The organism is Serratia sp. PGPR-27, from assembly GCF_022678525.1.
GTDB classification, from domain to species: Bacteria; Pseudomonadota; Gammaproteobacteria; order Enterobacterales; family Enterobacteriaceae; genus Serratia; species Serratia nematodiphila.
Genome location: NZ_JALBYS010000005.1, coordinates 1 through 115,343 on the forward strand (window position 1 = coordinate 1; position 115,343 = coordinate 115,343).

The 115,343-nt window shown below is 60.0% G+C and carries 103 protein-coding genes, 1 other RNA gene and 1 other annotated feature (1 of these 105 running past the window's edge); of the genes, 51 read left to right on the forward strand and 53 right to left on the reverse strand.

All coding sequences use genetic code 11. The features are described from left to right. Positions 1-25: 25 nt before the first annotated feature. From ggt to MMS95_RS04140, 3 genes are all read right to left on the reverse strand, one after another. Positions 26-1,789, reverse strand: a complete 1,764-nt coding sequence (gene ggt, locus MMS95_RS04130; protein ID WP_060558705.1) for a gamma-glutamyltransferase — start codon at positions 1,787-1,789, stop codon at positions 26-28. A gap of 234 nt (positions 1,790-2,023) precedes the next feature. Continuing rightward, positions 2,024-2,626 (reverse strand): peroxiredoxin C, encoded by a 603-nt coding sequence (locus MMS95_RS04135; protein ID WP_004940403.1) that lies wholly within the window; start codon positions 2,624-2,626, stop codon positions 2,024-2,026. Positions 2,627-2,855: 229 nt separating this feature from the next. Beyond that, positions 2,856-3,437 (reverse strand): ACP phosphodiesterase, encoded by a 582-nt coding sequence (locus MMS95_RS04140; protein ID WP_015376830.1) that lies wholly within the window; start codon positions 3,435-3,437, stop codon positions 2,856-2,858. A gap of 120 nt (positions 3,438-3,557) precedes the next feature. Between MMS95_RS04140 and queA the strand changes: the two genes are divergently transcribed. The 5 genes from queA to secF all read left to right on the forward strand — a co-directional run bounded on the left by queA (position 3,558) and on the right by secF (position 9,042). Further along, a complete protein-coding gene (queA, locus tag MMS95_RS04145; RefSeq protein ID WP_004940394.1) occupies positions 3,558-4,628 on the forward strand; it encodes a tRNA preQ1(34) S-adenosylmethionine ribosyltransferase-isomerase QueA in 1,071 nt (356 codons plus the stop codon). A 72-nt stretch (positions 4,629-4,700) separates the two neighbouring features. Next, complete coding sequence (tgt, locus tag MMS95_RS04150) at positions 4,701-5,825, forward strand: tRNA guanosine(34) transglycosylase Tgt (RefSeq protein WP_004940392.1); 1,125 nt, start codon at positions 4,701-4,703, stop codon at positions 5,823-5,825. Positions 5,826-5,858: 33 nt separating this feature from the next. Further along, complete coding sequence (gene yajC / locus MMS95_RS04155) at positions 5,859-6,191, forward strand: preprotein translocase subunit YajC (RefSeq protein ID WP_004940391.1); 333 nt, start codon at positions 5,859-5,861, stop codon at positions 6,189-6,191. Between the two features lie 24 nt (positions 6,192-6,215). Next, on the forward strand, positions 6,216-8,063 hold the full coding sequence (gene secD / locus MMS95_RS04160; RefSeq protein ID WP_004940390.1) for a protein translocase subunit SecD: 1,848 nt from the start codon (positions 6,216-6,218) through the stop codon (positions 8,061-8,063). A gap of 10 nt (positions 8,064-8,073) precedes the next feature. Next, entirely contained in the window at positions 8,074-9,042 is a 969-nt protein-coding gene (secF, locus tag MMS95_RS04165; protein WP_004940389.1) for a protein translocase subunit SecF, read from the forward strand. A gap of 65 nt (positions 9,043-9,107) precedes the next feature. Here the strand turns inward: secF and MMS95_RS04170 are convergent, their stop codons facing one another. Beyond that, complete coding sequence (locus tag MMS95_RS04170) at positions 9,108-9,668, reverse strand: DUF3251 domain-containing protein (protein ID WP_049242815.1); 561 nt, start codon at positions 9,666-9,668, stop codon at positions 9,108-9,110. A 174-nt stretch (positions 9,669-9,842) separates the two neighbouring features. Between MMS95_RS04170 and nrdR the strand changes: the two genes are divergently transcribed. From nrdR to pgpA, 6 genes are all read left to right on the forward strand, one after another. Next, entirely contained in the window at positions 9,843-10,292 is a 450-nt protein-coding gene (gene nrdR, locus MMS95_RS04175) for a transcriptional regulator NrdR (RefSeq protein ID WP_004940387.1), read from the forward strand. A gap of 10 nt (positions 10,293-10,302) precedes the next feature. After that, positions 10,303-11,412 carry a bifunctional diaminohydroxyphosphoribosylaminopyrimidine deaminase/5-amino-6-(5-phosphoribosylamino)uracil reductase RibD gene (ribD, locus tag MMS95_RS04180; RefSeq protein WP_164123867.1) on the forward strand — a complete coding sequence of 370 codons (1,110 nt, stop codon included), beginning with the start codon at positions 10,303-10,305 and terminating at the stop codon, positions 11,410-11,412. A gap of 107 nt (positions 11,413-11,519) precedes the next feature. Further along, positions 11,520-11,990 (forward strand): 6,7-dimethyl-8-ribityllumazine synthase, encoded by a 471-nt coding sequence (gene ribE, locus MMS95_RS04185; RefSeq protein ID WP_004940385.1) that lies wholly within the window; start codon positions 11,520-11,522, stop codon positions 11,988-11,990. Between the two features lie 20 nt (positions 11,991-12,010). Then, complete coding sequence (gene nusB / locus MMS95_RS04190; protein ID WP_004940384.1) at positions 12,011-12,427, forward strand: transcription antitermination factor NusB; 417 nt, start codon at positions 12,011-12,013, stop codon at positions 12,425-12,427. 51 nt (positions 12,428-12,478) lie between these two features. Next, positions 12,479-13,471, forward strand: coding sequence for a thiamine-phosphate kinase (thiL, locus tag MMS95_RS04195; RefSeq protein WP_242141410.1), 993 nt, complete (start codon positions 12,479-12,481; stop codon positions 13,469-13,471). After that, positions 13,464-13,958: a phosphatidylglycerophosphatase A gene (pgpA, locus tag MMS95_RS04200; protein WP_033634010.1), complete on the forward strand. Its 495-nt coding sequence runs from the start codon at positions 13,464-13,466 to the stop codon at positions 13,956-13,958. Before thiL ends, pgpA begins: the two co-directional genes overlap by 8 nt. Positions 13,959-13,991: 33 nt before the next feature. Here pgpA and MMS95_RS04205 read toward each other — a convergent pair whose 3' ends face one another. The 4 genes from MMS95_RS04205 to xseB form a co-directional block, all read right to left on the reverse strand. Beyond that, the gene (locus MMS95_RS04205; RefSeq protein WP_049242813.1) at positions 13,992-14,966 is read right to left on the reverse strand and encodes an aldo/keto reductase; all 975 of its coding nucleotides are present in this window, start codon (positions 14,964-14,966) and stop codon (positions 13,992-13,994) included. Between the two features lie 108 nt (positions 14,967-15,074). Beyond that, the gene (gene dxs, locus MMS95_RS04210) at positions 15,075-16,940 is read right to left on the reverse strand and encodes a 1-deoxy-D-xylulose-5-phosphate synthase (RefSeq protein ID WP_004940380.1); all 1,866 of its coding nucleotides are present in this window, start codon (positions 16,938-16,940) and stop codon (positions 15,075-15,077) included. Positions 16,941-16,974: 34 nt separating this feature from the next. After that, complete coding sequence (gene ispA / locus MMS95_RS04215) at positions 16,975-17,895, reverse strand: (2E,6E)-farnesyl diphosphate synthase (protein WP_033634008.1); 921 nt, start codon at positions 17,893-17,895, stop codon at positions 16,975-16,977. A gap of 5 nt (positions 17,896-17,900) precedes the next feature. Further along, positions 17,901-18,164, reverse strand: coding sequence for an exodeoxyribonuclease VII small subunit (gene xseB / locus MMS95_RS04220; protein ID WP_015376838.1), 264 nt, complete (start codon positions 18,162-18,164; stop codon positions 17,901-17,903). Positions 18,165-18,324: 160 nt separating this feature from the next. On the opposite strand from xseB, the gene thiI reads away from it, so the two are divergent. After that, entirely contained in the window at positions 18,325-19,773 is a 1,449-nt protein-coding gene (thiI, locus tag MMS95_RS04225) for a tRNA uracil 4-sulfurtransferase ThiI (RefSeq protein WP_242141411.1), read from the forward strand. A 66-nt stretch (positions 19,774-19,839) separates the two neighbouring features. Here thiI and yajL read toward each other — a convergent pair whose 3' ends face one another. Continuing rightward, positions 19,840-20,430: a protein deglycase YajL gene (gene yajL, locus MMS95_RS04230; RefSeq protein WP_019454200.1), complete on the reverse strand. Its 591-nt coding sequence runs from the start codon at positions 20,428-20,430 to the stop codon at positions 19,840-19,842. Further along, positions 20,393-21,304: a 2-dehydropantoate 2-reductase gene (panE, locus tag MMS95_RS04235; RefSeq protein ID WP_033634005.1), complete on the reverse strand. Its 912-nt coding sequence runs from the start codon at positions 21,302-21,304 to the stop codon at positions 20,393-20,395. The genes yajL and panE overlap by 38 nt, the downstream gene beginning before the upstream one ends. A 182-nt stretch (positions 21,305-21,486) precedes the next feature. Between panE and MMS95_RS04240 the strand changes: the two genes are divergently transcribed. Further along, positions 21,487-21,978, forward strand: a complete 492-nt coding sequence (locus MMS95_RS04240) for a YajQ family cyclic di-GMP-binding protein (protein WP_004940373.1) — start codon at positions 21,487-21,489, stop codon at positions 21,976-21,978. 25 nt (positions 21,979-22,003) lie between these two features. Here MMS95_RS04240 and MMS95_RS04245 read toward each other — a convergent pair whose 3' ends face one another. The 8 genes from MMS95_RS04245 to MMS95_RS04280 all read right to left on the reverse strand — a co-directional run bounded on the left by MMS95_RS04245 (position 22,004) and on the right by MMS95_RS04280 (position 30,911). After that, entirely contained in the window at positions 22,004-23,368 is a 1,365-nt protein-coding gene (locus tag MMS95_RS04245) for an MFS transporter (RefSeq protein ID WP_015376841.1), read from the reverse strand. Positions 23,369-23,566: 198 nt separating this feature from the next. Next, positions 23,567-24,457 carry a heme o synthase gene (cyoE, locus tag MMS95_RS04250; protein WP_015376842.1) on the reverse strand — a complete coding sequence of 297 codons (891 nt, stop codon included), beginning with the start codon at positions 24,455-24,457 and terminating at the stop codon, positions 23,567-23,569. A 17-nt stretch (positions 24,458-24,474) separates the two neighbouring features. After that, positions 24,475-24,813, reverse strand: coding sequence for a cytochrome o ubiquinol oxidase subunit IV (locus MMS95_RS04255; RefSeq protein WP_004940369.1), 339 nt, complete (start codon positions 24,811-24,813; stop codon positions 24,475-24,477). Next, positions 24,813-25,427 (reverse strand): cytochrome o ubiquinol oxidase subunit III, encoded by a 615-nt coding sequence (locus tag MMS95_RS04260; RefSeq protein WP_004940367.1) that lies wholly within the window; start codon positions 25,425-25,427, stop codon positions 24,813-24,815. Before MMS95_RS04260 ends, MMS95_RS04255 begins: the two co-directional genes overlap by 1 nt. Further along, a complete protein-coding gene (gene cyoB / locus MMS95_RS04265) occupies positions 25,417-27,408 on the reverse strand; it encodes a cytochrome o ubiquinol oxidase subunit I (RefSeq protein WP_004940366.1) in 1,992 nt (663 codons plus the stop codon). The genes MMS95_RS04260 and cyoB overlap by 11 nt, the downstream gene beginning before the upstream one ends. A 3-nt stretch (positions 27,409-27,411) precedes the next feature. Continuing rightward, entirely contained in the window at positions 27,412-28,362 is a 951-nt protein-coding gene (cyoA, locus tag MMS95_RS04270) for a cytochrome o ubiquinol oxidase subunit II (protein WP_004940365.1), read from the reverse strand. Between the two features lie 440 nt (positions 28,363-28,802). Further along, positions 28,803-30,281, reverse strand: a complete 1,479-nt coding sequence (gene ampG / locus MMS95_RS04275) for a muropeptide MFS transporter AmpG (protein ID WP_004940364.1) — start codon at positions 30,279-30,281, stop codon at positions 28,803-28,805. Positions 30,282-30,332: 51 nt separating this feature from the next. Beyond that, positions 30,333-30,911 (reverse strand): lipoprotein, encoded by a 579-nt coding sequence (locus MMS95_RS04280; protein WP_004940363.1) that lies wholly within the window; start codon positions 30,909-30,911, stop codon positions 30,333-30,335. A gap of 314 nt (positions 30,912-31,225) precedes the next feature. Between MMS95_RS04280 and bolA the strand changes: the two genes are divergently transcribed. The 9 genes from bolA (at position 31,226) to MMS95_RS04325 (ending at position 41,870) form a co-directional block, all read left to right on the forward strand. Then, positions 31,226-31,540 carry a transcriptional regulator BolA gene (bolA, locus tag MMS95_RS04285; RefSeq protein WP_004940361.1) on the forward strand — a complete coding sequence of 105 codons (315 nt, stop codon included), beginning with the start codon at positions 31,226-31,228 and terminating at the stop codon, positions 31,538-31,540. A 367-nt stretch (positions 31,541-31,907) separates the two neighbouring features. After that, entirely contained in the window at positions 31,908-33,212 is a 1,305-nt protein-coding gene (tig, locus tag MMS95_RS04290; RefSeq protein WP_031300019.1) for a trigger factor, read from the forward strand. A gap of 438 nt (positions 33,213-33,650) precedes the next feature. After that, the gene (gene clpP / locus MMS95_RS04295; protein ID WP_004940356.1) at positions 33,651-34,274 is read left to right on the forward strand and encodes an ATP-dependent Clp endopeptidase proteolytic subunit ClpP; all 624 of its coding nucleotides are present in this window, start codon (positions 33,651-33,653) and stop codon (positions 34,272-34,274) included. 143 nt (positions 34,275-34,417) lie between these two features. Further along, on the forward strand, positions 34,418-35,689 hold the full coding sequence (gene clpX / locus MMS95_RS04300; protein ID WP_242141412.1) for an ATP-dependent protease ATP-binding subunit ClpX: 1,272 nt from the start codon (positions 34,418-34,420) through the stop codon (positions 35,687-35,689). A gap of 194 nt (positions 35,690-35,883) precedes the next feature. Continuing rightward, positions 35,884-38,238 carry an endopeptidase La gene (gene lon / locus MMS95_RS04305; protein WP_004940352.1) on the forward strand — a complete coding sequence of 785 codons (2,355 nt, stop codon included), beginning with the start codon at positions 35,884-35,886 and terminating at the stop codon, positions 38,236-38,238. A gap of 216 nt (positions 38,239-38,454) precedes the next feature. Beyond that, positions 38,455-38,727 carry a nucleoid-associated protein HU-beta gene (hupB, locus tag MMS95_RS04310; RefSeq protein WP_004940351.1) on the forward strand — a complete coding sequence of 91 codons (273 nt, stop codon included), beginning with the start codon at positions 38,455-38,457 and terminating at the stop codon, positions 38,725-38,727. A gap of 178 nt (positions 38,728-38,905) precedes the next feature. After that, on the forward strand, positions 38,906-40,789 hold the full coding sequence (gene ppiD, locus MMS95_RS04315) for a peptidylprolyl isomerase (protein WP_242141413.1): 1,884 nt from the start codon (positions 38,906-38,908) through the stop codon (positions 40,787-40,789). A gap of 138 nt (positions 40,790-40,927) precedes the next feature. Next, positions 40,928-41,302 carry a ComEA family DNA-binding protein gene (locus tag MMS95_RS04320; RefSeq protein ID WP_004940345.1) on the forward strand — a complete coding sequence of 125 codons (375 nt, stop codon included), beginning with the start codon at positions 40,928-40,930 and terminating at the stop codon, positions 41,300-41,302. Between the two features lie 154 nt (positions 41,303-41,456). After that, positions 41,457-41,870 carry a thioesterase family protein gene (locus tag MMS95_RS04325; protein ID WP_025301769.1) on the forward strand — a complete coding sequence of 138 codons (414 nt, stop codon included), beginning with the start codon at positions 41,457-41,459 and terminating at the stop codon, positions 41,868-41,870. Positions 41,871-41,906: 36 nt separating this feature from the next. On the opposite strand, the gene queC is transcribed toward MMS95_RS04325, so the two are convergent. Next, positions 41,907-42,605 (reverse strand): 7-cyano-7-deazaguanine synthase QueC, encoded by a 699-nt coding sequence (gene queC / locus MMS95_RS04330; RefSeq protein ID WP_004940343.1) that lies wholly within the window; start codon positions 42,603-42,605, stop codon positions 41,907-41,909. A 115-nt stretch (positions 42,606-42,720) separates the two neighbouring features. Beyond that, positions 42,721-44,436, reverse strand: a complete 1,716-nt coding sequence (locus tag MMS95_RS04335; RefSeq protein WP_033633999.1) for an SgrR family transcriptional regulator — start codon at positions 44,434-44,436, stop codon at positions 42,721-42,723. 104 nt (positions 44,437-44,540) lie between these two features. Between MMS95_RS04335 and cof the strand changes: the two genes are divergently transcribed. Beyond that, positions 44,541-45,365 carry an HMP-PP phosphatase gene (gene cof / locus MMS95_RS04340; protein WP_085336555.1) on the forward strand — a complete coding sequence of 275 codons (825 nt, stop codon included), beginning with the start codon at positions 44,541-44,543 and terminating at the stop codon, positions 45,363-45,365. Between the two features lie 60 nt (positions 45,366-45,425). On the opposite strand, the gene MMS95_RS04345 is transcribed toward cof, so the two are convergent. Then, the gene (locus MMS95_RS04345; protein WP_033633998.1) at positions 45,426-46,466 is read right to left on the reverse strand and encodes a PLP-dependent cysteine synthase family protein; all 1,041 of its coding nucleotides are present in this window, start codon (positions 46,464-46,466) and stop codon (positions 45,426-45,428) included. Positions 46,467-46,588: 122 nt separating this feature from the next. Here MMS95_RS04345 and MMS95_RS04350 point away from each other — a divergent pair, with 122 nt between their 5' ends. The 5 genes from MMS95_RS04350 (at position 46,589) to amtB (ending at position 52,628) form a co-directional block, all read left to right on the forward strand. Further along, positions 46,589-47,050, forward strand: coding sequence for an Lrp/AsnC family transcriptional regulator (locus tag MMS95_RS04350; RefSeq protein ID WP_004940330.1), 462 nt, complete (start codon positions 46,589-46,591; stop codon positions 47,048-47,050). Positions 47,051-47,142: 92 nt separating this feature from the next. Next, positions 47,143-48,918, forward strand: coding sequence for a multidrug efflux ABC transporter permease/ATP-binding subunit SmdA (gene smdA / locus MMS95_RS04355; RefSeq protein WP_242141414.1), 1,776 nt, complete (start codon positions 47,143-47,145; stop codon positions 48,916-48,918). Beyond that, positions 48,911-50,689 (forward strand): multidrug efflux ABC transporter permease/ATP-binding subunit SmdB, encoded by a 1,779-nt coding sequence (smdB, locus tag MMS95_RS04360; RefSeq protein WP_033633996.1) that lies wholly within the window; start codon positions 48,911-48,913, stop codon positions 50,687-50,689. Before smdA ends, smdB begins: the two co-directional genes overlap by 8 nt. 278 nt (positions 50,690-50,967) lie before the next feature. After that, on the forward strand, positions 50,968-51,306 hold the full coding sequence (gene glnK, locus MMS95_RS04365) for a P-II family nitrogen regulator (protein WP_004940327.1): 339 nt from the start codon (positions 50,968-50,970) through the stop codon (positions 51,304-51,306). Positions 51,307-51,341: 35 nt separating this feature from the next. After that, positions 51,342-52,628: an ammonium transporter AmtB gene (gene amtB / locus MMS95_RS04370; RefSeq protein ID WP_033633994.1), complete on the forward strand. Its 1,287-nt coding sequence runs from the start codon at positions 51,342-51,344 to the stop codon at positions 52,626-52,628. Between the two features lie 90 nt (positions 52,629-52,718). On the opposite strand, the gene tesB is transcribed toward amtB, so the two are convergent. Beyond that, positions 52,719-53,582, reverse strand: a complete 864-nt coding sequence (gene tesB / locus MMS95_RS04375; RefSeq protein ID WP_015376854.1) for an acyl-CoA thioesterase II — start codon at positions 53,580-53,582, stop codon at positions 52,719-52,721. A 231-nt stretch (positions 53,583-53,813) separates the two neighbouring features. On the opposite strand from tesB, the gene MMS95_RS04380 reads away from it, so the two are divergent. Next, complete coding sequence (locus MMS95_RS04380; RefSeq protein WP_015376855.1) at positions 53,814-54,305, forward strand: YbaY family lipoprotein; 492 nt, start codon at positions 53,814-53,816, stop codon at positions 54,303-54,305. A 64-nt stretch (positions 54,306-54,369) separates the two neighbouring features. Here the strand turns inward: MMS95_RS04380 and MMS95_RS04385 are convergent, their stop codons facing one another. After that, entirely contained in the window at positions 54,370-54,684 is a 315-nt protein-coding gene (locus MMS95_RS04385) for an MGMT family protein (protein ID WP_015376856.1), read from the reverse strand. 156 nt (positions 54,685-54,840) lie between these two features. Between MMS95_RS04385 and ffs the strand changes: the two genes are divergently transcribed. Then, an RNA gene (gene ffs, locus MMS95_RS04390) (signal recognition particle sRNA small type) lies at positions 54,841-54,937 on the forward strand. 330 nt (positions 54,938-55,267) lie between these two features. Here ffs and MMS95_RS04395 read toward each other — a convergent pair. The 3 genes from MMS95_RS04395 to MMS95_RS04405 all read right to left on the reverse strand — a co-directional run bounded on the left by MMS95_RS04395 (position 55,268) and on the right by MMS95_RS04405 (position 56,401). Next, positions 55,268-55,471: an HHA domain-containing protein gene (locus MMS95_RS04395; RefSeq protein ID WP_004940313.1), complete on the reverse strand. Its 204-nt coding sequence runs from the start codon at positions 55,469-55,471 to the stop codon at positions 55,268-55,270. A 49-nt stretch (positions 55,472-55,520) separates the two neighbouring features. Next, positions 55,521-55,889: an Hha toxicity modulator TomB gene (tomB, locus tag MMS95_RS04400; protein WP_004940312.1), complete on the reverse strand. Its 369-nt coding sequence runs from the start codon at positions 55,887-55,889 to the stop codon at positions 55,521-55,523. 158 nt (positions 55,890-56,047) lie between these two features. Continuing rightward, on the reverse strand, positions 56,048-56,401 hold the full coding sequence (locus MMS95_RS04405; RefSeq protein WP_004940311.1) for a hypothetical protein: 354 nt from the start codon (positions 56,399-56,401) through the stop codon (positions 56,048-56,050). A 404-nt stretch (positions 56,402-56,805) separates the two neighbouring features. Between MMS95_RS04405 and MMS95_RS04410 the strand changes: the two genes are divergently transcribed. Genes MMS95_RS04410 through MMS95_RS04420 form a run of 3 tightly spaced genes read left to right on the forward strand, consistent with a single transcriptional unit; the run spans position 56,806 to position 59,276 of the window. Continuing rightward, positions 56,806-57,519 carry an ABC transporter ATP-binding protein gene (locus tag MMS95_RS04410; RefSeq protein ID WP_099982378.1) on the forward strand — a complete coding sequence of 238 codons (714 nt, stop codon included), beginning with the start codon at positions 56,806-56,808 and terminating at the stop codon, positions 57,517-57,519. Then, complete coding sequence (locus MMS95_RS04415; protein ID WP_004940309.1) at positions 57,516-58,373, forward strand: metal ABC transporter permease; 858 nt, start codon at positions 57,516-57,518, stop codon at positions 58,371-58,373. Before MMS95_RS04410 ends, MMS95_RS04415 begins: the two co-directional genes overlap by 4 nt. Before the next feature lie 24 nt (positions 58,374-58,397). Next, entirely contained in the window at positions 58,398-59,276 is an 879-nt protein-coding gene (locus MMS95_RS04420) for a metal ABC transporter substrate-binding protein (protein WP_049278666.1), read from the forward strand. 107 nt (positions 59,277-59,383) lie between these two features. Here MMS95_RS04420 and ykgO read toward each other — a convergent pair whose 3' ends face one another. The 4 genes from ykgO to sdeX form a co-directional block, all read right to left on the reverse strand. Then, positions 59,384-59,524 carry a type B 50S ribosomal protein L36 gene (ykgO, locus tag MMS95_RS04425; protein WP_004940304.1) on the reverse strand — a complete coding sequence of 47 codons (141 nt, stop codon included), beginning with the start codon at positions 59,522-59,524 and terminating at the stop codon, positions 59,384-59,386. Between the two features lie 12 nt (positions 59,525-59,536). Next, positions 59,537-59,791 (reverse strand): type B 50S ribosomal protein L31, encoded by a 255-nt coding sequence (locus MMS95_RS04430; RefSeq protein ID WP_004940303.1) that lies wholly within the window; start codon positions 59,789-59,791, stop codon positions 59,537-59,539. A gap of 185 nt (positions 59,792-59,976) precedes the next feature. Then, the gene (sdeY, locus tag MMS95_RS04435) at positions 59,977-63,123 is read right to left on the reverse strand and encodes a multidrug efflux RND transporter permease subunit SdeY (protein WP_242141415.1); all 3,147 of its coding nucleotides are present in this window, start codon (positions 63,121-63,123) and stop codon (positions 59,977-59,979) included. 17 nt (positions 63,124-63,140) lie between these two features. Beyond that, positions 63,141-64,328, reverse strand: coding sequence for a multidrug efflux RND transporter periplasmic adaptor subunit SdeX (gene sdeX / locus MMS95_RS04440; RefSeq protein WP_015376861.1), 1,188 nt, complete (start codon positions 64,326-64,328; stop codon positions 63,141-63,143). Between the two features lie 142 nt (positions 64,329-64,470). Here sdeX and acrR point away from each other — a divergent pair, with 142 nt between their 5' ends. From acrR to mscK, 3 genes are all read left to right on the forward strand, one after another. Beyond that, the gene (acrR, locus tag MMS95_RS04445; RefSeq protein ID WP_049810854.1) at positions 64,471-65,154 is read left to right on the forward strand and encodes a multidrug efflux transporter transcriptional repressor AcrR; all 684 of its coding nucleotides are present in this window, start codon (positions 64,471-64,473) and stop codon (positions 65,152-65,154) included. 11 nt (positions 65,155-65,165) lie between these two features. After that, a complete protein-coding gene (locus MMS95_RS04450; protein WP_004940282.1) occupies positions 65,166-65,519 on the forward strand; it encodes a DsrE/DsrF/TusD sulfur relay family protein in 354 nt (117 codons plus the stop codon). A 101-nt stretch (positions 65,520-65,620) separates the two neighbouring features. Continuing rightward, positions 65,621-69,004, forward strand: a complete 3,384-nt coding sequence (gene mscK, locus MMS95_RS04455) for a mechanosensitive channel MscK (RefSeq protein WP_242141416.1) — start codon at positions 65,621-65,623, stop codon at positions 69,002-69,004. Between the two features lie 43 nt (positions 69,005-69,047). Here mscK and rsmS read toward each other — a convergent pair whose 3' ends face one another. Both rsmS and MMS95_RS04465 read right to left on the reverse strand, forming a co-directional pair. Further along, entirely contained in the window at positions 69,048-69,227 is a 180-nt protein-coding gene (rsmS, locus tag MMS95_RS04460) for a pleiotropic regulatory protein RsmS (RefSeq protein ID WP_004940278.1), read from the reverse strand. A gap of 106 nt (positions 69,228-69,333) precedes the next feature. Beyond that, positions 69,334-69,870 (reverse strand): primosomal replication protein, encoded by a 537-nt coding sequence (locus tag MMS95_RS04465; protein ID WP_004940276.1) that lies wholly within the window; start codon positions 69,868-69,870, stop codon positions 69,334-69,336. A 134-nt stretch (positions 69,871-70,004) separates the two neighbouring features. Between MMS95_RS04465 and MMS95_RS04470 the strand changes: the two genes are divergently transcribed. From MMS95_RS04470 to MMS95_RS04525, 12 genes are all read left to right on the forward strand, one after another. Further along, positions 70,005-70,385, forward strand: coding sequence for a DUF454 family protein (locus MMS95_RS04470; protein ID WP_016928835.1), 381 nt, complete (start codon positions 70,005-70,007; stop codon positions 70,383-70,385). Positions 70,386-70,663: 278 nt separating this feature from the next. Next, positions 70,664-71,215 carry an adenine phosphoribosyltransferase gene (gene apt, locus MMS95_RS04475; RefSeq protein ID WP_015376864.1) on the forward strand — a complete coding sequence of 184 codons (552 nt, stop codon included), beginning with the start codon at positions 70,664-70,666 and terminating at the stop codon, positions 71,213-71,215. Between the two features lie 92 nt (positions 71,216-71,307). After that, positions 71,308-73,266, forward strand: coding sequence for a DNA polymerase III subunit gamma/tau (dnaX, locus tag MMS95_RS04480; protein WP_156865259.1), 1,959 nt, complete (start codon positions 71,308-71,310; stop codon positions 73,264-73,266). Continuing rightward, positions 72,599-72,663: a sequence feature (DnaX frameshifting element), on the forward strand. Its footprint overlaps the gene before it by 65 nt. Positions 73,267-73,307: 41 nt before the next feature. Further along, a complete protein-coding gene (locus MMS95_RS04485; protein ID WP_004940264.1) occupies positions 73,308-73,637 on the forward strand; it encodes a YbaB/EbfC family nucleoid-associated protein in 330 nt (109 codons plus the stop codon). Continuing rightward, positions 73,637-74,242: a recombination mediator RecR gene (gene recR, locus MMS95_RS04490; protein ID WP_004940263.1), complete on the forward strand. Its 606-nt coding sequence runs from the start codon at positions 73,637-73,639 to the stop codon at positions 74,240-74,242. The genes MMS95_RS04485 and recR overlap by 1 nt, the downstream gene beginning before the upstream one ends. Positions 74,243-74,385: 143 nt before the next feature. Next, positions 74,386-76,251 (forward strand): molecular chaperone HtpG, encoded by a 1,866-nt coding sequence (gene htpG, locus MMS95_RS04495; protein WP_198524980.1) that lies wholly within the window; start codon positions 74,386-74,388, stop codon positions 76,249-76,251. 202 nt (positions 76,252-76,453) lie between these two features. Further along, positions 76,454-77,098, forward strand: coding sequence for an adenylate kinase (gene adk, locus MMS95_RS04500; protein WP_004940261.1), 645 nt, complete (start codon positions 76,454-76,456; stop codon positions 77,096-77,098). A 165-nt stretch (positions 77,099-77,263) separates the two neighbouring features. Continuing rightward, the gene (locus tag MMS95_RS04505) at positions 77,264-78,397 is read left to right on the forward strand and encodes a sugar diacid recognition domain-containing protein (RefSeq protein ID WP_021504663.1); all 1,134 of its coding nucleotides are present in this window, start codon (positions 77,264-77,266) and stop codon (positions 78,395-78,397) included. A 119-nt stretch (positions 78,398-78,516) separates the two neighbouring features. Then, a complete protein-coding gene (locus MMS95_RS04510) occupies positions 78,517-79,782 on the forward strand; it encodes an SLC13 family permease (protein WP_015376868.1) in 1,266 nt (421 codons plus the stop codon). A gap of 9 nt (positions 79,783-79,791) precedes the next feature. Beyond that, positions 79,792-80,955 carry a glycerate kinase gene (locus MMS95_RS04515; protein WP_242141417.1) on the forward strand — a complete coding sequence of 388 codons (1,164 nt, stop codon included), beginning with the start codon at positions 79,792-79,794 and terminating at the stop codon, positions 80,953-80,955. A 119-nt stretch (positions 80,956-81,074) separates the two neighbouring features. Next, the gene (gene hemH, locus MMS95_RS04520; protein WP_004940253.1) at positions 81,075-82,037 is read left to right on the forward strand and encodes a ferrochelatase; all 963 of its coding nucleotides are present in this window, start codon (positions 81,075-81,077) and stop codon (positions 82,035-82,037) included. Positions 82,038-82,127: 90 nt separating this feature from the next. Beyond that, a complete protein-coding gene (locus tag MMS95_RS04525; protein ID WP_004940249.1) occupies positions 82,128-83,432 on the forward strand; it encodes an inosine/guanosine kinase in 1,305 nt (434 codons plus the stop codon). Between the two features lie 55 nt (positions 83,433-83,487). Here the strand turns inward: MMS95_RS04525 and ybaL are convergent, their stop codons facing one another. Both ybaL and MMS95_RS04535 read right to left on the reverse strand, forming a co-directional pair. Next, entirely contained in the window at positions 83,488-85,179 is a 1,692-nt protein-coding gene (gene ybaL, locus MMS95_RS04530) for a YbaL family putative K(+) efflux transporter (protein WP_004940247.1), read from the reverse strand. Positions 85,180-85,424: 245 nt separating this feature from the next. Next, positions 85,425-86,645, reverse strand: a complete 1,221-nt coding sequence (locus tag MMS95_RS04535; protein WP_242141418.1) for an MFS transporter — start codon at positions 86,643-86,645, stop codon at positions 85,425-85,427. A gap of 178 nt (positions 86,646-86,823) precedes the next feature. Between MMS95_RS04535 and ushA the strand changes: the two genes are divergently transcribed. Next, the gene (gene ushA / locus MMS95_RS04540) at positions 86,824-88,476 is read left to right on the forward strand and encodes a bifunctional UDP-sugar hydrolase/5'-nucleotidase UshA (RefSeq protein WP_048322353.1); all 1,653 of its coding nucleotides are present in this window, start codon (positions 86,824-86,826) and stop codon (positions 88,474-88,476) included. A gap of 107 nt (positions 88,477-88,583) precedes the next feature. Here ushA and MMS95_RS04545 read toward each other — a convergent pair whose 3' ends face one another. Further along, positions 88,584-89,351 (reverse strand): helix-turn-helix transcriptional regulator, encoded by a 768-nt coding sequence (locus tag MMS95_RS04545; protein ID WP_033633978.1) that lies wholly within the window; start codon positions 89,349-89,351, stop codon positions 88,584-88,586. Positions 89,352-89,450: 99 nt separating this feature from the next. On the opposite strand from MMS95_RS04545, the gene MMS95_RS04550 reads away from it, so the two are divergent. Beyond that, positions 89,451-90,614, forward strand: coding sequence for a multidrug effflux MFS transporter (locus MMS95_RS04550; protein ID WP_033633977.1), 1,164 nt, complete (start codon positions 89,451-89,453; stop codon positions 90,612-90,614). A gap of 3 nt (positions 90,615-90,617) precedes the next feature. Here the strand turns inward: MMS95_RS04550 and MMS95_RS04555 are convergent, their stop codons facing one another. The 6 genes from MMS95_RS04555 to MMS95_RS04580 form a co-directional block, all read right to left on the reverse strand. Further along, positions 90,618-91,349 (reverse strand): alpha/beta fold hydrolase, encoded by a 732-nt coding sequence (locus MMS95_RS04555; protein ID WP_242141419.1) that lies wholly within the window; start codon positions 91,347-91,349, stop codon positions 90,618-90,620. A 99-nt stretch (positions 91,350-91,448) separates the two neighbouring features. Next, positions 91,449-92,186 (reverse strand): tryptophan 2,3-dioxygenase family protein, encoded by a 738-nt coding sequence (locus tag MMS95_RS04560; RefSeq protein WP_033633975.1) that lies wholly within the window; start codon positions 92,184-92,186, stop codon positions 91,449-91,451. Then, a complete protein-coding gene (locus MMS95_RS04565) occupies positions 92,183-92,995 on the reverse strand; it encodes a cyclase family protein (protein WP_242141420.1) in 813 nt (270 codons plus the stop codon). Before MMS95_RS04565 ends, MMS95_RS04560 begins: the two co-directional genes overlap by 4 nt. Next, positions 92,982-98,690 carry a non-ribosomal peptide synthetase gene (locus MMS95_RS04570; protein WP_156865263.1) on the reverse strand — a complete coding sequence of 1,903 codons (5,709 nt, stop codon included), beginning with the start codon at positions 98,688-98,690 and terminating at the stop codon, positions 92,982-92,984. Before MMS95_RS04570 ends, MMS95_RS04565 begins: the two co-directional genes overlap by 14 nt. 68 nt (positions 98,691-98,758) lie before the next feature. Further along, positions 98,759-99,694, reverse strand: a complete 936-nt coding sequence (locus tag MMS95_RS04575; RefSeq protein WP_033633971.1) for a diiron oxygenase — start codon at positions 99,692-99,694, stop codon at positions 98,759-98,761. Between the two features lie 13 nt (positions 99,695-99,707). Beyond that, complete coding sequence (locus tag MMS95_RS04580) at positions 99,708-99,992, reverse strand: 2Fe-2S iron-sulfur cluster binding domain-containing protein (RefSeq protein ID WP_072010128.1); 285 nt, start codon at positions 99,990-99,992, stop codon at positions 99,708-99,710. A gap of 354 nt (positions 99,993-100,346) precedes the next feature. Here MMS95_RS04580 and dacB point away from each other — a divergent pair, with 354 nt between their 5' ends. After that, the gene (dacB, locus tag MMS95_RS04585; protein ID WP_242141421.1) at positions 100,347-101,813 is read left to right on the forward strand and encodes a D-alanyl-D-alanine carboxypeptidase/D-alanyl-D-alanine-endopeptidase; all 1,467 of its coding nucleotides are present in this window, start codon (positions 100,347-100,349) and stop codon (positions 101,811-101,813) included. Positions 101,814-101,823: 10 nt separating this feature from the next. Here the strand turns inward: dacB and ybaK are convergent, their stop codons facing one another. From ybaK to MMS95_RS04645, 12 genes are all read right to left on the reverse strand, one after another. Beyond that, on the reverse strand, positions 101,824-102,303 hold the full coding sequence (ybaK, locus tag MMS95_RS04590) for a Cys-tRNA(Pro)/Cys-tRNA(Cys) deacylase YbaK (RefSeq protein ID WP_004940240.1): 480 nt from the start codon (positions 102,301-102,303) through the stop codon (positions 101,824-101,826). Between the two features lie 228 nt (positions 102,304-102,531). Continuing rightward, positions 102,532-103,338 carry a TraB/GumN family protein gene (locus MMS95_RS04595; protein WP_242141422.1) on the reverse strand — a complete coding sequence of 269 codons (807 nt, stop codon included), beginning with the start codon at positions 103,336-103,338 and terminating at the stop codon, positions 102,532-102,534. Between the two features lie 133 nt (positions 103,339-103,471). Next, positions 103,472-106,183, reverse strand: coding sequence for a copper-exporting P-type ATPase CopA (copA, locus tag MMS95_RS04600; protein ID WP_242141423.1), 2,712 nt, complete (start codon positions 106,181-106,183; stop codon positions 103,472-103,474). A gap of 196 nt (positions 106,184-106,379) precedes the next feature. Beyond that, entirely contained in the window at positions 106,380-107,108 is a 729-nt protein-coding gene (locus MMS95_RS04605) for a DUF1295 domain-containing protein (protein WP_021504656.1), read from the reverse strand. Positions 107,109-107,126: 18 nt separating this feature from the next. Further along, entirely contained in the window at positions 107,127-108,185 is a 1,059-nt protein-coding gene (locus tag MMS95_RS04610; RefSeq protein ID WP_197753052.1) for a prodigiosin biosynthesis protein PigM, read from the reverse strand. Next, positions 108,182-108,829, reverse strand: coding sequence for a 4'-phosphopantetheinyl transferase superfamily protein (locus MMS95_RS04615; RefSeq protein ID WP_242141424.1), 648 nt, complete (start codon positions 108,827-108,829; stop codon positions 108,182-108,184). Before MMS95_RS04615 ends, MMS95_RS04610 begins: the two co-directional genes overlap by 4 nt. After that, positions 108,813-109,127, reverse strand: coding sequence for a RedY-like protein (locus MMS95_RS04620; RefSeq protein ID WP_004940233.1), 315 nt, complete (start codon positions 109,125-109,127; stop codon positions 108,813-108,815). Before MMS95_RS04620 ends, MMS95_RS04615 begins: the two co-directional genes overlap by 17 nt. Before the next feature lie 13 nt (positions 109,128-109,140). Beyond that, the gene (locus MMS95_RS04625) at positions 109,141-111,429 is read right to left on the reverse strand and encodes a polyketide synthase (RefSeq protein WP_242141425.1); all 2,289 of its coding nucleotides are present in this window, start codon (positions 111,427-111,429) and stop codon (positions 109,141-109,143) included. After that, positions 111,426-112,901 carry a D-alanine--poly(phosphoribitol) ligase gene (locus MMS95_RS04630; RefSeq protein WP_232471573.1) on the reverse strand — a complete coding sequence of 492 codons (1,476 nt, stop codon included), beginning with the start codon at positions 112,899-112,901 and terminating at the stop codon, positions 111,426-111,428. Before MMS95_RS04630 ends, MMS95_RS04625 begins: the two co-directional genes overlap by 4 nt. A gap of 4 nt (positions 112,902-112,905) precedes the next feature. After that, positions 112,906-114,852: an aminotransferase class I/II-fold pyridoxal phosphate-dependent enzyme gene (locus MMS95_RS04635; protein ID WP_171403096.1), complete on the reverse strand. Its 1,947-nt coding sequence runs from the start codon at positions 114,850-114,852 to the stop codon at positions 112,906-112,908. Further along, positions 114,849-115,112 carry an acyl carrier protein gene (locus MMS95_RS04640; RefSeq protein WP_004940224.1) on the reverse strand — a complete coding sequence of 88 codons (264 nt, stop codon included), beginning with the start codon at positions 115,110-115,112 and terminating at the stop codon, positions 114,849-114,851. The genes MMS95_RS04635 and MMS95_RS04640 overlap by 4 nt, the downstream gene beginning before the upstream one ends. Before the next feature lie 23 nt (positions 115,113-115,135). Continuing rightward, a protein-coding gene (locus MMS95_RS04645) for a methyltransferase (protein WP_004940222.1) crosses the window boundary here: on the reverse strand, positions 115,136-115,343 show its end. 809 nt of this gene lie beyond the right edge of the window; only the last 208 of its 1,017 coding nucleotides appear in the window; its start codon lies beyond the right edge, outside the window; the stop codon is at positions 115,136-115,138.

Genomic DNA, 115,343 nt, shown 5'->3' on the forward strand with positions numbered 1-115,343 from the left:
CGATTAAGGTGAGTGGGCGTTTACATCAGTAACCGACCGCGGAGCCTGCCGGGCGACGCACGTCGTTGGCGCCGTACAGGTAGCCTTCACGCACTTTACCGGAAACTGCCGAATCGTTGCCGGAGTTGGCCGGGCTGACGCCCGCCGCGCCCGGCAAACCGACCAGAATCAGTTCGGCGGCGCCCCACGGCGTTTGTTCGACCATCTTATAGCCCATGCCGCTCAGCAGTTTCAGCGTATCGGCGGAAACGCCGCGCTGTTCGTAGTACACCTCATCCGGCAGCCATTGGTGATGGATGCGCGGCGCGTCCACCGCTTCCTGCGGCGCCATGCCGTGGTCGATCACGTTCAACGCGGTCTGCAGGGTGATGGTGATAATGCGCGAACCGCCCGGCGAGCCCAGCACCATAAAGATCTTGTTGTCCTTGGTCACCAGTGTCGGGCTCATCGACGATAGTGGGCGCTTACCGGGGGCAATGCTGTTGGCGGTGCCCTGCACCAGCCCGTACAGGTTTTTCTCGCCCACTTTCACCGTAAAGTCGTCCATCTCGTCATTGAGGAAGAAGCCGGTGCCCGGTGCGATGACGACAGCGCCGAAGCGGCCGTTGACGGTATAGGTGGTGGAGACCGCGTTGCCGTCGTGATCGACAATCGAATAGTGGGTGGTTTCCGGCTTCTCATGCGGCTCCATGCCGGGCTGCACGTTTTCCGACGGCGTGGCCTTGTCCGCGACGATTTTCTTGCGGATCTGCTCGGCGTAGCTCTTGCTCACCAGCCGGTCGATCGGGTTCTTGATGAATTCCGGGTCGCCCAGGTAGGTGTTGCGATCCATGTAGGCATGACGCATCGCTTCGGTCATGGTGTGAATGGCCGCCGCCGAGTTGAAGCCCATGCTTTTCAGATCATAGCCTTCCACCACGTTGAGGATTTCGCACAGCGTCACGCCGCCGGAGCTGGGAGGCGGCGCCGACACGAACTTGTAGCCGCGATAGCTGCAGGTGATCGGCGGCGTTTCGGTGACTTTGTAGTTGGCGAAGTCGGCCGCCGTCAAAATGCCGCCGCCCTGTTTGGCTGCCGCCTCCACCGCCTGCGGGATCTTGCCTTTATAGAAGGCGTCGGTTCCGCCTTTGGCGATGGCCTCCAGCGTGTTGGCCAGATCGGTTTGCACCAGTTTATCCCCCGGCTGCAGCGGACTGCCGTCCGGGCGCAGGAAGATTTTGGCCGATTCGGGATCCTGCTTGAAGCGTGCGATGGTGGTGTCGAGGATATCGGTGTCGGCGCGGGTCAGCACAAAACCTTCGCGCGCCAGCTTGATCGCCGGCGCCAGCACCTGTTCGCGGCTCAGCTTGCCGTACTTCTCACGCGCGGTTTCCATCCCCAGCACGGTGCCCGGCACGCCCGCCGCCAGATAGCCGTACAGGCTGGCGTCTTTTTTCACCTTGCCGTCGGCGTCCAGATACATGTTGGCGCTGGCCGCCGCCGGCGCGGTTTCGCGGAAGTTGATGAAGGTATCGGTGCCGTCCGCTAGGTGGACGGTCATAAAGCCGCCGCCGCCGATGTTGCCGCAGCAGGGGTTAACCACCGCCTGCGCATAGCCGACCGCCACGGCGGCGTCGATGGCGTTGCCGCCCATTTTCAGGATATCCACCCCGACCTGCGAGGCCAGATGCTGCGAGGTGACCACCATGCCGTTTTGGGCCTCCACCGCTGGGTTGGATGCCGCGTACAGGCTGCCGCTGACCAGCAGCGCCGCCATGGTCAGGGGTTTGCTCCATTTCTGTAAAAACATAGTTATTCCTACCCTGTCAGTTTTTTATTGTGTTGTGTTTGCTTGCCGTTACTCGCTTGCAAAGCGCGAGCCAGCGTTATTGATAGTAGCCGCAGATGGGCGTACGCGCGGTGAACAGGGTGGGAAATGTGAGCGGAAACAGGGAAATAAAGCACTGAAGGCGGGCGGGCTGCCCCAAAATGGAGCATAAAAAAACCGGCCGCGGGGGCCGGTTGATTCACTATCAGGCTGAAATTACAGCTTGGCAGCGTTTTCAGACAGGTATTTTGCCACGCCGTCTGGGGAAGCGCCCATACCTGCTTTGCCTTTTTCCCACTGAGCCGGGCACACTTCACCGTGCTCTTCGTGGAATTGCAGCGCGTCAACGGTACGGATCATTTCGTCGATGTTACGGCCGATTGGCAGGTCGTTAACCACCTGAGCACGTACGATGCCGTCTTTGTCGATCAGGAAGGAGCCGCGCAGCGCAACGCCGGCTTCCGGGTGTTCGATGCCGTAAGCTTTCTGGATTTCACGCTTAACGTCAGCAACCATTGCGTATTTCACTTCACCGATGCCGCCTTTGTCGACAGGGGTTTTACGCCATGCGTTGTGAACGAATTCTGAGTCGAAGGAAACGCCAACCACTTCAACGCCACGCTTCTGGAACTCTTCATAGCGGTGATCGAAAGCGATCAGCTCGGAAGGGCATACGAAGGTGAAGTCCATTGGCCAGAAGAACAGCACGGCTGGTTTGCCGTTCAGGTGCTTCTTCAGGTTGAAGTTTTCAACGATTTCGCCGCTACCCAGTACGGCAGCTGCAGTGAAGTCAGGGGCTTGACGAGTTACCAGGACCATAATTACTCCTGTAATAGGTGTTAAAGGGTGGATGTAAAAGCAAGGGCCAGTATAGGGGCCGTGACTTGGTGAATAAAGGGTAAAAGACCAATCGATGAGATAGCTTTCACCTATCAAAGTCGTTGATATATTTTATCGAGCTTTAAAAATAACCTTTTCCCACAAAAGGGCAAGCGGCAAAACGTAAATTCTTGCAAGGCGCAGCAATTTCAAACGCTTGGCCTTGACCTCAGAGCGTTTTTTCCTTCGCCTGCCGCATCATTTGCGGATAAAACTGCCAGAATTGTGTTTCAAGCTGATGATAATGTTGTTCGACATCGGCGAACGAGCCGGCCAGCGCTTCGAGGCGCGGGCGGCGGCTGGCCATGCCCTGCAACACTCGGGCGATGAACGGCAATTCGGCGTAGCGTTCCAGCCAGCGCTCCGGCCACAGATAGCCGTTCAGGTTCTGAAAACGCGGCGGCGTGAGCGGCAGGTAAGGTTCGATCTGGCTGCGGGCTTCCTGGGTAAACTGGTGCAGATCGCGCGAGGGCTCCAGCTGCTGCCAGTGGCGCGCCAAAAAATGGTCCCACACCACGTCGAGGGTGATCGGCGCCACGCGGCGGTAGGGGGCGCTGAAATAGTCGCGGCAGGCTTTGACCTGCGGCAGGCTATCGGTCAACACGTCGACGCGGCGGTGCATCATGATGCCGGCCACCACATCGGGCTGGTAGTCGGCGGCGGGGTTGCCGCGCACGAAGTCGGCCAGCAGGTTGCCCAGCAGCGAGCTGTCCGCCAGCATGGCCAGGTGAAGATGAGCGAGAAAATTCATCCCTCAACTATACCTGAAGTCAGGCAAATCCTCCTTATTTCTTGCCGCTGACCGCCCCCGGCTTTAGACTAGGCCGCCTGTTTTTTACCAACCAGCCCTAAATTGAAGAAGTGAATACCCATGCGCGTCGCTGATTTTTCGTTTGAACTTCCCGAATCCCTGATTGCCCATTATCCCCAGGCCGAGCGCAGCGCATGCCGCCTGCTGCAGCTGGACGGGCCGAGCGGGGCGCTGACGCATGGCGTATTCACCGATCTGCTGGACAAGCTGGAGGCCGGCGATCTGCTGGTGTTCAACAATACCCGCGTGATCCCGGCGCGGATGTTCGGCCGCAAGGTCAGCGGCGGCAAGATTGAAGTGCTGGTGGAGCGCGTGCTGGACGACCATCGCGTGCTGGCGCACGTGCGCGCGTCGAAAGCGCCGAAGCCGGGCGCCGAGCTGCTGCTGGGGGATGACGAGAGCATCGCCGCCACCATGGTGGCGCGCCATGAGACGCTGTTCGAGCTGCGTTTCAACGACGAGCGTGACGTATTCACCATTCTCAACGCGGCCGGCCATATGCCGCTGCCGCCGTATATCGCTCGCCCGGATGAAGATGCCGACCGCGAGCTGTATCAGACGGTTTACAGCGAGAAGCCGGGCGCGGTCGCCGCGCCGACCGCCGGCCTGCATTTCGACGAACCGCTGCTGGCGGCGCTGCGCGCCAAGGGCGTGGAAATGGCGTTCGTGACGCTGCACGTCGGCGCCGGCACCTTCCAGCCGGTGCGCGTGGAAACCATCGAAGATCACGTGATGCACGCCGAATACGCCGAAGTGCCGCAGGAGGTCGTGGATGCGGTGCTGGCCTGCAAAGCGCGCGGCAAGCGCGTGGTGGCGGTGGGCACCACCTCGGTGCGTTCGCTGGAAAGCGCCGCGGCGGCCAGCAAAGAGGCGCTGATTGCGCCGTTCTTCGGCGACACCAGCATCTTTATCTATCCGGGCTATCACTACCAGGTGATCGACGCGCTGGTGACCAACTTCCACCTGCCGGAATCCACCCTGATCATGCTGGTGTCGGCCTTCGCCGGCTATAAAAATACCATGAACGCCTATCAGCAGGCGGTAGCCGAGCAGTATCGCTTTTTCAGCTACGGCGATGCGATGTTCATCAGCCGTAATCCGCAGGCGGAAAACGAATCCGTCGGCGGCTAAATTCCCGGGCTGCGCGCACGGCGCGGCCCCGTTTCAACGACATCAGACTGTTTCTCTGATGCTGGAGGCTTTGTGAAGTACGAACTACAAACTACCGATGGCCGCGCTCGCCGCGGCCGCCTGATTTTCGACCGCGGCGTGGTGGAAACCCCGGCCTTTATGCCGGTCGGTACCTACGGTACGGTCAAGGGCATGACGCCGGAAGAAGTGAAAGAGACCGGCGCGCAGATCCTGCTGGGCAACACCTTCCACCTGTGGCTGCGCCCGGGCCAGGAGATCATGAAACTGCACGGCGATCTGCACGACTTCATGCAGTGGCCAGGTCCGATCCTCACCGACTCCGGCGGTTTCCAGGTATTCAGCCTGGGGGCGATGCGCAAGATCAAAGAGGAAGGCGTGTACTTCCGCAACCCGATCAACGGCGACAAGGTGTTCCTGAGCCCGGAAAAATCGATGGAAATCCAGTATGACCTGGGTTCCGACATCGTGATGATCTTCGACGAATGCACGCCATACCCGGCCGACTGGGACTACGCCAAGCGTTCGATGGAAATGTCGCTGCGCTGGGCGGAGCGCAGCCGCAAGCGTTTCGACGAACTGGAAAATAAAAATGCGCTGTTCGGCATCATTCAGGGCGGCGTTTACGAAGATTTACGTGATGTTTCCGTCAAAGGGCTGGTGGATATCGGCTTTGACGGGTACGCTGTGGGCGGCTTGGCTGTAGGCGAGCCGAAAGAGGATATGCATCGCATTCTTGAACACGTTTGCCCGCAAATTCCGGAAGATAAGCCACGCTATTTGATGGGCGTCGGCAAGCCGGAAGATTTGGTGGAAGGCGTGCGCCGCGGCATCGACATGTTCGATTGCGTCATGCCGACCCGCAACGCCCGCAACGGCCATTTGTTCGTGACTGACGGTGTGGTAAAAATCCGTAATGCCAAGCACAAGGATGATACTTCTCCGCTGGATAAGGACTGTGATTGCTACACTTGTCGCCATTACAGCCGCGCCTACTTGCACCATCTCGACCGTTGCAACGAAATATTGGGTGCTCGACTGAACACGATTCATAACCTGCGTCACTACCAGCGCCTGATGGCGGGTTTACGCCAGGCTATCGAAGAGGGTAAATTAGAGCAGTTTGTTGCGGATTTCTATGGTCGGATCGGCAAGCCGATTCCGCCTTTAAACGCTTGATCTAATAATTGATAACTTAATGAGGGAATTTCAATGAGCTTTTTCATTTCTGACGCCGTCGCATCCGCAGGGGCTCCGGCTCAGGGAAGCCCGTACTCTCTGATCATTATGCTGGTGGTGTTCGGCCTGATCTTCTACTTCATGATCCTGCGCCCACAGCAGAAACGCGCGAAAGATCACAAGAAGCTGATGGACTCCATCGGTAAAGGCGACGAAGTGCTGACCACCGGCGGCCTGATCGGTCGCGTGACCAAAGTGGCCGACACCGGCATCATCGCCATCGCGCTGAACGACACCACGGAAGTGATGATCAAGCGTGACTTCGTGGCGGCCGTTCTGCCGAAAGGTACCATGAAGGCCCTGTAATCTTTTTTCCCGAAGGGAATTGCCGTGCTAAACCGTTATCCTTTGTGGAAGTATCTGATGTTGATCGTCGTGATCCTCGTCGGTCTGCTTTATGCGCTTCCCAACATCTACGGTGAGGATCCGGCCGTACAAATCACTGGCGCGCGCGGCGTCGCCGCCAGTGAAACTACGCTGGACCAGGTCCGTACCGTATTAGAAAAAGACAACATCGCGAGCAAGTCGATTGCGCTGGAAAATGGCGCCATCCTGGCTCGCTTTAAAGATCCTGACGTTCAGCTGCGCGCCCGCGAAGCGCTGGTGACCGAGCTGGGTGACAAATTCGTCGTGGCGCTGAACCTGGCGCCGGCCACGCCGACCTGGCTGGCCATGCTGGGCGCAGAGCCGATGAAACTCGGCCTGGACCTGCGCGGCGGCGTGCACTTCCTGATGGAAGTGGACATGGACACCGCGTTGAGCAAGCTGCAGGAACAGACCATGGATACCCTGCGCAGCGAGTTGCGTGAGAAGGGCATTCCTTACGCGTCTATCCGCAAGCTGGACAACAACGGCGTGGAAGTTCGCTTCCGCGACGATGCGGCCCGTGACCAGGCCATCAGCTACATCGGCCCGCGTCAGCGCGATCTGGTGCTGTCCGCCAACGGCGCCAACACCATGAAAGCCAACCTGACGGACGCCCGTCTGAGCGAAGCGCGCGAATACGCCGTACAGCAGAACATCACTATCCTGCGTAACCGCGTCAACCAGCTCGGCGTCGCCGAACCGCTGGTGCAGCGCCAGGGCGCCGACCGCATCGTGGTTGAGCTGCCGGGCATTCAGGACACCGCGCGCGCCAAAGAAATTCTGGGCGCCACCGCGACCCTGGAGTTCCGTCTGGTGAACACCAATGCGGACGCCACTGCGGCGGCCAACGGCCGCGTGCCGGGCGACTCCGAGGTGAAATACACCCGTGACGGCCAGCCGATCGTGCTGTACAAGCGCGTGATCCTGACCGGTGACCACATCACCGACTCCACTTCGAGCACCGACGAATACAACCAGCCGCAGGTTAACATCTCGCTGGACAGCGCCGGCGGCACGTCGATGTCCAACTTCACCAAGGACAACATCGGCAAGCCGATGGCGACCCTGTTCGTGGAGTATAAGGACAGCGGCAAGAAAGACGCCAACGGCCGTGCGGTGCTGGTGAAACAGGAAGAAGTGATCAACGTGGCGAACATTCAGTCGCGTCTGGGCAACAGCTTCCGCATCACCGGCATCGGCAACCCGAACGAAGCGCGTCAGCTTTCGCTGCTGCTGCGTGCGGGTGCGCTGATCGCGCCGATTCAGATCGTCGAAGAGCGCACCATCGGTCCAACCCTGGGTCAGCAGAACATCACCCAAGGTCTGGAAGCCTGTCTGTGGGGCCTGGTGGCGTCCATCGTCTTCATGGTGGTCTGGTACCGTAAGTTCGGCGTGATCGCCACCACGGCGCTGGTCGCCAACCTGGTGCTGATCGTCGGCGTGATGTCCCTGTTGCCGGGGGCGACGCTGACCATGCCGGGTATTGCCGGGATCGTGTTGACGCTGGCGGTGGCGGTCGACGCCAACGTACTGATTAACGAACGTATCAAGGAGGAGCTGAAGAACGGCCGGTCCGTTCAGCAGGCGATCCATGAGGGCTATAAAGGCGCGTTCTCCAGTATCGTCGACGCCAACATCACCACCCTGATCACCGCGGTCATCCTGTACGCAGTGGGCACCGGTTCGATCAAAGGCTTTGCGATCACCACCGCTATCGGTGTGGCGACGTCCATGTTCACCGCGATTGTCGGTACCCGTGCCATCGTCAACCTGCTTTACGGCGGCAAACGCATTAACAAGCTGTCTATCTGAGGAGTGCGTTGTGGCACAGGATTATACTGTTGAGCAACTCAACTACGGCCGTAAAGTCTACGACTTTATGCGCTGGGACTATTTGGCCTTCGGCATCTCGTTGCTGCTGTTGGTCGCGTCGATCGTCACCATGTCGGTGCGCGGCTTTAACTGGGGTCTGGATTTCACCGGCGGTACGGTGATTGAAATCAACCTGGAGAAGCCGGCTAACCTCGACCTGATGCGCGATACGCTGGAGAAGGCCGGGTTCCAGGATCCGATCATCCAGAACTTCGGCAGCAGCCGCGACGTGATGGTGCGCATGCCACCGGCGACCGGCACCGCAGGCCAGGAACTGGGCAACAAGGTGATCGGCGTGATCAACGACTCGGTGGATAAAAACGCCACCGTGAAGCGTATCGAGTTCGTCGGCCCGAGCGTGGGCAGCGAACTGGCGCAAACCGGCGGCATGGCGCTGCTGGTGGCGTTGATCTGTATCCTGATCTACGTTGGTTTCCGCTTCGAATGGCGCCTGGCGCTGGGGGCGGTTATCGCGCTGGCGCACGACGTGATCATCACGCTGGGCGTGCTGTCGCTGTTCCACATCGAGATTGACCTGACCATCGTCGCTTCCCTGATGTCGGTTATCGGTTACTCGCTGAACGACAGCATCGTGGTTTCCGACCGTATTCGTGAGAACTTCCGCAAGATCCGCCGCGGCACGCCTTACGAGATCATGAACGTGTCGTTGACCCAGACGCTGAGCCGTACGCTGATGACTTCCGGTACTACCCTGATGGTGGTGCTGATGCTGTACATCTTCGGTGGCGCGATGCTGCAAGGCTTCTCGCTGGCGATGCTGATCGGCGTGTCGATCGGTACCGTCTCCTCCATCTACGTCGCGTCCGCGCTGGCGTTGAAACTGGGGATGAAACGCGAGCACATGCTGCAGCAAAAAGTGGAAAAAGAGGGCGCGGATCAGCCTTCGATTCTGCCTTAACCGCCGCAGTATTCAGCGAAATGAGAAGGAGCGCCGCCGGCGCTCCTTTTTTTTGCCTCGAGTTTTCAGTGTTGCTGCACCACCGCCGGTTGGGCGGTCGAAACCAGACTGTGCAGACGGATATAGCCCAGCTGTTCCGGCGTCAGGCCGCTGAAGCGCAGCTCAAAGTCCTGACCGGGTTTCGGCAGCAGCGAGTCGGCGCTGACGATCGGTTGCGACAGCGCCTCGGCGGTCAACGGCCGCCCGGTGGCGTCGTCCAGTTGGCCCCATTCCACCACCGCGTTGAACGGCGGCAGCGTGGCCTGTGAGAGGGTGCGCACATGCAGCTGCGCCTGCGTGCCGTTGGCTTCGCTCTTGATGTGGCTCAGCGAAACGCTCAGCTCGCCGATACCGCTCTGCAAACGGGCGGCGCTGCGGGCCGCCGGCAGCAGGTAGACGCCGTTGTCGGAGTGCTGATTGAGCATATTCTGCCGCTCCAGCGCGGTGGTTTGATCGGTCAGCACGCTCACTTTCTGGTTCAGCGCGGCGACCTGATGGCGCAGTTGAGGGACGGCGGCGTTGTGCGCGCAGCCTGCCAGCAACACGGCGGCGGCGAGCAGGGCGATTTTGGGGTAACAGGTTGTCATGACGGCGATTTCCTATGCTGAATCTCCTGTTATCAGCTTAGTCCGCCCGGAGGGGAAAGTCATATCGGCGCCGCTTCCCGGCTGCGTGTCGCAACAAATGGCCGCCGCCCTTTGTTGTGGCTGCACTTCGGGGTAAACTGCATTTATCTATAAAAACGTTTATCAGGACGTGTTATGCATTGCCCTTTCTGCGCCGCCGTTGATACCAAAGTCATTGATTCCCGCCTGGTGGGGGACGGTTCGCAAGTGCGCCGCCGCCGCCAGTGTCTGGTGTGCAATGAACGCTTCACCACCTTCGAGGTGGCCGAGTTGGTGATGCCGCGAGTGATTAAAAGCGATGAGGTGCGCGAGCCGTTCAACGAAGACAAGCTGCGTCGCGGCATGCTGAAAGCGCTGGAAAAGCGCCCGGTAAGCTCGGACGACGTGGAAAACGCCCTTAACCATATCAAATCCCAACTGCGCGCCACCGGCGAACGCGAAGTGCCGACCAAACTGGTGGGCAACCTGGTGATGGACGCGTTGAAAAAGCTGGATAAGGTGGCCTACATTCGCTTTGCGTCGGTGTACCGCAGCTTCGAGGACGTGCGCGAGTTCGGCGAAGAGATTGCCCGCCTGCAAGACTAAAGGATCTTTCATGCATCACGACGAATTTTATATGGCGCGCGCCTTCGAACTGGCGCGCCTGGGGCGTTTCACCACTGCGCCCAATCCGAACGTCGGCTGCGTTATCGTGCGCGACGGCGAAATTGTCGGTGAAGGCTATCACTTGCGCGCCGGCGAGCCGCACGCGGAAGTGCACGCGCTGCGTATGGCGGGCGACAAGGCGCGCGGCGCCACCGCCTATGTCACGCTCGAACCGTGCAGCCATCACGGCCGCACGCCGCCCTGCGCCGATGCGCTGGTGGCCGCCGGCATAACGCGAGTGGTCGCGGCGATGCAAGATCCCAATCCGCAGGTGGCGGGGCGCGGGCTGTACAAGCTGCAGCAGGCCGGCGTCGAGGTGCGTCATGGCCTGATGCTGGCCGAAGCCGAAGCGGTCAACCTGGGCTTCCTCAAACGCATGCGCACCGGTTTCCCCTATGTACAGCTGAAGTTGGGCGCGTCGCTGGACGGGCGCACGGCGATGGCCTCCGGCGAGAGCCAGTGGATCACCTCACCCGAAGCGCGTCAGGACGTGCAGCGCCTGCGCGCGCAGAGCGCCGCGATCCTCAGCACCAGCGCCACCGTGCTGGCGGACGATCCGTCGCTGACGGTGCGTTGGGATGAGTTGGATGCCGAGACCCAGCGCCTCTATCCGCGCGAAAATCTGCGTCAGCCGCTGCGCATCCTGCTGGACAGCCAAAATCGTATCACCCCGCAGCACCGCGTGGTGCAGCAGCCGGGCGCCACCTGGCTGGCGCGCCTGCAGGCAGATGAACAGGCCTGGCCGCAAGACGTTGAGCAGTTTATCTGCCCGGCGCACGGCGGCGGCGTCGATCTGGTGGTGATGATGATGCTGTTGGCCAAGCGCCAGGTGAATTCAATCTGGGTGGAGGCGGGTGCATCGCTGGCCGGCGCGCTGCTGCAGGCCGGCCTGGTGGATGAGCTCATTTTGTACATCGCGCCGAAACTGTTGGGCGATAATGGCCGTGGCCTGTGCCACCTGCCGGGCCTGGAGCGGTTGGCCGACGCGCCGGAATTCGTCTTTAGCGACGTGCGCCAGGTCGGCCCCGATCTGCGTTTGCGCCTGCGGGCGAAACACTGAATCTCGCGCCCGCGCGCCGGTTTTACAAAAGCGCCGCGCAGGCGATGAAAGAATATGATAGAATCCGCCCCCCTGCGGGGTATTGAACCCATTTTTAAGGAAAGCCCATGAAAGTTATCGAAGGTGTTGTTGCTACTCCAAATGCCCGTGTGGCGATCGCAATTGCACGTTTTAACAATTTCATCAACGACAGCCTGCTGGAAGGCGCCATCGACGCGCTGAAACGCATTGGTCAGGTTGCTGACGACAACATCACCGTTGTCTGGGTCCCGGGCGCTTACGAGCTGCCGTTGACGGCGAGCGTATTGGCCAAAACCGGCAAATACGACGCGGTTATCGCGCTGGGCACCGTTATCCGTGGGGGCACCGCGCACTTCGAATATGTGGCGGGCGAAGCCAGCTCCGGCATCGGCAACGTTGCGATGAATGCCGAAATCCCGGTTGCCTTTGGCGTGCTGACCACCGAAAGCATCGAACAGGCGATCGAACGCGCCGGCACCAAAGCGGGCAACAAGGGCGCTGAAGCCGCGTTGACCGCACTTGAAATGATTAATGTTATCAAAGCTATTAAAGCCTGAATTTAGTTAAGGGGAATTCCGTGAAACCTGCTGCTCGTCGCCGCGCTCGTGAGTGCGCTGTTCAAGCGCTTTACTCTTGGCAGTTGTCTAAAAACGACCTTGCCGATGTTGAACACCAGTTCCTGACGGAGCAGGATGTCAAAGATGTTGACGTCGCCTATTTTCGCGAGTTGCTGTCCGGCGCGGCAGTGAATGCAGGTATGCTGGACGAACTGATGGCGCCATACCTGTCGCGTCAGCTCGAAGAGCTGGGCCAGGTGGAGCGCGCAGTGCTGCGCGTCGCGCTGTTTGAACTGAAAATGCGCGAGGATGTCCCTTACAAGGTGGCGATCAACGAAGCGATCGAGCTGGCGAAAACCTTCGGCGCGGAAGACAGCCACAAGTTTGTGAACGGGGTGCTGGATAAAGTGGCGCCAACCCTTCGCAAGAAAAAGTAAAACATTAAGGCCGGCATTCCCGGCCTTAATTTCTTCTCGTGGAATATCGATATGGCATGCGGCGAATTTGACCTCATTGCCCGCTATTTTGACCGGTTTAAGCGCGTGCGCCGGGATGTACAGTTGGGCATTGGAGATGACTGCGCACTGCTGGCAGTGCCGGAAAAACAGCTGGTGGCCGTCAGTACCGATACGTTGGTGGCGGGCGTGCACTTCTTGCCGGACATCGATCCGGCCGATCTCGGTTATAAAGCGCTGGCGGTCAATCTGAGCGATCTGGCGGCGATGGGCGCCGATCCGGCGTGGCTCTCGCTGGCCCTGACCCTGCCGGAGGTGAACGAGCCCTGGCTGAAGGCCTTCAGCGACAGCCTGTTTGATCAGCTCAACTATTACGGCATGCAACTGATCGGCGGCGATACCACGCGCGGCCCGCTGAGTATGACCTTGACCATTCAGGGCTTGATCCCGGCCGGCCGGGCGCTGACCCGCAGCGGCGCGCGTATCGGCGACTGGATCTACGTGACCGGCACGCTGGGCGACAGCGCCGCCGGTTTGGCGATCCTGCAGGATCGTCTGGCGGTGACGGATACGGCGGCGCGCGATTACCTGATCGCTCGCCATCTGCGCCCGCAGCCGCGGGTGTTGCAGGGGCAGGCGCTGCGCGATCTGGCCAGTTCGGCGATCGACATCTCCGACGGCCTGATCTCCGATCTGAAACACATCCTGAAGGCCAGCGACTGTGGCGCACGCATCGTGCTGGACGAGCTGCCGATGTCGCAGGCGCTGAGCAGCCACGCGGATGCCGAGCAGGCGCTGCGTTGGGCGCTGGCGGGCGGCGAAGATTACGAGCTGTGTTTCACCGTGCCGGAAATCAACCGCGGCGCATTGGAAGTGGCGCTGAGCCACCTCGGGGCCGACTACACCTGTATCGGTCAGATTGGCCCGCTGTCTGAAGGCATTCGCTATTATCGCAACGACGAGGCGGTGGAGCTGGACTGGGGCGGGTTCGACCATTTCAATGCGGAGCCGGGCAACCATGGATGAAGCCAAACGCCGGCTGCGGATGAGCAATCCGTGGCACCTGCTGGCCACCGGTTTTGGCAGCGGTTTGTCGCCGGTGATGCCGGGTACCATGGGATCGCTGGCGGCGATCCCGTTCTGGCTGCTGCTGATCCAACTGCCGTGGCAGCTCTACTCGCTGACGGTGATGTTCAGCATTTGCATCGGCGTCTATATTTGCCACCGCACGGCAAAAGACATGAAGGTGCACGATCACGGCAGCATCGTCTGGGATGAGTTCGTCGGCATGTGGATCACGCTGATGGCGCTGCCGGTCAACGACTGGCGCTGGGTCGCCGCCGGTTTCGTCATCTTCCGCATTCTGGATATGTGGAAGCCGTGGCCGATCCGTTGGTTCGACCGCAACGTGCATGGCGGCATGGGCATTATGGTCGACGATATCATCGCCGGCGTGCTGTCCGCCGGTATCATCTACCTGATTGGCCACCACTGGCCGATCGGGCTGTTCTGACAGACGGGCGCGGCGTTTCGCGCCCGCTTCCCTTTATTCAAATCCCGTCACCCGATGCGGTACGTAAGCCGTCTCCAGTTCCGCCACCTCTTGCGGCGACAGACTCAAATCGACCGCGGCGATGGCGTCATCCAACTGCTCGCTGCGTGACGCGCCGACGATCGGCGCGCTGACCGCCGGTTTGTTCAGCAACCAGGCCAGCGCGATCTGCGCGCGTGAAACGCCGCGTTCTTCGGCGAGGCTGGCGACGCGCTCGGCGATGATGGCGTCGATGCCTTCAGTTTCCTCGTACAGGCTTTTGCCGAACTGGTCGGAGACCAACCGCGCGGTGGTTTCGCCCCAGGGGCGGGTCAGGCGGCCGCGCGCCAGCGGGCTCCATGGCAGTACGGCGATGCCTTCGGCGGCGCACAGCGGGTGCATTTCGCGCTCTTCTTCGCGCTGGATCAGGTTGTATTGATCCTGCATGCTGACAAAGCGCGTCCAGCCGTGCAGATCGGCGGTATACAGCGCTTTGGCGAACTGCCAGGCGTACATGGAAGAGGCGCCGATGTAACGCGCCTTACCGGCTTTCACCACGTCGTGCAGCGCCTCCAGCGTCTCTTCCAGCGGCGTTTCGTAATCCCAGCGATGGATTTGCAGCAAATCGACATAGTCGGTGCCGAGACGGCGCAGGCTGTCGTCGATGGACTGCATGATCTTGGCGCGCGACAAACCGCGCTCCAGGTTGCTCAGCGGGAAATAGACCTTGGTGGCGATAACGACGTCCTCGCGGCGTGCATAGTCGCGCAGCGCCCGGCCGAGGATCTCCTCGCTGCTGCCGTCGGAATAGCTGTTGGCGGTGTCGAAAAAGTTGATGCCGGCTTCCAGCGCCTGTTTCAGCAGCGGGCGGCTGCTCTCTTCCGGCAGCGTCCAGGCGTGATTGCCGCGGTTCGGTTCGCCATAGGTCATGCAACCCAGGCAGATGCGTGAGACGTTCAGATCGGTGTTGCCCAGTTTCAGGTACTTCATGTTTGCCTCCCCATTCACAGCTCAGACAGTAACTGTAGCGCGGATCCCGGAGGGCGGAAACGAAAACGCCCCCGAAGGCGGAGGCGTTTTATCAGGCGCGGGCGTCGATTACTGCGCCAGCCAGGTTTCGATTTGGCGCTGAATGCCGGCGGCGTCCAGCCCCAGATCGGCGCGCAGTTCTTCCTGGGTGCCCTGTGAGACGAAGCTGTCCGGCAGGCCGAGGTTCAGCACCGGCACCGGACGGCGTTTGGCCATCAGCAGTTCGTTGACGCCGCTGCCGGCGCCGCCCATGATGGCGTTCTCTTCCAGCGTGACCAGCGTTTCATGGCTGGCGGCCAGTTCGAGCACCAGCTGCTCGTCCAGCGGCTTGACGAAGCGCATGTCGACCAGCGTGGCGTTGAGCGCTTCCGCCGCTTGCGCGGCCTCCGGCAGCAGGGTGCCGAAGTTGAGAATGGCGATCTTTTCCCCCTGGCGGCGCACCACGCCTTTGCCGATCGGCAGCATGTTGAGCGGCTCCAGCGCCGCGCCGGTGCCGGTGCCGCGCGGATAGCGCACGGCGCTCGGGCCGTCGTTATAGTGATAGCCGGTATACAGCATCTGGCGGCATTCGTTTTCGTCGCTCGGCGTCATGATCACCATGGTCGGGATGCAGCGCATGAACGACAGATCGAACGCCCCCTGGTGGGTCTGGCCGTCGGCGCCGACGATGCCGCCGCGATCGATGGCGAACATCACCGGCAGGTTTTGGATCGCCACGTCATGGATCAGTTGGTCGTAGGCGCGTTGCAGGAAGGTGGAGTAGATCGCCACCACCGGCTTGTAGCCGCCGATCGCCAGCCCGGCGGCGAAGGTGACCGCGTGCTGTTCGGCGATCGCCACATCGAAATATTGCTGCGGATAGTCGCGAGAGAACTGCACCATGCCGGAGCCTTCGCGCATCGCCGGCGTGATCGCCATCAGCGAGCTGTCTTTGGCGGCGGTTTCACACAGCCAGTCGCCGAAGATTTTCGAATAGGTCGGCAGACCGCCGGCGCTTTTCGGCAGCGTGCCGCTGGCGGGATCGAACTTCGGCACCGCGTGGAAGCTGATCGGATCCTTCTCCGCCGGCGCGTAACCGCGGCCTTTCTTAGTCATGATGTGCAACAGCTGCGGGCCTTTCAGATCGCGCATGTTTTTCAACGTGGCGACCAGCCCCTGCACGTCGTGGCCGTCTACCGGGCCGATGTAGTTGAAGCCCAGCTCTTCGAACAGCGTGCCAGGCACCACCATGCCTTTCAGGTGCTCTTCGGTGCGTTTCACCAGCTCCTTGATCGGCGGCACGCCGGCCAGCACTTTTTTGCCGCCTTCGCGCAGGGTGGAGTAAAGTTTGCCGGACAGCAGCTGCGCCAGATGGTTGTTCAGCGCGCCGACGTTTTCCGAGATCGACATCTCGTTGTCGTTCAGCACTACCAGCATGTCCGGATTGATATCACCGGCGTGGTTCATCGCTTCGAACGCCATGCCGGCGGTGATGGCGCCGTCGCCGATCACGCACACTGTGCGGCGGCCCTTGCCCTCACGCTCCGCCGCCACCGCCATGCCGAGGCCGGCGCTGATCGAGGTCGACGAATGGCCGACCGACAGCACGTCGTATTCGCTTTCGGCGCGCCACGGGAAGGGGTGCAGGCCGTTCTTTTGCCGGATAGTGGCGATGCGGTCGCGGCGGCCGGTCAGAATTTTGTGCGGGTAGGCCTGGTGGCCGACGTCCCACACCAGATGATCGAACGGCGTGTTGTAGACGAAATGCAACGCCACCGTCAGTTCGACGGTACCCAGCCCGGAGGCAAAGTGGCCGCTGGAGCGACTGACGCTGTTCAGCAGGTATTGCCGCAGCTCATCGCACAGCTTCGGCAAGCTCTCTTTGGGCAGTGAGCGGAGTTCCTCGGGGTTTTCCGCTAGCGCCAGGGTTGGGTATTTGGCTATATCAAGACTCATTCGATACTCATATCAGAGGAGTTAACGTCACACGTTAATTGTCGCGTTCAATAATGAAGCTGGCTAACGCTCGCAATGGCGCTGTGTTATAAGATTGCGCTGCCAAAGTGTCTAATGCAGCTAATGCTTCCTGATAGAGATCCCACGCTTTTGCTTTCGCGCTGTCAAGCCCGAGCAACGCCGGGTAGGTACTCTTTCCGTGTTGTTGGTCCGCGCCCTGGCGCTTGCCGATCTTTTCAGTCTCGCCGACAACGTCCAAAATGTCATCCTGCACCTGGAACGCCAGGCCAACCGCGGCGGCGTAACGATCCAGCTGCGGCAGCGCCGCTCGCCCGGCTTCGCCGGCGCTCAGCGCGCCCAGGCGCACCGCCGCGCGGATCAGCGCGCCGGTTTTGTGGCGGTGGATCTGTTCCAGCGCCTGCAGATCGACGCGCTTGCCTTCAGCTTCCAGATCCAGCGATTGGCCGCCGCACATGCCGGCGACGCCGCTGGCGGTCGCCAGTTCGGAGACCATCGCCAGCCGATCGCGCAGCGCCACGTCGGGCATCTCGGCATCGGCCAGGATCGAAAACGCCAGCGTTTGCAGCGCATCGCCGGCCAGGATCGCGTTGGCTTCGCCGAATTTAATATGACAGGTCGGCTGGCCACGGCGCAGATCGTCGTCGTCCATCGCCGGCAGATCGTCATGGATCAGCGAGTAGGCGTGGATGCATTCCACCGCCGCCGCCGGCGCGTCCAGGTTGCTCAGCGATACGCCGAACATCTGGCCGGTGGTGTACACCAGGAACGGACGCAGGCGCTTGCCGCCCAGCAAGGCGCCGTGACGCATCGCCGCCACCATGTTGCCGTCGTTGAACGGCAGCGGGGCGATGAAGTCCAGCAGCGCGCGATCGGCCCGCTGGCGGAAAATCTGCAGTTGATCGGCAAAAGCGGCCGATGGGGCGATCTCAGACATGTCGGTTACTCGGCATCCGGTGTGAAAGGCGCCAGCGCCGCATCGTCGGCGCTGTCGTTAAGAAGTATCTGCACACGCTGTTCCGCCTGTTGCAGTTTCTGCTGGCCTTGGCGCGCCAGCTGCACGCCGCGTTCGAATTCGTTCAGCGCGTCTTCCAGCGGCAGTTCGCCCGACTCCAGACGCGTCACGATGCTTTCCAGCTCGCCGAGGGCGCTTTCAAAGCTGGCTGTTTGCTCTGTACTGGCTGATTGTGCTGGTTTTTTCGGCATAATTTTCTTTTTACGTCATCATGTGAACCGTGGCACCAGAGCCTATCCTAGCGGATCTTGATTAGCAAATCATGGCGCTCATGTGTGGTTTTGTGCGCAGAGCGCGGCGATATGGTGATATACTCCGCGCCGTAATTCTTATCTGACAACAAAGACCGCCATGAAGTTTATCATTAAATTGTTCCCGGAAATCACCATCAAGAGCCAATCTGTGCGCTTGCGCTTTATCAAGATTCTCTCGACCAATATTCGCAACGTCCTGAAGCAGTATGATGAAACGCTGGCGGTCGTCCGTCACTGGGATCATATCGAAGTTCGCGCCAAAGATGAAAACCAGCGGCCGATCATCGCCGACGCGCTGACGCGCATTCCCGGCATCCACCATATTCTGGAAGTGGAAGATCGCGCTTATACCGATATCCACCACATCTTCGAGCAGACGCTGGAAGCCTACCGCGCCCAGCTGGAAGGCAGAACCTTCTGCGTGCGCGTCAAGCGTCGCGGCAAGCAGGCGTTCAATTCGCAGGACGTGGAGCGTTACGTCGGCGGCGGCCTGAACCAGCATATCGAGAGCGCGCGCGTTAACCTGACCCGCCCGCAGGTCACGGTAAACCTGGAGATTGAAGACGACAAGCTGATGCTGGTCAAACGCCGCCTCGAAGGCATCGGCGGTTATCCGGTCGGCACTCAGGAAGACGTGATGTCGCTGATTTCCGGCGGTTTCGACTCGGGCGTGTCCAGCTATATGCTGATGCGCCGCGGCTGCCGCGTGCACTTCTGCTTCTTCAACCTGGGCGGCGCCGCGCATGAGATTGGCGTGAAGCAGGTGGCGCACTACTTGTGGAACCGTTTCGCCAGCTCGCACAAGGTGCGCTTCGTCGCCATCGACTTCGAGCCGGTGGTGGGCGAGATCCTGGAGAAGGTCGACGACGGCCAGATGGGCGTGGTGCTCAAGCGCATGATGGTGCGTGCCGCTTCGCAAGTGGCCGAACGCTACGGCGTGCAGGCGCTGGTAACCGGTGAGGCGCTGGGGCAGGTGTCCAGCCAGACGCTGACCAACCTGCGCTTGATCGACAATGCGTCCGATACGCTGATCCTGCGTCCGCTGATTTCGCACGATAAAGAGCACATCATCAAGCTGGCGCGCGAAATCGGCACCGAAGACTTCGCCAAAACCATGCCGGAATATTGCGGCGTGATTTCGAAGAGCCCGACGGTGAAAGCCGTCAAGGCCAAGATCGAAGAGGAAGAGAGCCACTTCGATTTCAGCATTCTCGATCGGGTGGTGAGCGAAGCGAAGAACGTCGATATTCGCTCCATCGCCGAGCAGGCGCAGGAGCAGGTGACCGAAGTGGAAACCGTTGCGGCCTTCGGCGCCGACGAGGTGATCCTGGATATCCGCTCCAACGACGAGCAGGAAGAGAAGCCGCTGCAGCTGGAACAGGTTGAAGTGAAAGCGCTGCCGTTCTACAAGCTGAGCACCCAGTTCGGCGATCTGGATCAGAGCAAAACCTATCTGCTGTACTGCGAGCGCGGCGTGATGAGCCGCCTGCAGGCGCTGTACCTGCTGGAGCAGGGCTTCAGCAACGTGAAGGTTTATCGCCCGTAACGCGGGCAGCGGCGTAAACGAGAGGGGCTGAACTGGTGTTCAGCCCTTTTTTTATCGGCAAGCCGCTCAGTCGCGGAAATCGTACATCCCAGGGATCAGCACCAGCTGCGCGGCGATCTCCGCCGCTTTGGCCTTGCCGAGCAGCAGATCGATCAGCTTCAGCGCAAACTCCATCGCGGTGCCCGGCCCCTGGCTGGTGAGCAGGTTGACGCGCGCGTCATACACCACGCGGCGTTCCATCCATTTATCCGCCGGTATCTGGTCTTTCAGGCCCGGGAAACCGGTCATGTTGCCGACCGGGAACAGATCGTGGTGCTGCAGCACCAACGCCGGCGCCGCACAGATGGCGGCGACGATATTCCCCTGCAGGTGCATCTGCCGCACTTTTTCCACCAGCAACGGGCTGTCGCGGAAGCATTCTGCGCCTTTCAGGCCGCCGGGCAGCACGATGGCGTCGAAAGGCTCATCGACGATCGCCACCAGCGGCGCGTCGGCCAGCAGCTTGACGCCGCGCGAACAAACGATAGTCAGCTCGCCGTCACCGGCGACGCTGGCGGTAGTGACTTTAACGCCCGCCCGCACCAGCAGATCGATGGTGGTGACGGCTTCGGTTTCTTCGCTACCAGGTGCCAGGCAAACCAGCGCCGATACGCTCATATTCATTTTCCTTTCGTTTAATCAATTCAAACAGCCGCGCATTCTCCGGCAGCGTGAGGCCGTGACTGCGCGCACGGCGCAGCAGGTAGCCGGTGATGTAGTCGATCTCGGTATGCCGCTGGCTGCGGATATCCTGCAGCATCGACGAAACGTTGTCGGCGGTGCTGTGGATCACGTCCATCACATATTGCATCAGGCCTTCGCAGGAGGTGTGGTAGCCCTCCATCGCCATCACGCTGGCGACTTCACGACACAGCGTTTCGATCTGCTCCGGGTAGCGCTGCAGATCGCCGTTGCGGCAGCCGTACAGCGCCGTCAGCGGGTTGATCACGCAGTTGACCGCCAGCTTGCGCCAGTTGGCCGAGGCGATGTTGTTGTGCCAGGCGACGTCGGGCAGCGCCTGATGCAGCACTTCCGCCAGGTGGCTGAAGTGCTGGGCGGCCGGTGAGGTGGGGCCGATGTGGGTGATGCCGGTGGCGACGTGGATAATGGTGCTGCCTTCGTGGCGCGCGGCGTGGGTGGTGGTGCCCTGCAAGATGGGCTGGCCGTTCGGCGGCAGCTCCTCCTGAGTGCCCATGCCGTTGTGCAGCAGCAAGATGGCGCAGCGGGGGTTCAGCTTCGGCAACAGCGCGCCGACCGCGCTGGATACCTGCCAGGCTTTCAGCGTCACCAGCAGCAGCTCGCTCTGCGCGAGGTGCTCCGGATCGTTGGTGGGCAAATTGCGATTAAACGAGACGCCTTCCGGCTCTATCACGTTCACGGCGCAAAAAGGCTGCGGCACTCTTAGCCATCCCTGTACATCGTGGCCCTGCTGATACAGCCGGGAGAGCCACAGTTGTCCGAGCGCGCCGCAACCAAGAATGGTTATTTTCATTCAGTCTCCTTGGAAACACGGGAATACCGCTCAATTACCGTGATCTAACTATAGGCTTTATGGCAGCCTGAAGCGCTATCCCTGCGTGCGTTCAGCAGATTTTGTCTGAGGCGGCAAAGCGGTTATCATGCTCGGCATCAAAATCGCCTAAGCTATTAGGCACTCATTCAGGAGGAAGAAGTATGCCATCTTTCGACATCGTTTCCGAAATTGATATGCAGGAAGTGCGTAACGCCGTTGAGAACGCCACCCGCGATCTCGGCACCCGCTGGGATTTTCGCAACGTGCCGGCCAGCTTTGAGCTAAACGAGAAAAACCAAAGCATCAAGGTTGCCACCGAGTCTGATTTCCAGGTGCAGCAGTTGCTCGACATTCTGCGCGAAAAGCTGAGCAAGCGCAGCATCGACGGCGCCGCGCTGGAGATCCCGGAAGAGTTTACCCACAGCGGTAAAACCTACAGCGTGGAAGCCAAGCTGAAGCAGGGGATTGAAACCTCTGTAGCGAAGAAAATCGTCAAGCTGATCAAAGACAGCAAGCTGAAGGTGCAGGCGCAGATCCAGGGCGAAGAAGTGCGGGTGACCGGCAAGTCACGCGACGATTTGCAGAGCGTGATGGCGTTGGTGCGCGGCGGCGATCTGGGGCAGCCGTTCCAGTTCAAGAACTTCCGCGATTAATCTCGACGGGGCCGCCCCCGTTTCTTTACAGCGAATTGACCAGCGCTTCCAACTGACCGCGATTGGTCTGCTTGGTGTCCACCTTGACGTAGGCGCTGCGCTCTTCCGGCACCACGATCGCCTCGGCCACGCCGGGCTGCGCCTTCAGGCGGCTTTCCAGCGCCGAATCCTTCACCGCCAGTTCAGACAGCGTGATGCGCAGGCTGCTGACATACGGCGGTTCTTTCATGGTGCTGCTGACCAAGAACCAGACGGCGGCCAATACCGCGCCGGCGATAAACACCAGGCCTGCCCCCTGCAAACCGTACAGCCAGCCGCCGAGGCTGCCGCCGATCGCCACGCCGATAAACTGGCTGGTGGAGTAGACCCCCATCGCGGTGCCCTTATAGCCGGCCGGTGATTCTTTGCTGATCAGCGAAGGCAGAATGGCTTCCATCACGTTGAAGGCCATGAAGAACAGCTGCACGCCGGCGATGATGCCCCACAGGTGCGCGCCGGAGAGCCACAGCAGCACTTCGGCGCAAAACAGCACCGCCACGCAGCCCATAAACACCTGCTTCATGCGGCGATATTTTTCGGCATAGATGATGAAAGGCACCACGGCGGCGAACGACACCAGCATGGTCACCAGGTAGACGATCCAGTGTTCGCTGGCCGCCAGCCCGGCTTTCTCCATCGCCAGCGGCAGCGCCACGAAGCTCGACATCAGCAGGATATGCAGACACATGATGCCGAAGTTGAGCTTCAGCAGGCGCGAGTTGCTCAGCACTTTGCGGAAACTGCCGCGCACGATGCTGGACTCGCGGTTCAACAGGTGAGTATCGGCGGAAGGCACCACCGCCAATGTGATGGCGATGCCGGCCAGCGCCAGCACGGCGATCATCCAGAACAGCGCATGCAGGCCGAAGGCGTGGGTAATTATAGGGCCCAGAACCATGGCGATGGCGAAGGTGATGCCGAAGCTGACGCCGATGAACGCCATCGCTTTGGTGCGGTTCTGCTCGCGGGTCAGATCGGAGAGCAGCGCCATTACCGCGGCGGCGATCGCGCCGGAGCCTTGCAACGCGCGGCCGAGGATCACACCCCAGATAGAGTCGGTCGCGGCGGCGATCACGCTGCCGAGGGCAAAGATCAGCAGGCCGCCGACGATCAGCGGCTTACGGCCGATGCGATCGGACACCAGACCGAACGGGATCTGAAACACCGCCTGCGCCAGGCCGTAGATGCCGATGGCGATGCCGATCAGCGCTTCGCTGGCGCCGTTGAGCGCCATGCCGTAGGTGGTCAGCACCGGCAATACCATAAACATGCCGAGCATGCGCAGGGAGAATACGGTGCCCAATCCCCAGGTAGCGCGGCGCTCCTGCGGGGTCATTGAATTATCGTTCACATCAAACCTCGGTAAAAACCATGCCATCAGACGTTGAGACAGCGCCTGATGGCATGATTTCTGTAAAGCTGCGTCATTTTAGTGTGCGGGGCAGGGGGGGTAAATCGAATGTTGTTTAACAGATATTACAGTTTGGCCGCTTTTCGGCGTGACAAATAAAATGGGCCGCAAAAGCGGCCCATTCACAGATGATTTGGCTTACCAAACGTAGGTCACCAGCGCTTCAGGCGCCGCCGTGGCGCTGAAGTCGATCGACATCATCACGCTCAGCGAGGTGATGGCGACGATGGAGAACACGAACAGTTTGCGCGCCCAGACGCTGTCGTTTTCGGTTTTATAACCGCGCAGCGCCATGCCCAGCCACCATACGCTCACCGCCGCAGCGACGATCAGGTATTTGTAGCCGGCGTAGCCCACCAGGGTCAGCATCAGCGTGGCGATCATAAATGCCAGGATGTAGACCGTGATGTGGTTCTTGGCGACGGAAATGCCTTTCACCACCGGCAGCACCGGAATGTTGGCCGCCTGGTAATCTTTAAAGCGGAAGATAGCGATCGCATAAGAATGCGGCATCTGCCACAGGCTAAAGATAGCCAGCAGGATCAACGCGCCGGCGTCGAACTCGTTGGTGACCGCGCAGTAGCCGATAACCGGCGGCGCGGCGCCCGACAAGCTGCCGATCAGCGTGCCGTAGACCGAATGGCGTTTCATGTACAGGCTGTAAACGCCGACATAAACCACGAAGCCCATCACCGCCAGCCACATGGCCAGCGGGTTGGCCGCGATATACAGCAACGCGAAGCCCGCAATACCCAACACGGTCGCATAAACCAGGGTGACACTCGGCGCGATCAGGCCTTTTACCAGCACCCGATTCTTCGTTCTCTCCATTTTCTTGTCGATATCGCGGTCGATGTAGTTGTTAAACACACAGCCCGACGCGACCACCAACGAGACACCCACCAGGGTGGCGAGAAACAGGGGATAGTCGATGCTCCCTTTGGAAGCGAGCAGGAATCCCCCAACGACAGAAATTAAATTGCCGAAAATAATTCCTGGTTTAGTGACTTGCAGGTATTGCTTAATCATCACGTGCAGCTCAGCTCTTAATCGACCATCATATTGATGTTGAGGTTGTACATAATCCAGAGTGAACCTACAACAACGATACCGATGATCATAGCGGTGAACAGCAATGCCACCAGGTTCCAGCGCTCTTCCGATGAGGTGTTCATGTGCAGGAAGTAAACCAGGTGAACAATCACCTGGATAACCGCCATACCGACAACAACCGCCAGGATGGTTGAATGAGAGGCAGTGCCGTTCATTACCATCGCAAATGGAATTACCGTCAGGATGATCGACAGGATAAAGCCGATCAGGTATGACTTCACGCTGCCGTGGCTTGCGCCGCCGTGAGAGGTTTCATGGGATGAATGGCTCATTACATAACCCCCAGCAGGTAGACAACGGTAAATACGCAGATCCAGACCACGTCCAGGAAGTGCCAGAACAGGCTCAGGCACATCAGACGGGTTTTGTTGGTCGCGGTCAGGCCGAACTTGCTCACCTGAATCATCAGCACGATGATCCAAATCAGGCCGGAAGTCACGTGCAGACCGTGGGTGCCGACCAGCGCGAAGAAGCTGGACAGGAACGCGCTGCGATCCGGCCCGAAGCCTTCGGCGATCAGGTGATGGAATTCATAGATTTCCATCGCCACGAAGCCCAGACCAAACAGGAAGGTCAGGAACAACCAGGTGTTTACACCGCCAACTTTACCCTTGTTCATGGCGATCATCGCCATGCCGTAGGTGATGGAGCTGAACAACAGCAGGAAAGTTTCGACCAGGACAAACTTCAGGTCGAAGATGTCTTTGCCTGAGGGACCGCCAGCGGTCCCGTTCACCAGGACTGCATAAGTCGCGAACAAGCTCGCAAACAAAATACAGTCGCTCATCAGGTAGATCCAGAATCCGAAGACTTTGGTCTCTCCCGCGTCGTGGTGCCCATGCTCTGCATGGGCTGCGTTATGATTGGTCAGAGTTTCAGTTGACATGGTTCACGCCTGCTTTACGGATTTGTTCGTAGTGTTGGTTCTCAATGCGCTCGATTTCATCAACCTGCACATAGTAGTCAACATCGTGATCGAAGCTCTTGCCGATCCAGACAACGATCATACCGATGAAGCCGGCCAGAGCCATCCACCAGATTTCCCAAATCATTGCGAAACCGAATACCAGGCTGAAGAAGGCGATGATAACGCCGGCGCCGGTGTTCTTAGGCATATGAATCGGTTCGTATTTAGCCGGTTTCTTATAAGCTTCGCCTTTTTCTTTCATGTCCCAGAATTCATCGCGGTCATGAATCTGCGGCACTACGGCAAAGTTATAGAACGGCGGTGGAGACGAGGTTGACCACTCCAGAGTACGAGCACCCCATGGGTCACCGGTCAGATCGCGGTTTTGTTCGCGGTCACGGATACTGACGAAGATCTGGGTCAGCTGGCACAGGATGCCGCAGGCGATCAACGCCGCACCGCCGGCTGCAACCAGCAGCAGAGGGTGGAACTCAGGGTTGATGTTCTGGCTGATACGACGGGTCATGCCCATAAAGCCCAATGCGTACAGCGGCATGAAGGCGGTGAAGAAGCCGATGATCCAGAACCAGAACGCGCGGATGCCCCATTTTTCGTTCAGCGTGAAGCCGAAGGATTTCGGGAACCAGTAGGTCAGGCCCGCGAAGCAACCGAACACCACGCCGCCGATGATGACGTTGTGGAAGTGTGCGATCAGGAACAGGCTGTTGTGCAGCACGAAGTTCGCGCCCGGCACCGCCAGCAGAACGCCGGTCATACCACCCACGGAGAAGGTGATGATGAAGCCAACGGTCCACAGCATTGCGGAGTTGAGCTTGATGCGGCCCTGATACATGGTGAACAGCCAGTTGAAGATTTTCACCCCGGTCGGGATGGAAATGATCATGGTGGCGATACCGAAGAAGGCGTTAACGTTCGCGCCGGACCCCATGGTGAAGAAGTGGTGCAGCCAGACGATGAACGACAGAACGGTGATCGCGATGGTTGCCCATACCAGTGAGGTATAGCCGAACAGGCGTTTTCTGGAGAAGGTCGCGGTGACTTCGGAGAATACGCCGAACACCGGCAGAACCAGAATGTACACCTCTGGGTGACCCCAGGCCCAAATCAGGTTGATGTACATCATCATGTTGCCGCCCATATCATTGGTGAAGAAATGGGTGCCCAGATAGCGATCCAGGGTCAGCAGCGCGATGGTGACGGTCAGAATTGGGAAAGAAACGATGATCAGGACGTTGGTGCACAGCGCCGCCCAGGTGAACACCGGCATCTTCATCATAGGCATGCCAGGGGCACGCATCTTCAGAATGGTGGCGAAGAAGTTCACGCCGGTCAGCAGGGTACCCAGACCGGAAATCTGCAGACTCCAGATCCAGTAATCGACCCCGACGCCAGGACTGTACTCTTTACCCGACAGCGGCGGATACGCCAGCCAACCGGTCTGAGCGAACTCACCGACCCCCAGGGAGATGTTGATCAGCACCACACCCACCACGAAGAACCAGAAGCTCAGGGAGTTCAGGAACGGGAAGGCGACGTCGCGCGCACCGATTTGCAGCGGCACCACAACGTTCATCAGGCCAACCACGAAAGGCATCGCCATGAAGAAGATCATGATGACGCCGTGCGCGGTGAAGATCTGGTCGTAGTGGTGCGGCGGCAGGAACCCGGCTTCGCCGGCGGACGCCAACGCCTGCTGGCTACGCATCATGATGGCGTCGGCAAAGCCGCGCAGCAGCATGACCATCGCCACGATGATGTACATGATACCAATTTTTTTATGGTCGACCGAAGTCAGCCATTCGCTCCACAGCCACTTCCATTTACCGAAATACGTCAGCAGCGCCAGCACTGCCAGGCCCCCGACAATAATTGCGGCTACGGTGACCATGATGATCGGTTCGTGGTACGGAACCGCATCAAGTGTTAATTTTCCCAACATCAGTTATTCCTCGGCTCCGGCGTGAGCAGCATGTTCACCCATGTCCATACCTTGGCTCATGTCCATGCCTTCGTGCGCGCCAGCGCCCTTGTGCATATCCATGTCGCCCATGAATTTGGCAATTGTTTCTTTGAACAAATTCGGTTTGACAGCGGCAAAGTACTCAACCGGGTTGTTTTCACTCGGCTCTGCCAGTTTGTTAAAGTCGTCGGTGGTGTTCAGGTTTTTAGACGATGCCTTCACCTTGGCCACCCACTGATCGAAGTCGCCTTCGGTCGGGGTAACGATCGCGGTGAATTTCATACCGGAGAAGCCTGCGCCGCTGTAGCTGCTGGAGATGCCTTTGTAGGCACCGGCTTCGTTGCCGATCAGGTGCAGTTTGGTCTGCATGCCGGCCATCGCATAAATCTGTCCACCCAACTGCGGGATAAAGAACGAGTTCATTACCGAGTTAGAGGTGATCTTGAATTCGACTGGAACATCTTTCGGGAAAGCCAGCTCATTAACGGTCGCAATGCCTTGTTCCGGGTAGATGAACAGCCATTTCCAGTCGAGCGACACCACTTCGATCGTCATCGGCTTCTTGTCAGTGACAATCGGCTTGAACGGATCGAGTTCGTGGGTGGTCTTCCAGGTAATGGTGCCAAGGATGGCGATGATAATGATAGGAATGGTCCAGACGACCGCTTCGATCTTGTTGGAGTGGGCCCAGTTCGGACTGTACTTGGCGTCTTTGTTGGAAGCGCGATACTTCCAGGCAAAGGCGAACGCCATGAAGATAACTGGCACCACTACGATCAACATCAACGCGATTGCAGTGATAATCAGTGTCCGTTGCTCAACACCAATTGCTCCTTTGGGATTCATCAAAACCATATCGCAGCCACTGAGCAATACAGTGCCTGCGATTAATGACAGCATCCCAATACTTTTATTGTATTTCTTAAGTCTCATCTAACGACCTCAATAACAAAGGCTCAATTGTCGTTTCATGTGTGCGGGCATTTTACGGGAAGGTTGCAGTACTGTAAACATGCTTAAGGGAGTGTCAGCGGCTTGTTGACACTTTCTGTTAAGGGGGTCACAGATGTAACCCTGCGTGACAATTTACCAATGACAACAACGCGTTGGCACGCTGAATCGTGACGAGCAGCCCGTATGTTAAGGAAAACTAAAGGTATGATGAATTTGGCGAAGAAATGCGCGGCGGGGAAATACGCAGAAAAGGTTTATTTAATGTAAAATAATTGTGTCTTAAAGGTGAATTTAATTTTATTTCCGAGTGCGGCAGTCGGATAAAAAAATAATTTCCGCGCCGATTATCTTTTTTTACCGAAATAAATATTCCCCCGGATCGCTTTTTTTTCGGCCGGCGAAATCACCGGCCGTTCAGATTATGCCAAACGGGTGCGGCGCAGGGCGAGGTAATCCAAAGTACTGCCCATGGCGACGCCGAGCAGGCTCAGCGCGGCGCCGACCTGCAGCAGCCGATCGGCCAACTGTGGGGCCTGCGTCCAATCCAGCGCATTGGCGATAAGCAACAGCAACCACAGGCCCAACAGCGAACAGCCTAGCGTCAGCAAGCGCAGCGCCCAACGGTAAGATTCTGAAAACTCGGTGCGCGGCATAAAATTGCCATGCTGCTGGGTGTGCTCCAACGTCTGACGACAGATACCGAGCAGCAGCAAGCCGGGCAGGGCAGCGGCGATAGAGAACAGGTAGAACAACGGCCAACCGTGGGCTTCAACGAACCAGCCGGCGATCGGGCCGACATAGACGCGCCCTACGGCGGACAACGCCGACAGCAGCGCGAACTGGGTGGCGGAGAACGACCGGTTGCACAGCGTCATCAGCAGCGCCACGAAGGCCGCGGTGCCCATGCCGCCACACAGATTTTCGAGGAAGATGGCGCTGCCCATGGTGAGCAGGCTCTTGTCGGTCACCGCCAGGATCCAATACCCGAGATTGGAGACCGCCTGCAGGACGCCGAACAGCATCAGCGCGCGGAACAGGCTGAGACGCTGCATCAGCACGCCGCCGAACAGGGCGCCGACGATGGTCGCGAACAGGCCGAGGGTTTTGTTCACCAGCCCGACTTCACCGGCGTCGAACCCCACGCCGCGGATCAGGAAGGTGGTACTCAGGCTTCCGGCGAAGGCGTCGCCCATTTTGTACATCACGATCAGCAGCAGGATCAGCCAGGCGTTGTTGCGGCCGAAGAAATCGCGCAGCGGCGCGACGACCGCCTGTTCCATGGTGCGCGGCGCCGGGATGCTTTCGTCCGGCTCCGGCGCCAACAGCGTGGCGGCCACGCCGATCAGCATCAATCCGGCCATCAGCCAGTAGGTGGCTTGCCAGCCGAAATAGCGATCCGCCAGCCACAGCGCCAGGCCGCCGGAAACCAGCATCGCCAGCCGATAACCCAGCACCGAGATCGCCGCGCCCGTGCCGCGTTCTTCGGCTTTCAGCAGATCGGTTTTATAGGCGTCGAACACGATATCTTGCGAGGCGGAGCAGAACGCCACCAGCACCGCCAACGCCGCCAGCCACCACAGGTGCTGCGCGGGCTGCATAAAGCCCATCGCCACAATCGCCGCCACCAGCAACAGCTGGCTGATCAGCAGCCAACCGCGCCGCCGCCCGAGAAACGGCGGGGTATAGCGGTCCATGAACGGCGACCAGAGGAATTTGAAGACGTAGGCCTGGCCTACCAGCGAGAAGATGCCGATGGTTTTCAGATCGATATTTTCGACGGTCATCCAGGCTTGCAGCGTGCCGGAGGTCAATGCCAGCGGCAGACCCGACGCGAAGCCCAGCAGCAGCAGAATGGCGGAGTTACGCTGGGTGAAGATGTTCAGATAGTGTTTCGACATGAGTTCCCTGTCTGCGCCGCCCGATCCGCCGGGCGGCGCCAGGCGCGCCGATTAGCGCGCGTTTTGCTTGATGAAATCGTTGACGCTGGTGTCCTGAGCCATGTCGGCGATCACGTCGCCCAGCACGGAGTTGACGGCGTCGGTGATCTTCTCGTTGGTCGCCGTAAAGGCGCCCTGCACGTTATAGGTCGAGCGGTAATTCTTCACCTGCTTGTTGCCGTTCTTCGCCTGGGCGATGATCGAGATGTCGGCTTTGGTGGTGATGTTGTAGCGCAGGTTACCTTCGGCGACGTCCGCGTACAGGTTATTGACGACGATTTGCAGCGCCACCGGGCCGTCGGCACCGATCATGTAGCCGCGTGCGCCCATCTGTTTCTCCAGCACTTCCTGCAGCAGGAAACGCAGATCGCGCGATGGCGTCAGCGTGACCAACTGGCCGTCGCGGTTCACCTTGGCCAGCGCCTGGTCGGTGCGCTGATCCGCGCCGTTGATGCTGACAGTGATGCCCTGCAGGGTAGGATCCTGCTGCGGCAGAACGATTTTCGGCGTGACGTTCAGGGTGTTGCTGCTGGTCGCGCAGCCGGCCAGCAGCAGGGCGGCCAGCAAAGGAAGACAAAGTTTCTTTAACATGTTTTCTGTCTCATTCTCGATGGATTTAGCAATAATCAGAGCGGGATAGCCGACAACAAATTGCCGACATCATAGCATCGCCGCCGTGCGGTGGAAGCGCGGAAGGCGCCTGAGTGACAAATTTTTACCTGCCGTTGATAAAAACACGCTTTTTTGGCCCGCTCAATCGGATAATCCCCCAAGCGGCGGGGATGGCGCTCATCATTTGACCGCAGAAAAGAGAAATTTGTCCCGGCGATGGTCTAAACGGGGGAAAACCGGCTAATATTGAACTAGATGGGCACGGTCCTCTGCCGGTGTTGTAAGGAGATCCTATGATTCGCGAGCAAATAGAAGCAAAGTTAAGGGCGGCGTTTGAGCCCGCGTATCTGGAAGTCGTTGATGAAAGCTATCGTCATAACGTTCCGGCGGGTTCAGAAAGCCATTTCAAAGTGGTATTGGTCAGCGATCGCTTCGTCGGCGAACGTTTTTTGACGCGCCACCGCTCCATCTACGGCGTATTGTCGGAGGAGCTGGCGGACGGCGTACACGCGCTGGCGCTGCACACCTATACGCTCAAAGAGTGGGAAGGTCTGCAGGATACCGTGCCGGCCTCGCCGCCGTGCCGCGGCGCCGGCACGCTGGCCTGAGGGGGAAATTTTCAGGTATCAGTGGAACTTTGCCCTTGAATTAGGGTATTACTACTGACGAATTTTGAAACGGCCTGCGGGCCGTTTCTGTTTTTGACGACGACACGGCCGACGCGCAATGTGGCCAACGTTCGGTCTGTTTTGGCGGCCTTTGGGCGATCGAATCGGCAAAAGTGTGAGTTTTAGCGCGCCTGCGCCGCCTAGCTTTCCTCGACTCGCCACGCATGCGCCGCTATAATGTCGCGTCTTATTTTTCCGGAATGGTTTCGGGACGCTTCTGTCATCAGGGAACTCGGTTCTTATCTGTAGCCGTCCTGGTTCTTGGAACGGAGTTGACCGAGCACTGTGATTTTTTTGAGGTAACAAGATGCAAGTTTCAGTAGAAACCACTCAAGGCCTTGGGCGCCGTCTCTCTATTACTGTACCGGCTGATACTATCAAGCAGGCGGTGAAGAAAGAGCTGATCAACGCAGCGAAAAGCGTGCGTATCGACGGCTTCCGCAAAGGCAAAGTGCCGATGAACATCGTGGAACAGCGTTACGGCGCCTCTGTTCGTCAGGACGTGCTGGGCGAAGCGATGCAGCGCAGCTTCGTTGACGCGATCATCAAAGAAAAGATTAATCCGGCCGGCGCACCAAACTACGTGCCGGGCGAGTACAAAGAAGGTGAAGACTTCACTTTCGCCGTTGAATTCGAAGTGTATCCAGAAGTTGAGCTGAAAGGCCTGGAAAACATCGAAGTCGAAAAACCCGTAGTTGAAGTGAACGACGAAGACGTCGACGCGATGCTGGATACCCTGCGCAAGCAGCAGGCCACCTGGAAAGAAACCGATCGCGCGGCGGAAGCTGAAGATCGCGTGACCGTTGACTTCACCGGTTCTATCGACGGTGAAGAGTTCGAAGGCGGCAAAGCGTCCGACTTCGTGCTGGCAATGGGCCAGGGCCGCATGATCCCAGGCTTCGAAGAAGGCCTGGTCGGTCACAAAGCGGGCGAAGAGTTCTCCATCGACGTGAACTTCCCGGAAGACTACCATGCGGAAAACCTGAAGGGCAAAGCGGCCAAATTCGCTATCGTGCTGAAGAAAGTTGAAGAGCGCGAGCTGCCGGAACTGACCGAAGAGTTCATCAAGCGTTTCGGCGTGGCGGACGGTTCCGTTGCCGGCCTGCGCACCGAGGTTCGCAAGAACATGGAGCGCGAGCTGAAAGGCGCCGTGCGTAACCGCATCAAGTCTCAGGCGATCGAAGGCCTGGTGAGCGCGAACGAAATCGACGTGCCTGCTGCCCTGATCGACGGCGAAATCGACGTGCTGCGTCGTCAGGCTGCACAGCGTTTCGGCGGCAACGAGAAGCAAGCGCTGGAACTGCCACGTGAACTGTTCGAAGAGCAAGCGAAACGCCGCGTAGTGGTTGGCCTGCTGCTGGGTGAAGTGATCAGCACCAACGATCTGAAAGCTGACGAAGACCGCGTGAAGACGCTGATCGAAGAAATGGCCTCCGCCTACGAAGATCCGAGCGAAGTCATCGAGTTCTACAGCAAAAACAAAGAGCTGATGAACAACATGCGCAACGTGGCTCTGGAAGAGCAAGCGGTTGAAGCCCTGCTGGCGAAAGCGAAAGTGACTGAAAAAGCCACTACCTTCAGCGAGCTGATGAACCAGACTCAACAGGCGTAATGCCGGCGTGCCGGGCGCGATGAACGGCGCCCCCGGTTTCGCCTGGCGAACCGGCGCACGATGAAAAAGCCCGCAACCTCAGGTTGCGGGCTTTTCTTTTTGCCACGTTGCTGATTAATCTCAGGTTAAGCGGGATAATATGCACTATATTTACCCTGTTGCCTGGGGAACTGGCTGGCATGATAAAGGTCAGAATAACGGCATCGTTTCCGGCGCGCGGAGAAAATCGGCCTCTGGGCTTGAAATCGCGCCGGGCTCCCCCCATCTGTAAAGAATAATTCTGGGGCTGTTTGCCAAAGTGCGCGGGATAAAACAACCGTCGGGTACGTGCGGCGCGGGTCGAATGCTTGAGCATAGTCATCATGGCCGTTCTCAAGTAGAATCGGCGTATTAGGGTGACACCCTGGCCGCCAAGGCAATTTCTATTAGGAGACGGTAATGTCATACAGTGGCGAACGAGATCAATTTGCACCGAACATGGCGCTGGTGCCGATGGTGGTAGAGCAGACTTCACGCGGGGAGCGTTCTTACGACATTTATTCCCGCCTGCTGAAAGAGCGCATCATTTTCCTGACCGGCCAGGTGGAAGATCACATGGCCAACCTGATCGTGGCGCAAATGCTGTTCCTCGAAGCGGAAAGCCCGGAAAAAGACATTTACCTCTACATCAACTCGCCGGGTGGGGTAATTACCGCGGGCATGTCGATTTACGACACCATGAAGTTCATCAAGCCGGACGTCAGCACCATCTGTATGGGCCAGGCGTGCTCGATGGGCTCCTTCCTGCTGACCGCGGGCGCCAAAGGCAAACGTTTCTGCTTGCCGAACTCGCGCGTGATGATTCACCAGCCGCTGGGCGGCTACCAGGGCCAGGCGACGGACATCGAAATCCACGCGCGTGAAATCCTCAAGGTGAAAGCGCGCATGAACGAACTGATGGCCGAGCATACCGGCCAGCCGCTGGAGCAGATCGAGCGCGATACCGAGCGCGATCGCTTTATGACCGCGGAAGAAGCCGTGGAATACGGCCTGGTTGACGGCATTCTGACACACCGCAGCTAGAACCACGCGGCGCCGATGGACTATAGTAATCAGAGTGGGCAGGGGCTCGTTCTGTTGCGGCCCCTCGGCGTTCCCGATATGAGTTTGGGCGCACTGCCGCCGTGATTTTCCTGCGGGACAAGACTAAAGAAGAGGTTTGACTGATGACAGATAAGCGCAAAGACGGTTCAGGAAAGCTGCTGTACTGCTCTTTTTGCGGCAAAAGCCAGCATGAAGTGCGTAAGCTGATTGCCGGGCCGTCAGTGTATATCTGCGATGAATGTGTCGATCTGTGTAACGACATTATTCGCGAAGAGATTAAAGAAGTTGCCCCGCATCGTGAGCGCAGTGCGCTGCCGACGCCACACGAAATTCGCCACCACCTGGATGACTACGTCATCGGCCAGGAGCAGGCGAAGAAAGTGCTGGCGGTTGCGGTGTACAACCACTACAAACGCCTGCGCAACGGCGATACCAGCAACGGTATCGAGTTGGGCAAGAGCAACATCTTGCTGATCGGCCCGACCGGCAGCGGCAAGACGCTGCTGGCGGAAACGCTGGCGCGCTTCCTGGACGTGCCGTTCACCATGGCCGACGCCACCACGCTGACCGAAGCCGGTTACGTGGGCGAGGACGTGGAAAATATTATCCAGAAGCTGTTGCAAAAATGTGACTATGACGTGCAGAAAGCGCAGCGCGGCATCGTTTATATCGATGAAATCGATAAGATTTCCCGTAAGTCCGACAACCCGTCGATCACGCGTGACGTCTCGGGTGAAGGCGTGCAGCAGGCGCTGCTGAAGCTGATTGAAGGCACCATCGCCGCGGTTCCGCCGCAGGGCGGGCGCAAGCATCCGCAACAGGAATTCCTGCAGGTCGATACTTCCAAGATCCTGTTTATCTGCGGCGGCGCATTTGCCGGCCTGGATAAGGTGATCGGTCAACGCGTCAACACCGGCTCCGGCATCGGCTTCGGCGCGACCGTCAAGGGCGAGTCCGAGAAGGCCACCGAAGGCGAACTGCTGCTGCAGGCCGAACCGGAAGATTTGATCAAGTTTGGTCTGATCCCTGAGTTCATCGGCCGTCTGCCGGTGGTGGCGACCCTGAGCGAGCTGAGCGAGGACGCGCTGATTCAGATCCTGAAAGAGCCGAAGAACGCCCTGACCAAGCAGTATCAGGCGCTGTTCAATCTGGAGGGCGTGGAGCTGGAGTTCCGCGACGAAGCGCTGAACGCCATCGCCAAGAAAGCCATGGCGCGCAAAACCGGCGCCCGCGGCCTGCGTTCCATCGTGGAAAGCGCGCTGCTCGACACCATGTACGATCTGCCGTCGATGGACAGCGTAGACAAAGTGGTGATCGACGAGTCGGTGATCGCCGGCCAATCCAAACCGCTGCTGATTTACGGCAAGCCTGAAGCCCAGGCGTCTGGCGAATAATTAGCCAGTTAAACCAGCGCGTTATCAGCAAAATGGGGGATTTCATCCCCCATTTCTTTTTCCTGCATTCTTGCCGTTGAATGTAAGAGATTCATCCCCATATACTCATTAACCAGATTTTATGAAACGTTAGATGCTTGCGTCTCATGAGATTCCCCCTCAACCTGGCGGAAATTAAACTAAGAGAGAGCTCTATGAACCCTGAGCGTTCCGAACGCATTGAAATCCCCGTTTTGCCATTGCGCGACGTGGTGGTTTATCCGCACATGGTGATCCCGTTATTTGTTGGCCGGGAAAAATCGATTCGGTGCCTCGAAGCCGCAATGGATCACGATAAGAAGATCATGCTGGTGGCACAGAAAGAGGCCTCAACGGATGAACCTGGCATTAACGACTTGTTCTCGGTCGGCACCGTAGCGTCGATCCTGCAGATGCTGAAGCTGCCGGACGGCACGGTAAAAGTGCTGGTCGAGGGGCTGCAGCGCGCACGCATCACTACGCTGTCCGACAGCGGTGAGCATTTCGCCGCGCAGGCGGAATACCTTGAGTCGCCGGCTATCGACGAGCGCGAGCAGGAAGTGCTGGTGCGCACCGCGATCAATCAGTTTGAAGGCTATATCAAACTGAACAAAAAAATCCCGCCGGAGGTGCTGACGTCACTCAACAGCATCGACGACGCCGCGCGCCTGGCGGACACCATCGCCGCCCACATGCCGCTGAAACTCAGCGACAAACAGTCGGTGCTCGAGATGTCCGACATCACCGAGCGTCTGGAATACCTGATGGCGATGATGGAGTCGGAGATCGACCTGCTGCAGGTTGAGAAACGCATCCGCAACCGCGTCAAGAAGCAGATGGAGAAGAGCCAGCGCGAGTACTATCTGAATGAGCAGATGAAGGCGATTCAGAAAGAACTGGGCGAGATGGACGACGCGCCGGACGAGCACGAAGCGCTGAAGCGCAAGATCGATGCGGCGAAAATGCCGAAAGAGGCGCGCGAAAAAACCGAAGCGGAACTGCAAAAGCTGAAGATGATGTCGCCGATGTCGGCGGAAGCGACCGTGGTGCGCGGCTACATCGACTGGATGCTGCAGGTGCCGTGGAATGCGCGCAGCAAGGTGAAAAAAGACCTGAACAAGGCGCAGGAAGTGCTCGATACCGATCACTACGGCCTGGAGCGCGTGAAAGATCGCATCCTCGAGTACCTCGCGGTACAGAGCCGCGTCAGCAAAATTAAGGGGCCGATCCTGTGTCTGGTGGGGCCGCCGGGCGTGGGTAAAACCTCGCTGGGGCAGTCGATCGCCAAGGCGACCGGTCGCCAGTACGTGCGCATGGCGCTGGGCGGCGTGCGTGACGAAGCGGAAATCCGCGGTCACCGTCGTACCTACATCGGATCGATGCCGGGCAAACTGATCCAGAAGATGGCCAAGGTTGGGGTGAAGAACCCGCTGTTCCTGCTGGATGAGATCGACAAGATGTCTTCCGACATGCGCGGCGATCCGGCCTCCGCTCTGCTGGAGGTGCTGGATCCGGAACAGAACGTGGCGTTCAACGACCACTACCTGGAAGTGGATTACGATCTGTCCGACGTGATGTTCGTCGCCACCTCGAACTCGATGAACATTCCTGCGCCGCTGCTGGATCGTATGGAAGTGATCCGCCTGTCGGGTTATACCGAGGACGAGAAGCTCAACATCGCCAAACAGCATCTGCTGCCGAAGCAGCTCGAGCGCAATGCGCTGAAAAAAGGCGAGTTGACGGTCGACGACAGCGCCATCATCGGCATTATTCGCTTCTATACCCGCGAAGCCGGGGTGCGCAGCCTGGAGCGTGAAATCTCCAAACTGTGCCGTAAAGCGGTGAAAACGCTGCTGATGGACAAGAAGCGCAAGCATATCGAGATCAACGGCGACAACCTGAAGGATTACCTGGGCGTGCAGCGCGTCGATTACGGCCGTGCGGATACCGAAAACCGCGTGGGGGAAGTCACCGGGCTGGCGTGGACGGAAGTGGGCGGCGATTTGCTGACCATCGAAACCGCCTGCGTGCCGGGCAAAGGCAAGCTGACCTACACCGGTTCTCTGGGTGAAGTGATGCAGGAATCGATTCAGGCGGCGCTGACCGTGGTGCGCGCGCGCGCGGAGAAATTGGGCATCAACGCCGATTTCTACGAGAAACGCGACATCCACGTGCACGTGCCGGAAGGGGCGACGCCGAAAGATGGCCCGAGCGCCGGTATCGCGATGTGCACCGCGCTGGTCTCCTGCCTGACCGGCAACCCGGTACGCGCCGATGTGGCGATGACCGGCGAGATCACGCTGCGCGGTCAGGTGTTGCCGATCGGCGGCCTGAAAGAGAAGCTGCTGGCGGCGCATCGCGGCGGCATCAAAACCGTGCTGATCCCTTACGAGAACAAGCGCGATCTGGAAGAGATTCCGGACAATGTTATCGCCGATCTGGAGATTCATCCGGTGCAGCGAATCGATGAAGTTTTGAACATTGCGTTGCAAAACCCGGCCTTCGGCGCACTGCCGGTAGCGGCAAAATAGTGACGAATCGCAAAAACCATTGATAAAACTTATACTGGCAAGCCATTTCGGACTTGCCAGTATTTTTTTGTACCGCTAAGTTAGATCTCTGTCGGCCCGCGTTTTGTCACCCAGTCGGTGGCTTGCCAAGGTTCGATGGGATTGATATAACAGCTGCGCTGTCGCAACCGTAGGGATTTTTCGGTGCGACGATAGAATTCTAGAGGGGATGATAGAGTGAATAAGTCACAACTGATCGACAAGATTGCCGCAGGTGCTGATATTTCCAAAGCGGCAGCGGGACGTGCTTTAGACGCAGTAATCGCTTCCGTTACCGACTCCCTGAAAGCAGGGGATGACGTGGCTCTGGTAGGTTTCGGTTCCTTTACCGTGCGTGAACGTTCGGCCCGTACCGGCCGCAACCCGCAAACCGGTAAAGAGATCAAGATCGCGGCAGCCAAAGTACCTGCCTTCCGTGCAGGGAAAGCGCTGAAAGACGCTGTAAACTGATTTAGCGTCTAACCGTTTAGCGTAACAGGGTTTTGTAATAAACAATCACCTGACGCAGCGGTGCTGGTAAGGTAAGATACAAGGCGCATCGGACTGATGCGCTTTTTTTATTTTTGTCGCAGGGAACGCGCCTGCGCAAGGGTTGTTAATCCACATCACAGCGGAGTGTTGTCACACTATGATGGACAATTTACGCGCGGCTGCCAATCACGTCGTGCTCAAAATCATCCTGGCCCTGATCATCCTGTCATTCGTTCTGACCGGGGTGGGTAACTACCTGATCGGCGGCTCCGGCGATTATGCTGCGAAAGTAAATGGTCAGACGATCGAACGCGCTCAGCTGGAACAGGCTTTCCAAAGCGAGCGCAACCGCATGCAGCAGCAGCTGGGTGACCAGTTCTCTGCGCTGGCCGGCAACGAAGGCTACATGCAGCAGATGCGCCGTCAGGTGTTGTCCCAGTTGATCGACAACATGCTGCTCGACCAGTATGCCAAGAAGCTGGGCCTGGCGGTCAGCGACGATCAGATCAAGGACGCCATCCGCAAGGCGCCTTACTTCCAGACCAACGGCCAGTTCGATAACGCCAAATATCTCGATCTGATTGGCCGCATGGGCTACACCGCCGACAACTTCGCGCAGTCGATGCGTCAGCAGTTGGTCAATCAGCAGGTGATCCAGGCCTTCGGCGAGTCCGGTTTCGTGCTGCCGTCTGAATCGCAAGCCATGGCGGCGCTGGTGCTGCAGGAGCGCGACGTGCGCCTGGCGACCATCGATTTGAAAGCGCTGCAGGCGAAACAGAGCGCCGGCGACGACGAACTGAAGGCGTATTACGATCAGAACAAGAACAGCTTCATCGCCCCGGAGCAGGTGAAGGTGAGCTATATCCCGCTGGACGCCGCGTCCATGCAGGACAAGGTGAAAGTGAGCGAAGAGGACATCAACGCTTACTACGACCAGCACAAGAGCAGCTACGGCCAGCCGGAGCGTAAAAACTACAGCGTGATCCAGCTGAAAACCGAGGCGGAAGCCAACGCGGCGCTGGACGAGCTGAAGAAGGGCGCCGATTTCGCCACCCTGGCGAAAGAAAAATCCACCGACATCATCTCACGCCGCACCGGCGGCGAGCTGGGTTGGCTGGAGCCGGAAACCACTGCCGACGAGCTGAAGCAGGCTAACCTGACCGAGAAAGGGCAGCTGTCTGGCGTAGTGAAATCCTCCGTCGGCTACCTGATCGTGCGTTTGAACGACATCGAACCTGAGAAACTGAAACCGCTGAGCGAAGTGCATGACGCCATCGCCAAGCAGGTGCAGCAGGAGAAAGCGGTAGACGCCTATTACGCGCTGCAGCAGAAGGTGAGCGAAGCGGCGACCAGCGACAACGAATCTTTGGCCTCGGCTGAGGAAGCGGCCGGCGTGAAAGCGGCGCAAAGCGACTGGTTCACCCGCGACAACATCCCTGCCGCGCTGAACTTCAAACCGGTGGTGCAGGCGATCTTCGACGGCTCGCTGATCGGCGAGAACGGCGCGCCGGGCAGCAACTCCGACGTGATCACCGTAGACGGCGACCGCGCTTTCGTGGTGCGCGTGAGCGGCCACAAGCCGGAAGGCATCGAACCGTTCGACCAGGTAAAAGACCGCGTGGCGGAACTGGTGAAACGCAACAAGGCGCTGCAGGCAGCGAAGCTGCAGGGCGAGAAGCTGCTGGTTGAGCTGAAGCAGGGCAAGGGCGACGAAGCGATGAAAGCCGCCGGCCTGAGCTTTGGCGCCGTGCAGAAGATGGCGCGCGCGCCGGAAGACAGCCAGCTGGTGGAGAGCGTGTTCGCGCTGCCGCACCCGCAGGACGGCAAGCCGGTGTACGGCATGTCGCAGGATCGTCAGGACAACGTGGTGCTGATTGCGCTTGATGCGGTGAAGCCAGGCACGCTGCCGGAAGACGAAATGAAAACCTTCGTCGGCAAGATGGAAGAGGGCGCGACCGGCGTTTCCTTCGATTCGCTGCTGGCGAGCCTGCGTAAAGAAGCCAAGATCAAAATGGGCGCCGCTGAGCAACAGCCTCAGTAATCGCCGCATTTTTCTGCAACGCAGTGCAACAAACAAAGGCCGCTTTCGCGGCCTTTTCCATATCTGACATCCGTCGATTGCTGAATATTCGCCGCCGCGGCAAGGTAGCCGTGCTGTCACACACAAGGAGGATACAGCATGCAATATTCAGAGAAAAAAGCGTTTTTCGGTTACCGTCGTCACGTTAACGCCGCGCTGACCGCGCTGTTGTTATGCCTGGCCGGGCCGGCCGCCGCGGTGGAAAAAAACGAGGCGCCGATGCTCTCAACACCGGCGAGCCATGGCGGACAATCGGTGATGACCAAGGCAACCGAAGAGGCGGCGGTCAGCATCAATCAGGCCACTGCCGAACAACTGGCCGCCGCCTTGAGCGGCGTCGGCCTGAAGAAGGCGGAAGGCATCGTGCGCTATCGCGAACAGAACGGGCCGTTCACCCAGGTTGAGCAGTTGCAGGAGGTGCCGGGCATCGGGCCGGCGCTGTTTGAGAAGAACCGCACCCGGCTGAAAATGTGATCCCGGTCGCGGCTGCGTGGCAAAATGGCGCTGAGGCCGTGACTCCTCTGCTACATTTTACAGGTCTTACCAGTTTGGCGCGTTGACCAAACGGGCGAGGGAGCCAGCGCGGCTCCCTCTTTCTGTAATCACCAGGCAGGAGCGATCGTTCCCTATGCAAACCTTTATCAAAGTTCGCGGTTATCACCTTGATGTCTACCAGCACGTTAACAATGCCCGCTATCTGGAGTTTCTGGAGGAGGCGCGCTGGGAGTGGCTGGAAAACGAGGCAGGGTTCCGCTGGATGACGGAAAACAACATCGCTTTCATCGTGGTGAACATCAATATCAATTACCGCAGCCCGGCGGTATTGGGGGATAAGCTGCGTATCGACAGCCAGATGGTGCAGCTCAACGGCAAGAGCGGGGTACTGAGCCAAAAGGTGACGCAGGATCCGGCGGGGACGCCGGTGGCAGACGCGCTGCTGACTTTCGTGTGCGTCGATCTGAAAACGCAGCGTGCGCTGCCGATCGAAGGAGAATTGCGCGAGCACCTGGAGGCGCTCACGCTGAAGGAGAATCCGCAGTAAGCTCACGGGCGGCATAGGCTGCCGCCGTCACTGCCCTCAGGCCAGGCCGGCTTTCTGTTTCAACGCCGCCATCACTTCCGCCTGGTTGGCCCGGTACTGCGTCAGGCCATTGGCGCGCAGGTTGCAGGCGGCGCACTCGCCGCAGCCGTCACCCTTGATGCCGTTGTAGCAGGTCAGCGTATCCTGGCGTACGCGATCCAGCTGGTGGTAATAATCCGCCAGTGCCCAGGTCTCGGCCTTGTTCAGCCACATCAGCGGCGTTTCGAAGCGGATATCGCGGGCGATGCCCAGCGTCACCGCCTTGTTCAGCGCTTTAACGAACTCGTCGCGGCAATCCGGGTAGCCGGAGAAATCGGTTTCACACACGCCGGTGATCACCGCTTCCGCTTCGACCTGGTAGGCGTAGATCGCCGCCAGCGTCAGGAACAGGATGTTGCGGCCCGGCACGAAGGTGCTCGGCAGCGCATTTTTCTGGTTGGGATCGTAGGCGGGAACCGGAATATTGTCGCGCGTCAGGCTGCTGACGGCCAGCTCATTGAGCAGCGTTACGTCCAGCACCTTGTGCGCCTTGGCGCCGAGGGCTACCGACAGCTCTTGAGCCACTTCAATCTCGGCGCGATGGCGCTGGCCGTAATCGAACGTGACGCAGTGAACTTCGTCATACTGTTGCAATGCCTGTATTAAGCAGGTCGTGGAGTCTTGTCCACCGCTGAAAACGACAACCGCGCGCTTCATAAAATCACCTTTTTGGGCTTTGGCCTCTCCCGATACACATTCGGGCGGCAGGATAAAAATTGCGTTGCGGCGACAATAGTAGCAGAAAGGGCCGTCAGACGCAGGGCGGTTCGGTTCAGGCCGCTCCGTCGTCCACCGGCGGCGGCAGCCACGCCTGGCAAAAATCGAACCAGCCGTGGGCGGTCAGCGTGACGCCATGCATGCGCGGCGGCGCGCTGATCTGATACTGGTAGTGAAACAGCGGCGTGATGATGGCGGCGGCCATCAGCTTTTGATAATAGGCCTGCAGCCGTGCGAAACGCGGTTGCTGCGCCTGCAGCTGCTGGATCTGCCGCAGCGTATCCTGTTGCTGCTGCCAGCGGCTTTCCGTCAGGATGCCGCGCCACAGCGTATCCTGCCGCAGCCAGCTCTCCAGCGTCGCCTCCGGCGCTTCGCCGATCAGGTTGTCCGCCAGCAGCAGATCGGCCTGGGCGATCTGCTCCTCGCTTTGCCAGCGCTTGCCGGCATAGTAACGCACTTCCAGCTCGCAGCCGTGCTGCGCGAGCAACCGCTGTAGCGCGGCCGTCACCGTTTCCAGCTCGACCGGCGGCCGATACAGCAGCGTCAGCCGGGCGGGCAGGGCGACATCCTCTTCGACCTGTTGGCGGGGGATGCGCCAGCCGGGCAGCATTTCATGGCTGGGGGTGATCACACTGTTGGGGATCGGCAGATGGCTCAGCAGGCCGGACTGCTGGATCAGCATCAGCAGCTTTTGCCCCTGTGCTTCGTTCAGCACGCCGTGGCGCAGGTTCAGCGCCAGATAACACCAGCCCAGGCTCATGCTGCGCTGCACCGGCCGGGCCTGCGCTAAATCGTCTTGCTGGCCTATGGTGATGCGCACCGGATGCTGGCAACTGGTGTAGGTGCCGGCGGTAGGTAAATCGGGGGTGATCCAGTATTCGATGGTATCCAGATACGGATGCTGCAGATGATAACCGGCGTGCTGTTCCAGCCGCACCAGTTGCGGCTCATTCAGTGTCAGCTTGAACGGGCCGGCGCCGATGGCCGGCAGCTCCGGGTGAGTCATCAGGCAAGGCAGCTCCGCCAGACGGTGGGCCAGCCAGTAGTCCGGCAGGTGTAGATCGAACTGAATGCACAACGGATGCGGCAGGCTGATGCGCGCGACGTTGGCCAGGCTGGGTTGGCTGCGCGGATGGCGCTGCAGTTTTTCCAGCGTTTGCAGCAGTTGGTGGCCGGTCAACGGTTCGCCGTTGTGCCAGCGCAGCTGGCTGCGCAGAAAGAAGCGCCAGCGCAGGCCGCGATCGCTAATCTGCCAATGGTGCGCCAGATCGGGCTGCGGTTCCGGGTTACCGGTCATCAGGCGCGTCAGTCCGGCGTGCAGGGTCGACACCAGATGTTGTTCGGCGCGGCCGGTCAACGTGAGCGGGTCGAGCGCTTCCAGCGTGCGGTAATAGGGAATGCGCAGCGTCGGGCTGCCGGCCTGCCATTGCCCGCCGAGGTGCGGGCTGAGCAGATCCTGCAGGTGCTGCGGATCGAGCTGCGCCATCTCCAGCGCCCCCTGATGATTGCCCTGTTGCAGCAGCTGTTGAAGTAGCTGCGCGCGCAGTTCATCCGGGGTTTTCAGGCAGTGCAGGCGAGCGCGCTTACCGCGGCCGGGCTGCGAATGCCAGCTCAGCCAGCCCTGATCCTGCAGCTGCTGCACCAGCGTGCGGGCATGGCGTTCGCTGCAGTAGAACATCGCCGCCAGCTCGCCGATGGTCACGGCGACCGGCGCGCTGCCGAGCTGTTGATACAGGCGTTGATATTGGCTGAGGCGGTGAACCAGGCGCATGGGCAGAAATCCGGAACAGTTTTCTCAAATTGTTCACTATTACTTCCGCAAATGCCATCCCATACTGCAGTGATTGTAATCGTGTTCACATTCATGAGGTCTTTATGTATCGCCTGGCAGCTTTCGATATGGACGGCACGCTGTTGATGCCGGATCACCGGGTTGGCCCGGAAACGCTGGCGGTGCTGAACCAGCTGGTGGAGCGGGAGATGGTGGTGACGTTCGCCACCGGGCGCCACTACCTCGATGCGCAACCGATCATGGCGCAACTGGGGCTGCAGGGGTACCTGATCACCGGCAACGGCACGCGGGTATATGACAACCGCGGCCAACAGCTGCACGCCACCGACCTGCCGGCGGCGGTGGCCGAAGAGGTGCTGCATCATCATTGGCGCACTCGCGCCAGCATGCATGTATTCCGCGACGAAGGTTGGCTGACCGAGTTTCCCGTGCCGGAAGAGATGCTGCGGGCGCATCACCTGAGCGGTTTTCGTTTTCAACTGGCCGATGTGCGCCGTCTGCCGGCGTTCGGCAACAGCAAGGTGTGCTTTGTCGCGCCACATGAGGAGTTGCTGGCGTTGCAGGTGCAGCTGCGGGCGCAATTGGGCGACGAGGCAGACCTGTGCTTTTCCGCCTACGACTGTCTGGAGGTGCTGCCGCTCGGTTGCAACAAAGGCACGGCGCTGGAGCGGCTGAGCTGTCATCTGGGGCTGACGATGGCCGACTGCATGGCGTTCGGCGACGCGATGAACGACAAAGAGATGCTGGGAGCGGTGGGGCACGGCGTGGTGATGGGCAACGCCCTGCCGCAGCTGAAATCCCTGCTGCCGCAGCTACCGGTTATCGGCCATTGCCAACAACAGGCGGTGGCTCACTATTTACAACATTGGCTGCGTTCACCTTGCCTCACCTATTCCCCCGAAGAATGAGGTTCTCCTTACAGCCGGCCGGGTATGACTACCCGGCTTTTTTTTACCCGAAGCCTGGCGTTACAAATCCGCCAGCTGCGCGAGATACGGCTGCAGATCGCCGATGTTGTTGCTGACCCAATCCGGGTTGTAATAGGTATCCAGATAACGCTCGCCGCTGTCGCACAGCAGGGTGACGATCGCCCCTTGCTCGCCGTTTTCCCGCATCTGCTTCGCCAACTGCAGCGCACCCCAAACGTTGGTGCCGGTAGAGGCGCCAACCTTGCGGCCCAGCACGCCTTCCAGCCAGTGAATGGTGGCGACGCTGGCGGCATCCGGCACGCGCAGCATGTTGTCGACCACCGAAGGGATGAACGACGGCTCGGCGCGCGGGCGGCCGATGCCTTCGATACGGCTGCCGCAGCTGCCGATCAGGGTGCGATCGCCGTGGTGGAAGCAGTCATAGAACACCGAGTTTTCCGGATCAACCACCGTCAATTGGGTGTCGTGCCCCTGATAGCGGATGTAGCGCCCCAGCGTGGCAGAGGTGCCGCCGGTGCCGGCGCTCATCACGATGTGTTTCGGCACCGGGAAAGGTTCGCGCGCCATCTGGCGGAAGATGCTGTCGGCGATATTGTTGTTGCCGCGCCAGTCGGTGGCGCGCTCGGCGTAGGTGAACTGATCCATATAGTGGCCGTTCAGCTCTTTCGCCAGCTGTTCGGAGGCAGCGTAGATCTGGGCGGCGTGATCGACGAAATGACAGCGGCCGCCGTAAAAGGCGATCTGCTCCACCTTGCGGCGCGCGGTGCAGGACGGCATCACCGCGATGAATGGCAGGCCGATCAGACGGGCGAAGTAGGCTTCGGAGACCGCGGTGCTGCCGGAAGAGGCCTCGATGATGGTGGTGTTCTCGGTGATCCAGCCGTTGCACAGGCCATAAAGGAACAGCGAGCGCGCCAGGCGGTGTTTCAGGCTACCGGTCGGGTGGGTGCTCTCATCTTTCAGGTACAGGCAGATGCCGGGAAACGCCGGCAGGTTCAGGCGAATCAGGTGCGTATCGGCGGAGCGCTGAAAATCCGCTTCTATCTCACCGATAGCATATTTTACCCAAGAGTTTGTCATGATATGGCCTCAGAATAGGGGGCTGGTTTATGGCGTAGCATAGCCTGTCGGCGGGAAAAAAGGATTGCCATTTTCCCTGTTTAATCGCCTAATGGGAGAAAATTTTTCTCCGGGTGGCCGCTATGTTAGATAAAACAGACCGTAAGCTGCTGTGCATGCTGCAGCAAGATTGCACCCAGTCGCTGCAGGCGCTGGCCGATGCGGTCAATTTGACTTCGACGCCTTGCTGGAAACGGCTGAAGCGCCTGGAAGACGAAGGCTATATCCGCGGCCGGGTGGCCTTGCTGGATAACGAAAAGCTCGGCCTGGGGCTGACGGCGTTCGTGCTGATCAAGACCCAGCAGCACAGCAGCGAGTGGTATCAGGCGTTTGTGCAGCTGACCAGCCAGATGCCCGAGGTGCTGGCGTTCTACCGGATGGCGGGGGAGTACGACTACCTGATGCAGGTCGAAGTGGCGGACATGAAAAGCTACGACGGCTTTTATAAGCGCCTGGTGAACGGCGTACCGGGCCTTATTGACGTCACCTCGAGCTTTGCCATGGAAAAAATCAAATACACCACCGCGCTGCCGGTGCCGGAGTGAAAAGTTAACCGGACGGGCGGCTCAACGGTGGTATCCTGCTCTGCTGAAGCAGAAAAAGAGACAAATCCCATAAAATCCTGGAATCAAACTGCGTGAGATTATTTGCACAAATCGGCTGGTACTTCCGCCGGGAGTGGCGCCGCTACCTCGGGGCGGTGGTGCTGCTGATCGTCATCGCCATCCTGCAACTGTTGCCGCCTAAGCTGGTCGGCATCATCGTGGACGGCGTCACCGAAAAACAGATGTCCACCGGCGTGCTGTTGGCCTGGCTCGGGCTGATGATCGGCACCGCGATCGTCGTTTATCTGCTGCGCTATGTGTGGCGGGTGCTGCTGTTCGGCGCTTCCTACCAGCTGGCGGTCGAACTGCGCGAAAACTTTTACCGCCAGCTCAGCCGACAAAACCCGGCGTTCTACCTGCGTCATCGCACTGGCGACCTGATGGCGCGCGCCACCAACGATGTGGATCGCGTGGTGTTCGCCGCCGGTGAAGGCGTGCTGACGTTGGTGGATTCGCTGGTGATGGGGGTGGTGGTGCTGGTGGTGATGAGCACCCAAATCAGCTGGCAGCTGACGGTGTTGGCGTTAATCCCGATGCCGCTGATGGCGATCGCCATCAAATATTACGGCGACCAGCTGCACCAGCGCTTTAAATCGGCGCAGGCGGCGTTTTCCAGCCTGAACGATCAGGCGCAGGAAAGCATGACCAGCATCCGCATGATCAAGGCCTTCGGGCTGGAAGATCACCAATCCAACCGCTTCGCCGACGTCGCGGCGCAGACCGGGGCCAAGAACATGCACGTGGCGCGGGTGGATGCGCGCTTCGATCCGACCATTTATATCGCCATCGGCGCGTCTAACCTGTTGGCCATCGGCGGCGGCAGCTGGATGGTGGTGAACGGTTCGCTGACGCTCGGGCAACTGACCAGCTTTGTGATGTACCTCGGCCTGATGATCTGGCCAATGCTGGCGCTGGCCTGGATGTTCAATATCGTCGAGCGCGGCAGCGCAGCCTACAGCCGCATCCGCAGCCTGCTCGACGAGGCGCCGGCGGTGCAGGATGGCCCGCAGGCGTTGCCGGCCGGGCGCGGCGTGCTGGAGGTGGATATCCGCGCGTTCCACTACCCGGAAAACTCGCATCCGGCGCTGCACGATGTGGCGCTAACGCTGAAACCAGGGCAAATGCTGGGGCTGTGCGGGCCGACCGGGGCCGGCAAATCGACGCTGCTGTCGCTGATCCAGCGCCAGTTCGACGTCGATCAAGGGCAGATCCGCTATCACGGCCTGCCGTTGCCGCAGGTCAAACTCGACGACTGGCGTTCGCGGCTGTCGGTGGTGAGCCAAACGCCGTTCCTGTTCTCCGATACCGTGGCGAACAACATCGCACTGGGTCATCCGGGGGCGACGCAGGCGCAGATCGAACAGGCGGCGCGGTTGGCCAGCGTCCATGAGGACATTCTGCGGCTGCCGCAGGGCTATGACACCGAGGTGGGCGAACGCGGCGTGATGCTGTCGGGCGGACAGAAACAGCGCATCTCCATAGCGCGCGCGCTGCTGCTGGATGCGGAGATCCTGATCCTCGACGATGCGCTATCGGCGGTGGATGGCCGTACCGAACACCAGATCCTGCACAACCTGCGCAGCTGGGGGCAAGATCGCACGGTGATCATCAGCGCACACCGGCTGTCGGCATTAACCGAGGCCAGCGAAATCCTGGTGATGCAGCACGGCGGCGTGGCGCAGCGCGGCGATCCGGCGGCGCTGGCGGCGCAGCCGGGCTGGTATCGCGATATGTACCGCTATCAGCAGCTGGAAGCGGCGCTGGACGAAGCGCCGGAAAACGGTGAGGAGGCGTTGGCCGATGAATAAAGTGCAAAAGCTGTGGCCGACGCTGAAGCGCCTGTTGGCCTACGGTTCGCCGTACCGCAAACCGTTGGGGGTGGCGGTGCTGATGCTGTGGGTGGCGGCGGCGGCGGAAGTCGCCGGGCCGATCCTGGTGAGCTATTTTATCGATAATTACGTCGCCAAAGGGCAACTGCCGCTGATGATCGTCGGCGGGCTGGCGGCGGCCTACATTCTGCTGGAGCTGCTGGCGGCGGCGCTGCATTACTTCCAGGCGCTGCTGTTCAACCAGGCGGCGGTAGGCGTGGTGCAGCGGCTGCGCACCGACGTGATGGACGCCGCGCTGCGCCAGCCGCTCAGCGCCTTCGACACGCAACCGGTCGGGCAATTGATCTCGCGCGTCACCAACGACACCGAAGTGATCAAGGACCTGTACGTGATGGTGGTCTCCACGGTGCTGAAAAGCGCCGCGCTGATCGGCGCCATGCTGGTGGCGATGTTCAGCCTCGACTGGCGCATGGCGTTAGTGGCTATCTGCATCTTCCCGGCGGTGTTCGTGGTGATGGGCATCTATCAATATTACAGCACGCCGATTGTGCGCCGGGTGCGCAGTTATCTGGCGGACATCAACGACGGCTTCAACGAAGTGATCAACGGCATGGGCGTGATCCAGCAATTCCGCCAGCAGGTGCGCTTCGGCGAGCGCATGAGCGCCGCCAGCCAGTCGCACTATCTCGCGCGCATGCAGACGCTGCGGCTCGACGGTTTCCTGCTGCGGCCGCTGCTCAGCCTGTTTTCGGCGCTGGTGCTGTGCGGTTTGCTGATGTTGTTCGGCTTCAGCGGTGAAGGCGTGATTGGCGTCGGCGTACTCTATGCCTTCATCAACTACCTGGGGCGTTTGAACGAACCGTTGATCGAGCTGACGTCACAACAGTCGATCCTGCAGCAGGCGGTGGTGGCCGGCGAACGTATTTTCGAACTGATGGATCGCAGCCAGCAGAGTTACGGTACCGACGATAGTCCGTTGGCCGGCGGCCGCATCGACATCACCGATCTGAGCTTCGCTTACCGCGCGGACAAAAAGGTGCTGCAGCATATTTCGCTGTCGGTGCCGTCGCGCGGCTTCGTGGCGCTGGTCGGGCACACCGGCAGCGGCAAGAGCACCTTGGCCAACCTGCTAATGGGTTATTACCCGGTCAGCGAGGGAGAAGTGCGTCTCGATGGCCGCCCGATCTCCAGCTTGTCGCACCGCACGCTGCGCCAGGGTGTGGCGATGGTGCAGCAGGATCCGGTGGTGATCGCCGATTCGGTGCTGGCCAACGTCACGTTGGGGCGCAATATCGAGGAACACGCCGTTTGGCGGGCGCTGGAAACGGTGCAGCTGGCGGATCTGGTGCGTGGCTTCCCACAGGGTATCCATACCCGGCTGGGGGAGCAGGGCAATAACCTGTCGGTTGGGCAGAAACAGCTGCTGGCGATGGCGCGGGTCTTGGTGCAGGCGCCGCAGATCCTGATCCTCGACGAGGCGACCGCCAATATCGACTCGGGCACCGAACAGGCTATCCAGCGCGCGCTGCGTGCGATCCGCGAGCACACCACGCTGGTGGTGATCGCTCACCGCCTCTCGACGATCGTCGATGCCGATTCCATTCTGGTGCTGCATCGCGGCCAGGCGGTGGAGCAGGGCAACCATCAACAGCTGCTGGCGCAGCAGGGGCGCTACTACCAGATGTATCAGCTGCAGCTGGCGGGCGAGCAGTTGGCGGAAGCGGTGCGCGACGAGAGCCAACCCGCCTGATCCCACGGGCCGCGATCGCGGCCCTTATTTTTCACAACGCACCACAAGCAGGCAACTCCGCCAGGCTACGCCCCCTTTCTGCACTTTTTCGACGCGACGCGCACCAAATCAGTGCGCATTATTTAACCCATTCAAGGTATCGGTACTGCACCGCGCCGCGGCGCCGCCCGCGTGCTCGCTAATCCGCTGAATCGCCATGCAAAATAAAATTTGGCACAGCCCTTGCTACATATGAGGCGTACCGGGGTGAGTTTGGGCTTAATTCGTGGAGAGGCAATATGAAGCTGGTGACCGTGGTAATCAAACCGTTCAAGCTGGAGGACGTGCGCGAGGCCTTGTCCTCCGTGGGCATTCAGGGGTTGACCGTAACCGAAGTGAAGGGCTTTGGCCGCCAGAAAGGGCACGCCGAGCTGTATCGCGGCGCCGAATATAACGTCAACTTCCTGCCCAAGGTCAAAATCGATATCGCCATCGCCGACGATCAGTTGGATGAAGTGGTTGATGTCATTAGCAAAGCCGCCTACACCGGCAAAATCGGCGACGGCAAAATTTTCGTTGCCGAATTGCAACGCGTGATCCGTATTCGCACCGGCGAAACCGACGAATCGGCACTGTAACCGCGAACTCAGTTAAGTGATGGGGATGATTGATAATGAAAAGACTGTTATCCATGTTGGGCCTGAGTTCGGTAACCCTGGTTCCTTCTTTGGCCCTGGCCGCCCCGGCGGTCGCCGATAAGGCCGACAACGCCTTTATGATGATCTGCACCGCGTTGGTGCTGTTCATGACGCTGCCCGGCATCGCGCTGTTTTACGGCGGCCTGCTGCGCGGCAAAAACGTGCTGTCGATGCTGACGCAGGTCACCGTCACCTTCGCGCTGGTCTGCGTGCTGTGGGTGTTGTATGGCTATAGCCTGGCGTTCAGCGAGGGCAATGCGGTGTTCGGCGGATTCCAGACGGCGATGCTGAAAGGCATCGGCATCGACAGCGTCACCGGCAGCATCAGCCAGATGATCCACGTCGCCTTCCAGGCTTCCTTCGCCTGTATCACCGTGGCGCTGGTGGTGGGTGGCTTCGCCGAACGCATTCGCTTCTCGGCGGTGCTGATCTTCGCGATCCTCTGGTTCACGCTGTCTTATCTGCCGATCGCGCACATGGTGTGGGGCGGCGGTTACCTGGCCGCCGACGGCGCCTTGGACTTCGCCGGCGGCACCGTGGTGCACATCAACGCCGCCAGCGCCGGGTTGATCGGCGCCTACCTGATTGGCAAGCGCGCCGGCTTCGGTAAAGAGGCCTTCAAACCGCACAACCTGCCGATGGTGTTTACCGGAGCGTCCATCCTGTATATCGGCTGGTTCGGCTTCAATGCCGGTTCCGCCAGCGCGGCCAACGGCATTGCGGCTCTGGCATTCCTCAACACCGTGGTTGCCACTGCGGGCGCCATTCTCTCCTGGACCTTCGCCGAGTGGGTGCTGCGCGGCAAGCCTTCATTGCTGGGCGCCTGCTCCGGCATGATCGCCGGGCTGGTAGCAGTGACGCCGGCGGCGGGTACCGTGGGCGTGGGCGGGGCGTTGATCATCGGCCTGGTGGGCGGCGTCGCCGGCCTGTGGGGCGTCGTGACGCTGAAAAAATGGCTGAAAGTGGACGACACCTGCGACGTGTTCGGTGTGCACGGGGTGTGCGGCATCGTCGGCTGCCTGTTGACCGGGGTGTTCACCGCCTCTTCACTGGGCGGCACCGGTTACGCCGAAGGGGTGACGATGGGCCATCAGGTCTGGATCCAACTGGTGAGCGTGCTGATCACGCTGGTGTGGTCGAGCGTCGCCGCCTTTATCGCCTTCAAGATCGCGGGCGCCATGGTGGGATTGAGAGTGCCGGAGGAGCAGGAACGCGAGGGGCTGGACGTCAACAGCCACGGCGAGAGCGCCTACAACCAGTAAGGCTCAAAGCAGGGCAGTGCGCTAAAGACTAAAATAATGATGAAGCCAAAAGGGGCGATGGAAACATCGCCCCTTTCTTTATGCTGCGGATCAGGCGTCGCGTTGGCGAATCACCCCTTCCTGCACGGTGGTGGCGACCAGTACGCCGTCGCGGGTATAAATCTGGCCGCGCACAAAGCCCCGTGCGCCGGAGGCGGAGGAGCTCTCCACTGCGTACAGCAGCCAGTCATCCATGCGGAACGGACGGTGGAACCACATTGAGTGGTCAATGGTGGCCACCTGCATGCCCGGCTCGAGGAAACCGACGCCGTGCGGCTGCAGCGCCGTCGGCAGGAAGTTAAAGTCCGACGCGTAGCCCAGCAGATATTGGTGGATGCGCTGATCGTCCGGCATGCTGCCGTTGGCGCGGAACCACACGTAGCGATGCGGTTCTTCCACGCTGCCTTTCAGCGGGTTATGGAATTTCACCGGGCGCATTTCGATCGGCTTCTGGCCGATGAATTTTTCGCGCACTTTTTCCGGCAGCATATGCGCCAGCTTCTGGGCGATCTCTGACTCAGACAGCAGCCCTTCCGGCGGCGGCACGTCCGGCATCTGGTTCTGGTGCTCGAAACCTTCTTCCGGGCTCTGGAAGGAGGCGGTCATATAGAAGATAGGTTTGCCGTGCTGGATGGCGCTGACGCGACGGGCGCTGAAGCTGTTGCCGTCGCGCAGGGTTTCCACGTCGTAAACGATAGGCTTGCTGCTGTCGCCCGGGCGCAGGAAGTAACTGTGGAACGAATGCACGCTGCGTTCGTCCGGCACCGTCTGTTTGGCGGCGTACAACGCCTGGCCGACCACCTGCCCGCCGAACACCTGGCGCAGCCCCAGATCTTCACTCTGACCGCGGAACAACCCTTCTTCGATTTTCTCCAGATCCAGCAGATCGAGGAGGTTTTGCAATGCCTGGCTCATAAAGTTGTTACCTTTCTAATAATCATTTTGCGCAGTGTGCGGAATATCACGGCGCGGCGTCAACATTTTGCGTTAAGGGGCCGATGAGAATGCTCTTAATCATGGACGCCTTGGGCTGTTTAAGTGATTAATAGGCGGGGTAAAGTGGATTTATCAGTGTTTTGTGCTAGGTTTAATAGGTGAGGTGGTGAAAGCCACCAACATGTTGATAATAAAAAAGGAGACCGATCCATGAAACTCTGGCAAATCGTAGGCGGTGCCGCGGCACTGACGATCACGCTGGCAGGATGCGCGCAAAAGAGTGCCGATGTGCCTACACAGACGGCCGGTAACCCGGCGGCTGCGCAAACGCAGATTCAGGGCCCGGCGGTGACAGGTTCGGTTAATATACGTCAGCGCATTGCGCTGCCGCCGGACGCCGTACTGACGGTCACCCTCTCTGACGCTTCGCTGGCAGATGCGCCGTCCAAAGTGATTGCACAGCGCGCGGTGCGTACTGAAGGACAGCAGGCGCCATTCAGCTTTACGCTGCCGTACAACCCGTCCGACATCCAACCGAATGCGCGCATCATTCTGAGCGCAGCGGTGACGGTCAACGGGCGCCTGATGTTCATTACCGACACCATCCAGGAAGTGGTTAACCGCAACGGCACCCGCGCCGATCTGCTGCTGGTTCCGGTGCAGGGCGTGCCGATGCAGGCTGCGCCAACCGCCATGCAGTAAACTTACTGCGGTACAGCAAGATGAAATCAACAGCCTTTGCGCTTCGGCCAAAGGCTGTTTTGTTTTACCAGCGCCAGCCGTAGCGTTCGAAATCGACCGTGCTGTGCGGGCCGAAAATTATCCCCTCCGCTAGCAGTGCCTGCCGTTGCCGTTGAAAATCCTCCCCCTGCTGCGAGATCTGTCCGTGGCGGTTGATCACCCGGTGCCAGGGCAGCGTGCTGCCTTCCGGCAAACGCCGCAGCACGCCGCCAACCTGACGCGCGGCGCGCGGCGAGCCGGCCAGCCGGGCGACTTCACCGTAAGTGGTGACTTTGCCGTAAGGAATGGCGGCCACGATATGGAAAACCCGCTGGCTGAAAGAGGCGTCTTCTGGTTGCATATTGCTGTTCCTGCGCGAATCAAAATCCAGGCGAAGAGTGTGCCACAATGCAGGTGGGCAAGAAAACAGCGGTTGGCCCCGGTTGGCTTGCTATTTGGTGGGGCATCGCCGATAATGCCCACCGCTTCGGAGTACAGAAGCCGTCAATGGGGGCCCTGTTGGTTCTCCCGCAACACTAACTTGTGAACTCGGTCAGGTCCGGAAGGAAGCAGCCGCAGCAGGTGACGTGTGTGCCGGGATGTAGCTGGCAGGGTCCCCACCCATTTGGGCTTCGCCAATCCGCGCTTTTGCCACCTCTCCTCCACGTATCTATTATCCATTTCTGTCATCAGGCAGAGCGACACGCATTTCTTTTCTTCCCGCCTTCAATTCTTTTGGATAATGAATTAGCGGTTCTGGGGAGCGGGCACAGTGAGGCGGGCGATGAGATAACCTGTCTCGATTAAAAAAGAAAATTGTTTCCGCGCAATATTATTATCGGAAGAGGGAACGCAAGTGAAGTTTTACTGTCAATAGGAAAAGTACGTATTCAACTTGAACATTGAAGCCGATAAAAGCATCGGCTCAACGCGTTGGGGGCTGATTATCTGACATATTTCCAAACGGAGGTGGGGATTTTGTCATACAGTTTGTTCATGGTGAGCTCTGCCAGACGATGATCTGCCGCTGAGTAAAACAGCTCCAGTTCATCATCGGAAAGCTCGTACTTATTTTTCTCAATAACACGTTCGAGAGTATCAATCGTGGTGCATTTACGTAAACGCATCAGATAGTCGGTTTTAGTCATGGTGGCCTTTAGTTTAATAACCGTAAAATAGCTTGGGAATAATTATCCCCTAAGTTTTCATTGTCGTACAGATGTCCTCTCCTGAGAACATTCTGAATAATCTCGCCTTGGTTTTTTGCCAGCGGCGCAGGTCGGAATCATTGATACCATAGCTGCTGAACAGCGTATAGGTATCGTCGAGATATTCTTCGACTAACTCCGACAGGTCAGATTCGTCCATGTATTTAATTTTATAACTCATCACAAACGAAGCGATATGTTCGATCAACTCATTAAGCTGCAGGTTGACGGAGGACGTCGGATCGTTGACCCACCCATGATGACTGTCTCCCAGGGTAGCGATACCTTCATCATACAAATTTTCGCACAAGAATTTGAGCTGAGCAATGTCGTGTCGCTTAGGCGAATACTCATCCATATCATCCCCTCCGTAAGTCTTAATTGCGGTGTGATAACACTATGTGAGTAAGCTGATTTACATCATGAACGGAGGCAGCTTAACGGTGGTTAAATAAACTTCCCGTAAAATGAATATAAATCATTTTTTCGCGTTTGGCCTGTAGTTATTACTTAAACTTACAATTCATCCGCAGTTGATGGGCGTGAGTTATCAATGATGTCGAAGATTAAACCCCGCGCCGTCACTCGAAACCGGACGCTGTCGTTGATGATATCTTCGCTGTTGATATCCAGGCAGGCATTAAAAATGCCCCACTTATAACGATAACTCATTGAATAATCGCTGTCACCTTGCTGCACTATATCAAGTATTTCTAATGAATCTTCGGCATAGCGTGCGCTTTCAGAATAAAAGCTGAGTCCGCTGGTCAGCGCCGGCACTAACTCCGCAATATTGTCATGAACCACTTTCTTTAATTTTTTAACAGAAAGTGCGTTGACGTCCAGGTTACAGGCAAGGGTAACAAGCATTAATCTCGGCCAACAACAATGTTATCTGCTTATCTTACTCCTTTTCCGCCCTCGTCGGTAAATTTTTCGATTTACCGCTGTTCTTTACCTTACGCCAACATTCCAACCGAATGGAAATATCCCTGGGTTTTGTAAGGAGGACGGGGGGAGATCCGCTGTGCTAGGGATTGTTACGTTCCGTTGCATTATTGTCGCGCCCTAGCTTGAGCTACGGCAGTTGTTGTGATGTTATATTGTAACTATTAACCCGTCATTTTGGTCATCACATTGATTCCCACTTCACGACATGGCGCCGCGCCGTCACTGAATTCGTTGTTCACCACCTCCGCTGCCGCGCGTTGTGCGGGGGCCGTTGTGCTGCTGGCTCTGCTGTGGCTCGGCATCTTTTGGGCGGTATCGCTGCCATGATCATGCTGCGTCAGCTGGTGCTAGGCTATGGCGCCACGCCGCTTTTCCCGCCGCTGAGCGGGCAGTTTACCGCCGGCTCGTTAACCGCGGTGGTGGGCGTCAATGGGGCCGGAAAATCGACATTGCTGAAAACGCTCGTCGGTTTGTTGCCGCCGATGGGCGGCAGCCTGAATTTCAGCGGCGGAAAGCCGCCGCGCAGAGCTTATTTACCGCAGCAGGCGGAGCTGGATCGGCAGTTCCCGATCGCGGTAAGCGATCTGGTGGCGATGGGCTGTTGGCCGCAAAGCGGCATGTTCGGCGGTATGAACAAGCATGCGGCGAGCCAGGTTAATGAGGCGCTGGCGAGCGTCGGCATGAGTGCGCTGGCGCACAGCCCGGTGGGCGAGCTCTCCGGCGGCCAGCTGCAGCGGGTGTTGTTTGCGCGCCTGCTGGTCCAACAGGCGCCGCTGATTTTGCTGGATGAACCTTTCACCGGTATCGACAGCGCCACCACGCAGATCCTGCTGCAGGCGATCGCGCAACTGCACCGGCAGGGGAAAACGGTGATCGCCGTGCTGCACGATATGTCGATGGTCGCCGAGCATTTTCCGCAGGCGCTGTTGCTGACGCCGCAGGCTTGCCACTGGGGCGCGGCCGAGCAAGTGCTGGAACAGGTGCCGAGGTATCACGCCGCCGACCGGCTGCCGGATCTGCGGGCGGTGACGCCATGATGCTATTGCATGGGCTTATCGATCCTTTTCTCTCTTTCGGTTTTATGCGCCGCGCGCTGATGGCCTGCCTGGCGTTGTCGCTCAGTGCCGCCCCGCTGGGCGTGTTTCTGTTGCTGCGCCGCATGAGCTTGGTTGGGGATGCGTTGTCCCACGCGGTGTTGCCCGGCGCGGCGATCGGTTATCTGATTTCCGGCATGTCGCTGGTGGCGATGGGCGTAGGCGGCTTTATCGCCGGGCTGGCGGTGGCGATGCTGTCCGGCCTGGTGAGCCGCCGCACGCCGCTGAAAGAGGACGCCAGCTTCGCCGGATTCTATCTGGGCTCACTGGCGCTGGGGGTCACGCTGGTCTCGTTGCGCGGTTCCAGCGTGGATCTGCTGCACGTGTTGTTCGGTTCGATCCTGGCGGTGGATGCGCAGGCGATGCTGATGGTCGGTGCGATCGCCTCGGTTTCGCTGCTGGCGCTGGCGGCGCTGTACCGCGCGCTGGTTATCGAATCCTTCGACGTCACTTTCCTGCGCGTTAACGCGCCGCGCCGGTTGGCGCTGATCCACGGCCTGTTTTTGGCGCTGGTGGTGGTCAATCTGGTGGCGGGATTCCAGATCCTCGGCACCCTGATGTCGGTTGGGTTAATGATGTTGCCCGCCGCCAGCGCGCGCTTCTGGGCGCGCAATCTGCCGCAGACGCTGGCGACGGCGATGGGCATCGGCGCGCTTTCCAGTCTGATTGGGCTGGTGTGGTCCTATCACGCTTCGCTTCCCGCCGGCCCGGCGATCGTGCTCAGCGCCAGCATCCTCTTTTTTGTCTCGATCCTGTTTGGAACGCGCGGAGGCATTTACGCCTTTGCGCGCCGTTGAGAGTGCCATTTGCAAGGAGAAAATATGAAACGTTTACCTATATCGCTGGCGGTAGCTGCTCTGCTGGCCAGCCCATTGGCGATGGCGAAGACTGTCGACGCCGTCGCCAGCTTTTCCATTCTCGGAGATATCGTCAAGCAGGTGGGCGGCGATCACGTCAAGGTCAGCACGCTGGTGGGGCCGGATGGCGATCCGCACAGTTTCGAGCCTTCACCGCAGGACGGCAAGAAGCTGGCGCAGGCCGATGTGGTGTTCGTCAGCGGCCTGGGGCTGGAAGGGTGGATCGATCGCCTGGTCAAGGCTTCGGGTTATAAAGGGCAGGTGATCACCGCTTCACAGGGCATCAACACCCGCCAGATGGAAGAGGATGGCAAACCGATTACCGATCCTCACGCCTGGAACAGCATGAAAAACGGCGTGCAGTACGCCACCAACGTGATGAACGCCCTGATCGCCGCCGATCCTGAGGATGCCAACTATTTTCGCCAGCGCGGCGCCGACTACATTCAGCAGCTGCAAAAGCTGGATCTGTGGGCCAAAACCCAGTTCGCCGCAGTGCCGCCGCAGAAACGTAAGGTGCTGACCAGCCATGATGCTTTTGGCTACTTTGGACAAGAGTATGGCGTCACCTTCCTTGCCCCGGTCGGATTTTCCACCGAAGCGGAAGCCAGCGCCAGCGACGTGGCGAGCCTGATTAAGCAGATTAAACAGGAGAAGGTTAACGCTTACTTTATCGAAAACCAGACCGATCCGCGGCTGGTGAAGCAGATTGCCGCCGCCACCGGCGCCAAGGCGGGCGGCGAGCTGTACCCTGAAGCGCTCTCCCGCGCTGGCGGCCCGGCGGCCACCTATGAGCAGGCGTTCAAACACAATGTCGACACGTTGCTGAGCAGCATGAAGTAATCTCTGCCCCCCGCCCGCGGGTGGGGGGCAGCTTGCAGGCACTTTCTCGCCATAAAAAAAGCCCCGTTGAGCAGCAACGGGGCTTTGCGACAGATGACACTTGGGAGTTAACGCTTTTTCTTACGTCCCTGTACCGCTTTGAATCGCGGATTGCTTTTACAGATCACATAGATGCGGCCACGACGACGCACGACTTTGCAATCCGGATGGCGATTTTTCGCCGAACGCAATGAACTCAATACCTGCATGGGGTTTCCTTGTTACTTATTGCCGATAAAGCGGCCAAAGCGCTGCTGGAAGCGCGCCGTGCTGCCTTCTTTGGAATAGTCTTTCTGCTTACCGGTGTAATACGGATGCGAAGCGGAAGAGACGTCGAGGGTGACATACGGCCAGCTTTCGCCGTCCAGTTCGATAGTGCGATCGGTTTTGATGGTCGATCCCACTTTGAAGTAGGCATTGGCGCTGACGTCGTGGAACACCACGGTGCGATAATCGGGATGGATGCCGGGTTTCATAATGGCCTTCTCATGTAATGTTATACTATAACAATAATTATGCGCCGACCTGGCATCATGATCAAGCGTAAATTGCACTCACGAGCGAATTAATGAGAACGGTTTGCATTAACCTGCTGAAGCAAAAGAAAAAGGCCGCATGCGCGGCCTTTCGATTATCGGGTGGAGCTCACATCACTGAGCGATCAGTGGTGCTCTACCGGGTGGCTGTGTTCCAGGTCTTCGTTCTTCTTGCTGAAGCGGCGGCGAACCACCACGAAGAACACCGGTACGAAGAAGATCGCCAATACGGTCGCGGTGATCATCCCGCCCATTACGCCGGTACCTACCGCGTTCTGTGCGCCGGAGCCTGCGCCGCTGCTGATAACCAGCGGCAGAACCCCGAGGATGAAGGCCAGGGACGTCATCAGGATTGGACGCAGACGCATACGCACTGCTTCCAATGTCGCCTCGATCAGGCCTTTGCCTTCTTTTTCCATCAGGTCTTTGGCGAATTCCACGATCAGGATGGCGTTCTTCGCCGATAGACCAATGGTGGTCAGCAACCCTACCTGGAAGTACACGTCGTTGTTCATGCCGCGCATCGTCGCGGCCAACAACGCACCGATAACCCCCAGCGGCAATACCAGCATGACCGAGAACGGCACGGACCAGCTTTCATACAGCGCCGCCAGACACAGGAACACCACCAGAATCGAGATGGCGTACAGCGCCGGCGCCTGGTTGCCCGACAGACGTTCCTGATAGGACATGCCGGTCCAGTCGTAACCGATGCCGCTTGGCAGTTTGGACGCCAGTTGCTCCATCAGGTTCATCGCTTCACCGGTACTCTTGCCCGGTGCGGCCTGGCCCAGAATTTCCATCGACGGCAAGCCGTTATAGCGTTCCAGACGCGGTGAGCCGTATTCCCATTTCGCCGAAGAGAAGGCGGAGAATGGCACCATCTGGCCGCTGGTACCGCGCACATACCACTTGTTGATGTCTTCCGGCAGCATGCGGAACGGCGCTTCGGCCTGTACGTACACCTTCTTCACACGACCGCGGTCGATGAAGTCGTTGACGTACGAGCCACCCAGCGCGGTGCTCAGCGTGCTGTTAATGGTGGTGATGCTCACGCCCAACGCCTTGGCTTTCTCCTGATCGACGATCAGTTTGAACTGCGGCGTATCTTCCAGGCCGTTCGGGCGCACACCCACCAGCACGTCCGGATGCTGAGCAACCATGCCCAACAGCTGGTTACGCGCTTCGGTCAGTTTTTCGTGCCCCAGGCCGCCCTGGTCGATCAGCTCGAAGTCGAAGCCGGTTGCGGTACCGAGTTCGATGATCGCCGGCAGGTTGAACGGGAACACCAGGCCTTCTTTAATCTGCGAGAAGGCGCCCATGGCGCGACCGGCGATCGCTTCTACCTTGTTCTCGGCCCCCGGACGCTCGCCCCAGTCTTTCAGGCTGACGAATGCCAGGCCGTTGTTCTGGCCGTTACCGTTGAAGCCGAAGCCCGCGACGGTAAACACCGAAACCACGTTGTCCTTTTCCTTGTTCAGGAAGTAGTCGGAGACTTCTTCCAGCACATTGCTGGTGCGGGATTCGGTGGCACCGGCAGGCAGTTGCACCATGGTCAACAGGATGCCCTGGTCTTCGTCCGGCAGGAACGAGGAAGGCAGGCGCAGGAACAGCAGGCCCATGCCAACCACGATCAGCAGGTAGATGATCAGGTAGCGGCCGGTGCTGCGCAGGATGTTGCCCACGCTGTCGGTGTAGTGATGTGTGCTCTTCTCGAACATGCGGTTAAACCAGCCGAAGAAGCCTGTTTTAACCCCGTGATCGCCTTTCGGGATCGGTTTGAGCATGGTGGCGCACAGCGCCGGCGTCAGGATCAAGGCCACCAGCACCGACAGCACCATCGCGGACACGATGGTGATCGAGAACTGGCGATAGATGGCGCCGGTTGAACCGCCGAAGAACGCCATTGGCACGAATACCGCCGACAGCACCATGGCGATACCCACCAGCGCGCCCTGGATCTGGCCCATCGATTTATGGGTGGCTTCTTTCGGCGGCAGCCCCTCTTCGGACATGACGCGCTCGACGTTTTCCACCACCACGATGGCGTCATCCACCAGCAGGCCGATCGCCAACACCATGGCGAACATCGTCAGGGTGTTTATCGAGAAGCCGAACGCCGCGAGTATCGCAAAGGTCCCCAGCAGCACCACCGGCACCGCGATGGTTGGGATCAGCGTCGCGCGGAAGTTCTGCAGGAACAGATACATCACCAGGAATACCAGGATGATGGCTTCGATCAGCGTTTTCACCACTTCGTTGATGGAGATTTTAACGAACGGGGTGGTGTCGTACGGATAAACCACTTTCATCCCTTGCGGGAAGAATGGTGCCATCTTGGCCAGCTCGTCTTTCACAGCTTTAGCGGTGTTCAAGGCGTTGGCACCGGTCGCCAGTTTGATACCCAGACCGGCGGCTGGCTTGCCGTTATAGCGAGCGGTAACGGCGTAGCTTTCCGCGCCGCGCTCGATGTGAGCGACGTCGCGCAGGCGCACCTGGGAACCGTCGGTATTCACCTTCAGCAGGATCTTGCCGAACTCTTCCGGCGAAGTCAGACGGGTCTGCGCGATGATCGAGGCGTTCAACTGCTGCCCCGGCACCGGCGGCAGGCCGCCCAGCTGGCCTGCGGCAATCTGGTTGTTTTGCTCGGTGATGGCGGAGGTCACGTCCGTGGTCGTCAGCTGGTAGTTGTTCAGCTTGTTCGGGTCCAGCCAGATACGCATCGCGTACTGGGCACCGAACAGCTGCACTTCACCCACGCCGGACGAACGGCTGATCGGATCCTTGATGTTAGAGGCCACGTAGTCCGAAAGATCGTCCTGAGTCATGTTCGGATCGTCGGAAACGAAGCCGGCCACCATCAGGAAGCTGCTGCTGGATTTTTGTACCTTCAGGCCCTGTTGCTGAACTTCTTGCGGCAGCAGTGGGGTGGCCAATGACAGTTTGTTCTGGACCTGAACCTGCGCGATGTCAGGATCGGTGCCGGATTCAAACGTCAGGGTAATGGTGACGCTACCAGAGGAATCACTGGTGGAGGACATGTACATCAGGTTATCGATACCGTTCATGTTCTGTTCGATAACCTGTGTAACGGTATCCTGCACCGTTTTGGCATCTGCGCCCGGGTAGTTGGCGGAAATACTCACCGCCGGCGGTGCAATAGTGGGATACTGCGCGATGGGCAGTTTCATTATTGCAAGCACCCCCGCCAACATGACGATGATGGCGATTACCCAGGCGAAAATTGGGCGGTCTATAAAGAACTTAGCCATGTATTACCGGCTCCTTTTTATGACTTCTGCGCTTCAGACTGCGGCTGTTTTTGCGCCTGAGTGTCAACTTCCTGCACTTTTACCTGCGCGCCCGGATGCACTTTCATCAGGCCGGAGACGATCACGCGATCGCCGGCTTTCAGGCCATCGGTAACCAGCCATTTGTCGCCAATCGCCTGGTCCGCCTTCAGCGTGCGCAGCTCAACTTTGTTGTCTGCCCCTACCACCAACGCCGTCGCGTCGCCGCGCGGGTTGCGGGTGACGCCCTGTTGAGGCACCAGCAACGCATCGCTGCGTACGCCTTCGTCCAGACGGGCGCGCACGAACATGCCAGGCAACAGCGTATCGTTCGGGTTAGGGAACAGGGCGCGAATGGTAATGGAGCCGGTGGTCTCATCGACGGTGACGTCAGAGAATTCCAGCGTGCCTTCCTGCGCATATTCGGTGCCGTTTTCCAGCATCAGTTTCACCTTGGCCTTGCCGTTTTCCTGCTTCAGCGCGCCGCTGGCCAGTTCTTGCTTCAGGCGCAGGAAGTCGGTGCTCGACTGGGTGACGTCGACATACATCGGATCCAGCTGCTGCACGGTGGACAGGGCGGTCGCCTGGCCGTTGCTGACCAGCGCGCCTTCGGTCACGGCGGATTTGCCGATGCGGCCGGAGATCGGGGAGGTCACTTTGGTGTACGCCAGATTAATGCGCGCGGTTTCCACGGCGGCCTTGGCGGCCACCACGGCGGCATCCGCTTGCTGCAGTGTGGAGACGGCGTTGTCGTAGTCCTGCTTACTGATATAGCTGGTACCCAGCAATGGCTTGTAGCGGTTTACCGTCACGCGTGCGATGGAAGCGCTGGCCTGTGCTTTGGCCAAATCGCCTTTCGCGCTGTCGTAGCTGGCTTGATAGGTTGCGGGATCGATTTGGTACAGAGACGTCCCGGCCTTGATATCGCTGCCTTCGACGAAGTTGCGCTTCAGGATGATGCCACTGACCTGAGGGCGAACTTCGGCGATACGATACGCAGCGGTGCGGCCAGGAAGATCGGTAGTGATGTTGAGAGGCTCGGCCTTCAAGGTGACTACGCCCACTTCAGGTGCCTGTTGTTGGGCACCTTGCTGTTGGGTTTCTTTATCGTTACATCCTGTTAGCACTAAGCTGCCTGAAAGCATCAGAACGGCCGCCAGAGGCGTTAACCCTCTGTTTTTGTTCATAGAAAAACCTCAAGTGTCCGATTTCAAAATGATCAATGGATCACAAGCTTTAAAACCCATTGCTGCGTTAATTATATGTGCGTGCTATGGTACATACATTCGCGAATGTATGTAAATCACACTCCCCCTAAATAACAATGCCATGGCACGAAAAACCAAACAGCAGGCGCAAGAAACCCGACAGCAAATCCTCGATGCTGCGGTGAGAGAGTTCTCTGAACGTGGCGTTGCTGCAACGTCACTGACAGATATTGCCACCGCTGCTGGGGTTACGCGTGGAGCCATTTACTGGCACTTCAAGAATAAGGTAGACCTGTTTAATGAAGTTTGGGAATCTACCGAGCCGAAAATTGACCAGCTCGAAACAGAGTATCAGGCAAAGTTTCCCGATAATCCACTGCGGGTTATCCGGGAAATTCTGATTTACGTTCTGACGTCTACGGTTGAAGACGGCCGCAGGCGGGCGTTGATGGAAATTATATTCCACAAATGCGAGTTTGTCGGTGAAATGATGCCGCTGCTGGATTCGCGCAAGGTGCTGTACCTCGCCGGTTACGAACGCATCGAAGCGGTGCTGTACAACTGCATTCACCACGGGCAATTGCCGGCCGATCTGCACACTCGTCGCGCGGCGATCATCCTGCGCGGTTATATCACCGGCCTGCTGGAAAACTGGCTGTTTATGCCGGAAAGTTTCGATTTGCGGGCCGAAGCCGAAGCGCTGGTGGATGCGTTTTTGGAGATGCTGCAGTTTTGCCCCACCTTGCGCCTCAGATCCGATATGCCGACGGCAGCACCGCCCAACGCCGGCTCCCTGCCTTTATAAGGAGAGATTTCATGTCATCAGTCGTTCTCATCGCCAATGGCGCCGCCTATGGCCACGAATCCTTGTTCAATGCGCTGCGGTTGGCCATCGCCATGAAAGAGCAGCAGAGCAGTCTCGATCTGCGGCTGTTTCTGATGTCCGATGCGGTGGTGGCCGGGTTGGCCGGGCAGCAGCCGCACGAGGGGTACCACCTGCAGCAGATGCTGGAAATCCTCACCGCGCAGCAGGTGCCGGTCAAGCTGTGCAAGACCTGCGCCGACGCGCGCGGCGTCAGCCGCTTGCCGCTGGCGGACGGCGTGGCGATCGGCACGCTGGTCGAGCTGGCGCAGTGGACGCTGGCGGCGGAGAAAGTGCTGACTTTCTGATTTCGCGACAATGGGACATCACCGGCAACGCTTTTGTTGTTCGTTGCCTGCCGGCTGTCGTGATAATCTTCAGGCTTCTTAACCGATTCCGAAGCTAAATCATGCATCGCTGGTTGACTCTGCCCTCTCTGGCGCCGCGCTCGTTTGTCGGCGCATGCCGGCGGCGCATCGCCGCCGCGACACTTCTTTTCCTGATTTGCGCGCTGAGCTTGCCGACACAGGCGGCGCTGAACGGCGATCTGCCGCAGCGCAGCGAAGTGCAAAGCCAGCTGGAAACGCTGAGCAAGCAAAAAGCCCTGACGCCGGTCGAAAAGCTGTCCCAACAGGATTTGACCCGCACGCTGGAGCTGCTGGACGCCCTCGAGCGCAACCGGCAAGACGCCGCACAGCTTAAACAGCAGGTGCAGCAGGCGCCGGCGAAGCTCAATCAGGTCACTGCCGAACTGGATGCGCTGAAGCAGCCGGTGGACAATGCGGCGGCGCGCGCTGCGCTGTTGCCGCTGTCGCTGCGCCAGTTGGAAAGCCGGCTGTATCAAACGCTCGACGAGCTGCAAAGCGCGCAGGAGAGCCTCTCCACCTACAACAGCCAACTGGTGTCGCTGCAAACCCAGCCCGAGCGGGTACAAAGCACCATGTACGCCGCCTCGCAGCGCCTGCAGGAGATCCGCAGCCAGCTCAGCGGCCAGACGCCGGGGCAAGATTCGCTGCGCAACAGTCAACAGGTGATGCTGAGCACCGAGCAGGCGCTGCTCAATGCGCAGCTGGAGCTGCAGCGCAAGAGCCTGGAAGCCAATACCACGCTGCAGGATCTGCTGCAAAAGCAGCGCGACTACACCACGGCGCATATCGACGCGCTGGATAAGTCAGTGCAGTTGCTGCAGGAGATCGTCAACAGCAAGCGGTTGACGCTGTCTGAAAAGACCGCCAAAGAGGCGCAGAACCCGGAAGACGCCACCGATATCCAGCACGATCAGCTGGTCAGCAAGCAGCTGGACGTCAACCGCCAGCTGAGCCAGCGGCTGATTGCCGCCACCGAAGAGAGCAACACCCTGTTCCAGCAGAATATTCGGGTCAAAAACTGGCTCGATCGCGGGCTGCAGGCGGAGCGTAACCTGAAAGAGCAGATCCAGGTGCTGAAGGGCAGCCTGGTGCTGTCGCGCATCCTGTATCAGCAGCAGCAGAGCCTGCCGCAGGGCACGCTGTTGGCGGATATGGACACGCGCATCGCCGATTTGCGGCTGGAGCAGTTCGATATCAATCAGCAACGCGACGATCTGTTCAAGGGGGAGGATTACATCAACCAGCTGGTGGCCGAAAGCAAGGAAAAGGCCGGCCCGGAAGTGATCGACGCGTTGAACGAGATCGTCGACATGCGCCGCGAGCTGTTGGATCAGCTGAACAAACAGCTCAGCAACCAGCTGTCGCTGTCGATCAACCTGCAGATCAATCAGCAGCAGCTGACCAGCGTCTACGGTTCGTTGCAGGATACGCTGACCCAGCAGATCTTCTGGGTCAACAGCAACAAGCCGGTCGATCTGGCGTGGCTGAAGGCGATGCCAGAGGCGGTGCGCGATCAGCTTGCCGGGCTAGATATCAAATTCGACGGCGGCAAGCTGGTGCAGGGCGGGTTGAATGCGCTGGTGTTCCTGATCCCGATGCTGTTGGCGATCGGGGTATTGCGCTGGCGCTACCGGCTGATCGACGGCCATTTGCAAAAGCTGGCCAGCGATGTGGGGCAACTGAAGCGCGACGGCCAACTGCATACGCCGAAGGCTATCGCGCTGACCTTGCTGAAGGTATTGCCCGGCGCCGCGCTGCTGCTCGGCGTCGGTTTCTGGATGTATCGCGCCGATTTCGGCATCAGCGACTTTATCTGGGCATTGTCGCAGCAGCTGGCGCTGTCGTGGCTGGTGTTCGGCTTCAGCTATCGGATGCTGAAACCGGGCGGCATTGCCGAGCGGCATTTCAACTTCGGCGCCAATCTGTGCGCGCATTACCGCCGGCAGACGCTGCGGCTGGGATTGGCGCTGCAGCCGCTGATCTTCTGGTCGGTATTGGGCGAAAAAGCGCCGCTGCGCCTGGTGGAAGACGTTATCGGCCAGATCGTGGTGATGCTGACGCTGGCGCTGCTCGCGGTGCTGGTGTTCCCGCTGTGTCGCGACAGCTGGCGCGAAAAGGGCTCGCACGCCGTGCGGCTGATGGTAGTTACAGCCATCGCCGCCACGCCGCTGATCCTGCTGGGGCTGATGTTCGCCGGTTACTTCTATACCACGCTGCGACTGGCCAGCCGCTGGATAGACAGCCTGTATCTGTTTTTCCTGTGGAATATCGTGTACCTGACCGCGCTGCGTGGTCTGAGCGTGGCGGCGCGGCGTCTGGCCTACCGGCGCGCGTTGGCGCGGCGGCAAAACGTGGCGAAAGAGGGGGCCGAAGGCGGTGAACCGGTGGTGGAAGAGCCGCCGCTGGCGCTCGATCAGATCAACCAGCAGTCGCTGCGCCTGACCACCCTGGTGCTGTTCGCCATCTTCGCCAGCGCCTTCTATGCCATTTGGTCGGATCTGGTGACGGTCATCGCCTATCTGGACAGCATCACGCTGTGGCATTACACCAGCACCGTGGCGGGCAGCAGCGTGGCGCAGGCGGTGACGCTGGGCAACATGATGGTGGCGATCGCCGCAGTGATCGTCGCCTACGTGCTCACCCGCAACTTGCCTGGTCTGCTGGAGGTGGTGGTGCTGTCGCGGCTGCAGCTGCGGCAGGGGGCGTCCTATGCCATCACCACCGTGCTCACTTACCTGATCACCGCCGTGGGCGCCGTGGTTGCGCTGGGATCGCTCGGCGTTTCCTGGGACAAACTGCAATGGCTGGCCGCCGGTCTGACGGTCGGGCTGGGCTTCGGGTTGCAGGAGATCTTCGCCAACTTCGTCTCCGGCCTGATCATTCTGTTCGAACGCCCGATCCGCATCGGCGATACCATCACCATCGGCACCTTCTCCGGTTCGGTCAGCAAGATCCGCATTCGCGCCACCACCATTACCGACTTCGATCGCAAAGAGGTGATCATTCCGAACAAGGCGTTCGTCACCGAGCGGCTGATCAACTGGTCGCTGTCCGACACCATCACTCGCGTGCTGATCAAGGTCGGCGTGGCCTACGGCTCCGATCTCGACAAGGTGAAAAAGGTGTTGCTGCAGGCGGCGCACGACAACCCGCGGGTGATGACCGATCCCGAACCGCAGGTGTTCTTCCTCAACTTCGGCGCCAGCACGCTGGATCACGAACTGCGGCTCTATGTGCGCGAACTGCGCGATCGCAGCTACACGGTGGATGAACTGAACCGCTCAATCGACCGCCTGTGCCGGGAAAACGACATCGACATCGCTTTCAACCAGCTGGAGGTGTATCTGCATAACCAGCAGGGCAACGAAGTGCAGGAAGTGAAAAGAACGCTGTCGCCGGACGACGGCGGCCAGACGGCGGGCTGATGAACGTTGAAAGACGAAAGGGACAGCGCGGCGCTGTCCCTGGTTACTGTCCGGCGGGCAGATAGGGCGAGGTGACGCCGGCGCGCTGCAGCTTTTCCTGATAATCCCGTTTGACGATATCCAGCGCCGCCAGTGCGGTGACCGGATCGATCTCGTTGCATTCCAGCAGGTAAATCAAGTCTACCGCCAGCTGCAGTTCGGGTGAGGCGTTTTCCAGAGACATAGCACCTGCGCTTATTAATTAATGGGATGAATAACTCGCATACCGGCAGAGTATAGTGAACCCGGCGCGCAACCGGGAATAATCATTAAAATATTGTGATAAATCTTCAAAAACCGTTTTCTTTGCGCTCGATATTGCGCTCGATGCGCGCCAACGCCTGACGACAGCGCATCAGCCGCCCCTCCAGCGCCGCCAGCTCGTGCTGCAGTTTTTGCTGCGCCGCCAGCGTGGTTTGGCGGCCGAGCAGGCTTTCCCGATCCTGAATCATGGCGATCAGCCGGCGTTCGTAGTCCTGATGCTCGGCCAGCTTGTGGTAAAGATCGGCCTCGGGGGCTTCTTTCGGCTGGTTCTTGCGCCGCAGCGCCTGGGTCGCCAGCTCGCGCTGCAGGGCGGCGATCTGAGCCACCAGTTTTTCGGCCAGAAAGGCCACCTGGCTGGTGCGGTTGTCGTTGGCGGCGCTTTGCAGCTGGGCGAAATTCTTCTCCACCTCGGCCAGGTAGTCGCGCAGCCGCGTGCCGCGATTGGCGAACAGGGCGGCGTCGAAGCGCGCCTGCGGGATCGGAACGTCGCCGCGCGGGGTCACTTCGGCCGCCAGCGCCGCGATCTGCTGTGCCAACACCTGTAATAGACGCTGAGTGCTCACATAAGCTCCCTCTTGATTTCAACAGGCGTAAGCTTGCCCGCGATGCTGTTGTGAAACAAGCGCCGCATGCATATTCCGCCGGCGCGGCGCCGATGCTACAGTAGGCCGCAACCGATTGAGGAGCGAAGAGCCGCATGACGCGTGGGTTATTGATCATTTTGGGCTGGTTGGCGGTGGTGCTGGCGACGTTGGGCGTGGTGCTCCCGCTGCTGCCGACCACGCCGTTCCTGCTATTGGCCGCCTGGTGCTTCGCCCGCTCTTCGCCGCGCTTTCATCACTGGCTGCTGTACCGTTCCTGGTTTGGCCCTTATCTGCGCCATTGGCAGCAGCATCGCGCGCTGCCGCCGGGGGCGAAGTGGAAGGCTGTGCTGGTGATCGTGCTGACCTTCGCCTGTTCGCTGTGGCTGGTGAAAATCTGGTGGGTGCGCGGGCTGTTGCTGCTGATGCTGGCCATTTTGCTGACCTTTATGCTGCGTCTGCCGGTTATTGACCTGCCGCAACAAAAACAGCGCTGATTGTACCTTACACTCCTCAATAGCTTTCAAGCCGCAGCCAGGCGACAAACGCAGGCATCCCCGGAAGCTTACTTAGGTAAGTGACCGGGGGGAATGCGTGCAGTCAACAACGCTGCGGGTTGAAAGATGCAGGGGAGAGTTGCATTTGTCCGCCAGTTTGCATAGATTTGGGCGTTTTCGTGCGCGGATCGCCTGCCATTTCTTCTCCGGTGTGTTTCTCCCGGGGGCGGCGGGTGAGCGGCGCGCCGGTTTTCAGGCAGTTTTATCAGGCAACAATTATGACCGCTACTGCGCAGCAGCTTCAGTTTATTAAAGACAGTATCAAAACCATCCCGGATTATCCGAAGCCGGGCATCCTGTTCCGCGACGTGACCAGCCTGCTGGAAAACCCGTTGGCCTATGCCGCCAGCATCGAGCTGCTGGTTGAGCGCTATCGCGAAGCGGGCGTGACCAAGGTGGTGGGTACCGAAGCGCGTGGTTTCCTGTTCGGCGCGCCCGTCGCGCTGGCGCTGGGCGTCGGTTTCGTGCCGGTGCGCAAACCGGGCAAACTGCCGCGCGCCACGCTCAGCGAAAGCTATGAGCTGGAGTACGGCACCGACAAGCTGGAGATCCACACCGATGCCATCACCGCGGGTGACAAAGTGCTGGTGGTGGACGATCTGCTGGCGACCGGCGGCACCATCGAAGCGACCACCAAACTGATCCGCCGTCTGGGCGGTGAAGTGAACGACGCCGCGTTCATCATCAACCTGCCGGATCTGGGCGGGGAAGCGCGTCTGAACAAGCTGGGCATCGATTGCTACTGCCTGGTGGACTTCGCCGGCCATTGATGCGGCATTGCCCCTTGGGCACAACGGCCTCGCGGATCGCCGCGGGGCTGTGTTAGCATGACCCTCCAGATTCCTCGACTTCTCCGGTATTAATGAGCTATCAGGTTCTCGCCCGTAAGTGGCGCCCTCAAACGTTCGCAGACGTGGTCGGCCAGGAACATGTCCTGACCGCGCTGGCCAACGGCCTCTCACTGGGGCGGATCCATCACGCCTATCTGTTCTCGGGCACGCGCGGCGTGGGGAAAACCACCATCGCCCGCTTGCTGGCCAAAGGCCTGAACTGTGAAACCGGCATCACCGCCACGCCATGTGGCCAATGCGACAACTGCCGCGAGATCGAGCAGGGGCGCTTTGTCGATCTGATCGAGATCGACGCCGCTTCCCGAACCAAGGTGGAAGATACCCGCGATCTGCTGGACAACGTCCAGTACGCGCCGGCGCGCGGCCGCTTCAAGGTCTACCTGATCGACGAAGTGCACATGCTCTCGCGCCACAGCTTCAACGCGTTGCTGAAGACGCTGGAAGAGCCGCCGCCGCACGTCAAATTCCTGTTGGCCACCACCGATCCGCAAAAGCTGCCGGTGACCATTCTCTCGCGCTGTCTGCAGTTCCACCTCAAAGCGCTGGACGTCGATCAGATCCGTCAGCAGCTGGAAACGGTGCTGACGGCGGAGCAGATCACCAGCGACGCCCGTGCGCTGCAGCTGCTGGCGCGCGCCGCCGACGGCAGCATGCGCGACGCGCTGAGCCTGACCGATCAGGCGATCGCCATGGGGCAGGGGCAGGTGACCGCCGCCACCGTCAGCCAGATGCTCGGCACGCTCGATGACGAGCAGCCGCTGGCGATCCTCGAAGCGCTGGTCAGCGCCGACGGCGAAAAGGTGATGGCGCAGGTCGCGCAGGCCGCTTCGCGCGGCGTGGACTGGGAAAACTTGCTGGTGGAGACGCTGGCGCTGCTGCATCGCATTGCGATGGTGCAGCTGTTGCCTTCGATGCTCGACAACCACTACGCCGCCGTGGAGCAACGGCTGCGCGAGCTGGCGCGCACCCTGCCGCCGGCCGATGTGCAACTTTACTACCAGACGCTGTTGGTGGGCCGCAAAGAGCTGGCCTATGCGCCGGATCGCCGCATGGGGGTTGAGATGACCCTGCTGCGCGCGCTGGCGTTTCACCCGAAAGCGGTGATCCCGGAGCCGGTGGCGTTGGTGCAGACCGCGCCGGCGCCGATGGCGCAGCCGCAGCAGGCCGCATCGCCACAGCCGCCGCAGTTTCAGGACGCGCCGCCGCCGCTAGGGCAGCCGGCCGTGCCGCAGCGACAATCATCGGCCCCTTTACCGGATGCCACCGCCCAGCTGTTGAAAGCGCGGTCCCAGCTGCAACGACAGCAGGGAGCATCCACACCAAAAAAGAATGAGCCGGCGGCGCCAGGAATAGCGCGGCCGGCAAACTCGGCGCTGGGGCGTTTGGCTTCGGTGACCGAGCGCAGCCAGCAGCGCCTGGCGGAGAAGAAGGTGCCGGAAAAACCGGCGAAACCGGAAGCCTATCGCTGGCGCGCGCAAACCGAGCCGGAAGCGGCGCCGGAACCGCTGGCGACGCCGAAAGCGCTGCGCACGGCGTTGGAACATGAGAAAACGCCGGAGCTGGCCGCCAAGCTGGTGGTGGAGTCGCTGGAGCGCGACGCCTGGGCGGCAGAAATCGATAAGCTGAAGATCCCGAAATTGGTGCAGCAGCTGGCGTTGAACGCCTTCAAGCAGCAGCCGGAGCCGGGCAAAATTAACCTCCATCTGCGGTCTTCGCAGCGCCATCTGAATTCGCCTTCGGCGCAGAAGACGCTGGCCGACGCGCTCGGTGAGCTGTACGGCGGCCCGATTGAGCTGACCGTGGTGGAGGACGATAATCCGGCGGGGCGCACCCCGCTGGAGTGGCGACAAGCCATCTATGAAGAAAAACTGGCGCAGGCGCGCCAGTCCATCGAAGCGGATACCAACATTCAGACGCTGCGCCGATTCTTCGACGCGGATCTGGATGAAGAGAGTATTCGCCCCCTTTAAACGCCGCGCGAGGTGCGCGGCCCTAGCGACGAGAGACGACTATGTTTGGTAAAGGCGGTCTGGGCAACCTGATGAAGCAAGCCCAGCAAATGCAAGAAAAAATGCAGCAGATGCAGGAAGAAGTCGCCAAATTGGAAGTGACCGGCGAATCCGGCGCGGGCCTGGTGAAAGTCACCATCAACGGCGCGCACAACTGCCGCCGCGTGGAGATCGATCCTAGCCTGATGGAAGACGACAAAGAGATGCTGGAAGATCTGATCGCCGCGGCGTTTAACGACGCCGCGCGCCGCATCGAAGAGACTCAGAAAGAGAAAATGGCCTCCGTCTCCAGCGGCATGCAGTTGCCGCCTGGCTTCAAGATGCCGTTCTGATGCAAACCAGCCCGCTCCTTGAATCCCTGATGGAGGCGCTGCGCTGTTTGCCGGGCGTCGGCCCGAAATCGGCGCAGCGCATGGCGTTTCAACTGCTGCAGCGCGATCGCAGCGGCGGCATGCGCCTGGCGCAGGCGTTGACGCGCGCGATGTCGGAGATTGGCCACTGCGCCGACTGCCGCACCTTCACCGAACAGGACGTCTGCACCATCTGCGCCAATCCGCGCCGCCAGCAAAACGGCCAGATTTGCGTGGTGGAAAGCCCGGCGGATATCCACGCCATCGAGCAGACCGGCCAGTTCGCCGGGCGCTACTTTGTGCTGATGGGGCATCTGTCGCCGCTGGACGGCATCGGGCCGGGCGATATCGGTCTGGATCGCCTGGAGCAACGGCTGGAAAAGGAAAGCATCACCGAAGTGATCCTCGCCACCAACCCGACTGTGGAAGGGGAGGCGACCGCCAACTACATCGCCGAGATGTGCGGCCAGTATGGCGTGCTCGCCAGCCGCATCGCCCACGGCGTGCCGGTGGGCGGCGAGCTGGAGATGGTCGATGGCACCACGCTGTCGCATTCGCTGGCCGGGCGCCACGCCATCAAGTTCTGATGTTTTCCCGGATGGGGCCGCCCGGCCCCATTGTTTTTTGCCAAAAAAATCCCGCCGTCCGCTTGAAAAACAACACCCTGACCCTCATCTGATCCTCATTGTTCGATTTTGGTAGCCATTGTCTTTTGAGGTAATCAATGAGTATGAAAGGTCAAGAAACCCGCGGGTTCCAGTCTGAAGTAAAACAGCTGCTTCATTTGATGATCCATTCGCTGTACTCCAACAAAGAAATTTTCCTGCGTGAGCTGATTTCCAACGCCTCTGACGCCGCCGACAAGCTGCGCTTCCGCGCTCTGTCCGCGCCGGAGCTGTACGCCGGCGACGGCGAGCTGCGCGTACGTTTGTCCTTCGATAAAGAGCAGCGCACCCTGACCATCGCCGACAACGGCATCGGCATGCGCCGCGAAGAAGTGATTGAAAACCTCGGCACCATCGCCAAGTCAGGCACTAAAGCGTTCCTGGAATCCATCGGTTCCGATCAGGCGAAAGACAGCCAACTGATCGGCCAGTTCGGCGTCGGTTTCTACTCGGCGTTCATCGTGGCGGACAAAGTGACCGTGCGCACCCGCGCCGCCGGCGCCGCCGATGACGAAGGCGTGTTCTGGGAGTCCGCCGGCGAAGGCGACTACACCATCGCCGACATCACCAAAGAGACCCGCGGCACCGAAATCACCCTGCATCTGCGCGAAGGCGAAGATGAGTACCTCGACGCCTGGCGCCTGCGTTCGGTGATCGGCAAATATTCCGATCACATCGCCTTGCCGGTGGAGATCGAAAGCAAAAACGAAGAAGACGACACCGTCACCTGGGAGAAGATCAACAAGGCGCAGGCCCTGTGGACCCGCAGCAAGGCTGACGTGACCGACGAAGAGTACAAAGAGTTCTACAAACACATCGCCCACGACTTCACCGATCCGCTGAGCTGGAGCCACAACCGGGTTGAGGGCAAGCAGGAATACACCAGCCTGCTGTACATCCCGGCGCAGGCGCCGTGGGACATGTGGAACCGCGATCACAAGCACGGCCTGAAGCTGTACGTGCAGCGCGTGTTCATCATGGACGACGCCGAGCAGTTCATGCCGAACTATCTGCGCTTCGTGCGCGGCCTGATCGATTCCAACGATCTGCCGCTGAACGTATCGCGCGAGATCCTGCAAGACAGCCGTGTGACGCAAAACCTGCGCGGCGCGCTGACCAAGCGCGTGTTGCAGATGCTGGATAAGCTGGCCAAAGACGACGCCGAAGGCTACCAGAAATTCTGGCAGCAGTTCGGTCTGGTGCTGAAAGAGGGCCCGGCGGAAGACAACGGTAACCAGGAAGCGATCGCCAAACTGCTGCGCTTCGCCTCTACCCACGGTGACAGCTCGGCGCAGACCGTATCGCTGGAAGAGTACGTCGGCCGCATGGCGGAAGGGCAGGAGAAGATTTACTACATCACCGCCGACAGCTACGCCGCCGCCAAGAGCAGCCCGCACCTGGAGCTGTTCCGCAAGAAAGGCATCGAAGTGCTGCTGCTGTCCGAGCGCATCGACGAGTGGATGATGAGCTACCTGACCGAGTTCGACGGCAAGCCGTTCCAATCGGTCAGCAAGGCGGATGAAGCGCTGGATAAACTGGCGGATGAAACCGAAGAGCAGAAGGCCGCCGAGAAGCAACTGGAACCGTTCATCGAACGCGTGAAAACCCTGCTGGGCGATCGCGTGAAGGATGTGCGCCTGACGCACCGCCTGACCGATACGCCGGCGATCGTGGTAACCGACGCCGACGAAATGAGCACCCAGATGGCCAAGCTGTTCGCCGCCGCCGGTCAGCAGGCGCCGGAAGTGAAGTACATTTTCGAGCTTAATCCGGAACATGCTCTGGTCAAACGCGCATCCGACGTGGGCGATAACGAACATTTCGCCGAATGGATCGACCTGTTATTGGATCAGGCGCTGCTGGCTGAACGCGGCACGCTGGAGGATCCGAACCTGTTCATCCGCCGCATGAACAAGTTGCTGTCCGCCTAAAGTTGAAGATATGCGCCCTTAACGGCACCGTTAGGGGCGCATTTTCGGTTTTTCCCCGCCTTTTCTCGCCTTTTGTTCGTCGGTTTTTTTGCACATTCCGCAATCGATTTCCTTCGCGCGCCTTGAGCCTGCCCCCCCTGAAATGGTATCGTTGAGCGTTTTCGCAATTTTATAAAAACTACATAGCAAGGGGATTTACGCAATGCGTATCATTCTGCTGGGCGCTCCGGGCGCTGGTAAAGGTACTCAGGCTCAATTCATCATGGAGAAATACGGCATTCCGCAAATCTCCACCGGTGATATGTTGCGCGCAGCCGTGAAGGCCGGCAGTGAACTGGGCAAGCAGGCGAAAGAGATCATGGACGCCGGCAAGCTGGTGACCGATGAGCTGGTGATCGCGCTGGTCAAAGAGCGCATCGCTCAGGAAGATTGCCGCAAGGGCTTCCTGCTGGACGGTTTCCCACGCACCATTCCGCAGGCTGACGCGATGAAAGAAGCCGGCATCAACGTGGACTTCGTGCTGGAGTTCGACGTGCCGGACGAGCTGATCGTTGACCGCATCGTTGGCCGCCGCGTGCACGCGCCGTCCGGCCGCGTCTACCACGTGAAGTTCAACCCGCCGCAGGTGGAAGGCAAAGACGACGTGACCGGCGAAGAGCTGACCACGCGCAAGGACGACCAGGAAGAGACCGTACGCAAGCGCCTGGTGGAATACCATCAGATGACCGCGCCGCTGATCTCTTACTACAGCAAAGAAGCGGCAGCGGGCAACACCCAATACCGCAAAATCGACGGCACCCGCAAGGTGGCCGAAGTGAGCGCAGAGCTGGCGACCATCCTCGGTTGATCGCAAGCGCATTGTGCATGACGCCGGGCCCGTGGCCCGGCGTTTTTTTTGCCGTTTTGCCGCCAAATTGTGATCGCGGCGGCTTGTTGCAACCGTGCCCGTTAATCGCCCACGCCAAATGGCGTATAACAAGCCTGCGTTTTCACCCTCAGCAGGGAGCCGGGCATGCTCAGACAAACCACTCTTCTGGCGGAAGCCACCGCGCGCCAGATCGTCCAGCGGGCGATGGGCATCATCAGCCATTCCGTCAACGTGATGGACAGCAATGGCGTGATCATCGCCTCCGGCAATCCGCAGCGTCTGTTTCAGCGCCATGAGGGCGCGGTGCTGGCGTTGGCGGAGAATCGGGTGGTGGAGATCGATCGCGCCACCGCCGAGCATCTGAAAGGGGTGCGGCCTGGCATCAACCTGCCGTTCAGCTTTCGTAATCAGCGAGTGGGGGTGATCGGCATTTCCGGCGAGCCGGCCGAGGTGCGCGCCTACGCCGAGCTGGTCAAGATGGCGGCGGAGATGATGGTGGAGCAGGCGGCGCTGCTGGATCAGCACCAGTGGGAAAAACGCTACCGGGAAGAGCTGGCGAATCAGCTGCTGCAGCCACAGCCGAACACCGCGTCGCTGGAAGCGATGGCGGCGTATCTGGGGTTGGATCTGCGCCAGGCGCGCATCGTCTGGATCGTCGAACTGCAAGAGGCGCAGCCGCACCTGCTGCGCGAGCTGTTGGCGGAGCTGGAGGCCACCCAGCGCGACGCGTTGATCGCCATTACCGGCTTCAATGAAATGACCCTGCTGCGCCCGGCCTGCATGGCTCAGGGCGAATGGAGTTTGAAGCTGGAGCGCCAACAGGCGCAGCGTCTGCAAAACCAGCTCAAGCACCGCTTTCGGGTGCGGCTGATCGTCGGCGGTTTCTACGACGATCCGCAAAGCGCCTACCGCTCCAGCCTGACGGCGCGCGCCACCCAGGCGATGGCGCAACGCCTGAAATTGCGTCACGCCACGCTGTTCTACCACGACTATCCGCTGCCGTCGCTGCTGTGCGATCTGGGAGAGGACTGGCGTGCGCAAGAGCTGGGGCGTCCCTGGCGAACGCTGGGCGAACAGGACGAAAAAGGCGTGCTGCGCAGCACGCTGCGCCACTATTTTTCGCAGAATTGTGATCAGACGCAGACCGCCGCGCAGCTGCATATTCACGTCAATACCCTGCGTTATCGCCTGCAGCGCATCGAAGCGATAACCGGCATGAAAATCAATCAATTAACCGATGCTCTGCGGTTGTATATCGGCATGCTGATGCACGACTGAATTGTGCCAACCCACAAATTCCGCGCCGTTCCCCCGGCGATTTTTTGTTGTTTTCCCTCAGGTCTGCGCCGGGCGCGCGCGATATGTTGGCCTGCACATCAACCACGGAGAAAACAACAATGACAACCGTATCCACTCTGGGGGCGCTGGTGGCGTTAGCCGTCGCCATCGTCCTGATTCTACGCAAGGTGCCGCCGGCTTACGGCATGATTGCCGGCGCGCTGGCGGGCGGGCTGTGCGGCGGCGCCGATCTGGTGCAGACCGTGACGCTGATGATCGGTGGGGCGCAGGGCATCACCAACGCCGTGATGCGCATTCTGGCGGCGGGGGTGCTGGCCGGGGTGCTGATCGAATCCGGCGCGGCGCACACCATCGCCGAAACCATCGTGCGCAAGGTGGGCGAAACCCGCGCGCTGCTGGCGCTGGCGGTGGCTACACTGATCCTGACGGCGGTGGGGGTGTTTATCGACGTGGCGGTGATCACCGTCGCGCCGATCGCCCTGTCGATCGCCCAGAAGGCCGGCATTTCACGCGCGGCGATCCTGCTGGCGATGATCGGCGGCGGCAAGGCCGGCAACGTGATGTCGCCCAACCCGAACACCATCGCGGCGGCGGACAATTTCCACGTGCCGCTCACCTCGGTGATGATGGCCGGCATCGTGCCGGGGCTGTGCGGCCTGGTAGTGGCCTATCTGCTGGCGCGCCGCCTGAGCGATAAAGGCAGCAAGGTGATGGCCGAAGAGCTGACTCAGCATGCCGAAGGGGCGCGGCCGGGCTTCGCGGCGGCGATCAGCGCGCCGCTGGTGGCGATCCTGCTGCTGTCGCTGCGGCCGATCGCCGGGATCGCCGTCGATCCGCTGATCGCGTTGCCGGCCGGCGGTTTGGCGGGCGCGCTGTTGATGGGGCGCATTCGCCAGTGCAATCAGTTTATGGTCTCCGGCCTGTCGCGCATGGCGCCGGTGGCGATCATGCTGCTCGGCACCGGCACGCTGGCGGGCATCATCGCCAACTCGGCGCTGAAGGATGTCCTGATTAACGGCTTAACGCACACCGGGCTGCCGGCCTGGCTGCTGGCGCCGCTGTCCGGCGCGCTGATGTCGATGGCGACCGCGTCGACCACCGCCGGCACCGCCGTCGCCTCCGGGGTGTTCAGCTCCACGCTGCTGGAACTGGGGGTGAGCGGGCTAGCCGGCGCGGCGATGATCCACGCGGGCGCCACGGTGCTGGATCACCTGCCGCACGGCAGCTTCTTCCACGCCACCGGCGGCAGCGTCAATATGGCGGTGCACGAGCGGCTGAAGCTGCTGCCGTATGAGACGCTGGTGGGGTTCACCATCGCGGCAATCTCGGCGCTGATGTTTGGCGTATTTAACCTGGCGGGATAAGGAACAGTGATGAAAACGCTGAAAAAAGTGGTTATTGCCCCGGATTCTTTCAAAGAGAGCCTGAGCGCGCTCGGCGTCGCCGACGCCATCGAGCGGGGATTCCGCCAAATCTACCCGCAGGCGCACTACGTGAAGTTGCCGATGGCGGATGGCGGTGAAGGCACGGTGGAGTCGATGGTGGAGGCCACCGGCGGCGAGATCGTCCAGGTGACGGTCACCGGGCCGCTGGGGGAGCCGGTGCAGGGATTCTATGGCCTGCTGGGCGATGGCGCAACCGCGGTGATTGAAATGGCCGCCGCCTCCGGGCTGCATCTGGCGCCGCCCGGCCGGCGCGATCCGCGCATCACCACCAGTTACGGCACCGGCGAACTGATGTTGGCGGCGCTGGAACGCGGCGTGAAGGCGATCATTCTCGGCATCGGCGGCAGCGCCACCAACGACGGCGGCGCCGGGATGATGCAGGCGCTGGGCGTTAAATTGCTGGATAAGGATCGTCGCCCGCTGCCGGTGGGCGGCGCGGCGCTGGCGCAGCTGGCGCACCTCGATCTCGCCGGGTTGGACGCGCGCTGGCAACGGGTGAGCGTGACCGCCGCCTGCGACGTCGATAATCCGCTGTGCGGCGAAAAGGGCGCGTCGGCGGTGTTCGGGCCGCAGAAGGGGGCGACGCCGGAGATGGTGGCGCAGCTCGATGCGGCGCTGCACCACTACGGCGAGCTGCTGGAACGGGAAACTGGCCGCGCCGTGCTCACCCAGTCGGGCGCGGGGGCGGCGGGCGGCATGGGGGCGGCACTGCTCGGCATGCTCAGCGCGCGCTTGCGGCCGGGCATCGAGATTGTCACCGAAACTCTGCGCCTGGATGAGGCGGTGCGCGATGCAGATTTGGTGATCACCGGCGAAGGGCGGCTGGACAGCCAGTCGATTCACGGCAAAACGCCGATTGGCGTGGCGCGGGTGGCCAAGCGCCACGGCGTGCCGGTGATCGCCATCGCCGGCAGCCTGACGCCGGATTATTCGGTGGTGCATCAGCACGGCATCGATGCGGCGTTTTCGGTGCTCGATCGCATTGTGACGCTGGAAGAAGCGCTGGCGGACGCCGATCGCAATCTGCAGGTGACGGCGCGCAACGTGGCGGCGGTATGGCAGCTGGCGCAGGGAAGAAGCCCACAGGCATAGCCTGTTGCTGTTATCGGTTTCGATGCAGGACTTTTCCGTTACAATAGCCGGCATTAATGGCTGCTGACATCCCGACCCAGAACGGAATGCCGGCCGGAAAGGAAATGAGGGGAACTGAGATGAAGCAAGAGAAACACGGCGTATTGCTGGTGAACCTGGGCACGCCAGATGCGCCGACCTCGTCGGCGGTCAAACGCTATCTGAAGGAATTCCTCAGTGACGATCGCGTGGTCGACACGGCGCCGCTGATCTGGTGGCCGATCCTCAACGGCGCGATCTTGCCGATCCGTTCGCCGCGCGTGGCGAAACTCTATCAGTCGGTGTGGATGGAAGAGGGCTCGCCACTGCTGGTGTACAGCCGCCGCCAACAGCGGGCGCTGGCGGCGCGCATGCCGAATACGCCGGTGGAGCTGGGCATGAGCTACGGTTCGCCAAGCCTGGCGGAAGCCATCGACAAGCTGCTGGCGCAGGGCGTGACTAACCTGGTGGTGTTGCCGCTCTATCCGCAATATTCCTGTTCCACCAGCGCGGCGGTATGGGATGGCGTGGCGCGGGTGCTGAAAGGCTATCGCCGCTTGCCTTCTGTGGCCTTCATTCGCGATTACGCCGAACACCCGGCCTATATCGCCGCGCTGCAGCAAAGCGTGGAGCGCTCGTTCGCCGAGCACGGCCAGCCGGACCGGCTGGTGTTGTCGTTCCACGGCATCCCCAAGCGCTATGCGCGGCTCGGCGACGACTACCCGCAGCGCTGCGAGGATACGCTGCGCGCGCTGAGCGCCACGCTGCCGCTGGCGCCGGAGCGGGTGATGATGACGTACCAATCGCGCTTCGGCCGCGAGCCGTGGCTGACGCCGTACACCGATGAAACCCTGAAGGGGTTGCCGGCGCAGGGCGTGAAGCACATTCAACTGATTTGCCCCGGCTTCTCGGCAGACTGCCTGGAAACGCTGGAAGAGATCAAAGAGCAGAACCGCGAGATCTTCCTTAAGGCCGGCGGCGAGAAGTTTGAATATATCTCGGCGCTGAACGACGAGCCGGCGCATATCGACATGATGCAGCAGCTGGTGGCGCAGCGTCTGTAATCATCCATAATCTGTCTATTAGGTGCATCGTGATCGGGCGGGGATGTGTTAACATTCTCCGCTTGTTAAACCGTCACCACCGCCAATCACATGAAATTTCCTGGTAAACGCAAGTCCAAACACTATTTTCCGGTGAGCGCCCGCGATCCGCTTCTGCAGCAGGCCCAGCCCGAAAGTGAAATCAGCACCTCGTATATTGTCGGCATCGACCAGACGCTGGTGGATATCGAGGCAAAAGTGGACGATGCTTTTGTCCAGCGTTACGGCCTGAGCCTGGGCCACTCTTTGGTGATCGAAGACGACGTCGCCGAGGCGCTGTATCAGGAACTGAATGAAAACAACCTGGTCACCCATCAGTTCGCCGGCGGCACCATCGGCAATACCATGCACAACTATTCGGTGCTGGCGGACGATCGTTCGGTGCTGCTCGGCGTGATGTGCAGCAACGTGAAAATCGGCAGCTACGCCTACCGTTATCTGTGCAATACCTCCAGCCGCACCGATCTTAACTATTTGCAGGGCGTTGATGGCGCCATCGGCCGCTGTTTCACGCTGATCGGCGAAAGCGGCGAGCGCACCTTCGCCATCAACCCCGGCCAGATGAACCAGCTGCGCCCGGAAAGCATTCCTGAAGAGGTGATCGCCGGCGCGTCGGCGCTGGTGCTGAGTTCTTACCTGGTGCGCTGCAAGGAAGGGGAGCCGATAAAGGACGCTACCCTGCAGGCGATCGAGTACGCCAAAAAACACGATGTGCCGGTGGTGCTGACCCTGGGCACCAAGTACGTCATTGCCGACAACCCGCAGTGGTGGCGCGACTTCCTGAAGGAAAATGTGACGATTCTGGCGATGAACGAAGACGAAGCGCTGGAGCTGACCGGGCTGAGCGATCCGCTGACCGCCTCGGACATGGCGCTGGAGTGGGTGGATCTGGTGCTGTGCACCGCCGGGCCGAATGGCCTGTATATGGCGGGCTACACCGAAGAAGCCAATAAGCGCCAGACCCAGCACCCGCTGCTGCCGGGGCATATCGCCGAGTTCAACCGCTACGAGTTCAGCCGCGCCATGCGCCGCGAGCACTGTGAAAATCCGCTGCGCGTTTATTCGCATATCGCGCCGTATATGGGCGGGCCGGAGAAGATCATGAACACCAACGGCGCCGGCGACGGCGCGCTGTCGGCGTTGCTGCACGATATCGCCGCCAACGGCTATCACCGCCACAACGTGCCGAACTCCAGCAAGCATGTGCGCAGTTACCTGACCTACTCCTCCCTGGCGCAGGTGTGCAAATACGCCAACCGCGTCAGCTACCAGGTGTTGAACCAGCATTCGCCGCGCCTCACGCGCGGCCTGCCGGAGCGGGAAGACAGCCTGGAAGAGTCCTACTGGGAGCGTTAACCCGCTGAAAAAGAAAAGGTCCGGCAATGCCGGACCTTTTTTCATGCGCGGTGCCTCAGATCGGGCAGCCGCCCATTTTTTCTTCTTCGCTCAGGGTGTCCAGCTGCAGGATGTTCAGCATGCTGTTGGCGATCTCGCGTTCGCCCATGACCACCTGATTGGCGCCGCGATCGGTGATGTAGGCCACTTCATCGTCGTAGTGGGCGCGGGCGATGATCTCGATATTCGGCCGCTTGGCGCGCGCCGAGGCGACGATCTCGCCGGCCTCGTAACCATTCGGGATGGTCAGCAGCAGCCAGCGCGCGCAGTCGAGCCTAGCCAGATCCATCACTTCCGGATTGGCGGCGTTGCCCAGCACCGTCTTGATACCCTGTTCGCGCAACGCTTCCACCCGCGGGCGGGAATTCTCGATCACCACCAGCGGAATGCCCGCCTCGGCCAGTTTGCCGCCCAGCAGGCTGCCGACGCGGCCGTAGCCGACCACAAGCGCGTGATTGCACATATCCACCGGGATCTGTTTCTCTTCTTCCACCGCCTCTTCGAGGATTTGCTCTTCGATGGTTTCGGTTTTGGCCAGATAGCGTTCCAGCAGGGTGAACAACAGCGGGTTGAGCATGATGGACAGAATGGCGCCGGCCAGCACCAGATTGCGGCCGTGCTCCGACATCATGCCGAGCGCGATGCCGAGGCCCGCCAAAATAAAGGCGAACTCGCCGATCTGCGCCAGGCTGGCGGAAATGGTCAGCGCGGTGCGCTTGGAGTGACCGAACATTTTCACCAGCAGGAACGCGGCGGCGGATTTGCCGAACACGATGATCGCCAGCGTCGCCAGCACCGCCAGCGGTTCGTTAATCACGATCATCGGATCGAACAGCATGCCGACCGAGACGAAGAACAGCACCGCGAACGCGTCGCGCAGCGGCAGGGTGTCGTGCGCCGCGCGGTGGCTCAGCTCGGACTCGTTCAGCACCATGCCGGCGAAGAAGGCGCCCAGCGCAAAGGAGACGTCGAACAGCTTCACCGCGCCGTAGGCGATGCCGAGCGCCAGCGCCAATACCGCCAGGGTGAACAGCTCGCGCGAGCCGGTGCTGGCGGTTTTCGACAGGATCCACGGCACCAGGCGGCGGCCGACCACGATCATCAGCGCGATGAAGGCGATGACTTTACCGATGGTCAGCGCCAGCTCCATCAGCAGCTGGCTGCTGCTGGCGTTGTCATTGCCCAGCATATTGCCGAAGGCCGGCAACAATACCAGCGTCAGCACCATCGCCAAATCTTCGACGATCAGCCAGCCGATGGCGATTTGCCCGCGCTGGCTGTCGATCAGTTGCCGTTCCTCCAGGGCGCGCAGCAGCACCACGGTGCTGGCGGTGGAGAGGCAGAGGCCGAACACCAGACCGGAGATCAGATCCCAGCCGAGCAGCTTGGACAGCCCCATGCCGAGCAGGGTAGCGACGGCTATCTGCGCCACGGCGCCGGGAATGGCGATAGATTTTACTGCGAGGAGGTCTTTCAAAGAGAAGTGCAGGCCAACACCGAACATCAACAGGATAACGCCGATTTCCGCCAGTTCCGGCGCCAGTGAGGTGTCGGCGACGAAACCGGGGGTGAACGGGCCGGCGAGCACCCCTGCGGCCAGATACCCCACCAGAGGGGAGATGCGCAGGCGGTTCGCCAGCATGCCGAGGAGGAAGGCGAGTACTAACCCTCCGACGATGGTGGTGATGAGCGGTGTTGAATTATGCATCCATACTCCTTCTGGCTATGCATCGCGGCACGGGAGAAACGCAACAAAGTTACGAAAAGATACATTTAGTTTATTGCATTTGTTCGCGGCTTGCTTGGCTAATTTGGCCTTTTTTGTAAAAAAGCAGAGGATTTCACTTAAGGTGTGGCAATGAGGGGGTTTTGGGACAGATAAACCAAATAACACTGATTTATCCGTAGGATAACCCGGATGAATAAATAATTTCATCCGGGCGGTTCGCGGGGTTATTGTGGTTTATGCTCCATATTGGGCAGTAGCACAGTAATAATGCCGATCAGTGGCAGGAAAGCACAGATTTGGTAGACCAGTTCGATACTGGTCAAATCGGCGACATAACCAAGAACTGCCGCACCTAACCCGCCCATACCGAAAGCAAAACCGAAGAATAAGCCGGAAACCATGCCCACTTTACCGGGGATCAGCTCCTGAGCGTAGACCAGAATGGCGGAGAACGCCGAGGCGAGAATAACCCCGATGATCACCGTCAAAATGCCGGTCCAATAGAGGGATGCATAGGGTAAAACAAGGGTAAACGGCGCAGCGCCGAGAATAGAGCCCCAAATCACGTATTTACGCCCTATCTTGTCGCCAAGAGGCCCGCCGATAATGGTGCCTGCTGCTACCGCAAACAGGAAGGCGAACAGGTGAATTTGGGCATTCTGCACCGAAACACCGAACTTATGTATCAGATAAAAGGTGTAATAGCTGCTGATGCTGGCCAGATAGAAGTATTTGGAGAAAATCAGCACCAGCAGGATGCCCAGTGAGTAGGCCACGGTACGTTTTGGCAGCGGTTTCAGCAGCGACGGGCTTTTCGGCTGCCCTTTAGTTGCCCGATGCTGATGTTGATACCACTTGCTGACCTGCAGCAACACCACGATCGCCAGCAGCGCCGCCAGCGAGAACCAGGCGACGTTGCCCTTGCCGTAAGGCGCGATGATCAGCGCCGCCAGCAGCGGGCCGAGCGAGCTGCCGAAGTTGCCGCCGACCTGGAAGAGCGACTGCGCCAGGCCGTGCCGCCCGCCGGAGGCCATGCGCGCCACGCGCGAGGATTCCGGGTGGAAGACCGATGAGCCGGTGCCCACCAGCGCCGCCGCCAGCAGCACCAGCGGGAAGGTGCTCGCCACCGACAGCAGCAGCAGGCCGGACAGGGTAAAGCCCATGCCGATCGGCAGCGAGTAAGGCTGCGGGTGTTTATCGGTGTAATAGCCGATCAGCGGTTGCAGCAGCGAAGCCGTTAGCTGATAGGTCAGGGTAATCATGCCGATCTGCACGAAGCTGAGATGGAAATCGGCTTGCAGGATCGGGTAAATCGCCAGGATCAGCGACTGGATCATATCGTTGAGCAGGTGAGACACGCTGATGGCGCCGAGGATGGAGAAAGCGGTCCTCTTTACCGTACTGCCCTTGGCGGGCGGCATCGCGCTTTGGCTACTGTCGGTCATATTATTATTAGCCTGATAAGTTGTTGAGCACAGAGATGACATCTTAGGCAGGGCGTTCAATTTTTACCATATCTGAAATAATCAGACTCACATCGCAAAAAATTGAAATCAGCTGTCATTAATTCGCGCTACAATTTCGCCCTCATCATAAAAGCCATTTAATACACGGAGATCCGCCATGCGTTTTTCGCTGAAAACCACCGCATGCGCGTTGGCCGTATCCCTGACGCTGCTGTCGGGGGCCGCCAGCGCCTGGGAAAAGGATAAGACCTACGCCATCACCATTCTGCATACCAACGATCATCATGGTCACTTCTGGCAGAACGATCACGGCGAATATGGCCTGGGCGCGCAGAAAACGCTGGTGGACGGCATTCGTCAGGAAGTGGCGGCGCAGGGCGGCAGCCTGCTGTTGTTGTCCGGCGGCGATATCAATACCGGCGTGCCGGAATCGGATCTGCAGGACGCCGAGCCGGACTTCCGCGGCATGAACCTGGTGGGTTACGACGCGATGGCGATCGGTAACCACGAATTCGACAACCCGCTGAGCGTGCTGCGCCAGCAGGAGAAGTGGGCGACCTTCCCGCTGCTGTCCGCCAACATTTATCAGAAAAGCACCGGCCAGCGCCTGTTCAAGCCTTATGCCCTGTTCGACAAACAGGGTATCAAGATTGCCGTGATCGGCCTGACGACCGACGACACCGCCAAAATAGGCAACCCGGAGTACTTCACCGACATGGAGTTCCGCGTGCCGGCGCAGGAGGCGAAGCAGGTGGTGGAGCAACTGCGTAAGGACGAGAAGCCGGACGTGATTATCGCCGCCACCCACATGGGGCACTATGACAACGGCGAACACGGCTCTAACGCGCCGGGCGACGTAGAAATGGCGCGCAGCCTGCCGGCCGGATATCTCGACATGATCGTCGGCGGCCACTCGCAGGATCCGGTGTGCATGGCCGGCGACAACCGCAAACAGGCGGATTATGTGCCGGGCACGCCGTGCTCGCCGGATCGCCAGAACGGCACCTGGATCGTGCAGGCGCACGAGTGGGGCAAATACGTGGGGCGCGCCGACTTCGAATTCCGCAACGGCGAGCTGAAGCTGGTGCATTATCAGCTGATCCCGGTGAACCTGAAGAAGAAAGTGGAGAAAGCGGACGGCACCAGCGAGCGGGTGTACTACACCCGGCAGATTGCGGAAGATCCGGCCATGATGAAGCTGCTTACGCCGTTCCAGGATAAGGGCAAGGCGCAGTTGGACGTGAAGATCGGCAGCGTCAACGGCAAGCTTGAAGGCGACCGCAGCAAGGTGCGCTTCGTGCAGACCAACCTGGCGCGGGTGATGCTGGCCGCGCAGAGGGAGCGCGCCGACGCCGACTTCGCCGTGATGAGCGGCGGCGGGGTGCGCGATTCGATTGAAAGCGGCGATATCACCTACAAGAATGTGCTCAAGGTGCAGCCGTTCGGCAACACTCTGGTGCATGTCGATATGAAAGGCAGCGAGGTTGAGCAGTACCTGGCGGTAGTGGCCAACATGAAGCCGGATTCCGGCGCCTACGCCCAGTTCGCCAACGTCAGCCTGGTGGCGGACGGCAAGGGCGTCAGCGAGGTGAAGATCAACGGCCAGCCGCTGCAGGCGGATAAAACTTACCGCATGGCGACGCTGAACTTCAACGCGCTGGGCGGCGACGGCTATCCGAAGCTGGACGGGCTGCCGAGCTACGTCAACACCGGCTTTATCGACGCCGAGGTGCTGAAGCAATACATCGAGAAACACTCGCCGCTGGATGCGGCGGCTTACGAACCGAAGGGCGAAATCGTGTATCGCTAGAAGCGTCGCGGAACGGCGCTCTCGCTTGTCGCGGGGCGCCGTTCCCGTCGTCGCTTTTCTCCTCTGAATCAACGCCTTTTGTCAGCGTTGCCGTTTTAAACGGCGTCTTACTTTCTTCTCTCCATATACGCCCTCGGCGGGCAGCCCGCCATATTCTTGAAAAAAGTGGCGAAGGCGCTGTCGCTGGAAAACGCCAGCCGACCGGCGACGTCGGATTGGCTCAGCCCTGCGGCCAGCATCTCTATCGCTTTGATCAGGCGCCATTGCTGACGCCATTGTTGATAACCGAGCCCGGTTTCACGGCGGAAAATCCGGCTGATGGTTTTCTCGGAAGCGCCGCTATAGCGCGATAGCTCGTGCAGCGGCGGAAGCATGTCCAGATTGGCCAGATGGCGCAGGCGGCGGTCGCTGGGCAGCGGCAGCAGCGTCAGTTCGCGCGGCGCGGCGGCGATCTCGTCCAGGCAGACCGCCAGAATATTGGCGTAAGGCCCATGCTGCCAGTCGGTGTCGAAGGCGGCGAACGCGATGCGTTCCAACACCTCGCGCAGCAGCGGCGAGGCTGTCAGTACGGCAAGCTGCGCAGGCAGACAGGCATAGCGATCGGCGTCGAGATAAAGCGAACGGTAGCCGACGACGCCGTTGACCTGAACGCGGTGAGCCACCTGCGGCGGGATCCAGGCGACTCTGCCCGGCGGCAGCATACAGATGCTTTGGTTGAGCGTGATGCGCATGCTGCCTTGCTGACAGAACAGCAACTGCCCCCTGTCATGCCAATGCGTGCCCGAGTCGTGCTGCGCCAGTTCGGCGGCGATCCCGAGCACCTCGTTGTCGAGCGTATCCGGATTAAAACTGTCCTGCGCCTGAAGCCACGCCATAGTCTGTCCGATTTTGTAAATTTATTGTCTTTTATATTGTAATCGGCGATAGGACCAGATGCTACCTTGTGCAGCCTATTCTTGGCTACAGGATCTGTTATGCAACGTAAACTGACGCTGACGTTGGCGACGTCGATGATGATGTTTCCCCAGGTGGTGGAGACCATCTATAGCCCGGCATTGACGCATATTGCGCACGGTTTCCGGGTCAGTGCGGAGATGGCGGCGCAAACGCTCTCTTGCTACTTTTTCGCCTTTGCGCTGGGCGTGGTGGTATGGGGGCGGATGTGCGACGTCATCGGACGCCGTCCCACCATTTTGGCCGGGCTGACGCTCTATCTGCTGGCTTCTCTCGTTGCGCTGTTCAGCGGCAGCTTCAGCGTGCTGCTGGCCGCGCGGGTGCTGGCCGCCTTTGGCGCGGCGGTCGGTTCGGTCGGGACGCAAACGGCGATTCGCGATCGCTTCGACGGTTATGAATTGGCGCGGGTGTTCTCGGTGATGGGGATCGCCATGGCGATCAGCCCGGCGGTTGGCGTGTTGAGCGGCGCAGTGCTGACTCACTATTGGGGCTATCAGGGGGTGTTCGGCGGTTTGGCGCTGTTGGCGGCGCTGTTGCTGGGCTATGCCGGTTGGCAACTGCCGGAGACGCGTCCGCAACAGGTGGTGAAGAATTCATTTTTCGGCACGCTGGGACGGATGGTCAAGGACGGGGATATTTGGCTCAGCGCGCTGTTGGTGGCGTTGTTCAATATTTGCATGTTCAGCTATTACCAGCTGGCGCCATTCCACTTCTCGGCGTTGGCGCTGCCGGCGCAGTGGTTCGGTTATACCGGTTTGGTGTTGGCGGCCGGGGTGGGCATCGGCGCGGCGATCAACAAGTTTTTGATCGGTAAGCACTGGTTGTTCCCCGCACTGTTGATGCTGGCCTGCGGATTATCGCTGATCGGCGGCCTGCTGGTACTGCTGCTGGAAGGGAGCTTGTGGTTCGTTCTGCCGATGATGCTGGTGGTGATGGCGTACGGCATCGCCATTCCCAATATTCTGGCGCGCGCGCTGCGCCATTATAAAGACTGCATGGGCACCGCCGGCGCCATCCTTGGCCTGATGTATTACCTGATGCTCGGCGGTGGCTTGGTGTTGGCGGGGCTTTCGCAGCACCTGGGCGCCGTGCTGTCGCTCTGCAGCCTCTGCGTGCTGCTGTTGGCGTGGCGGGTGGTGCACAACGAGCGTCGTCTGGCGATGCCTGAGAGTGAAAACGCCTGACGGCTATATGCTGGCTGGTTCACTCAGGTGGCCTGCCAGCAACTGGTGAATGCCGGCTATCACGGCGTCGCGCTGCGTGGTGATATACATATGTCCGCCGGTAAAAGTGCGCTGCTGAAAATCGCCTTGCGCGATCCGGCGCCAGTCGAGCAAATCCTGCCGATCGATCAGCTCGTCGTTTTCACCATAAAACATCGCCAGCGGGGCGGGGTAACCCGGCTGCTCAGGAAAAAGCAATTGGCTGGACAGCATCAGATCGGCACGGATCAGCGGCAGATAGTAATCGAGCAGCGCGCTGTCGCCGATGAGCGACGCATCCAGACCCTCGCCGGCACATAGCGCGTTCAACAAAGCGGCACGCGGCATTCTCAGCAACGCACTGTGGCGCGCCAGGAAGGGCGATGAACTGGCGGAAATGATCAACTGCAGCGGCGGCTGAGGCAGCGCCGTCGCTAACGCCAGCGCAACCCGTCCGCCAAGACTGTGGCCGAAAAAGATCAGCGGTTTGTCCTGCAGTGGCTGCAGTGCCGGCATCAGTTGATTGATGAGTGATTGGGGGTGACAGAGCGGCGCTTCGTTTGCCCGCTCCTCTCGACCGGGGTATTGCACGGCATAGAGTTCGATGTCCTGATGCAACGAGGGGCTCCACCCCTGAAAGGCAGTGGCGCCGGCGCCGGCATGAGGAAAAGCGATCAGCCGCAGGCTGCCCTGGCGCCCTGGCGTCAGCGGTTTCAAGCTGCGTGGGGCGTTGGGGAAGTGGGTGCAATGCATGGCGAAATCCGTATTTTCAGGAGGCCAAGGAAGCCTGAGCTTCCTTGGCGTTAAGGAACGCATTCAGTTGATGGCGTTCCACAATTCATCGAAGATCGGCGTGAACAGCGTAGATTTCAGATAGTCCGAACCCGATGAACCTCCGGTACCTTTCCGCTGCCCGATAGTACGTTCCACCAGTTTCACATGGCGGTAACGCCACTCCTGCAGCAGTGAATCCAAATCCAGCAGTTGATTGAGCAGCAGCGACTCGCAGCTCGAACGCGTCAGCGATTGCCTGATGATGTCGTCGAAGCCCCGCGCCGCCTGATTGGGCTGGTCATTGAGACGCATCAGATGGCCGCGTATTGCCTGCCATAGTGAAACCGGTTGGATGATAGCCGCCAATCGGCGCTGTGCCTCTTCATCACCCTGATACTGCTGTAGTTTTTTCGGATTTTCCTTGCCGAGCAGCGCTTCTATGCCGGCGAACTGGTAGGATTGAAAACCGCTGGCGGTGCCGAGATAGCTGCGAAAACGCTGGAATTCGTGAAACTTCAGCGTGCAAATCACGGCGATCTGATTCACCACGGTTTGGGTAATGGCATTGACGCGCGTCATCGTTTCGATCGCCGCCGGTATATCTCCTTCTTCGATCTGCGCGATCGCCAGATGAAGCTCATCGATCAGCTGCTTGAACCAGAGCTCGTAGGTTTGATGAGTGATGATAAACAAGTTTTCATTGCGGTGTTCCGCAGACGGCGAGGCTGGCTGTTGCAGCGACAGCAGCTGGTTTAGCTGCAGATAGCTGGCGTAATTCATGATGTCACTTTCCCTGTAGAAAACGAAAATAAGATGGGCCGGCTGGGAAGGGCATCCCCGCTCAGATCCGGCAGTTGAATGGTCAGAAAATAGTGTCCCGCCGTGGCCTGCGCGGGAACCTGAATCAGCTCGGTCACGGAGGCGTATTTGCGCCCTTCTTGCGGCCTGTCGGGGGCCTCAAGCCCCCAAAAACGGCGATGGTTGTCCATGCGTCCGCCGTCGTATAGTCGGTCGATCGACGGAATGTCCACCAACAGATGCTGGACGCCGAGTTCGACGATGCGCGCCAAGGCTTGATGGCTGAAGTAGGGCGCGCAGGACGCGGTGCGGAATTCGCTCGGCGCCTCGATCGCAATCACCAAAGCCTGCAGGTAGTCGCCCGACAACGGCGCCAATGCGTCATCGAGCGCCGCCCGGGTAATCAGCCAGTCTTCGCAGACAGCGCTGGCGTTATAGCTTTCCGCGGTCGCGTCCGCTCGCTGCGGCCTGACGCGAATCAGGGTGGCGGCGATGAACGGTTCAAGCGGCAAATCAGCCACGTTGTGCGTTTCAGGAAGAATATGGCCGATGCATTCGGTGTGCGTACCATGGCAGTGCGGCACCAGGCTGATGCGCTCGGCGTTGCAGACCCCGCCATGACGCACGCTGGCGACGGTATCACCGTAACTCAGCGGCGCCGAGTCGGCGGGGGCCACACCATAAAGGTTGGTTGAGTTATCGGCGAAGTCCAGCCTGGCCGAGAGCCGCAGCGGCTCTCGGTGGTCAAGGTGATGACAACGCCCTTGGTGGTACACCTCAATGCGTTTCATCGGCGACCTCGGCAGTTTTGCTCAAGGCCAGAGCGGTAAGTTCGCGGATCTGGCTGTGCATGATGAATTCGCGGATAGTCAGCGAGACGCCCATCTGTTGACGAATGGCGTGCAGCAGCTGCGGGATCTGCAGTGAATTTCCACCCAGGCTGAAGAAGCTGTCGCAGACGCTGATCTGCGTCTGCGACAATACTTGTTGCCAGATATGCTGCATGGCGCTTTCCGCCTCGTTGGCCGCAGGCGTGTAGTCCGCTTCGGAAGCCGAGTAGCGGGTTTCCGGCGCTGGCAGCCGACGAATGTCGATTTTGTTGTTGTTGGTGAGCGGGAAGGCCGACAGCACCACAAAACCGGACGGGATCATGATATTCGGCAAACGGGCTTTCAGCGCCGTGCGTACCGCTTTTTCATTCAGCTCTTCGCCCGGCGTTAACTGCAGGTAGCTGACGATGCGGGCCTGCTGGCCTTCACCGACAATTAAACTGAGTGACCGCTCGATATTGTCGAGGGACGATAGACTGAGATCGATTTCGCTCAACTCAATACGGTGGCCGCGAATTTTGACCTGGTGATCGTTCCGGCCGAGATACTCCAGCTGCCCCTGTCGATTAAAACGCACAATGTCGCCGGTGCGGTACATATAGCGCTCGGCGCCGAACGCCTGACGCCGTAGAAAGACCTTATCGCTCAGCGTCGGGTTGCGCCAATACCCCGGCGATACCCCTGCGCCGCCCAGCCACAGCTCACCAAATGCGCCGCTTGGCAGCGGGTTGCCGGCCTGATCCATGACCAGAACCTCAGTCTTCTGGATCGGCGTGCCGATACAGTCGCTTGCGCCTTCGTGAGTCAGATCGGCGCAGGTCGACCAGATGGTGGTTTCCGTCGGGCCATACACCTGCAGCACCCGTGTCGCGATGCGTCGCAATTGCGTCAATAGGGCCGCCGGCATCTTCTCGCCGCCGCATAGCACGGTCAGGGGGCGTTGGCTCGCCGCCGGCAGATGGTGGGCGATGGTACTCCAGACGGTAGGTGTCGCTTGAATCACGCTGGGCTGCTGTCGCTCGATAAAGTGATACAGCTTGACCGGATCCATGGCGGTTTCTCGTGGACACAGCGTGACGTGCGCGCCGCCGGCGAGCGAGCAGAAAAGTTCCAACCCAAAAATATCGAAACTGATGCTGGTCAGGCTGAGCACCTTATCGCGCGCGCTCAGCGCCAGCCGTCCGACGAAGTCGTTGGTGAAATTGTTCAGGTTGCCGTGCGTGATCATCACCCCTTTGGGGTTACCGGTTGAGCCTGAGGTGTACATGATGTAGGCCAGCGCATCGTCGGCTGGGATCGGCAACGCGTCGGCCGCTGCAGGATGAGAAACCAGCGAGTCGAAACCGACGGCGGGACTGGCCCAACCTTGCTCTGGCTCACCATCGGTCACCAGCAACCGGGCTTGCGCGTTCTCGATCATGTAGCTCACGCGGTCGGCCGGGTAGTGTACGTCAATCGGCACGTAGTGTTTGCCGGCTCTCAGCACGCCGAGCAGGAGCACGGCGACGTGGCAACTTTTCTCCATCATGACGCCGACCGAGAAAGGCCGGCTGTCGATGCGCAGCAATGCATGTGCGACGCGCTCAGACTGCGCCCACAGCTGACGGTAGCTGTACTGTTGCCGTTCGCAGCTGACGGCGAGGCTGTCAGGCTGAGTATGTGCCAACCGGCCAATGTGCATCAGCAACGAGTCACGTGAACCTGCGTCGGCGTTGACGGCCAACTGTTGCAGCCAATGTTGTTCCCGTTCGCATAGCGGGTTGAGGGCAAGCTGCGCCGTATTGGCCGGCAGGGTGAGCAGTTGCCGCAGCGTTTGCTGATAGTTGTCCAACAGCATTTGCATGCTGGCGGGATAAAACAGTTCGCTGGCGTAATCGAGCTCGATGGCGACGGCGTCCTGTTCCACACTGAAGTTCCAGGTCATATCGAACATCGAGAAGCCGGACGAAAGCGGCAAGCGATGCAGCGTGCAATCGCGCAGGTTTTGTTGGCATACGTCACCGGCGTTCTGCAGGATAGCCATGATCTGGAATAACGGATTTTTGTTCGACATCCGTTCGTATTCGATCTGGTGCAAGATCCGGTCGAAGGAGAGCTGCTGATGCTGGTAGGCGCCGATGCAGGTTTCCATCATGTTACCGATCAGTCCGGCCAGAGTGTCCTGTTCGCTCAGTCGGATACGCAGCGGTACGGTATTGACGTGGAAGCCGCTGACCTGCGCCTGATCCAGGTTATCCCGCGCTGCGATGGCGGTGCCGATGACAATATCCTGCTGCTGGGTATAACGGCTGAGCAGCAAACTTAATGCCGCGCAGAGCAAGGCGAAAGGCGTGGCGCCCAGCGCTTTGCCTCGTGACGCCAGCAGACCGGCCACGTCAGGCTGCAGCTGATAATGGATGCGCTCTCCGGCGTGCGTCGGCATCAGCGGGCGCGGTTTATCCAGCGGGAAGTCCAGTTCGCGGCAGTCTTGCAGTTGCTGTTGCCAATAAGCGACATCCGCCGGCGCAGGTGACGCGATGCCGCTATTGACGATGTCGATAGTTTGAATCTGCGGTTGCGGTGCGTCCAAGCCGTGGTGATCGTCAAGCTCGTTATAGCGCTGCCACAGATCGTTAAGGATCAGTTGTTCGCTCCAGGCGTCGGTAATAATGTTGTGTTTTACCCAAATCAAAACATGGTGCTGCTGATGATACTGGACCAGCCGAAGCACCAGCGGCGGGCGAGCGGTGATGTCGAAAGGCGTGGCACACAGTTGGCGCACCCACTTTTCTGCCGACAGCGTTTGGCCGTCCACCCAGTGATCGGCAAGGCGAATCGGGGTATGCGGTTCTGCCAACTGATAGGCGACACCGTCGGTTTCGCTGAAACGAGTGCGCAGGCTTTCATGTTTTTCATAAATAAAATTGATCGCCTGCTCAAAGCGCCCCAGATCAAGCGGGCCCTGGATGTCTATCGCCAGCGGCAGGTTGTAACTGCAATCGTCAGGATTCAATGCGCTCAGGTACCAAAGCAGGTTCTGCTGTGGGCTGAGCGGCGCGCGGCGTTCGTCGCAGATCGCGATGGCGCGCTCTGCGGCAACGGCCTTATTCTCGATATATTCGGCCAGTTTGCGCACCGTATTGTGGCGGAACAGATCGGCGATGCTCAGGTGGCAGCAAAGATCGCGTGCGACGAGCGCGACGATTTTGCTCATTGTCAGCGAGTGCGCGCCCAGGTTGATGAACTCCAGGGTGACGTCGGCTTGCGGACAGCCGATCGCGTTGGCCACGATGCGCTCGAGAATGGCCTCCGTTTCGGTTTCCGGCGGCGTCAGGCGCTCATTCCGCTCATCCAGTGGCCAGTTTTCCAACTGTTGGCGGGCGATCTTGCCATTGATGGTCAGCGGCAGCGCCGGCAAGAAAATAAAGACGCTGGGGATCGCGGCGGGGTGGAGCAGTGTGACCAACGCGTGACGCAGCGCGTCGATCGTCAGCTCAGGCGAAGCGGGTTGCACGAAGGCGGCGAGAATTTTGCCCGAGGGCTGGCTGCGAGCGACCACGCAGGCGCTTTCAACCAGTGGATGACTGCGGACGGCGCTTTCCACTTCTCCCATCTCGATGCGCACTCCGCGTATCTTCACCTGGTGATCACGGCGGCCGACGAAAATAATGTTGCCCTGTTCGTCCCATTTGGCGATGTCGCCGGTTCGATAAAGACGCTCTTCGGCCGCCATATACGGCAGCCGACAGATAATGAACTTCTCTGCGCTCAGCGCCTCTTGATGCAGGTAACCGTGCGCCAGGCCGCTGCCGGCGATGCACAGTTCGCCCTCAAAACCGACCGGCAGTGGATTATGGTGGAGATCAAGGATGTGGCAACGGTAGTTTTTCAGCGGTTTGCCAATGCAGTTCCAGGGAACGCCGGGACGATACTCGCACAGCGAAGTGGCAATGGAAGCCTCGGTCGGCCCGTAACCGTTGCACAATCGGGTGCGCTCGGCCCACCAGGCGACGACGTCCGCAGGCGGGGCGTCTCCCATGACGATCATCGTCCGCAGTCCCGGCCACATTTCGCGGGGCAACAATTCCAGAATTGCCGGCGTAATAGTGATATGGCCGATATCGTGTTGAGTCAGATAGTCGTGCAGCGCGCCGACATCGGTATGCAGCTCCGAGGGCGCAAGATAAAGCGTCGCGCCGCTGACTAACGCGCCATAGACGTCCCAGCCGAAGGCGTCGAAACCCAGCGAGGCGATGGCCAGCACGCGGCTGCCTTGCGCCAGTCCAATGAAATCGCGGTGGTTTTGCGCCACGTTGCTCAGGCCTTCACGCCCGATCATGACGCCTTTGGGCTTGCCTGTCGTCCCGGAGGTATAGCAGACGTAAGCCAGAGCGTCTCGCGATTGAGGGAGTTGCTCCGCATGGATGTTCAGCGAACGGTAATCAATGCTTGATGGCGCAATGCACGGCGCGTCGCCGGAGTGCAATGGCGAGTCGGCCAAAATCAGCGCGGGCTGTACGTCGTCAAGAATGCTTTGATTGCGTGCCGCTGGCGCCTGCGGGTCGAGCAGTACATAGGTTTTATTGCTTTTCAGTATCCCCAACAGCACGATCAGCAGCGTCGCTGACTTGTCCATCGAGACGGCGACGACCGAACTGGCGGCGCCGCTGTGTTCAAGCAGCCAACAGGCAAACTGATCCGAGGCGCGATCGATTTCTCCATAGCTGTATGTCTGGCCATCGGCATGCAGCGCGGCCTGTTGCGGATGAGCGGCGGCGGCGTGGCGGAACAAAGCGATGACGTCGTGCGCCAGGAGCTCGGCATCGTCGGTTGCGTTGAATTGGCTCAGGCGATGTAACGTGTGAGGTTGAGTAACAATGGGCGCGGCGACGGGATCGGCCGGATCTGCCAATAGCGCGTCAAGATAGTCGGTGAACGCGTTGAAACGCATGTCGTCGCCATACAGGGTAAGCTGAGTGCCGTCACCGCAAGCCGCTACGTCGACCATCACTCGTGGCTGGGCGTAGCGTCCCTGTTTGAGCGCGCCGGTTTCATTAAAGAAGAAATGTTGCAGCTGTGCGGGGGACGTGATGTCCGCTACCGGCACCGTATGGAAGTCGGCGCCGGGTTGCCAGGTGAGATGGCAGAGATCGCTGCCGCAACGTCCCTGCATCTGATCGCCAAGACGTTCCATCAGCAATGCGGTCAATTCGCGCATGCGCGTCGGTGATTCGGCATAGTATTTACGCGCCAAGCGGTAGGGAAGTTCTTGTACCGGCGGTATACCGCCACGTGACAGCTCGACCACAATGTCGACAAGCCTTTCCTGCAGCAGGGGAAGTTGGGCGTCAGCGGCCATATCCGACAGCGCATCGCACAGATAAGCGGCCTGGCCGGCGGAGCTAAAGTACAGAGAAAAGTGTTCTTGGTTTTGCAGGGTGTCAATGTCGTTAATATTTTTTTTATTGGTTGCGAGCGTCAGCAGATTTTTTCCCTGCTGTTGCAGTCGTCGTATTGTTTCAGCGTTATTTTCAGTGGTGATAATAAGGTCGAGCTTTTCGGTTGGACGGTGTTCGAGACTGATAAAGCTAACCTGATGGCCGTATTCCCGGATTTCGTCGGTTAATAATTTACCGCAGGCACTGTCGCCGAAATAGCCAATATGAAGTAATTCCATTTTTGCTTCCTGAGAATAATGGTTTCCCTTGCGGAATATCAAAGGTGCTGGATTTTTATACCGGTTAATTAGATTGTTGCATGCAGCGCATCGGCGATAGGCAAATCAGCCAGAATGCCCGATTTATTCAGCGCCACCAACATTTGCTCCGTGACGATATTATTGGTTTCCCACGGTTTAACATGCGTTGCTGGATAAGTGTCTGCGATGATGTCGATAATTTCCGCTTCTGTCAGTCCTAGTTGGCGCAACATGCAGGCGCTGAAATCTTTGGCGATAGCGTCGGTTGCGTAGCCTTCCAGGAAAGCCAAAATCGGTTGTTGCAACGCTTGCTTGGTCGCCGCGTCGCTGTGGCGCCAGATATGGCTCAGCACCTGCTGTGAGAAGCGGGCATGGCGGCCTTCATCCGCAACGTGATCTTTCATCACCAGATAGAAGGTCGGGAAAATATCTTCGTTGTTGATCACATCGATCAGATCGGTCGTCAGCGCCTGCTCCGACAGGGACACGCAAACCAGTCGCAGCAGTTCGCGCAGACGTTCGTCCCCCATTGCCAACGATTGAGCCAGGGCATAGGAGGCCTCGGTATCTTTTGGCATCGGCAGCGGCGCAATGGACGTCATCTGCTCTACCTGATTGATCAGATCCAGCGCCACCAGGGCGTGATAGGACTCATCCACGACCACAGTCAGCGCGTCTAAGCGCATTTCAAGCGGAAAGTCTACGCCGACCGCGTTTTTATAGAGCTTGTAACTGGAATCATTGATGATATCCAACTCGATGTTGGCGATGCCATTCAGGTAATGGTAGAGGGTTTGTACCTGAATATAGCGCAAGGCTTGTTCACCGAGCGCGGCAACGCGCGGATGGAGGCACAGCGGCAGACGTTCGAGGGGGAAGAAAAGGGTTGATTGGCTGTCCTGTTCGTTGAGAAGGCGACGCGGGCGGGAGCGAACAATCGCGGCGCGATCCCATTTTTTCAACGTGGTTTCAATGAGGCTCATCGGTTAATCCTTATTAATAGAGTTCTATTTCAATATCCGATTGTGAATAGGCGCAGCAGGCCAGAATAATATTCTCTTCTAACTCCTCTTCGCATAAGGCACTCTGTTTTTCATGGCGTATATTTCCGCTGATTAGAAGTAATTTGCAACAGCCGCACCTCCCCTTTCGGCATAGGTTGGGAATGTCGATATTTAATCTTTCAAAGTTTTCAAGCAGCGACGTTTCAGGACAAAAGTCACCGATGCCCGCGCCATCAAAAATAACTTGATGACCATCGGGCCCTGTATTTTCAGACATGGCGTGTTATTCCCTATGGAAGTCAGTGAGTGAGATCACATTTTAAAATTCATATAAGTAAATTGTTATTAATAATAGGTTGTGAGTTTTAATGGGGAGTAACGATAGCTTTGGCTTTGTTTATTGTCAACAAGACACATTAAAAACATTAACATTATATTAAAGGTTATTTCACATAATATAGTTCATATTCAAACTTTATTGCCTTGATTGTTTAGCAATTCTTATTATTGCTTGTTTTATAATATCAATAAGCAAAAATCGTTGTTTAGTGAATGGAAAACAGGACGCCGCCGCCTTCCAATGATAGCCTGAGCGACAATTTGGTTTTGATAACGCAAACAGGAAGATGACATGTTGAAAACCGCAGGCTGGCTGCTGCCCGCCATCGTGGCGCTGGCGGGGTGTTCGTCATCCGGCCAACGTCACGAACAAACCCTCAGCCAGGCGCTGGCGGCCATCGGCCAGGACAAGGCGCTGGTTGGGGCGTCGAGCGGCGTGATGGTGCGCGATGCCGAGAGTGGCAAGGTGCTGTATCAGGCGCACGCGGATCAGCGTTTGGCGCCGGCTTCCAACATGAAGATGTTCACCTCTCTGGCGGCGTTCGGCGTGCTGGGGGCCGATTACCGCTTTGAAACCCGGCTGTTGACCGCCGGCGAGCAGCGCGGCGACACCCTGCAAGGGGATCTCTATCTGCAGGGCAGCGGCGATCCGACGCTGCATCCGGACGATCTCGACACCTTCGCCGCAGCGCTGGCGCAGCGCGGCATCCGTCATATACAGGGGCGGTTGTTGCTGGACGCCGGCGCCTTCGATCAAACGCCATTCGGTGCCGGCTGGAGCTGGGACGATGAACCCTTCGCCTTCGCTGCGCCGATCTCGGCGCTGAACTACGCCTTTACCCCCGGCGGCGATATCAACGTGGTGCAGGTGGATGTGCGGCCGGGCGCTCGCGCCGGCGCGCCGGGACGGGTGAGCTTCTATCCCGCCAATGATGCGGTGACGCTGGTCAACCGCACCACCACCGGCAGTGACACCGCGCTGACGTACGAGCGCCGGCCGGGCAGCAACCGGATCGTGGTCAGCGGCACCATCGCCGCGCAGGCGGAGGCCAGCTCGCGATTGATTACCGTCGATCAACCGTCCCTCGTCGTCGGCGCTTTATTGCAACATGCTCTGCGCGCGCACGGCATCACCCTGCGCGGCAAGGTTGAAGAGGGCGTGACGCCGGCCGGCGCACAGCTGCTGGCGGAAAAAACCTCGCCGCCGCTCTCCCGCCTGGTCGTCACCTTCCTGAAAGTCTCCAATAACGGCTACGGCGAGATATTGACCAAGGCGATGGGCCGCAAGACGCAGGGTAAAGGGGATTGGGCCGCCGGCCTTCAGGCGATAAACGGATTTGTGCAAAGCCAGGGCGTCGCGGCCGACGCGTATCGCCAGGTGGACGGTTCCGGGCTGTCGCGCATGAACCAGATCACGCCGCAACAGCTGACGACGCTGCTGCTGGCGGCCAGAAAACAGCCGTGGTTCGCCGACTGGTATCACGCCTTGCCCGTCGCGGGCGAGCCGGGGTTGCTGGTGGGCGGCACGCTGCAAAGCCGCATGGTGAACAGCGCGGCGGCGGGGCGCGCCCACGCCAAGAGCGGTTCCATGACCGGCGTATCGTCGCTCAGCGGCTATGTCGATTCGGCGACCGGGCGGCCGCTGGCATTCGCCATCATCAGCAATAACTATCTGGTGCCCGGCGCGCAGGTGAAGGCGCTGGAGGACCGCCTGGTGGAGACGCTGGCGGCCTGTGACGCCACGGTGGTGTGCCGCTGAGCGCGCGGCGTCAGTCGCGTTTGGCGATGTCGGCGAAGCTGCCGGCCAGCAGGCGGCACAGATCGGCGGCGGCCAGTTCGATGTCCAGCCCGCGTTTGCCGCCGGAAACGTAGATGGTGGCGAACGCTTGCGCCGGGCTGTCGATCACCGTCGGCAGCCGTTTTTTCTGCCCCAGCGGGCTGATGCCGCCCACCAGATAACCGGTGACGCGCTGCGCCAACTGCGGATCGGCCATCTCGGCCTTTTTGGCGCCGAGCGCGCGGGCGACCTTCTTCAGATCCAACTGGGTCGCGACCGGGGTGACCGCCACCGCCAGGTGTTTGGCGTCGCCGTTCAGCGCCACCAGCAAGGTTTTGTAAACCCGATCGGCATCCAGCCCCAGCTTTCTCACCGCCTCGTCGCCGAAGTTGGTTTCGTCGCTGTCGTGGTGATAAGGATGGAGGGTGAAGGCGACCTTTTGTTTCTCAAGCAGAACGACTGCGGGCGTCATGATGTGTTGTCCAAAATGTCCCCGGCGGGGAAAGGGTGATAACCAGCCTTAAAAATACAAAAATCCAACCTGCCCGGCAACCTGAGCGGCTGTTACATAAAGCGGGTTGCCAAGATATTCACCGGGTTGCTACCCTGTTTACTGTAACCGTTAACACGGTTGCTATGCGTATAACTAGAATACAAGAAATTCCTCTTTGACTGGCCAATAGCGATATTGGCCTCTTTTTTACCCCTGCGGCTGCAGCATCGCCGGCAGGTTATCCTCGCCGTACAGGTGCAATGCGCCAACCGCCACCACATAGTCACCGGCAGGCAGCGCCTCCAGCTGATGCCGCCAGTCGCGATTGCGCTGATGCATCAGCACGTCATACAGCCCGGCGCTGAAGGTGGCGGGCAGCGTGTCCAGCGTACCGCGCGGTTTGGCGTCCAGCCACCAGCTCACCATGGTTTGCAGCAGCCGCGCGTTGGTATGCCAGTGCTCCAGCGTATCGCGCAGCAGCGCAATGCCGCCCTCCGGCAATTGTTCCAGCATCGCCAGCTGCTGCTGCGCGCCTTCCAGCTCGATCACCGGTTTGTCCTGCGCCCGGGCGGCCTGCAGCAGCTGATAGTCCACGCCATATTCCGCGCGCAGCCCCAAACGCTGAGCCTGGCGCGCCTGCATCATCAGCGCCACCTGCCAGCCGGGCAGGGTGGCGAAGGCGTGCGGGTCGGCGCCCAGCTCATGGCACAGCGCCAGCAACCGTTGATATTCTTCGGCGGACAGGCGCTGTACCAGCTCCGGCTGCAGCTCGGCGTGGTCGAAAGGGGAGGCGGAGTCGGTGATATCGGCTTCGACGATCAGCGCGTCGGCCTGCTGCAGCCGGGCGGCCAGCCGGGGCGGCAACGGCGACATATCGACGGTGCCCATATGGATGCTGCCCACCAGATGCAGCCGACGATCGCCAGGCAGGGTGATGTCCAACGCCGGATAAGCGTAACGCTTGGGCGAGATCAGGCCGAGAAAGGCGGCGAGGCGGCGTAACAGTTGACCCATACGGCGTGGCTCCTGAATAACGGGTGCGCGTTTCAGCATGAAAGGCGAGGGGAAATCGTTATTCATGCTAAACGCTATCCGCCGCGCAGGAAAGCCCGGAAAACAGCGGGGCGCCATGACGGCGCCCCGGCGATCACTTCTGCGGTTTAAAACGCAGCAACCGGTTGGCGTTGCTGACCACGGTAATGGACGACAGCGCCATCGCCGCGCCCGCCACCACCGGGCTGAGCAGCGTGCCGGTCAGCGGGTAGAGCACGCCGGCGGCGATCGGAATGCCCAGCGTATTGTAGATAAAGGCGCCGAACAGGTTCTGCTTCATGTTGCGCAGCGTGGCCTTCGACAGCTCCACCGCATCCGCTACGCCGTGCAGGCTGTGGCGCATCAGGGTGATGGCGGCGGTCTCGATGGCGATGTCGCTGCCGCCGCCCATCGCGATGCCCACGTCGGCCTGCGCCAGCGCCGGGGCGTCGTTGATGCCGTCGCCGACCATCGCCACGCGCTGGCCCTGCGCCTGCAACTGTTTGATCGCCGCCGCTTTGCCGTCCGGCAGCACGCCGGCAATCACCCGATCGATACCGGCCTCTTTGGCGATGGCGTTGGCGGTTACCGGGTTGTCGCCGGTCAGCATCACCAGCTGATACCCCTGCTGGTGCAAGCGCTGCAGCGCCGCGACGCTGTCCTCGCGCAGCGGATCGCGAATGGCGAACAGCGCGGCCGGTTTACCGTCCACGGCCAGCAGCACCGGCGTTACGCCGCGTTCGGCCTGGGCGCGCATCGGCGCATCCAGTTCGGCGGTCGCGACCTGATTCTGTTCCAGCAGCGCGGCGTTGCCCAGCAGCACCTGCACGCCGTCGATCTCCCCGCTGACGCCGGCGCCGCGCAGGGTGCGGAACTGCGCGACCTGCGGCAGCGTTTGCCCGGCGGCGCGTTCCATGATGGCGCGCGCCAGCGGGTGGTTGGAGCCTTGTTCCAGCGCGGCGGCCCAGCCGATCGCCTGCTGTTCGCTGACCTGATTGAAGGTCAGGATCTCCACCACCTGCGGTTTCCCTTCGGTCAGGGTACCGGTTTTGTCGAACACCAGGGTGTCCAGCTGGCTGGCCTGCTGCAGGGCGTCGGCGTCGCGCACCAGCACGCCGAACTCCGCCGCGCGGCCGACGCCGGAGATGATCGACATCGGCGTCGCCAGACCCAATGCGCACGGGCAGGCGATGATCAGCACCGTGGTGGCGATCACCAGCGTATAGACCAGCTGCGGCTGCGGGCCAAAGAAGTACCATATCGCCGCGCTGAACAGGGCGATCGCCACTACCGCCGGCACGAACACTGCCGAGACGCGGTCAGCCAGTTGGCCAATCGCCGGTTTGCTGCTCTGCGCCTGACGCACCAGTTTGATGATGCGCGCCAGCGTGGTTTGGCTGCCGATGGCGGCGGCGCGGAACAGCACGCTGCCGTCGTCGACCACCGTCCCGGCATGTACCGTGTCGCCGGCGCCTTTCTGCTGCGGCACCGCTTCGCCGGTCAGCATCGCTTCATCGAGCCAGACTTCGCCCTGTACGATTTCACCGTCGACCGGCACGCGATCGCCGGTAGTCAGCCGCAGCGTCATGCCGAGCTGCACCTCCGCCAGCGGGATATCGCGCTCGCCGTCGTCGGTCACCAGCCGGGCGGTGGGCGGCGTTAGATCCAACAAGCGCTCCAGCGCCTGCGAAGAACGCTGGCGAGCGCGCTGCTCCAGCGCATGGCCGAGGTTGATCAAACCGATGATCATCGCGCTGGCCTCGTAATAGAGATGACGCGCCGCCATCGGGAAGAAATCGGGCCAAATGTTGACGGCGATCGAGTAGAGCCAGGCGGCGCCGGTGCCGAGCGCCACCAGAGTATCCATGGTGGCGCTGCCGTTCATTAGCGCGCGCCAGGCGTTGTGGTAGAAGTGTCCGCCGGCGAACACCATCACCGCCAGGGTGATGACGCCGACCAGCAGCCAGGGGCGCTGAGTTTCCGGCGTTAGCGTCATGCTGCCGCCGAACAGCCCCCAGGCCATCAGCGGGATACCCAACGCCAGCCCCAGCGCCGCCTGCCAGCTAAAGCGCTTCATGTTAGCGCGTGCGGTCTGCTGCTGGCGTTCGCGACGTTCGGTCTCGTCCTGAATCATCTCGGCGCCGTAGCCGGCTTTTTCCACCGCCGCCACCAGCGCCTGCGCATCGGCGGCGCCGGTCACCAGCGCGCTGCGTTCCGCCAGGTTGACGCGCGCGTGCTCTACGCCGGGTACGCTTTGCAGCGCCTGCTGCACTTTATTGACGCAGCTGGCGCAGGTCATGCCGCTGAGCAGCAGCTGTACGCTGTCGTCCGCGCTGTCGGTTGCCGGAAGGGGAGATTGCGCCGCTGGCTGAACGTCCGGCAACGAAGGTGTTGCGTCAGTCAACGGCTCAGTTTTTGGGGCGGCGGCGCCCGCTACGCTGGCGTGATAACCGGCATCTTCCACCGCAGCGATCAGCGCCTGCGGATCGGCATCGCCGTACACTTTCGCGCTGTCGATCTCGACGTCGGCGGCGAACACGCCCGGCACCGCTTCCAGCGCCTTGCGGGTGGTGCCGACGCAGTGCATGCAGCTCAGGCCGCTCAGCTGCAGTTCGGTATCGGCGCGCGGCGCGACTTCGGCCTGATAACCGGCGGCGATCACGCTGTCGATCAATGCGCTGTCCGGCGCTTCGCCGGTCACTTTGGCGTAATGCACGTTAACGTCCGCCTGTTCGACATCGCTGCGGCTTTCCAGGGCTTTTTTCACCCGCTGCGCGCAGTTCATGCAGGACAGCCCCTGCAATGCCAGCATAGTGGTGTGTGACATGATTGGACTCCTTGCTTAAGGGCGGTGTTTAAAGGTTAACCGCCTGACCTGTTTTCACTAAGAAGGGAGCTTAAACCTTCCAGCAAGGGTAAGGTCAAGGCGGTTTTTACTTGCGCGGGCGTGACGGTCGTTTTGTGTTGTATAACAAGGTGTTTTATCGGCGGGGGGCAGCCCGAACCGCGCTGCCGCGTTGGGGTTACAGCACGAAAGGAATGAAACATTTAACCTGACGTTTATAGTTGCGCCAAACCTCACCGTAGCGCTTCTCTGCCATTTTCTCGCTTTTGGGAATGGCGTCGGCGAAATACTGCACCAGGTTAGTCAGCGGTGCGATCAGGCCAAACAGGTTGCCGGCAAGCAGCCCGAAGCTGACGAAAATAAGAAAGTCGCCGAAATAATTCGGATGGCGCGCCAACCCCCAAAAGCCACTGTTCAGCAGCCGGCCTTTATTGTTCGGATCCTGTTTGAAGCGCCGTTTTTGATAATCGCTGCCGAAGTGGAACAGCGTGCCTATCAGGTAGACCCCAATGGCCAGCCATTGCAGCGCGCCCCACGGCCCCTGCAGCTGGCTGGCCCAGTAGAAGGGCAGGCAGTACAGGCCGCCGAAGATCATGACCATCATCACCGCCAGCCATGGCACCTGCTGCGTGGGCATCACGTCCTTGAGTTTGGCCGCGGCGGTGTTGCCGTACCAACGTGTCAGCACGATGTTCATGCGCAGCAGGTACAGGCCGACCATGACAAGGATCAGGGCTTTGTGGCTCAGATCGCCCTCGCCGAAATAGCAATAGACCAGGGTAACCGGCCCCATGGCGTTGAACCCCCACAGAAACATCGGGCGAGTGTCCTGAGCGCCGCGGCTGGTAATAAACGCCAGCAGGGCAAGGATCAACAAAACAGCGGCCAAAGCAATCCATACGTTCATTGTGTTCTCCTCAGCGGATTAGGGGGAATCGTTCCCCGGGGGCGCGCATTCGCCGGATGGCGGCGCGGTCAAAATGCTTTGCCAGCTGCGTCTGGGCGCTGCGCTGCCCCATTGTTGCAGGTGGCCGAAGCGGGCAAAAAACACCGGGGGAGCGCTGAGCGCCAGGGTTGCTGCGAGCTCGCGACGCGCCTCGGCGTGTTGCACCAGAACGCTGATCGGATGCAATCCCCAACCCCAGTGTTGCAGCGTGAGCCACAGACGTCCAAGCCGCATGCCGGTGGCGAACAGGTGCTCGGCACTTTCGTCGTTCAGACACAGCGCCAGGTATTGCGGGCCTTCCGCGACGCGTTGCGCCAGCCCTTGCGCCATATAAGCCGGCAAGCGCAGCCCGGTCGCCAGCCGGCTTAAGCGAGGATGAAACGCCACTTGGAAGAAGCGCTTGAATGCTGGGGATACCGGGCCAAACAGGTGGTGCAGGTGAAAACCGTCGTCGGTAGGCTGCCGTTCGTTGAAGCGGATGTATTGATAGGTTTCGCGCCAGGCTTGGCGATCCGAGAAATCGAGCGCGGCGTGACGAGCGGTGAGCTGCGCGACCCGACGGCGAGCGCGTTCGTCACCTGCGATACTGAGCGAACTCGCCGTTCCGTCGAACAGGGTCTGCAGCTGCATCCGCTGCGCTTCATTGATTGGCGTAGGCTGATAGGCCGCCCGTGCGGTATGCCGCTCGCCGATCAGCTGCGCCAATTGGCGATGGGCGGCGCGATCGGGCGCGGCAGGCGCGGCGGGGGCAAAGCTCAGTAAATGCGTGGGGCCATGCTCCCAACGCCAGGCGAGAGGCGAGCCTGCACAGTTGAGCAGCGCGCTGAGGTACTCGAAGAAAATCCCGCAGCTCATCAGCATCTCGCGTTCCAGCGAAGGCAGGCTCTGCAAGGCGCGACGGCGGTCGATAGCCAACCGGCCACATCGGGCGGCGGCGTCATAGTGGAGAGACCAGGGTTGGCAGTTGTGTGAAGAGGGCGCCTGCCGCGCGATGTCCACGGCCTGTTGCAGCGCCGCGGCGAAAAGGTCTTGGGTCATGATAAGGCTCCGAAAGCGGAAGGGGCGGGCAGGGAAAATACGGTAACGTTCGCTCTGAACGACATGCTCTCCTCCGCCGGAAAGCAGAGTGCGCATGCCCAGTCCAGGCTGCGCCACAGCCAGAAGCGTCTGCTCGCCAAACTGCCGTCGGCGCTTGAGACCAACCCGGTGTGCCAGTCGATGCCGATCGTCCGCAATTCGTAGGGCAGGCCGCGGCCGTGGCTTTTTAAAAATGCTTCGCGAATGGCCCAGACGGCGCAGGCCTGTATGCGTCCCAATCGCTGCTCCGCCTCGCCAAAGGCCCAGCGCAGCGCCGCGCCGGAGAAGGGGCGATAATGCTGCAGATCGATGCCGAGCGGGATATCGCCGGTGGCGCTGGCGTACCAGGCATGCGAATGGCTGAGAGAAACGTGGCGGCGTCCCAGCAGGAGGTGTTCGCCGAACGGTTGTCCACTCGCCTCATAGCGCAGCGTAAAGCCGGTCGCGTCCCCCCGGCACCATGTCCGGTTCAGCAGCGCGATGGCCTGTGCCCGCGCGTGGTTTTTCACCGCCGACAGATGCCGCAATCCCCGAACGGCGGCGCAGCGGTGGGGGCCGCCCAGCGCGATGACGATACGTGGCGCCACGCTAAGCTCGATAACCATCGGCGATGCGTTCTCCGCTGATTTCGTCAACGACTTCCGCCAACTGATTAAAGCGTTCAACCAGGCTTTGAAACAGCGGGGTTTGCATCTCGCGCTCGAACATTTTCAGCGAGTTCAGCTGAATGATTTCGATAAAGTGAAACGGCGCCTCCGCCGAAGGGCTGACTTCGATGACATCGAAGGCGCGTACCGCATCGAGGTGGCGGCAAGCCTGGTAATCGGTCGTCTCCACCCAGTCGCGAAACGCGGCGCGGTGGGCGATGTCTTTTAGCCGAATCTTATGGACGATAATGTGCATCTGGGCGGCCTTTTTAAATGGGTTGATGGATAAGCAAATGGTAATTGATGCCACCGGTGCCAAAGCCGTTGATCGCCGCCCGACGCCCGTCTTCACCCTGTGGCCAGTCGAGCGCGATTTGTGGGATTTCGGCCGGGATCGCCGCCAGCGGCAGTTCGGCATTCAATGTCGCCACCGGCGTGGGCGGGATTTGACCGTGTTCGAAAGCGCTCAGCACTTTACACAGGCTGAGCGCACCGGCGCCGGCGAAACAGTGGCCGAAGTTGTACTTCACCGAACCGATGTACAAAGGGGCGCGCGCGGCGCGGTGATACCCCTGATGCAATGACGCGACTTCTGCCCGATCGCCCAGTTCGGTGCCGGTGCCGTGCGCTTCGAGATACTGTATCTGGCGCGCTTCGACGGCGCTCAGGCTCTGGGTTTTTTCGATTGCCAACGCCTGGCCCTCGGGATCGGGCGCGGTCATGGAATAGCTGTCGCAAGATCCCGATATCGCTTCGATGGTGGCGATGGCCCGCGATGTCGCCTGGCCGGTCAGAATGAAGAAGCCGCCACCGTCGCCGGGAGTAAAACCGTCGGCTTGTCGGGCGAAAGGTCGCATACGCGAAGCGGAAAGCATCATTTGCGCGCTGCACAGCACCATATCGCGTTCGAGCGTCGCCGTTTCTATGCCGCCGACGAGCACCGCATCGTAGCGGCCGGCCTGTAACGCCCTGACCGCATTGTGCAAGGCGGCCAGCGAACTGGCGCAGGCCGCCTCGACCGCGTAGCAGTCCGCCTCGACGCCGAGCTGTTGCGCCAACAGCTGCGCGGTGCCGAGGCCGCAGGCGCCATGCCAGCTCCAGCGGTTGATCGCGGGTTGGGGCGGTGGCGAAAGGGGGACGTCGGTGGAAGGCAATGCCGGCCACAGCGCGCTCATGGCCTGTTGTCGATCGGCGCTCAAAGACAGGTTGCTGGCGACGATAATGGCGATGCGTTCAAAGCGTCGCAGGCTGTCGGGCCACGCCGCGCAGCCGTTGAGGGCGTGCAGTTGTGTGACGTCGAGGCGCTGCTTTTTGGCCGGCATCATAGGCCGCGTCAGCTCAAGCCGCACCGGATCGTGCGTTGAGAAGCACATGGCATGAGCGGTGTAGGCGCTGAGCTTTTGCGGCGTGGGTCGCACGAAGGCGCCGGGGTGCAACTGCTCGGGGCTGTGATCGCGCAGGGCGTCCTCACCGTTGCGCAAGGCCTGCCAGAAACGCGCTTTATCCAGCCCCTGCGCGGTGATGGGCTGATAGTCGATGATGCTGATGCGTGGCGAAGCCGTCGGTTTTAATGAGGGGGGAGACGCCGCGTCAATCCGCCAGTGGTAGCCGGTGAACGAGTGGCCGGCGCACGTCTGTTGCCGTTGCAACAGCATGTCGAGGAGATGGCAGAAAACCTGATTGGCGCCGGCAAAATAGCCGGCGCTCGGCGCGGCATCCTGTCGTTCGGCGATCAGGGTCGACAATTGCGCTATCGCTGGCCATCCCTGTTCCTGAGCGACGTCCAGCGGGCAAACGACCAGGCTGATCGCCCCCTCCAGCCAACAGGCCGAAGAGGAAACGCCCTGCGCCAACAGCATGTCCGCCTGGGGTTGATGGTGGAAGCATTGTACGGCGGTCAGCACCGCCATGCGGCTGTCGGCATGGCGAAAACAGTCTTGCGCCAACTGCAGCAAGCGCAGGCCGCCCAGATCGGCGCCGTCGAGGGTTTGGCATTTACCGCGCGTGCGGGCGAAATGGGCGATGCGCGCGGGAATGCTGGAGGCCATTTCCCCTACGCGATCGTGGGATGAACTGCCGAACGCCTGGGCCAGCGGCTGTTTGTAATCGTCAATCCGGCGCATGACCGCTGCCGGTGAGAGCCCCTGAGCGTCAAGCCGTTCGGCCAGCCTGCGCAGCGCGCCGATTTTGGTGGCGTTGCGATAGGCCGCATCACTGCCCAAATGGGTGGCGCAAAATTGATCGCAGCGGTCGCGCAACGCGTCGGATAACGTCAGATGCTGCATGGCGGCGGAGGCGGCCTGCAGCGCCAGGCGGGTCTCGCGGCTGACCGCCAGTCGAAACAGCGGCGGGATGGCGAATTTTTTGAAATCAAACGCGGCGTCGTCGATCTGGCGACCGCGGATCGGCGCGGCCGCATCGCTCCACGGCATCGGCGGCGGGGCGTCGAACAGCGCCGACCAGGCGGCGCCGTTGGACAGATCGATACGATCGATGCCGGGCAGTGCGCAGCCGATGCCGACCAGCGCCAGCGGCGCGGCATGAATTTCCTGGTTCATCGCGCGTTCACCTCGGACAAACGTCCTCTGTCCACCTTGCCGTTGGCATTGGTGGGCAGACTGTCGGCGACCACCAGTTGGCTGGGGAGCATATAGGCGGGCAGCCTGGGCTGCAGGAACTGCTTGAGCTCCAGCAGGTTGGGGCGGAGCGCGCCGGGATGGAGGGTGATCACGGCGATCAGTTTTTGCTTCAGCTCGCCGAGCTCGACATACAGTGCGGCTTGGCTGACCGAGGGATGGTGATGAAGGATCGATTCAATCTCACCCAATTCCACCCGGTAGCCGTTGATTTTCACCATGTCGTCCAGCCGGCCGCGGTAGACCAGCCCATTCGCCGTCGTCTCCACCCAGTCGCCGGTCGCGTGACATTGGCGCGGATGCCATTGCGCTTGCCGCGATGAGGCGACGTTGCTGTAGCCGGGGGTCACGCACGGCCCGCCGATCAGCAATTCTCCGCGTCGGCCCGGCGTACCGTCAATCGGCTGCAGGCGCCCCTGTTCATCGACCAACTGCGCCGTCAAGCCGGGCAACGGATGGCCGATGGGGATCTGCTCCAGCGTCGCCAACTGCGTTCGATCCAGCGCGTAGGCGGTGCAGACATTGGTTTCCGTCGGGCCATACCAGTTGCTGACGCGGCACCGGGCCGGCAGATGCGCAACCAGACGCCTCAGCGCGGCGGCCGGATAAGGCTCACCGGCGAACGTGACCTGGCGCAGCGTTTTCACCGTCGATGGCGCCAGCAACGCGCTCTTTTCCAGCATGGCTAAAATCGAAGGCACGCTGTACCACAGAGTGACGCCGTGCGTTTGCAATCCGCGAACGAGAGCCTGGCAATCTTTCTGTTCATCTTCGCGCACGATCCAGGTCGCGGCGCCGGCGCAAACGCCGGCGAACAGATCGAAGGTGCTCAGATCAAAGGCGAAACTGGCATGATTGGCCAGCACGTCGCGCGCCGTCAGTTGCGTATCGCTGACGGCCCAGCCGATGAAAAACGTCAGCATGTCATGGGTGATTTGCACCCCTTTCGGGGTGCCTGTGGAGCCTGAAGTATAGAGAATGGCGGCGAGGGGGGAGCCGAGCGCGGCGATCGCTTCCGGCCAGGCGCCATCGAGATCGGTGCGGCCATCGAGCGCGCTCAACCAGCCCTCATCGACGATCAGCGCGGGTGAGGCGGCGGCGATAATGCGTTCGATGCGCGCCGTCGGTTGGCTGAAATCGATAGGGACATAGTGGTTGCCGCTCAGCCAACATGCGTACATGGCGGCGACGGCGTCGGGCCCTTTCTGCAGGTTGAGCAGCACGGCCTGCTGCTTTAACCCGGCATGTCGCAGCGCCGCCGCCATCATGCAGGCGCGATCGGCCAGGCGACGATAGCTCCAGCGCCGATCGCCGCACAGCAGAGCGGTGCTTTCCGGCGCTTGGCGGGCGTGCCGGAACAGGGCCTCCAGTATCGGTGAAATGAAGGTTGCCATGATGTCAGACCTCGGCGGCGCGTGCGCGCTCTTCCCGTCGGACATCGCCGTTGACCGGCACGCCGGTCTCCAGCGCCGCCGCCACCAAAATGGCGTAGGCTTCATCCAGATCTTCACGCGTGTGTTCACTGGTCACGCTGATGCGTAAGCGGGCGTCACCCACGCTGACGCCCGGGAAGACCACGGTCTGGCAGAATAGCCCGCGCGCCCGGACGGCGCGGCCGAACAGCAGCGTTTTGGCGTCGTCGCCCACCACCACCGGAATGATGGCCGAGTCGGAATGCTCAAGGTCAAAACCGGCGTTAAGCAGCAGCGTGCGGAAGTAGTAGATGTTGTCCCACAGCTTGGCCAGTCGCTCGGGTTCACGCAGCATCACGTCGATGGAGGCGATCACGCCGGCGGCGACTGCGGCGGGGATGGTGGCGGCGAACACATAGGAGTTGGAGTAGAAACGCAGGTATTCGACCACTTCGCCATCGGCGCAAACGAAGCCGCCTAACCCCGACAGCGCCTTGCTCATGGTGCCCAGCTCGAGATCCACCCGGCCTTTCATATTGAAGTGTTCCGCCGTGCCCGAGCCGGTTTTGCCCAAGACGCCGGTCGCGTGCGCGTCGTCGACCAATACGCGTGCGCCGTAGCGTTCGGCCAGCTTCATCAGGCGCGGCAGATCGACGATATCGCCGTGCATGCTGAAAACGCCATCGGTGACGATCAGCTTGCCGCCGGGGTGATCGGCGTATTTGGCCAGCGATTTCTCAAGGCTGGTCAAAGAGTGGTCATAAATTTTCCGCTGCGCGCCCGCCAACTTGCAGCCGTCCTGGATGCTCATGTGGTTGATGGCGTCGGTGAACACCAGGTCGTGTCGGCTGGTCAGAGCCGAGATGCATCCCAGGTTGGCCGAGTAGCCGGACGGATAGACGATGCAGTCTTCGCGCCCTTTGAGCTTGGCCAGTTTGCGCTCCAATTCCAGATGCAGCACGTTGCTGCCGGCGATGATGCGGCACCCGGTATTGGTGGCGCCGTACAGGCCGGCGGCGTCCTGGATGGCGTGGATCACTTCCGGATGGTTCGACAATCCCAGATAGCTGTTGGAGCCGAACATCAGAAATTCGCGGCTTTTGCCGGTGACCTCGTCGAACATGACCGCGCGGTTTTTGCACGGCGTTTCAAGCGGCATGCCGTACCAGTAAAGCTGACGCTGTTTTTTATCGCGATAAAAAGCGCCGAACTCACGCGTTTTATGGAACAAATCCGGGTGCTCGATGCCGACGAAGTCCCGCATGGTGCGCGGATCGCCGAGCTCATCGCGCGCGTCCGGCGACGCGGGCGCCTTGGTGGGCTGCGGCGCAGCGGATGCGGCGGTGTGCTGGCCAAAGCGGCTGAACCACGCTTCGCCCTGTTCCTGAAGCAGCCGCGCCGCCAGGTTGTGCTCCAGCTCAGCCAACGTGCGGCACTCCGCCAGCGCTGCGTTATCGTCCAGGCCCAGCGTTTTGAGCAGCTCGTTGCGCGCCATCACCACCGCGACGGAGTCGATGCCCAGGTCGCCTTCGATGGCGGCGTCGGGGGGCAGATCACGCACTTCATATCCGCTGTGGGTGGCGAACACCTGGCGCACGAGAGCGCTCAACCAGGCCTGAGGCGTCTCGGGGGCAGGTTGCGCGGCGGCGTTCGGCGTCGGCAGCGTGAAACCGCGCTGCAAAATACCGTCGAGCGCATCCTGAATGGTTTTGATCTCCTGGATCTCCAGCGGCGTATTTAATTGAAACTGACGGTTCAGCACCATGGCAATTTCCGCCAGCGCGATGGAGTCGACGCCCAAATCGTTTTCCAGATGGCTGGTCAGGGCCAGTGCCGACGGTTCATACTCGGTCAGCCGGGCGAAGGTGTGCAGCACCGACTGCCGGACGGCTTCATGCGCGTTTGCGGCGCTATCGACGGCGTGAACGCTCATGCGACACCCCCTGCGGCGACTTGCGCTTGCAACCGTTGCACCAGCGCGACCATCGCCTGCACCGAGGCGAAGTTCGCCGGATGGATCTCATGCATGCCGATGGCGACATGAGACTCCTGACGCAGAAAATCCACCAGATCGAAAATGGAGGCGGAATCGACGACGTTCAGTTCAAACAGCGGGGTTTGAGCGTTCAGGCCGTCGTGATCGCCATCCAGATACTGGGTGGCGATATGCTGGATCAATTTGCTTTCTAACATTGCGAGCTCCCGTTGCTAACTGGTTATTTTTCGCCGACGATCAGGGTGCGTGGGCCGGCAATTTTCATGATGCGCGCGTTGCTGAACCCCGCCAGACGGAATCTGTCCAGGTATTCCTGCGCGCTGCTCTCTATGCCACCGTCGGTGGAGACCAGCATGTTCAGCGACAGCAGGGCGGTAAATTCCGGCCCTGATTTGTCTTCGTTCAGCGGCGTTTCGGAAGCGATGAAG

Bases quoted from the DNA above. Each gene is read 5' to 3' on its own strand.
- MMS95_RS04170 (WP_049242815.1), bottom strand. From the start codon at position 9,668: ATGACAACCTGTTACCCCAAAATCGCCCTGCTCGCCGCCGCCGTGTTG.
- MMS95_RS04410 (WP_099982378.1), top strand. From the start codon at position 56,806: ATGATCATGCTGCGTCAGCTGGTGCTAGGCTATGGCGCCACGCCGCTT.
- adk (WP_004940261.1), top strand. From the start codon at position 76,454: ATGCGTATCATTCTGCTGGGCGCTCCGGGCGCTGGTAAAGGTACTCAG.
- tesB (WP_015376854.1), bottom strand. From the start codon at position 53,582: ATGAGCCAGGCATTGCAAAACCTCCTCGATCTGCTGGATCTGGAGAAA.
- MMS95_RS04560 (WP_033633975.1), bottom strand. From the start codon at position 92,186: ATGAATTACGCCAGCTATCTGCAGCTAAACCAGCTGCTGTCGCTGCAA.
- ispA (WP_033634008.1), bottom strand. From the start codon at position 17,895: ATGTCTGAGATCGCCCCATCGGCCGCTTTTGCCGATCAACTGCAGATT.
- MMS95_RS04580 (WP_072010128.1), bottom strand. From the start codon at position 99,992: ATGTCTGAAAATACAGGGCCCGATGGTCATCAAGTTATTTTTGATGGC.
- ushA (WP_048322353.1), top strand. From the start codon at position 86,824: ATGCGTTTTTCGCTGAAAACCACCGCATGCGCGTTGGCCGTATCCCTG.
- MMS95_RS04485 (WP_004940264.1), top strand. From the start codon at position 73,308: ATGTTTGGTAAAGGCGGTCTGGGCAACCTGATGAAGCAAGCCCAGCAA.
- MMS95_RS04260 (WP_004940367.1), bottom strand. From the start codon at position 25,427: ATGTCAACTGAAACTCTGACCAATCATAACGCAGCCCATGCAGAGCAT.
- MMS95_RS04240 (WP_004940373.1), top strand. From the start codon at position 21,487: ATGCCATCTTTCGACATCGTTTCCGAAATTGATATGCAGGAAGTGCGT.
- tomB (WP_004940312.1), bottom strand. From the start codon at position 55,889: ATGGATGAGTATTCGCCTAAGCGACACGACATTGCTCAGCTCAAATTC.
- MMS95_RS04430 (WP_004940303.1), bottom strand. From the start codon at position 59,791: ATGAAACCCGGCATCCATCCCGATTATCGCACCGTGGTGTTCCACGAC.
- acrR (WP_049810854.1), top strand. From the start codon at position 64,471: ATGGCACGAAAAACCAAACAGCAGGCGCAAGAAACCCGACAGCAAATC.
- mscK (WP_242141416.1), top strand. From the start codon at position 65,621: ATGCATCGCTGGTTGACTCTGCCCTCTCTGGCGCCGCGCTCGTTTGTC.
- MMS95_RS04385 (WP_015376856.1), bottom strand. From the start codon at position 54,684: ATGCAACCAGAAGACGCCTCTTTCAGCCAGCGGGTTTTCCATATCGTG.
- MMS95_RS04505 (WP_021504663.1), top strand. From the start codon at position 77,264: ATGCTCAGACAAACCACTCTTCTGGCGGAAGCCACCGCGCGCCAGATC.
- MMS95_RS04405 (WP_004940311.1), bottom strand. From the start codon at position 56,401: ATGCTTGTTACCCTTGCCTGTAACCTGGACGTCAACGCACTTTCTGTT.
- MMS95_RS04565 (WP_242141420.1), bottom strand. From the start codon at position 92,995: ATGAAACGCATTGAGGTGTACCACCAAGGGCGTTGTCATCACCTTGAC.
- MMS95_RS04640 (WP_004940224.1), bottom strand. From the start codon at position 115,112: ATGTTAGAAAGCAAATTGATCCAGCATATCGCCACCCAGTATCTGGAT.
- dnaX (WP_156865259.1), top strand. From the start codon at position 71,308: ATGAGCTATCAGGTTCTCGCCCGTAAGTGGCGCCCTCAAACGTTCGCA.
- tig (WP_031300019.1), top strand. From the start codon at position 31,908: ATGCAAGTTTCAGTAGAAACCACTCAAGGCCTTGGGCGCCGTCTCTCT.
- yajC (WP_004940391.1), top strand. From the start codon at position 5,859: ATGAGCTTTTTCATTTCTGACGCCGTCGCATCCGCAGGGGCTCCGGCT.
- nrdR (WP_004940387.1), top strand. From the start codon at position 9,843: ATGCATTGCCCTTTCTGCGCCGCCGTTGATACCAAAGTCATTGATTCC.
- yajL (WP_019454200.1), bottom strand. From the start codon at position 20,430: ATGAGCGTATCGGCGCTGGTTTGCCTGGCACCTGGTAGCGAAGAAACC.
- glnK (WP_004940327.1), top strand. From the start codon at position 50,968: ATGAAGCTGGTGACCGTGGTAATCAAACCGTTCAAGCTGGAGGACGTG.
- MMS95_RS04395 (WP_004940313.1), bottom strand. From the start codon at position 55,471: ATGACTAAAACCGACTATCTGATGCGTTTACGTAAATGCACCACGATT.
- MMS95_RS04325 (WP_025301769.1), top strand. From the start codon at position 41,457: ATGCAAACCTTTATCAAAGTTCGCGGTTATCACCTTGATGTCTACCAG.
- ybaL (WP_004940247.1), bottom strand. From the start codon at position 85,179: ATGCATAATTCAACACCGCTCATCACCACCATCGTCGGAGGGTTAGTA.
- ribD (WP_164123867.1), top strand. From the start codon at position 10,303: ATGCATCACGACGAATTTTATATGGCGCGCGCCTTCGAACTGGCGCGC.
- MMS95_RS04345 (WP_033633998.1), bottom strand. From the start codon at position 46,466: ATGACAAACTCTTGGGTAAAATATGCTATCGGTGAGATAGAAGCGGAT.
- MMS95_RS04550 (WP_033633977.1), top strand. From the start codon at position 89,451: ATGCAACGTAAACTGACGCTGACGTTGGCGACGTCGATGATGATGTTT.
- dxs (WP_004940380.1), bottom strand. From the start codon at position 16,940: ATGAGTCTTGATATAGCCAAATACCCAACCCTGGCGCTAGCGGAAAAC.
- thiL (WP_242141410.1), top strand. From the start codon at position 12,479: ATGGCATGCGGCGAATTTGACCTCATTGCCCGCTATTTTGACCGGTTT.
- apt (WP_015376864.1), top strand. From the start codon at position 70,664: ATGACCGCTACTGCGCAGCAGCTTCAGTTTATTAAAGACAGTATCAAA.
- MMS95_RS04610 (WP_197753052.1), bottom strand. From the start codon at position 108,185: ATGACCCAAGACCTTTTCGCCGCGGCGCTGCAACAGGCCGTGGACATC.
- panE (WP_033634005.1), bottom strand. From the start codon at position 21,304: ATGAAAATAACCATTCTTGGTTGCGGCGCGCTCGGACAACTGTGGCTC.
- queC (WP_004940343.1), bottom strand. From the start codon at position 42,605: ATGAAGCGCGCGGTTGTCGTTTTCAGCGGTGGACAAGACTCCACGACC.
- cyoE (WP_015376842.1), bottom strand. From the start codon at position 24,457: ATGATTAAGCAATACCTGCAAGTCACTAAACCAGGAATTATTTTCGGC.
- MMS95_RS04605 (WP_021504656.1), bottom strand. From the start codon at position 107,108: ATGAACGTATGGATTGCTTTGGCCGCTGTTTTGTTGATCCTTGCCCTG.
- ribE (WP_004940385.1), top strand. From the start codon at position 11,520: ATGAAAGTTATCGAAGGTGTTGTTGCTACTCCAAATGCCCGTGTGGCG.
- pgpA (WP_033634010.1), top strand. From the start codon at position 13,464: ATGGATGAAGCCAAACGCCGGCTGCGGATGAGCAATCCGTGGCACCTG.
- MMS95_RS04595 (WP_242141422.1), bottom strand. From the start codon at position 103,338: ATGGGTCAACTGTTACGCCGCCTCGCCGCCTTTCTCGGCCTGATCTCG.
- MMS95_RS04575 (WP_033633971.1), bottom strand. From the start codon at position 99,694: ATGAGCCTCATTGAAACCACGTTGAAAAAATGGGATCGCGCCGCGATT.
- MMS95_RS04135 (WP_004940403.1), bottom strand. From the start codon at position 2,626: ATGGTCCTGGTAACTCGTCAAGCCCCTGACTTCACTGCAGCTGCCGTA.
- hemH (WP_004940253.1), top strand. From the start codon at position 81,075: ATGAAGCAAGAGAAACACGGCGTATTGCTGGTGAACCTGGGCACGCCA.
- clpX (WP_242141412.1), top strand. From the start codon at position 34,418: ATGACAGATAAGCGCAAAGACGGTTCAGGAAAGCTGCTGTACTGCTCT.
- recR (WP_004940263.1), top strand. From the start codon at position 73,637: ATGCAAACCAGCCCGCTCCTTGAATCCCTGATGGAGGCGCTGCGCTGT.
- MMS95_RS04470 (WP_016928835.1), top strand. From the start codon at position 70,005: ATGACGCGTGGGTTATTGATCATTTTGGGCTGGTTGGCGGTGGTGCTG.
- amtB (WP_033633994.1), top strand. From the start codon at position 51,342: ATGAAAAGACTGTTATCCATGTTGGGCCTGAGTTCGGTAACCCTGGTT.
- MMS95_RS04335 (WP_033633999.1), bottom strand. From the start codon at position 44,436: ATGCGCCTGGTTCACCGCCTCAGCCAATATCAACGCCTGTATCAACAG.
- MMS95_RS04525 (WP_004940249.1), top strand. From the start codon at position 82,128: ATGAAATTTCCTGGTAAACGCAAGTCCAAACACTATTTTCCGGTGAGC.
- clpP (WP_004940356.1), top strand. From the start codon at position 33,651: ATGTCATACAGTGGCGAACGAGATCAATTTGCACCGAACATGGCGCTG.
- MMS95_RS04450 (WP_004940282.1), top strand. From the start codon at position 65,166: ATGTCATCAGTCGTTCTCATCGCCAATGGCGCCGCCTATGGCCACGAA.
- MMS95_RS04545 (WP_033633978.1), bottom strand. From the start codon at position 89,351: ATGGCGTGGCTTCAGGCGCAGGACAGTTTTAATCCGGATACGCTCGAC.
- dacB (WP_242141421.1), top strand. From the start codon at position 100,347: ATGTTGAAAACCGCAGGCTGGCTGCTGCCCGCCATCGTGGCGCTGGCG.
- cyoA (WP_004940365.1), bottom strand. From the start codon at position 28,362: ATGAGACTTAAGAAATACAATAAAAGTATTGGGATGCTGTCATTAATC.
- MMS95_RS04205 (WP_049242813.1), bottom strand. From the start codon at position 14,966: ATGAAGTACCTGAAACTGGGCAACACCGATCTGAACGTCTCACGCATC.
- htpG (WP_198524980.1), top strand. From the start codon at position 74,386: ATGAAAGGTCAAGAAACCCGCGGGTTCCAGTCTGAAGTAAAACAGCTG.
- ppiD (WP_242141413.1), top strand. From the start codon at position 38,906: ATGATGGACAATTTACGCGCGGCTGCCAATCACGTCGTGCTCAAAATC.
- lon (WP_004940352.1), top strand. From the start codon at position 35,884: ATGAACCCTGAGCGTTCCGAACGCATTGAAATCCCCGTTTTGCCATTG.
- cyoB (WP_004940366.1), bottom strand. From the start codon at position 27,408: ATGTTGGGAAAATTAACACTTGATGCGGTTCCGTACCACGAACCGATC.
- MMS95_RS04380 (WP_015376855.1), top strand. From the start codon at position 53,814: ATGAAACTCTGGCAAATCGTAGGCGGTGCCGCGGCACTGACGATCACG.
- MMS95_RS04620 (WP_004940233.1), bottom strand. From the start codon at position 109,127: ATGCACATTATCGTCCATAAGATTCGGCTAAAAGACATCGCCCACCGC.
- copA (WP_242141423.1), bottom strand. From the start codon at position 106,183: ATGTCACACACCACTATGCTGGCATTGCAGGGGCTGTCCTGCATGAAC.
- MMS95_RS04415 (WP_004940309.1), top strand. From the start codon at position 57,516: ATGATGCTATTGCATGGGCTTATCGATCCTTTTCTCTCTTTCGGTTTT.
- MMS95_RS04350 (WP_004940330.1), top strand. From the start codon at position 46,589: ATGTTAGATAAAACAGACCGTAAGCTGCTGTGCATGCTGCAGCAAGAT.
- MMS95_RS04635 (WP_171403096.1), bottom strand. From the start codon at position 114,852: ATGAGCGTTCACGCCGTCGATAGCGCCGCAAACGCGCATGAAGCCGTC.
- MMS95_RS04280 (WP_004940363.1), bottom strand. From the start codon at position 30,911: ATGTTAAAGAAACTTTGTCTTCCTTTGCTGGCCGCCCTGCTGCTGGCC.
- thiI (WP_242141411.1), top strand. From the start codon at position 18,325: ATGAAGTTTATCATTAAATTGTTCCCGGAAATCACCATCAAGAGCCAA.
- ampG (WP_004940364.1), bottom strand. From the start codon at position 30,281: ATGTCGAAACACTATCTGAACATCTTCACCCAGCGTAACTCCGCCATT.
- queA (WP_004940394.1), top strand. From the start codon at position 3,558: ATGCGCGTCGCTGATTTTTCGTTTGAACTTCCCGAATCCCTGATTGCC.
- sdeY (WP_242141415.1), bottom strand. From the start codon at position 63,123: ATGGCTAAGTTCTTTATAGACCGCCCAATTTTCGCCTGGGTAATCGCC.
- MMS95_RS04630 (WP_232471573.1), bottom strand. From the start codon at position 112,901: ATGGCAACCTTCATTTCACCGATACTGGAGGCCCTGTTCCGGCACGCC.
- smdB (WP_033633996.1), top strand. From the start codon at position 48,911: ATGAATAAAGTGCAAAAGCTGTGGCCGACGCTGAAGCGCCTGTTGGCC.
- MMS95_RS04510 (WP_015376868.1), top strand. From the start codon at position 78,517: ATGACAACCGTATCCACTCTGGGGGCGCTGGTGGCGTTAGCCGTCGCC.
- MMS95_RS04320 (WP_004940345.1), top strand. From the start codon at position 40,928: ATGCAATATTCAGAGAAAAAAGCGTTTTTCGGTTACCGTCGTCACGTT.
- MMS95_RS04515 (WP_242141417.1), top strand. From the start codon at position 79,792: ATGAAAACGCTGAAAAAAGTGGTTATTGCCCCGGATTCTTTCAAAGAG.
- bolA (WP_004940361.1), top strand. From the start codon at position 31,226: ATGATTCGCGAGCAAATAGAAGCAAAGTTAAGGGCGGCGTTTGAGCCC.
- MMS95_RS04255 (WP_004940369.1), bottom strand. From the start codon at position 24,813: ATGAGCCATTCATCCCATGAAACCTCTCACGGCGGCGCAAGCCACGGC.
- MMS95_RS04140 (WP_015376830.1), bottom strand. From the start codon at position 3,437: ATGAATTTTCTCGCTCATCTTCACCTGGCCATGCTGGCGGACAGCTCG.
- ykgO (WP_004940304.1), bottom strand. From the start codon at position 59,524: ATGCAGGTATTGAGTTCATTGCGTTCGGCGAAAAATCGCCATCCGGAT.
- cof (WP_085336555.1), top strand. From the start codon at position 44,541: ATGTATCGCCTGGCAGCTTTCGATATGGACGGCACGCTGTTGATGCCG.
- xseB (WP_015376838.1), bottom strand. From the start codon at position 18,164: ATGCCGAAAAAACCAGCACAATCAGCCAGTACAGAGCAAACAGCCAGC.
- MMS95_RS04625 (WP_242141425.1), bottom strand. From the start codon at position 111,429: ATGAACCAGGAAATTCATGCCGCGCCGCTGGCGCTGGTCGGCATCGGC.
- ggt (WP_060558705.1), bottom strand. From the start codon at position 1,789: ATGTTTTTACAGAAATGGAGCAAACCCCTGACCATGGCGGCGCTGCTG.
- MMS95_RS04615 (WP_242141424.1), bottom strand. From the start codon at position 108,829: ATGGTTATCGAGCTTAGCGTGGCGCCACGTATCGTCATCGCGCTGGGC.
- sdeX (WP_015376861.1), bottom strand. From the start codon at position 64,328: ATGAACAAAAACAGAGGGTTAACGCCTCTGGCGGCCGTTCTGATGCTT.
- ybaK (WP_004940240.1), bottom strand. From the start codon at position 102,303: ATGACGCCCGCAGTCGTTCTGCTTGAGAAACAAAAGGTCGCCTTCACC.
- MMS95_RS04535 (WP_242141418.1), bottom strand. From the start codon at position 86,645: ATGACCGACAGTAGCCAAAGCGCGATGCCGCCCGCCAAGGGCAGTACG.
- MMS95_RS04420 (WP_049278666.1), top strand. From the start codon at position 58,398: ATGAAACGTTTACCTATATCGCTGGCGGTAGCTGCTCTGCTGGCCAGC.
- rsmS (WP_004940278.1), bottom strand. From the start codon at position 69,227: ATGTCTCTGGAAAACGCCTCACCCGAACTGCAGCTGGCGGTAGACTTG.
- MMS95_RS04570 (WP_156865263.1), bottom strand. From the start codon at position 98,690: ATGGAATTACTTCATATTGGCTATTTCGGCGACAGTGCCTGCGGTAAA.